The sequence below is a fragment of the Bartonella sp. SL320 genome (assembly GCF_059687635.1).
Genome location: NZ_CM185143.1, coordinates 115,343 through 230,685, shown reverse-complemented (window position 1 = coordinate 230,685; position 115,343 = coordinate 115,343). Strand labels below are relative to the sequence as shown.

Genomic DNA, 115,343 nt, shown 5'->3' with positions numbered 1-115,343 from the left:
ATTATGGATGGTTATTTGATAACCCTCGTGATGCTCTTGATCTTTCAACACATCAAATTTACGGCTTCGATATCACGGAGTTCTTAGATAACGTGGAGACTCGTACTCCAGTGATGATGTATTTGCTTTACCGCACAGAAGGTATGATTAGCGGACAGCGCTTTATGTATATCTTTGATGAATTTTGGAAGCCGTTGCAAGACCCATACTTTGAAGATTTAGCCAAAAATAAACAAAAGACTATCCGTAAACAAAATGGTATTTTTGTTTACGCAACACAAGAGCCTAGCGATGCTTTAGAAAGTAATATTGCCAAAACACTTATTCAACAATGTGCAACTTACATTTTTCTAGCCAACCCCAAAGCAAATTATGAAGATTATACAAAAGGCTTTAAACTAACAGATACTGAATTTGAACTTGTTAAAGGACTTGGTGAGTTTAGTCGTCAATTCCTTATCAAACAGGGCGATCAGTCAGCACTTGCAGAGTTAAATCTCGGTAAATTTCATATGACAAGCAATGAGAAAACCATCGAATACGACTTTAGTGATGAGCTCTTAGTGTTATCAGGAACACCTGATAACGCAGAGCTGGTGGAAAGTATTATTGCTGAAGTCGGTGATGATCCAGCAATATGGTTACCAATTTTTTTACAACACGCAAAAAATGACAGGAGGGAAACATGAAGAAACAGGTCATTTCAATAGCAGTAGTCATAACTTTAGGAACACCTAATTTAGCAATGTCTTGGGGCTTTGGCTCTGGAACAGCAACTGTGGTAGAGAGAGTTTCAAAATCTTTTTCTTGGGGAAATACAAACTCTACATCTTCACCACCACAAAAGAAAATAAACTCTCAAGAACTCCTCGAGATCATAAAAAAGCAACTTGAAGAAACAAAAAAAATACATCAATCTGTAACGGGAAATCGACAACTTGGTATAAAAAAAAACACAGAAATAGAAACAGATCAGAATAGTTTTTTTCTTAAAAATCCAGAGCTGATTTATAATAAAGATGCTCGTTTAGCTATATCTGACTCACTTGAAAGTATCTTAAACGAAGAAGACATACCTATCTCTATTCGTGAATCTCGCGATTCTATTGGTAAGCGCATACAATATGCAACTGCCGTTGATAAAGCAGTGAGTTTACAAACTTTTCAAGAAACAAAAAATCGTTTTAATCAAATCTTAGAGCTTATAGAAAAACTCAAGGTAACAACCGATCTAAAAAGTATTGCGGAATTGCAAGTACGCATAAAGGGTATGCTTGCTATGATTCAAAATGAAGCAACAAAGCTACAAATGGTTGCATATTCGAGCAATGCAGAACGAGCACTTATCAGTCAACAAAAGCAAAAACGTAATATGAGAATTCTTAATAGTAAAAATAAGGAAATGCCTATTGTGAAATCTATCAGATGAAATTTTAAATGATTTTTGATGATATTGATTTTTTACTTTTGCTTTCGAGAAAATCTTACATGTAATACTTTATTTTTCTCAAGAAGCAGAAGGAGTGGCTAAGGATTTCAATAAGCTCAAACCATTTCGATGAAAAATGCTCAGATAGATTGTGTAAACGCAACATGCACTGATGTTTTAAGGTAATAGAAAACTGAAAGTTCGCTAAAGAGGAATGCCATGGACTTCAAAATGTTCTCGCAACTGTTCAATCATATTGATCAGGCAACAAAAACATATGTGACTGATATTTCCTTAAAAACAATTACTACAATTACCCCCTTCGTATCAGTTGCTCTTACTATTGCTTTCATTATCTATGGATGGCTCGTTATTCGTGGTGCAATAGATATGCCTCTCGTAGGACTTGTGAACCGCTGCTTTCGAGTGAGCATTATTACCTCAATTGCCTTAACAGCAGGGCTTTATCAAAATGAAATTGCGAATTTGATAACAAAAATGCCCTATGATTTGTCAGCTTCGCTAACAAATAGTCCACTACAGGATAAACAGTTATCTAGTTTGATTGACAAAGTTGCCGAAAGGGGATTTGAACGTGCGAGTGAAGCGTTTGAGGAAGCGGCTTTTTTAGATGCTGATGGGCTTCTTTACGGACTTTTTGGTATCTTGATCTTGCTTGCAACGAGCTTTCTCGCTGCCATTGGTGGCGCATTCATTCTGCTGGCAAAAGTTGCTCTTGTTCTTCTTGTCGGTCTTGGACCATTCTTCATCATTGCTTTGCTTTGGCAACCAACCTATCGCTTTTTTGAGCAATGGATAGCACAAATCTTAAGCTACACAATTTTCCTCGTACTCCTAGCAACCGTATTTAATCTTATGATGGATGTTTTTGCAAATTACATGACAGATTTAAAATTCGATGGAAAACAAAATGTTGGGTATGCACTTGGTGGCGCTCTGATCTTATCCATTCTCTCTATTGTGCTGTTGTTTAAACTGTCAAGCATAGCCAATTCTCTCGCAAAAGGCGTTACATTTGGACATCTATGGAGACTCGATGGCATAGCAAACAACAATTCCCGTAGTAGTCGCACAACTAAATAACTATTGAGCACTCCAAAGGATATCTCACTGAAATTGAATTGTTTTTATAAATTAAAAAATGAAATTAAGAAAAGAGAAACTATCGCAAACTATACACTTTACTTTATAATTAAAATTATAATAATGATAGTAAATATTAGACTTTATTTGATTATAAAAAATATGAGGAGTGTAAAAGTGAAGCCGATCGTTTCTGTAATATTGATTATGAATCTTTTATCAGCTTGTGCGTTAGCACCAAAGCTAAAACAACCAAATGATAGAAACCGTGTCCCTGTCAACAAAACAATCCCTGCCGAAATTCAGCGAGGAGCCATATGAAAGAAAAACAAACTAAACCTGTAAAAACTAAACAGCTTAAAAGTTGTTATGAAGAAAGTTATAGGTTAAAATCTAGCTCTGTCTGCCAATTTGTAAAATTAGCAATGTAATTGCCAATCCTTCTAAATATGTAAAAATTAAAAAGGAATGAAATATGAAAAAGCTGATTGTTACAGCAGTCATATTTTCTGTAGTACTAAGCTACGGAACGCAGCTGTTTTCCGCTCCAATAAACTCCGAAAAAAGTTCTTTTAAGTTGATTGATTATGAAAAAAAAGAATTATATTCGAGAGAGGGAGTTGTAGCAAATTCTGAAATAGAGTTGTTGAAAGAACAACTTGAGGCTATAGAGAGATTACGTATCGCTATAACCGGCACTCGAACACAAAGTGTCGTAAAGCAAAATGATGATGGTGGGTTATTTCTTCCAAATCCACAATCAATTTATGTTAATACTCAACAAAAAAATCTTGGTCAAAAAATACCTGACATCGTCAAAAAAACGATACAACAGGAAAACTATCTTCGCGATACTCCTGTTGATGAAGCACGTGAAGAGATCGATGAGCGCAGCCAATATGCAGCAATTATTAGCAAAGCCGTATCTGTACGTATTTTTCAAGAAATAGAAAATCGTTTTGAGCAAATCGCAAATATGTTAATCAACCTTGATCAAATGCGAGATCTAAAGGGTGTGGCGGAAATGCAAACACGCATAAAGGGTATGCTTGCTATGATTCAAAATGAAGCGACAAAGCTACAAATGGTTATACATTCACATAATATTGAAAATACACTTATCCAAAGATTGCAGCGTAAGCGTAATGTACAAATTCTTGGAAGTATCAATAAACAAATGCCTACCATAAGATAAATTTTAAATGATTTTTGATGATATTGATTTTTTACTTTTGCTTTCGAGAAAATCTTACATGTAATACTTTATTTTTCTCAAGAAGCAGAAGGAGTGGCTAAGGATTTCAATAAGCTCAAACCATTTCGATGAAAAATGCTCAGATAGATTGTGTAAACGCAACATGCACTGATGTTTTAAGGTAATAGAAAACTGAAAGTTCGCTAAAGAGGAATGCCATGGACTTCAAAATGTTCTCGCAACTGTTCAATCATATTGATCAGGCAACAAAAACATATGTGACTGATATTTCCTTAAAAACAATTACTACAATTACCCCCTTCGTATCAGTTGCTCTTACTATTGCTTTCATTATCTATGGATGGCTCGTTATTCGTGGTGCAATAGATATGCCTCTCGTAGGACTTGTGAACCGCTGCTTTCGAGTGAGCATTATTACCTCAATTGCCTTAACAGCAGGGCTTTATCAAAATGAAATTGCGAATTTGATAACAAAAATGCCCTATGATTTGTCAGCTTCGCTAACAAATAGTCCACTACAGGATAAACAGTTATCTAGTTTGATTGACAAAGTTGCCGAAAGGGGATTTGAACGTGCGAGTGAAGCGTTTGAGGAAGCGGCTTTTTTAGATGCTGATGGGCTTCTTTACGGACTTTTTGGTATCTTGATCTTGCTTGCAACGAGCTTTCTCGCTGCCATTGGTGGCGCATTCATTCTGCTGGCAAAAGTTGCTCTTGTTCTTCTTGTCGGTCTTGGACCATTCTTCATCATTGCTTTGCTTTGGCAACCAACCTATCGCTTTTTTGAGCAATGGATAGCACAAATCTTAAGCTACACAATTTTCCTCGTACTCCTAGCAACCGTATTTAATCTTATGATGGATGTTTTTGCAAATTACATGACAGATTTAAAATTCGATGGAAAACAAAATGTTGGGTATGCACTTGGTGGCGCTCTGATCTTATCCATTCTCTCTATTGTGCTGTTGTTTAAACTGTCAAGCATAGCCAATTCTCTCGCAAAAGGCGTTACATTTGGACATCTATGGAGACTCGATGGCATAGCAAACAACAATTCCCGTAGTAGTCACTCTTGACACCCATAGGACAAAATAATCCTAATATTCTAATCTCAAAGTAGGCAATGTTTGCACTGAAACTGAATTCTTTCATGGAATAAAATAAGATTATTAAATTAAAAAGTAAAATAAATGAAAATTATGCACTTTACTTTATATTCAAAATGATAATAATGATGATAAATGTTATATTGTATATAACAGAAAAAAAGAGTAGCATTAAAATGAAACGTTTCATTCTTGTAATATTGATTATGAATCTCTTATCAGCTTGTGCGTTAGCACCAAAGCTAAAACAACCAAATGATAGAAACCGTGTTCCTGTCAACAAAACAATCCCTGCCGAAATTCAGCGAGGAGCCATATGAAAGAAAAACAAACTAAACCAATAAAAGCTGAAAAACTTAATGCTTATTATGAAGAAAGCCGCGGCTTAGAACGGGATCTCATCAATGAATTTATAAGATCGCGTAGAACGGCTTGGCGTGTCGCGAGTGCTGTTGGTCTTTTTGGCTTATTCGGTATGATATGTGGAGTCGTTGGGTTTTCTCAACCAGCTCCAACACCTCTAGTGTTACGCGTTGACAACACAACAGGTGCAGTTGATGTTATCTCGATCATGCGCGAGCATGAAGATAGCTATGGTGAGGTTGTAGACAGATATTGGCTCAATCAATATGTGCTTAACCGCGAAACCTATGACTATGATACCATCCAACTGAACTATGATACAACAGCACTTTTAAGCGCAGCAGCTGTTCAACAAGAATATTATAAAATTTATGAAGGAGAGAAGGCGCGGGATAAAGTACTTTCTAACAAAGCACGTATTACCGTTAAAGTGAGATCGATTCAGCCAAACGGACTCGGTCAAGCAACTGTACGTTTTACAACGCAACAACTTGACAGCAGCGGAGCTGCTACTGGACCTAAACAACACCAAATCGCAACAATTGGCTACACCTATGTCGGTGCACCTATGAAATCATCTGATCGATTGCTTAACCCCCTTGGTTTCCAAGTAACAAGTTACCGTTCTGATCCGGAAGTCCTGTTGAATGATTAAGGAATTGATTGTTATGAAAAAACTTGCATTCATTGTTCTATTGTCTTCATTTTCTTCTCTTTATACGGTACCTGTACAGGCGCTCAAAAGTCCGTCAAATTCACAATATGATCACCGAATTCGCTATATAACATATAACGAAGCCGATGTGGTTCAAATTGAAACGGTTCTTGGTGTAGCAACACATATCATTCTTGAAGAAGGTGAACGCTATATCACGCATGCTTTTGGTGATTCAGAAGCCTATGCCTTTGCCCATAAAGGACGGCATATTTTTATTAAACCAAAAGCAGAACTCGCCAACACCAATCTTATCATTGTAACTGATAAGCGGAGCTACAAATTCCGTCTGCAATTTCGAAATGACCGTGCGGGAGCTACTTATGAATTGGCTTTCCATTATCCCGATTCAACGGATGAAAAGTCAGAATCAAATAGCCAACACCTTGCGATTGAACGTGGTTTTTACCAAAGCGTAAAAGGTTATAATCTCAGTTACACCATGAGCGGTCACCAGGATATTGCTCCTATAAATGCTTGGGATAATGGACGTATTACTTATTTCAAGTTTCCTGCTAACATGGATATGCCATCGATTTATGTTGTAGATGCCGAAGGAAACGAAAGCTTAATACCGCGAACTGTTGTCGGCAATTCTAATGATATTATCGCTGTGCATAAAGTTAATCCTAAATGGCTTATACGACTTGGAAAACGTGCTTTAGCTGTTTTCAATGAAGCCTATGATCCCCATGGTATACCCAATACAACCGGAACAATATCTTCGGTGGTTCATCGCGTCAATAAAGGAGGAAAATGATGTTTGGTAATGGGAAAGGAGAGGAAAAAGGTAGAAAACTGGACAATCCGGAGCAAAAACATGTTGAAGGTGCCTATGGAGGGTCAGAACTAGGTTCAGAACGCCGCCCTACAATTCCTGGTGCCCGTGCATTGTTAATAGTAGGGCTTATTGTCATCATAGCAGTACCGATTGCTTTGACTTGGAAGGCTTTAAAAATGCGCAATACCGTGGAAGTTGAGGAAGAAACACCACAACAAGCGGTACAGCAAATTATACCACGCTATACGCCGCGAGTTATAGAAGAGCCAACGGTTCCAGAAGAAAGTAATGAATCAACACAACCAGAAAACTCAACTCTAGAGATTCCACCAGCTTTGAGTAGACTTCTTCAAACAACCATTCCTCCACATTTGCTTAAAGATTCTGAAGAATTAGCACGCAAACGTATGCTCAGTTCTAGTCTTAACAGTGGTGGGAGCGAAGGGTCTACAGAGACAAAAAATACATCGAATGATGGTAGTAATAATGGTGTATTATTCGATAATCTTCAGCCTGTACGTTTAGGTCAATCACACGCGATGCAACTGCGTAACCGTGACCTCTTGATTACGCAGGGAACGCAAATAGATTGCACATTGGAAACAAAAATCATCACCTCACAGCCTGGAATGACGACATGTCATTTAACGCGTGATGTGTATTCCACAAGTGGTCGCGTTGTTTTGCTCGATCGTGGCTCTAAAGTCGTTGGTTTTTACCAAAGTGGTATACAACAAGGACAAACGCGTGTGTTTGTACAATGGTCGCGTATTGAAACCCCTTCTGGAGTTATTGTCAATCTTGACTCACCCGGTACAGGCCCTCTTGGTGAAGCAGGTATCGGCGGTTGGATTGATAGACATTTCTGGGAGCGATTTGGCGGTGCAATTATGGTCAGTATCATCGGTGATTTAGGAGAATGGGTGCGAAGCAAAATCAACAAGAGCAGCAAAGAAGATAAAGAGAAATCACAATCTCCAAATGCTCAGACAGGTGCTCAGAATGCTGAATCGATCGTAACTGATGTTCTTCAAAACTCCATCAATATCACACCAACTCTTTATAAAAACCAAGGCGAAAGAGTAAATATTTTTGTTGCTCGTGATCTGGATTTCAGCAATGTCTACAGTCTCGTCACACGTTAATCCGATACAAAAAGATCAAGCTGTTTCTCAGCTTCTGCAACCGCTTGATCGTTTCTTAGAAGATCCGAAGATTACTGAATTATCGATCTGCCGTCCCTGTGAAGTGTGGACAAAAAGTTTCAACGGATGGCAGGTCCATAGCGTACCAGAGTTAACGACAGCTTTTTTACAAACACTGATTACGGCTATTATCGTTTATAACGGTATGGCTCCTAGAAGTATTAATTATGTGCTATTGCCTGGTGGACAACGTGGTACAATTATACAAACACCAGCTGTCGTTGATGGTGCTCTTTCCTTTGTCATTCGTAAACATTCTCTTATCGTTAAGACGTTAGAAGAGCTCAAAGAAGAAGGCGCTTTTGATAATTTTTCCGATGTAAGTTTTAATAAGCCTTCGGAAAAAGAAGCCAATAACTTGTTATTAAAACAAGACTTTACACGATTGGAACCATTTGAAGTTCAACTTCTACAACGTAAACGTGAAGGAAAAATTCTTGAATTTTTGCAAGAATGTGTTCTTTATAAACGCAATATTATCATTGCAGGTAAAACAGGATCTGGTAAAACAACATTTGCTCGTTCACTCATTGAAAAGGTCCCTGTAGAAGAGCGCATTATTACGATTGAAGATGTTCATGAACTTTTTCTCCCCAATCATCCAAACCATGTCCATATGATTTATGGTAACAACGTGGGTCGTGTTTCCGCTGAAGAATGCTTAGATGCGTGTATGCGTCAATCGCCTGACCGAATTTTTCTTGCTGAATTACGAGGCAATGAAGCATGGGAATATCTCAATTCACTCAATACGGGTCATCCTGGATCGATTACAACGACGCATGCCAACAGTGCTTTGCAGACATTTGAACGCTGTGCCACCTTGATTAAAAGGTCAGAAGTTGGTCGCCAACTCGAGATAGAAATGATAAAGATCGTTCTTTATACAACAGTTGATGTCGTATTATTCTTTAAAGATAGGAAACTTTCTGAAGTCTTTTACGACCCGATTTTTGCTAAATCAAAAATCGCTTAAAGGAAATTCCTCTCTCGATAACAGTACACAGATAAAAAAGCCGTAATCAATTGTTACGGCTTTTTATTGTGTATCCCCTCTTCTCTTTGCTTCACCAATGCATTTTCTACACCCTTCATGAACACAAAAAGAAAATAGCTACAAAGTAAATATTTCAACAAAAATAAAAAAATAACTTTTGATTTGTCTAACAATAAAAGCTTTATAAAACAGCTCTTTATAGATCATTACCAACAATTATCGATATCAAGAAAAAAGCTTATTTTAAATGATCAGTAGTGTTTTACCTAAACAATCTTCAGATACAGAAAAACTTATACACATACACGATCATTCTGATTTAGTATCTATAAATCACATGCTATTAAAGAATAAAACGTATACTCACCTATCAATTTCTTCCTCGGACAAAAAAAGATTCTTATCCCACACCAACTTATAAACAATCAAATTTCTCTAAAGAAGGCTTTGTTAACCATATTACGTGAGGATCATATCCCTACCTTCAAAGACAATGTCCATAAACTATATAAGTAAGTCCTGCTCATAAATATTCCTGCTCTCTTCTCAATATTTCAAAGAGTAAAAATTCCGACAAGCACAGATCGACAATCCAATTTCTTAAGATGAATCACATTGATTTATAAAGAGTGTCCATTGTTTTGCATATTGGATAAAAGACCTTAACACTGTAGAATTTTTTCATTCCAAATCTGTTTATGTTGAATTAACCAAAAATAACTTGCTTGTATGTTACAAACGGAAAAGTCTGCGTGAATAAAAACTGTACTAAGCAAGCACTAAAAATGCCTTTTCATGAACCATTTCAAAAACTAAGGATTGTTAGATTGAAAACTAACAAAGTATGTAAGGATTCTGGCTTGCTCTTTCATAAGCCAAGGAAGTGGTACTTGTATAGATTTTATATTATTTCCAAGGGGTTTTATCGTTATACTTACCCTTCACGAGCTCCATCACGAAATAGGTATGACAAGCGTTGAGAAATATTTCTTTAAAACAAGCCCGTGAATTGGTAACACAACGGTAACATATTTAACTTTACGTTTTCTTATTCTTACAGGAAAAGGCACACACATCCTTTGCTTTATCGCCGTGAAAAGCAAATTGAAGAGAATATATAGACAATTCTTGACTCGAAGATATGAAAAATCTACGTGGTACTATAGAAGATTTTCTGTGTACCGTTATCATCAGAGATATTAGAAGTTTCGAGATAAGTAAACTTGATTTTTCACAATGATTTCTTTTTTCTGCAGCCCATCACGACTCTCTTAATATTAATTTCATTATCATAATATATAAGAGAGACTGGACTAAAAGCCCGTCTACATGGATTCCCATTCTAATTTATATGGATTAGCTAGTAAACGCCATCAATCACCCCCAAAAGAATAAAGCTTTTTAACCAGTATCGATCTGTCATCCCTTTCCTTCCCTAGCAGGTTTCATTTTCTAAACACTTTAGCACCACATCTCAAATGATGGCATTTTACGGAACAAAAAAATAAATACCCAAACAATCACTGATGATACCGTTAACATTTGGCAGGCTTTCTTTCATGTTAAGAAATGCCTCTTATATCGAAAAATAAAAAAAGCACTTTGTACTGCTTAAACAAATTTGTTGAAGCATATATGCAAGCGAAAATAAAATTCAGTAATATAAAAATAGAACCTAAATTTAGAAAACCCTACATTTTTTATTGGATAAAAATATATAACATTAGCCTATACAAATTTCATCAAAATACAACACACCTTCCTTGATGATTGGATTCGTTTGCCTCAAACCAATCTACAAACATCGCTTATTTCACATTCAAAATACATGTTCCTAAAATTTTAGCTACTGTTTTCTAAACTTTTAGAAAAATTTATAAAGTTTATATTTTTCAAAATCCTTTTTGGGCTATCTAATAAGTTTAAATCATTTGATGTTATAATAACTTTCCCCCCTTAATTATATGATCTGACACAATAACAGAGAATGATTTTACATGTTCCAATTTTGAGAACTATAAATTTTATTTTTTAATGCGATTAATAATAGAATCTCTAAAATATAATATAACCTTTGAATATACGCGATGATGGGTATAAAAACGCTCAATCACTGAATATCAGAAGTGTTTTCGACATTATAACGGACTATCGTTACTTCTTTGTATTTCATTTGAATGATTTACATGCGCTATAAAATTTGTATTATTCTTTGTTCTTTTGTGATTTATTGATATAAGATAATTTTTACCAATTGAATTATGCATTAAAATAATAATATTGATACAAATTTAATGAAAATATAGCGTATTGTTTTTACATAGAACGCCGCTTGAAGTATTTATTTTTACCCACAAGTTTTACGTCTTTTTAAGGAAATATAATTATGACGCTCCCCCCTCATAAAAAACCAATGCGCTTTTAGAGATTTAATCTCCAAAAACACATACCATCTCCCACCTTGACCTTTACTTTTATGAATGATTAACTTTTAAAGCAACGTTCAATCATGAGCTTTTTAATTTCAGCAATCGCTTTTGCTGGATTTAATCCTTTTGGACAAGTTTACGCACAATTCATAGAGAGTATGGCAACGATAAAGGCGGAAAGGATCCTCTCAAATTATCAAGACGTTTACCACACATCTCATCACGCGAATCCGGTAATCCAGTGATACGCTTGAAGCAAAATAGCGGGGCCCAAAGTGCGATCACCATTCCACCAATAACTGGGACATGATGTTTGGCAACAGGCACGCAAAATACATTTATGAAAACTGTCTATTTTGAGGAAAAGAATAAGAAAAAATCTATCCCTTCTTATTTTCCTCTTATTAATGATTAACTTTTAAAGACGGCGTTCAACCATGAGCTTTTTAATTTCAGCAATCGCTTTTGCTGGATTTAATCCTTTTGGACAAGTCTGCGCACAATTCATAATCGTATGACAGCGATAAAGACGGAAAGGATCTTCTAAATTATCAAGACGTTCACCGCACATTTCATCACGTGAATCCGCAATCCAGCGATACGCTTGAAGCAAAACAGCGGGACCTAAATAACGATCACCGTTCCACCAATAACTTGGACATGATGTTTGACAACAGGCACACAAAATACATTCATAAAGACCATCAATTTTTTGTCGGTCGGAGTGACTTTGTAACCATTCTTTCGCAGGTTCAGGTGAAACAGTTTGCAACCAAGGCTCAATGACTCGGTGTTGTGCATAAAAGCTCTTTAAATCAGGGACCAAATCCTTAACAACCGGCATAGAGGGTAAAGGGTAGACCTTAATGGGGTGTTTTACATCATCCATACCCTTAGTACAAGCCAATGTATTGGCTCCATCGATATTCATCGCACAAGAACCACAGATGCCTTCACGGCAAGATCGACGAAGTGTCAAAGTGGGATCAATATGGTTTTTAATAAACAAAAGCCCATCAAGAATCATCGGACCACAAGCGGAACGATCCACATAATAAGTATCTAGACGGGGATTTTCTTCATCATCAGGTGACCAACGATACACATGAAACTCTGTCAGTTTTGTCGCACCTTCAGGTTTAGGCCAAACCTTTCCCGGTTTGACTTGAGAGTTTTTGGGAAGCTTAATTTGTACCATATTTCATTCTCCCCTTAATAAACCCGTTTCTTAGGTGCAATGCGCTTTAAATCGATTCCACCATCAGCTTCAGCTGTTAATGGATCTACATGAACAGGCCGATAAGACAAAGTTACCTTACCCTCTTTGGACAAATGTGAAAGTGTATGTTTTCGCCAATTTTTATCATCACGCTCTGGATAATCTTCACGAGCATGAGCACCGCGGCTTTCTAAACGTGCTTCTGCAGAATAAACAGTCATGATTGCATTTGCCATGAGATTTTGAAGCTCTAACGTTTCCACCAAATCAGAATTCCATATCAGGGAGCGATCTGTGACTTTTAGATCAGACAATTCTCCCCAGATTTTATTCATCCGTTGACATCCCTGTTGCAAAGAATCCTCTGTACGGAAGACAGCCGCATCTTCTTGCATTGTGCGCTGCATTTTTTCACGCAATAGCGCTGTTGGGATTGCCCCTTGCGCAAAACGTAAACGATCAAAACGCGCCATAATTTCGTCAACAGCTTCTTCATTCAAAGGTGGAATTTCTGCGTTCCTATCAATAACTTCACCCGCGCGAATGGCAGCAGCACGACCAAACACCACAAGATCAATCAATGAATTTGATCCCAAACGATTAGCACCATGAACAGAAGCGCATCCCGCTTCTCCTACCGCCATTAAGCCTGGTTGAATACGATCAGGCGAATCAGCTGTTGGATTGAGAACTTCTCCGTAGTAGTTGGTCGGAATCCCACCCATATTATAATGAACCGTTGGCAAGATGGGAATCGGTTCTTTTGTGACATCCACCCCTGCAAAAATTCGTGCTGATTCCGAAATACCGGGTAAACGCTCATGTAAAATCGCAGGATCAATATGATTAAGAACCAAATGAATATGATCCTTTTTGGGTCCAACGCCACGCCCTTCACGAATTTCAAGCGTGATACAACGCGAAACCAAGTCGCGTGAAGCCAAATCCTTAAAGGAAGGTGCATAACGCTCCATAAAGCGTTCACCTTCAGAATTGATTAAATAGCCCCCCTCACCCCGAGCTCCCTCTGTAATAAGACAACCAGAACCATAAATCCCTGTGGGATGGAATTGCACAAATTCCATATCTTGGAGAGGCAATCCAGCCCGTGCGATCATTCCACCACCATCACCCGTACAGGTATGGGCTGATGTTGCGGAAAAATAAGCACGCCCATAGCCACCGGTTGCTAAAACAACCATTTTTGCAGAAAAACGATGTATTGTACCATCATCAAGATTCCACGCCACAACCCCCGTACATACTCCATCTGTCATGATGAGATCGAGCGCAAAATATTCAATAAAAAATTGCGCATTATGCTTTAAGCTTTGTCCATAAAGCGTGTGCAAAATGGCATGGCCTGTACGATCAGCGGCTGCACAAGTCCGTTGAACAGGTGGACCTTCACCAAATTGTGTCGTATGTCCACCAAAGGGACGTTGATAAATTTTTCCTTCTTGTGTTCGTGAAAAAGGAACGCCATAATGTTCTAATTCATATACAGCAGCTGGAGCGTTACGCACCAAATACTCCATTGCATCGGTATCACCCAGCCAATCAGAACCTTTCACAGTATCATATAAATGCCACTGCCAATTGTCAGGTCCCATATTCGAGAGTGACGCTGCGATACCCCCTTGTGCTGCCACCGTATGTGAGCGGGTTGGAAAAACCTTCGTGATACAAGCTGTTTTTAATCCCTGTTCTGCCATACCAAGTGTTGCACGCAAACCCGCACCACCAGCCCCAACAACAACAACATCAAATTTATGATCTACAGTGCGATAAGGGGCGTTACCTGCTCTAGCGCCCAAAGATGATCTTGTACCCGCCATATTTGTTTAACCCCCTAATGCAATTTTCAAAAGAGAAAAAATAATGACACCACCTATAAAAAAACAAAATGCAATATTTAATGTCAAAAAGAGTAACCGTAAACCTTCGCGCGGAATATAATCTTCAATAACGACCTGCATACCAAGCTTCATATGATAAAGGACTGAAAAAGTCATCAATCCCATTAAAATAGCAACAACAGGATGAGCAATCCGTGCACGCACAATACTATAATCCTTGCCCACGAGCGAAAGAATAAGAACAATAAAAAATATCAAAAGCGGCAGATTAACAAACCCTGTCAAACGTTGTAGCCAAAAATGCTCTGTCCCTTCATGAGCACTCCCACGCCCCCGTACTTTTGCAAGTTCCGTTCGAAAATCTTCTTTCATATCTCTTTTCACCCCCAGCTAAATAAGGCTATATCCAATAATCCAAATTACAAAAGTAACAATAAGAGAAATAAATACCGTCATCCAGGCAGTCACTGTCGCTTTTTCTTTTGCCAAAAGATAAGGCATCATATCCCAAACAATGTGTCGAAGTCCACCAACCATATGATGAACGCCTGCCAAAGTATAAAGAAACAGGATACACAACCCAAACCAAGAACCATAAATTCCGTTGACTGTTCTGAATATTTCCTCCCCACACGAAATTGCAATTAACCAAACAGCAAGAAAGACCATCCCAACATAAAGAGCCACACCCGTGACACGATGCGCAATAGACATGGCCATAGTAATCGTCCAACGATAAATACTTATATGAGGGGAACGAGGGCGCTCTTTTATCCTAGTTGTCTCTACCATAAAATATCCTGACCTGGTTTCTTTCAACCACAATGAACGAGAAGTTTCGCACAAAACGAACAAATATATTATCTCGTTTTACTTGTTTGGCATCTCAAGATACCAATATTACAGGTCGGTTGTCTCAAATAACGGATTAAAGGTCACGCATAAAAAAACCGATTACTCCACGGATATAATCCGTAAAACGCATCTTAGCCTAATACAATTTTATCTTCACGTCAAAGGTCTAACATCTTTTCTCAAATATAAATATGCATTTTTTTCAGATTATACTTAATACTCTTGAGTATCTACGCTATGGGCAATGATATCCTGCACTCCACCCACTTATCTAAAGATAAAAAAGAGACCAAATTTGGATAGATTAAACACTTTTATGCTCTTTCCAGCCTTTTAAAGAATACAACGAATCATAAAAGACACAAATAAGCGGCATAAAAGCCGCTTTTGCATAAAATCTAACCGATATAATTTTTACTCAGCAACTTGCGTTTCAACATCTGCGCTTACAGGAGTCGTTTCTACCTTCTCAACAACTTTTTCAGCTTTTTTTCGATAATCTCTCTTTTCAGCAATACGTGCGGCTTTACCTCTCAAACCACGAAGATAATAAAGTTTTGCCCGACGCACTTTACCACGACGCACCAGCTCAACAGCTTCAATCAAAGGAGAATAAACAGGAAATACCCGTTCCACCCCTTCACCATAAGAAATCTTGCGAACTGTAAAGGTCTCATTCAACCCACCGCCTGAACGAGCAATACAAACCCCTTCATAAGCCTGAACACGCGTCCGCGTTCCTTCCGTCACACGCACCATGACACGAACCGTATCACCTGGTTGAAAGGCTGGAAATTGGCGCTTTTCCTCAATTTTTGCACATTGTTCAGCTTCAAGCTGTGCGATAATATTCATTTCTTTTATCCTTCATGTTCTTTATCGAACAGTCAGAGCGCTCAACTCTTACCCAAAAAGCCTTATATTAAGAAAAAGAAGCTCTTCAAGTTATGCCTTACACAGGAGCGAATACACCATTCCTTCATTTTAATTCTGGAACTACAGAAAACCTTTTATAAAAAACTCTTCAAAAGAAAGAGAGCCATGCAATACACTACCTTATCCTATGAATCAAGTTTTCTGACGATTTTTATCATAACGCCCATAAAGATCAGGACGACGTTGCCGTGTTAACAATTCGGATTGGCTTTGCCGCCAATCTGCGATTGCTTTATGATGACCTGAGAGCAACACAGGTGGAATCGCTCGTCCTTCGAAAAGAGAAGGGCGTGTATATTGGGGATGTTCTAGCAAACCATTTTCAAAACTTTCACACTTTGCAGAAGCTTTATTCCCCATCACACCAGGGAGAAGACGTATAATAGCATCTAAGATAACCAATGCTGCTGTTTCACCCCCTGAAAGAATATAATCACCAATAGAGACTTCTTCTAATTCTCGTGCCTCTATGACACGTTCATCAACCCCTTCAAAACGTCCACAAACCAACGTAATACCCGAATCACATGCCAAGCGGCGTGCATAAGCTTGGTCAAAAGGTCGCCCACGTGGACTCATCAACAATCTTGGTGAGTCCTGTGGACAATGATCAAGCGCAGCTGCCAACACATCCGCCCGCATCACCATTCCAGCCCCCCCACCAGCGGGTGTATCATCAACGCTATGGTGTTTATCCAAAGCAAAATCCCTAATCTGCACTGTCTCCAGTGACCAAATCCCGCGTTCTAAAGCTTGCCCTGCTAAAGAATATCCTAAAAAACCTGGAAACATTTCTGGGTAAAGCGTTAAAACGCGTGCATGAAATTGCATATTTATTTTTTCATCCTCATTTTACTCAATAAACTCTTGTTAATTATTCAACAAACTCTTTTAAGTCAAAATGGCACAAATCAGATCGATATAACGCTATAGCGTTAATTAGAAACTTCTTTTATCTGTATCATATTCAACATAATCCTTCTCTTAACTTGTAGTTAAAAAAGATCCTAAAAATTCAGGAATATTTAGAGATAAAGTGCTATAATATCTGCTCAAAAGTGTCTTCTTAATATTTTCATACCTTCCACTTCTTATTGACGAAATTCACCGGTGATTTTTTACCTTCACTTTTATTTTTTGATGTTCAAGCTATTTCCTTGATTTATATTTATCCACTTTCTCCCCCATTGCTAAGACCAGCAGCTCGGAGATCAACAACAAGAAAGCCAGAATCCATACAAATTTCTGGTACCGCTGCCTTACTAAAGGGAATAAGCACCTTTTTTCCCATATTCAAACGTATTTCAAGCAAATCACCGGCCCCGAAATTAAAAAAAGCACACACTTCACCTAAGACTGTGCCTCCACAGTCTTGAACGCGCAACCCTATTAAATCGACCTGATAAAACTCATCCTCTTCCAAATCATCAATCAATTGATCGCGCGTTACATAAAGACGAATCCCTTTTAAAGACTCAGCATCATTACGATTATCGACCCCTTTAAAACGTACAATTGCCTTATTTTTTTGTATACGAAGAGTTACAATTTCATAGGAACGCCCCATATCATCATAAAGAGTCCCATAAAATTTAAAACGCTGTGGCTCAGCACCTAAAATTTTAACAAAAACATCTCCTTTTATACCGTGAGGCATACCAATAATGGCAAGATAGACTTTATTTTTAAGCTTTTCTTTATTATATTTCATTCAAAAACATTATCTCTCAAAAGTGAACCCTCGATCTTAATCATTTCTATTTAATCTTGTTGCCATATTGAAACAATCTTCCCAAAAGACCTTTCTTGGTAACAAAAACAAATTAATATAAGGAGAAGTCTTATGGCAAATATTATGCTATTTTACAAAGATATCACCCCAATCAACAAAGTTTCTCATAAAAACCTAAAATTTGCGCCGCCAAGTGATATGTCTTTTGCCCAAAATACGCACTGGGTTCCTTTAGCAAGTACTGAATATTTTCAAGCAGCACTAGACTATCCTATTTTATTTATGTGCGCTGAAGATGAACAAAAAAAACGGCACTATACATCGGCTGCTCTTGTTGGTCTTTCTAACGACGAAAACGACTATATTACCTCTGATAAAAGTTGGAAAACCAATACGTATGTTCCAGCTTTTGTTCGTCGCTATCCTTTTGTTTTGGCACAAATTAGCAATGAAAAAGAACTTTCCGTTTGCTTTGATCAACAATCTGGGATGTTTAATGAAGTTGCAGGAACAGAGCTTTTTAATTCCGATGGCTCTATTTCTCCTTTTATGGAAGAACGTATTCGTTTTCTTGAAAGCTTTAAAATTGCTATGGAGAAAACCTCTGAATTTATTGATGCTCTTGTGGAAATGGACCTTCTCAGCCAAAAATCAATCAATGTAAAAAATGATAAAGGCCTCTCAGCACAATTAGAAAATTTCTGGGTTGTTGACGAAGAAAAATTAAATAAACTGTCGGCAAGCCAACTTGCCAAACTTCATAAAAACGGCTTTTTAGGATTAATTTTTGCGCACTTAATGTCAACGCATAATCTTTTAAAAATCCTCTCTCTCAAAGGAGAAAAACAACTTATGAACCATGAAGAGAAACCGGAAAATAAAAATGGTCATGCTGATGATGAAAAATCTAAAAAGAAAGAAACCCTCAACTAGATAATGCCCATCAAAAACGACAAGAGAAAAGATGAAAATAACCCTCTCATTCCAGCCGATCATGCAGTTTTAACCGCAAGGAAAAGCTGGTTAGAGTGTCTCGTGAAAACACGTCGTATGTCCGCACAAACAGCGCAAGCCTATGAACGTGATACGCGGCAATTTTTATCTTTTCTCTGTCAACATTTAGGTCATGCACCAACTCTCACCGATCTTTCTCAATTACACGTCAGCGATTTACGGGCTTATCTTGCATTTCGACGGACCAACAATGTTAGTGCTCGCTCTTTAAGCCGTGGGGTAGCAGGCATCCGTTCTTTTTTCAAATATCTATCGCGCGAAGGAATCGTCAATATTCCCGCTGCTCAACTTATCCGAAGCCCAAAACATCGAAAATCGCTCCCAAGACCTTTGGCAATAAATTCAGCGCTCAACATCGTTAAACAAGAAAATCAGCTAGAAAACGAAGCTTGGATTACCGCGCGTAATACTGCTGTCCTCATGCTTCTCTATGGCTGTGGAATGCGCATATCAGAAGCCTTAAGCCTCACACCAGAACAGTTTTCTGATCCCGGGAAAACAAGTTTATTCATAACAGGAAAAGGAGGCAAAACACGCCTTGTTCCTCTCATCAAAATTGTTTACGAAGCTGTACAAAATTATCTCAAATGTTGTCCCTATCCTTTGAAAGATAACCAACCTATATTTCGCGGTGCGCGAGGAGGTCCCCTCCAACCTGCCATTATTCAGAAAGCTGTACGTAATTTACGTGCAAATCTTGGTTTACCAGAAACAGCCACCCCCCATACACTGCGCCATTCTTTTGCTACCCATCTTTTATCACGAGGGGGAGATTTGCGAACGATTCAAGAACTTCTTGGGCACGCGAGTCTTTCTACCACACAAACCTATACCCATGTCGATACGGACCATCTGTTGGAAATTTACCAAAAAGCTCATCCGCGTTCTTAAAAAGACCTCATCAAAAATTAATTTTTTTCAATTTCAAAAACCAAAACACAAACACAAGTTGCGAACTCTTCTAGTAAAATTTTATCAATTACTCGCTATATTTCTATATGCAATGATAATTTTAAAAACTACAAACATTTGATTTATAATGATAATATAGCATTCTTCAACTTGAATAAAGACCTTGAATATCGTAATATTTTCTCATTTCAAATCTGTGTATAGTCAAACAATCAAAAGCTTTGTTACACATCACAAGTGTGAACTAGCGTGGTGTAAAAACTGAACAGAAAAGACATGCCTTTTATGAAACATCTTAAGTGCTAAGAATCGCACAACAGCGGTGAGCTGAAAAAGTGTGTTACCGCGCTTACTTGCTCTTTTCTGAAGCATAAAGATGGAGATATTCAACATCAATAGATTTTATACATCTCATGAAAGCTCACTATTATACCATTCACATTCACGGGAAGTTGTCGCGAAATGGGTGTGACAAGCATTGAGAAGTATTTCTTTTTAAAAAAATTTTAAGAGAAAAATTAAAGCCTTTCAACTTCAAGTGCTAAAGCGTGAACACAGGTCGCTAACTCTTCTTGCAAAACTTGATAAATGGCTCGATGTATTTCTATGCGTGTCATATTGGAAAAAGAAGAAGATAAAATTTTCACGCGAAAATGTGTTTCTCCTTTACCATCGAAAGCATGCTCATTATGGGGATGTCCCTCATGAAGATGACTCTCATTAATCACCTCAAGTCTCTGCGGATGAAAAGCATCCTGAAGCTTTTTCTTGATTATCGTTTCTATAGACATTTTTCGTTCCTTAACAAAATGAACGTGCAGGGATACACTTTTTCGTAACCATATTTAAGTGTGAAAACAAATTTTTCAAAAGTCAATTCTTGTAAAATTAATCAATTTTGCATAAACCAAGAATATGACAATAACATCTAAATTATTCGATTCAATTCGCATAAGCTCAAATAAAAAGCAACAGACTGAGCCAGAAGTGCAACAGTGTCAGTGGGAAGGTTGTGAAAAGGCAGGTACCCATAAAGCACCAGCAGGTCGAAATCACGAAGGACAATATCTTCATTTTTGTATTGAGCACGTGCGTGCCTATAATAAAAATTTTAATTACTTCTCGGGTCTTAGCAATCAAGATATCGCAAAGTTCCAAAAGGATGCTCTTACAGGACATCGCCCAACATGGCCTACAGATCTTAGCAATGGTACATCGAAAAAAACCGCTGCCAATTATGCAAAAATTCGCTCTGGGACAGCAGCCTATCAAAATCGTATGCGCGATCCCTTCACGCTTTTGAACGGACGGCATAGCAATAGTTTCTCACGAAAATTAAAGCCCTTAGAAGCCAAAGCTTTTGATACACTGGGACTAAAAGCAAACGCTTCAGCAGAAGATATCAAAATGAAATATAAAGAGTTGGTAAAAAAACACCATCCTGATTCCAATGGTGGGAATCGTGCTTCAGAAGAGCGCTTTCGCGATGTTTTGCATGCTTATAATTTGCTCAAAAAGTCTGGTCTTTGCTAAAACACCAGTTGAGGTGACCCCATTTTCATTGCACCCCTCATTCTTTACATAAAACATTGTTGTTTTCACAAACGTTTCAAATTACGTGAAAAAAGATCTTCCTTCATCTCTAAGGCTTGCATTATAGAGCATTGCATAAATGCTCCAACTCTTGTATCGTTTTCTCATGAAATAAATAGCATCCTTTCCCTGCCAGAAGCACAATGACAAATCTTAACCTTGAAAATTTGCCCGATATTACACTTTGCGCTCGCGATCTGTTTCATATTGAAACAGATATGAAAATCCCTGCTTTTAGCACCAAAAGCCCCCATGTTCCTGATATCGATCCCGATTATCTTTTTGATCCGCAAACAACTTTAGCGATTCTTGCAGGTTTTACGTTTAACCGTCGTGTCATGGTTTCCGGTTATCACGGTACAGGCAAATCAACACATATTGAACAAGTTGCTGCCCGCCTCAACTGGCCTTGTCTTCGCATTAATCTCGACAGCCATGTAAGCCGTATCGATCTTGTAGGAAAAGATGCAATCGTTTTAAAAGATGGCTTACAAATTACTGAATTTAAAGAGGGCATTTTGCCATGGGCTTATCAAAATAATATTGCTCTTGTTTTCGACGAATATGATGCGGGGCGTCCTGATGTTATGTTTGTCATCCAACGTGTTCTTGAAACCTCTGGCAAACTCAGCTTACTTGATCAAAGCCGCGTGATCTCTCCTCATCCCGCCTTTCGTCTTTTTGCAACAGCCAATACCATTGGTCTTGGTGATACAACAGGGCTCTATCATGGTACCCAACAAATCAATCAAGCCCAAATGGACCGCTGGTCTATTGTAACGATACTTAATTATTTACCCCATGATAAAGAGGTTGATATCGTTTGTTCAAAGGTCAAATCCTTTCAAACAGCTGAGGGGAAGAAAACAATTTCACAAATGGTTCATGTTGCTGATATGGTTCGCCAAGCTTTTATCAATGGAGATCTTTCAACAGTCATGAGCCCGCGAACTGTCATTACTTGGGCAGAAAATATCACAATTTTTCAAGATATCGGCTTTGCTTTTCGATTAACCTTTCTCAATAAATGTGATGAACTCGAACGTGCCACTGTCGCAGAATTTTATCAACGCGCCTTTGGACAAGAGCTTCCCGAATCGCTCATGCAGGGTGTCTTGTCTTAAAGGAATATGTCAATTATGGCTATCGCCTCTGACGATAACAGCAAAAACCAAACAAACAATTTTTCCCCCAATACGCTTGATAGTGAAGCTTTTAAGAAAGCGCTTTCTACTTGTATGCGTGCAATTGCCGGTACATCTCACCTAGAAGTATCCTTTAGTTTCAACAGGCCATCTTTGAGCGAAAGCTGTGCACGTTTACCAGAATTACCACAACACGCCACACATAAAGATATCACTATTACCCGTGGCTTGGGTGATTCCATGGCTCTGCGCAAAGCATGGCATGATAACCACATTCACATGCAATTTTCTCCAGTAGAATCAGAAGCACGCGCTATCTTTGATGCCCTTGAACAAACACGTGTTGAAGCAATCGGGTCTTTAGCCATGGAGGGACTTGCAAAAAACCTTGATGTCATGCTCGCTGATAAATACAAAAGAGCCCATTATGAAAAGATCAGCAATCAAAATGAAGCCCCCATCCAAGAAGCGATTGCCCTTTTATTGCGTGAAAAAATAACAAAGCGCACAGCCCCAAAAGAAGCAGGTCCCGTCTTAGAATTGTGGCGTCAAGAACTCGAACAAAAAGCCGCAACACAGCTCAATGAACTCACGCACCATATTTACAACCAACAAGCTTTTGCACAAATCGTTCGCCAAATGCTTGCTACCCTTAAAATGACCGTACAACAAGATGAAACTTCTGACAGTGAAAACAATAAAAAATTAAAAAACGAATCTGAACCGCACGATCAAACAGAAGAAGAAAATAAAAATAAAAAACACGCTCAAAGTGAAGAACAAACCAGCACTGAACAAGAAAGTGATGTACAAGACGAAGGAAAAACACAAGCAACACAAACAAACGACCATGATCAAGCTGACGGCGAGCAAAAAAATGATTCTTGGCAAGAAAAGCCAAGCAAACCAAAACGTCTTTTTTCCGATTCAGAACAAATGGAAAGACTTGGCAATTATAAAATATTCACCCGTCAATTTGATCAGATTTTGGAAGCAACTGATTTTTGTTCTGAAAATGAATTAGATCACTTGCGCCGTTATCTTGATAAGCAAATTAATCATCTTCAAAACATTGTTGGACGTTTAGCCAACCGTCTTCAACGCCGCCTTATGGCACAACAAAATCGCAACTGGCACTTTGACCTTGAAGAAGGATATCTCGATACAGCAAGGCTTCCACGCCTGATTATTGATCCCATGCAACCCCTTTCTTTTAAAATGGAAAGCAATACTCAATTTCGAGATACTGTTGTTTCACTCCTCATTGATAATTCTGGTTCAATGCGCGGACGCCCCATTAGCGTTGCCGCAAGTTGTGCCGATATTTTGACACAAACGCTTGAGCGTTGTGGTGTCAAAGTTGAAATTTTAGGTTTTACCACCAACACATGGAAAGGGGGAAAATCACGCGAAAAATGGCTCGAGCAGCATAAGCCTCCTCATCCTGGACGCCTGAATGATTTGTGTCATATCATCTATAAAAGTGCGGATACCCCATGGCGTCGCGCACGCCGCAATCTAGGTTTGATGATGCAAGAAGGCTTATTAAAAGAAAATATCGATGGAGAAGCTTTAATTTGGGCACATCAACGCCTGTTATCACGACGTGAACAACGCCGCATTCTCATGGTGATTTCTGATGGCGCCCCTGTTGACGACTCAACACTCTCAGTCAACACCAGCAATTATCTAGAAAAACATTTACGTGCAGTGATTCAAGAAATTCAAACACATTCCCCCATTGAACTCATTGCCATTGGAATTGGTCATGATGTCACCCGTTATTATCAACGTGCTGTCACAATTATGAATGCCGAAGAGCTTGCAAACGCTATAACAAAACAACTAGAAACACTTTTTAGTGATAAAACACCTAAACTTTATAAAAAATAAAACACACCTTCAATCAGCAACACAGCCAATACAGCAATACATTGATTTATAATGATATATCTAGCGTTATCCAATTTGCATGAGAACCCTAAATACTGTACGATTCTCTCATTTCAAATCTCTCTATATTGAATCAATCAAACAAAATCATGTCTCTTGCGCTTTACAAGCCCGATTAGCGCGCAGATAAAAGCTGTACAAGAAAAACATACCTCTTTTGAACCATCTCAAATGCCAAGAGCTGGTCTGCAATATTGAGGAATGAGCAAAGTTGTGTGATAGTGTCCGGTGTGCTTCTTCATAAACGTTTTATCGTTATACCATTCACGAGCCGCCACCGCGAAATGAGCTTGGGAGCTCTTTGAAAGATATCTCTTTAAAACAAGCCCATAAATTAATAATCCCCGTATATTAATAATCTAAGTATATTCTGCCTGCAGCGTTTTGTCTTACGTGAAGAACGTGAGACCTCATCGATCAGCAACATTAAAAAATGCCCCCTATCATTAAACCATTGGAATTTGATGGCTAACAACTTGAGAAGATAATCGCACAAATTGAATATCAAATTTTAAGGAAGCTTCTACTTTACTAGAGGCATTATGAACTCTAAAAGAAATGTGCTCCATCCATCTTCAAAAAATTATAATGAGTTTTTTTATTTTCTGGTTTTATTGCAACGGATAAAATTTTACTTGGAATTCTTCATTTACGACCATATCCTAGAGGATCATTCACACCAAAAGACTGAATAATTACCCGTTTTTGTCTCGATCTTTTATCTATCATAATCTTATAAAAATCATAAGAACCTATAATATACTGAAACAATAGCTTAACAAATTTATCTTGATAATCTAAACAAAACCTTTAAAGTTTTTTTAGAAAAAGCTTCTAGGATTGAAAGATAAATTCTCCTTGCTTTATCCTTTATATGTCTAAAGAATATCTTCTTCTCTCTAAGCTCTGCTCAACAATCAACCATTCTCTCACTTAAACATGGCTCTAAAATACTGTTCTAATAGAGAAATATAATGCATAGGCTTTCGCCTTCAGTAGAACGAAAAAATAAAAACTGTATTTATTATATACAAAAGAAAAAGCATTCTATGAACGATATAAAGAAGCTTTTTAAAATCCTAAAAACTATTTCATAACAGGACTCATAAATGAGTGCGTAACATCAATCCTTTACAAGCAACAAGCTAACAGTAGAATCTTAATCCTCAAGCTCCCAATATGTCAAAATAAATGACTTTATTTCGCCATCACAAAAGAATGTTGAAATAAAAAAATGATCGCGGTGCTCTCCCTTAAGCCGTCAAGCGCTAAACTATCTAAATCAACGCGCTATCGCATGATAATACCACAGTTAAAGTTTCAAGAAAACAAAAAGGCAAAGATGATCATTTGTTACAAATAACAGAAGAATCACCCTTTGAATGACTGTAATAAAGAGGAAGTTTTACAATGTTAAGAATTGTTCCATAAGGAATTAACATCAACAAGCTCATAATAATTTTTACGGAAAAATCACCAAAAGCAAGCGAGAGCCAAACTGGGATCTCTAACCCCGCCACAACAGTACTCTCCATCAATGAACTATCAGCATACCCCGTTAGCTTATCAAGAATGGCAAAAGAGCTCGAAAAAGCAAGAGAAAAAAACAGCACCGTATCTAATGCTGAACCTACCAACGCTGCTGCTAAAGGTGCTTTCCACCATGTTTTCCGTCGCAAAGGCGTAAAAACAACAATATCAAGAAGTTGACCGAACAAAAATGCCAAACTAGAAGCAAGTGCAAGCCGCGGTGTTGCCAATATCCAAGAAACCAAAACACCGGCAAAAAACCCAGCATAAACGACACGCCGCGCAGAAGATGGACCATAAAAACGATTGGTCAAATCATTAATGAGAAAGGCAAATGGATAAGTAAAAGCCCCATAGGTCAAAAGCTCATTCAAACCAAACCAATAGACGGGATACTGAACCAAAATGTTGGAAGCTGTGACCGCAAGACACATGGCTAAAATAGAAAAAATAATATATTTTCTCTTTTGCCGTTCTAATAAAAGACCGCTTGAAGACATTTTTTTAACCTGGGGTATGGAACCAATAAAATAATAGAGCGATCAAAGATGAGAGAACTACATGCCTCTAGGATGAAGAACCGTGATTAACGCATCAATCCACCAAAGATAATAACCTTAAAAATCACGCTGCTTGTTCAGCCTTTTGCTCACTTTCTTGCTCAGCTTTTTTCTTAATGATTTGGCGTTTTAGCAAACGTGCACGTTGTGACAATTCTTTATCGTCTGCTTTGACCAAAAAACCATCAAGACCACCACGGTGTTCAACAGAACGCAATGCACTTGCGGAAATGCGCAAGCGATAACTTTGCTGTAACACTTCTGAAATCAATGTCACATTGCAAAGATTTGGTAAAAAACGACGTCGAGTCTTATTATTCGCATGGCTAACATTATTGCCATACAGAACTGCTTTCCCTGTCAATTCACATGCACGAGACATAAACTTCACCTTTAAACTCTAAGAAACTTTCACATCCCTTATACCCAAAGAAGAGAATGAATGCAAAGCAGGCATAATACAACCTCAAATGGATATCATTGGGAAGTTTCTTGTTAATAGAGGGTCGATAACAAAAGGTCAAGTCTTTTATAAAACCTTTTTTATCTTCTTGCTGACTTAAGCCTGCATTTTTTTCGGCAATAAGGCGTATAAATTCCACCAAAAACGTACAAAATGCTTTTTTAAAAGGTATACCGTGTTAAAATAAAAGCTTATTGTCCTGAAAGGAAGCATACATCATGAGCAAACAAAAGCCCCCTATGATAAAGCGTCAGGAAAAGTCTTGCCATTTTTCTTCTCTTTTGTTTGGAACTTTATGCATTTGTTTTTTTCTTCTCTTCAGTGCATTAGGCATATGGCAAGTACAACGGTTAAACTGGAAAACAAATCTTATCACAACTGTCAATCAACGCGTTCATTTGCCCCCCATAAAAGCCCCCGAAAAAAATCAATGGGCTGATATTACTTTTGAAAAAAATGAATATCAACCTGTTGTTATCGAAGGAAAATTTTTAAAAAATAAAAATATTTTGGTCACAACCGCTGCTCAAAACACGACGGGCTACTGGGTTTTGACTCCCTTACAAACCGCTGACAACACATTGACCTTTATCAACCGCGGCTTTATCCCCATGGATGAACGTAACAATTTTCAAAACTCACAGTCATCGCATACAAATACCTCATCTCAACAAGATTCTAGCACAAACACAGAACAAACAACAATCATCGGTTTACTACGCATGAGTGAAAAAAATGGATTTTTTCCACGCAAAAATAATCCTGACAAGAATGTGTGGTATACTCGTGATCTTCCTGCCATGGCCCAAAAACTAGGACTGTCCACGGTTGCCCCTTATTTTATTGATGCCAGACAAACATCTCCACAAGCAAACCTTCCCATCACAGGTCTTACAATGATCCATTTTCGCAATAATCATCTTGTTTACGCAATTACCTGGTTTATTTTAGCTGCTGGTGTATTAGGTGCTTTTCTTTTTCTGCTACAGCAAAAAAAACTAAAAAAATAACAAGAAAATATCCATCCCCAAAAGGGTTATTACACAACAAGAGTGTCATTAAACAATTTGGATTTTAAAAACATACATTTCACAATAGGGCCGATATTAACACTGTCATATTTATTGATATATTGAGCGTTTACACATCACAATTTTTTTAAAGAAACCATCGTTTTATTTATAATAATAATCTTATTATTTTATAATTTAAAATAAGACCTCAAATACCCTTAAGACTCTTTCACTTCAAATATTCTTGCTGAAATTAGCAAAATCATTCTCGCCTCCCCCACAAGCAAAGAGAATCGTACAAAATAAAGTTATTGAAAATAAGAAGCAGCCATCTCAAATGCCAAATCTTGTTAAAGCAAAAGTTCTGAAAATATTGAAAACTGATAAAGACAAAGAGGCGTTCCAACTCACACTTTTAATGACGGATCATGGGTCTACAATGGATCTATTATACCATTCGGATTTACATGATACTCTTCACAAGACCACCATAAAATGGAAGTTACTTCATTGAAAAGTGTTTTTTTAATAAACACGCGTGAATTCGCACTATCATAGCGCTTTATTCTGCATAAAAAGCCTCACCTCCTTAAAAAGGTAACACACAAAAATGTGAGCCCATGTGTCATTTCCACTCTTTAAAAAACATTCTATTAAAAACGCTGCCATAAATGCTTAAAAAATTAAACATGGCAGGAAAAATGAACCCGTATTTTTCCCCTTACAATTTCATATTCTTGCCAATGATTTCCCCGTATCTAAAGATAACTCAAAATCTAAAGATAACTCAAACGGGTATATGCGATATTCTTGCCTTCATCTCACATACAAAAGCGAATCCAACAGAGAACGTATGAAGGCGTTTGGTATTTCAAACCTACTATGAAGGTAAGATATTGAGTTATCAGTAACAAGAAAATATTTCAATGTGTCAATGAAACCTCTATACCAATCACAACACCTCTAATGACGACATTTTACAGTATAAGAAAAAAGGCAAGTCATCGTATATTTTAACGAGTCACCGTATATTTTAAAAAGACAGTTTATCCTTTCGATATATTTTGCTAAAGGCTTGTGCTATAAATGTCTAAGCTTGTTTTGCTGAAATTTTAACTCTTTCATTTTTAAGGCTTCTGTTATGGGTGTTGTTGCCAAAAATTTTCCCGTACCTGATCTTCATCAGGTTCGTCGTGTTCTTCTTTCTGTGTCTGATAAAACGGGGGTAGTTGAATTTGCACAAGCCCTTCATGCAATTTACAATGTTGAATTGATTTCAACAGGAGGAACAGCCAAAACCCTCATAGCTGCTGGTTTACCTGTAAAAGATGTTGCTGAAGTTACTGGATTTCCTGAAATCATGGATGGACGTGTAAAAACACTCCATCCTTTGATTCATGGAGCTTTGTTAGGGGTCAGAGAAGATCCCAACCATAGGGAAGCTATGGAAAAAAACAGCATTCATGGTATTGATCTCTTGGTGGTGAATCTTTACCCCTTTGAAGAAACACTCCAATCAGGGGCTGACCCAAAAACGATTCTTGAAAATATTGATATCGGTGGACCAGCAATGATTCGCGCTGCAGCCAAAAATTATGCTTATACCGGTGTTGTAACAGCGATAAATGACTATGATTCGATTCTAAAGGAATTAAAACAGCATAATGGGTGTTTAAGCTTATCCATGCGCCATCAGTTAGCAATGCGCGCATATACACACACCGCTGCTTATGACACAGCAATAGCAGCGTGGTTTGCACAAGATTTAAAAATTGAAACACCATCATGGCAGAGTTTTTCTGGTCATCTTGAAAGTGTCATGCGCTATGGAGAAAACCCACATCAACAGGCAGCATTTTATCGCAATAATGAAAAACGTTTTGGCATTGCAACAGCCACACTTTTACAAGGTAAAGCACTCTCTTATAACAATTTGAATGATACAGATGCAGCCTTTGAGCTTGTGGCAGAATTTGATCCGCAAAAAACGGCTGCTGTTGCTCTTATTAAACATGCCAATCCTTGTGGAGTTGCAGAAGGAAAAACTTTGAAAGAAGCTTATTTGAAAGCTCTTATGTGTGATAATGTATCGGCATTTGGTGGAATTGTTGCTTTAAATCAAACCCTTGATGAAGAATGTGCGGAAGAGATTGTTAAAATTTTCACGGAAGTGATTATTGCTCCTGATGCGACAATGGCAGCCCGTGAAATTATTTCTAAGAAAAAGAATCTTCGTTTGCTCATTACAGGTGGCGTTCCTAATCCACGGTGTGGAGGACTTCTTGCGAAAACACTTGCAGGAGGCATTTTAGTGCAATCACGTGATAATGTGGTGGTTGATGATCTGAAATTGCAAGTGGTAACCAAGCGCGCCCCCACTCAAGATGAAATGCGTGATCTTCAATTTGCTTTTCGTGTAGCAAAACATGTTAAATCAAATGCAATTGTATACGCGAAAAATAGTGCAACAGTTGGGATTGGTGCTGGACAAATGAGCCGCATCGACTCAGCAAAAATTGCTGCAAGTAAAGCCGCAGAAAGTGCAAGGAGAGCAGGCTTAACAGAAACGCTTACAAAAGGATCCGTGGTTGCATCCGATGCATTTTTTCCTTTTGCAGATGGTTTATTAGCAGCAGCTGAAGCCGGTGCAACAGCCGTCATTCAACCAGGAGGTTCCATGCGGGATGAAGAAGTTATCACTGCGGCTGATGAACAGGGATTAGCAATGGTTTTTACAGGAATACGACATTTCCGTCATTAACATCATTGGAATAATTGCCTCTTTATATAAAAATATTTCAAGGTATTTCTCATCAATCGTATGTTGATTGATAACCATTGAAATAAGAGCCGTTATTCAATCCAGAGAATCTACGTGTTACATGGAAAAGAGAATGTGTATAGATGCATAGCTATTATGACATTATAGCACAACTCTTTTTAGTAATATGTTCTATCCTATTTAGAGAGTGTAATTATAGAGTTTGAGTAAAGGATATGAATATTCTACGTTCTTACAGTAATTGGCGTCGTTATCGTCGAACCGTTAATGCGTTGAGTCGCCTTTCAACATATGAACTCAGTGATCTTGGCATTTGTCGAGGTGATATTGATTCAATTGCACGGCGTTATTCGCGTAAATCTTCCTAAAAGTTTTTTTGAAATATTTGAGAAAATGCTTTGCCATGAAAAAAGGAGCATTTGGCGGTTTGTTGTCATGACTTTATTATCAGTCTAACTTCATTTTTAGTATAATACCAATAATACCAAAAAGCAGAAGTTTCCTTCTTGACCGCTTATAATGTTGTTTCGTGAATTCTCAATGATTGATAAGAGATAACTTTTTGGATTTATAATGGATAGCTTTTGGTTGAGCAAGATATTTAGAGTTTCCTGCATTCAATGAGAAGCTCTCATACAGGGTAGTCTTTTGCTATTTCAAATGGGTTTATATATCAATAAAAGCCATGTCTTTTGCTCACCACAAGAAAAACTGACTTGTGAGAAAAAATAAGAATATTTTTTTGAGTATTATCAATCACTTAAGAACATCGTACAACATTGGATAATGGAAGAATGCATGACAGGAGCAGCGTGCATTTTTACTAAGCATAAAAATGGCAGCGCGTATGTGCAACATTATCGTGTATGTGCAAAATTCTATTGTCAGATGATGTTTCCTTTTATACTCTCTCACTAAAGATTATTCATAGAATGCCATCGAATTGCTATTGACGTGCTTTTTTAAAAAAAGCATCTCTCAAGGCTCCGAAGCTTATTTCACAACCGCGTCTAATAATATAGCGATAAAGCCCCCATGAAATAATATAAAATCTATTGGGGTCCCCTATCTTTACGCCTTAGAAAAAAGCAAGCTAACACTATCGTTATATTTTCCAACTTATCAAGTATTCTACAGCCCTTGGAGCTCTTGAAAAGGTTTATGAGAGGTCTTTTTATCGTACAGCTTTTACCCACATGGGCCCACCCACTTATGAAATACAAACAAATGATTTTGGTTACTTCTATATAGGATAGATTTGAAATGAAAAATCTTACGATATTCAGCTCTTTAACCAAAATTGAATAGCGGTAATTTATTATTATAAATCAATATATTACCAAGGATAATAAAACGCAATATATAAACTATAAATCGGAACAATGTTCTGATTTTATGCTTTACGGATAAAACGCCAGCGAACTTTTTCTTGAAATGCAGGACGAAAATATAAAACAATCTGTTGTGTCCGTTGTGGGCCTGCTAATTCTGCAAAATCAATCGAATCTTCAAGACAAATATCCGCATCAGGTGATATAAAATGCCATACTTGCTCACTCTTCACGTCCCCATTCTTGACCGCTAAACACACACGCTCACCATCATAGTTAACTTCAACTTCTGGATGAAGATGAAACCGAACAGCAACATGATTTTGCTCACTTTGCACACTCTTATGTCTCTTTTCCCCTTTATTGGGCATAAAAAAGCGATCATAACCTTCGATCATATCTCCGTTTGTCGCTAAAATAAGACCACGCTCATGAATAAGATTAAAGGAGCGCACATAACCATTATGGCTCGCAATAAAGCCTGTTTTCTCTGAATCCTCTATACGTCGCACTTGAACATCGCTGGGCCCATCAAACAAAAAGGACGTGCCATTTTTCTTTTTTTTGTAAAAAACACCCACCGAACAATCATTAAGTGTCGCTGTTGAATGTGCTGCCGTAACACGCCCTAAATGTCGATAATCTTCCCGCCCATCAGGATTAACACCGGTATTGATAATAAAACGATGTCCTTGTGAAGACATTTCAAAAGACAAACACCCCGAACAAGCCTGCTGTGCGAAAAAGCGTGGTGGGAACTTTCCTGTATCAGCAAGCACTGTTGTTTGATTGGCTTTTAAGCGCTGAAATCCTGAATAACGCGCATAACTAAAAGGCTGCCCATCTGTTTCATCAAGTGCCAAAAGGGTTGATAATCGTTCCGACACAAGAGGACCAACCCCATTAAAATGCGCCAACGTTTGATCCTCATGGATAAAGAATCGTAAAGCGGGTAACATACGCTCAACAGAATCAATCAAAATACGCGGTGCTGTTTCATTACTCCGCATAAAAAGATGACGCAAAGACAATAAATCTGATAATAAGTTCAACAAGATGATAGGACTACGAGAAATATGCCCACCATCAACCAAGATTTGACGCGAAAGCTCTTCTATGAGCGTGGCTTGTACCTTTTTTTTCACGTCCGCAGAAACAGGCAAAGCAAGAGATGCAAACGTCAAGGCTGTTGCTGCTTGTAAACGTTTATCATCATGCTCCATACTGCAAATTGTTACGCGCAAATAACGAAATTGCAAACCAAGTGCCCGTAAAAAGCGTTTTTCAAACCGCTCACTTGCCCCTTCTAACAACATTTTTGAGTGACAAATCCACGAAATCAAACGCCGCGCCACAACAGGACCACTCCAAGCAAGCCCTTTTACCTTTTTTCCAGCATGGTCAAGCCAATCTTCTAAAAGAGAACGCGCATGCGCCGCAGCTAAATCGCTTTCTGCTGCTTCCATATGGCGCAACCAATGAAAGTCATGCAGAGCCGCTTCCCATTCCAGGGTCGGCGAAACCAACGAAAAGGGTGAAACAGCACCCGTATGAACAATATGACCAGCAAAAGCAAAACGACCATGATAAAATTCATGCGCCATCACCGGATCAGCCACATGCAAATCAATGGGATGCGCCAAAATTTTATGAGGACGAAACCCTGAAAATCGCCAACGAAATAATGGCCCAACCCATAAACGCCGCATAACATGCTGTAGTGTATCGACACAGGCTGCCATTCTTACCTGAGGAGCTTTTACCGCAACCGCCAAAATTCCATCTCCATTTACGCTGAATCAGATACAATTTCGACCATTTTTGTAAATGAAGCGTTAATTAAGAAATTTTTCGTAAGCGCGCTGCAAAAAAACCATCCATTCCTAAAAATGCGGTTTTCTCAGCATCAAAATCTTTATGACAAAAATCTGCCGGCGTTGTGCGCAACATTCCCTCACAAAGCAAATGTGCCAATGCTCCCATTTCTTCTGGATAAATGGGATCTAAAACAATATCATTGCGTGTCGATAAAATTTTTTCAATAAGATCTTCACCTTCTTCTCTTGCCAATGAACAATTGGAAAAAACAATCCATCCCCCCTTCTTTACCAAGGCAATTGCTGCGATAAGCAAATCATATTGCAACGCTGCTAACTTGACGACATCATCTCTCGATTTCGTCCATAAAATATCCGGATGACGACGGATCGTTCCTGTAGAAGAACAAGGAGCATCAAGAAGAACGGCATCAAAAAGCTGTGTGGGATGGAAATTTCTCACATCTCCCTGCCAAATGTTAACAGAAAAATGAAGTCGCTCCATATTTTCTTTTAAACGCTTGATACGGTTAGCAGAAAGGTCAATAGCTGTCACCTCTGCCCCCTGCAAAGCCAATTGAGCTGTTTTTCCCCCAGGGCTCGCACAAAGATCAGCAACATTTTTGCCCTGAAGCTCTCCTAATAAATAAGCAGGCAACGCTGCAGCAAAATCTTGAACCCACCAAGCCCCTTCATGATAGCCTGGTAAATCAGAAACAGAACACGCCAAGCGGTTTAATCGAACAGAACCATTGGGCAACACCACACCGCCAAGCCTCTCAGCCCATCCAACACGATCGGATTTTACTGTCAAATCGAGCGGAGGCTCCACACTTTGAATTTCTATAATCTGATGTGCCTTTTCTATTCCATAAGCTGACACTAAAAGCTGCCCAAACCACGCTGGCACACCTTCAATTGTCGCAATCTGTTGGCGCAAAGGCTCCGCCTCCCGTGCAACATTGCGCAAAAGAGCATTCACAACCCCTGAAAAACGACGCATACGAGGATCAAATTTTGCCACGCGCACAGCTAAATCAATAGCGGCATGATCAGGAATATCAAGATAAAGAATTTGCGTCACACTGATATGCAGAAGATGCTGAAGTGAAAGTGCTTGTGAAGGCAAAGGACGCACCAAAAAGCGTGAAAGAGCCGCTGTAATCTGTCCCCGATGACGCAATGACGTTGTCAAAATAGCTCGACACAATAAACGATCTCGTTGTGAAAGCTTTAAATATTGTGGGTGTCCGTGTTCATTATCCGTCAAACCAGAAAGAGGCGTGTGCTTATCAACCACCGCTCCCAAAAGACGCACACACACCTGCCGAACCGCTAATCCTGGAACATCTTTTTCAGACACATGCTCCGCTTTTTTGTGTTTCAAAATAATACCTTTATGTCACTGCTTCCTCAAAAGATCTCTCAGAAATCTCCTAAAAAACTCTATGAACGAGATTTTTTTGAATCTTCATAACGAAGCCAAGAAGGACGTTTTGTAGCGCGCTGAAAAGCACTGCTTTCTTGCTTACCTGATCTATAAACCTGACCACTACGAAAATCTTCATCGTTCATTCCGTTGTTTTTTTCATATCTACTGCCTTCTTTATTCCATCCTCCACTTTTGGCAAGAGCCCCTTTCATCTCTTCTGCTTGCCGATAAAGAGCCGCAATACGATTTGCTGTTGCTGGATGTGTTGAAAAAAGACTATCTGCTCCCTCACCGCTCAAAGGATTGATAATAAACAAATGCGCGGTTGCAGGATTATGTTCTGCTTCTTCATTGTAAACCCCATGCCCCCCATCAGCAATTTTACGCAATGCCGAAGCCAACCATAAAGGATTACCGCATATTTCAGCTCCTCGGCGATCCGCAGCATATTCACGCGTACGGCTAATCGCCATTTGCACAAGCATTGCCGCAAAAGGCGCTACGAGCAGTGCAATAAACCCTCCAATTGCTCCCGCACCATGAGAATCTTCTGAAGAGTGGCGCTGTCCCCCCATAAAAAAAGCAAAATTACCAAGCATTGAAATTGCCCCAGCAATCGTTGCTGTTAGAGTCATGGTTAAGGTATCACGATGCTCAATATGAGCAAGCTCATGTGCCATAACGCCAGCAATTTCCTCAGCACTTAACCGCTCTAACAAGCCGCGACTGGCAGCAACAGCGGCATTTTGCGGATTACGTCCCGTTGCAAAAGCATTGGGCTGCGCGCTCTCAATCACATAAACCTTTGGTTGAGGAAGAGAAGCTTTTTTAGCTAAATCGCTTACAATCTTATAATAAACCGGTGCTGAATGCTGATCAACTTCACGCGCCCCGTACATGCGTAAAACGATTTTATCTGAATTCCAATAAGAAAAAAAGTTTAAACCACTTGCCATCACAAGAGCAATGACCATGCCACCGCCCCCTCCAACAAGATAACCAACCCCCATAAAGAGAGCCGTTAAAAAAGCCAAAAGCATGGCTGTACGCATTATGTTCATTACTCAAAAAACTCCATGATAAAATACTATCGATACTATATGATGGGGTTTTCTTTCTGCTTCTTCAATGGAATAGGTGTAAAATGAATAAAAAAGATGAAAAAATAAGCTCCAAAAATGCAACCGCCGTTAAACAGCAATCTCTTTCTCCGGCCGCACAACGCGCCCTTAAAGAAGCTGAAGAAAGACGAAAAAGCGAAGCAGAAAAAGAACAACCTTTGGAAAACGGTGGACGCGGCGGCAAAGACCCTTCCCGCTATGGAGACTGGGAAATTAAAGGCCGCGCCATTGATTTTTAAAGCCATAGATTTCTATCATTAGACTTTAAAAAAACCAACGGTGTTTTAAACAAATACCCTTTTAAAGAAGATCCGTTTTTGCTGATCAAAAACGGATAATATCTCTTCCTCTAAAGTTTTTAAAAACGCATTAATTGAAACAATTATGCTTCTTGTGCTGGAGCAGATTCTGCTTCAGCTGCCGCAGCAGCTGCGTCTTCTGCTGCTTGCTTTGCAGCCGCTATACGTTCTTGTGCTTTTTTGCCCGGTTCACCTTTATGGGGATTATTGCGAACTGGACGCTTTTTTAAGCCAGCGGCATCTAAAAACCGTAAAACACGATCTGTTGGTTGAGCCCCTTGCCCAAGCCAATATTGGATACGTTCTTCACTAAGTTTCACCCTCGGTCCATCTTTAGGCAACATTGGATCCCATGCACCAACACGTTCAAGAAATCGCCCATCGCGCGGACTACGAACATCTGCAACGACGATATGATAGTAAGGACGTTTTTTTGAACCTCCACGGGACAAACGAATTTTCAATGCCATATTTTATCTCCTATTATCAGCTCTGGCTTTCGTTTAAATTGACTTTTTTTGTTTTTTGCTCTTCCGCAATAACTTCATGATGACGCATAACTTCTTCAATAATAAACTTTAAAAATCTCTCAGCAAAATCAGGATCAAGATGACTGTCCATAGCCAATTGCCGCAAACGCGCAATCTGATATTGCTCACGCAGAGGATCTGCCTTAGGTAGATCATAACGCGCTTTTAAACGCCCCACAGCTTTCGTACAACGAAAACGCTCTGCTAAAATATGAATCAAGGCTGCATCAAAATTATCAATAGATGCTCGTAAATGCGCTAATTCATCTAATACTGTTTCCTGCATCATACTTCCTTCCCTCTTTTCATCCTATTTCTTTTTAGGATGCTGAGGAAATTTTCCCCTATCGACAATGCCATTGGAAAGATCAGGACCATTGGAAAGACCAGGAAGTGTAGGTCTACGTCCTGGGAGTCCAGGCAAAATCTTCCCTCCATTCCCACTTTCAATCTGCTTTTGAAGTGTTGAAAGCTGTTTTGGATCCAATCCCGATAAATCAGGCATAGCTTGAGAATCTGCACCTCCCATACCTCCAAAACCTATTTTGGAACCAAGTCCCCCGAACATTTTTCCCATCAAACCGCTTTTTCCTTTACCCCCCATGGCTTTCATCATATCAGCCATTTGGCGATACATCTTCAAAAGTTTATTAATATCAGCAGCCGTTGTTCCAGACCCTTTAGCGATTCTTTGTTTACGGCTATGTTTTAAAAGTTCTGGATGTGCACGCTCTTGTGGTGTCATGGATGAAATAATAGCCAATTGACGATTAAACAAACGATCATCAAGCCCTGCCGCCGCAATCTGCTCTTTAACCTTGCCCAACCCTGGCAACATCCCCATAATACCGCCCATTCCGCCCAATTTTTTCATTTTTTGCAACTGTTCTGCAAGATCATTCAAATCAAATTTTCCGGCCTGCATTTTTTTTGCAAAAGCAGCAGCTTTCTCATGATCCATTGTTTCAGCAGCTTTTTCAACCAAAGAAACAATATCCCCCATTCCGAGAATACGATCAGCAATACGACTGGGATGAAACTCTTCTAAAGCATCTATTTTTTCACCCGTTCCAATTGCTTTAATGGGCTTACCTGTCACAGCACGCATGGAAAGAGCAGCACCCCCACGCCCATCACTATCCATCCGTGTTAAAATAATTCCTGTAATCCCTACACGCTCATCGAAAGAACGCGCAAGATGAACAGCATCTTGCCCCGTCAAGCTATCAGCCACCAACATAATCTCATGAGGCAAGGAACAGACTTTAACTTCAGTCAATTCAAGCATCAACGCTTCATCAATATGATTACGTCCTGCAGTATCAAGAAGAAGGACATCATACCCCCCCAATTTAGCAGCTTGCACCGCACGTGATGCAATATCAACGGGTGATTGTCCCGCAATAATAGGCAAACTTGCAAGTTTTGCTTGTTCTCCCAATTGGCGCAATTGCTCCTGTGCAGCAGGACGACGTGTATCTAATGACGCCATGAGAACTTTTTTATTGTGCTTATCAGTAAAACGTTTTGCCAACTTTGCTGTTGTGGTTGTTTTTCCGGAACCTTGCAAACCAACCATCATGATAACAACGGGCGCAGGTGCATTCAAATCACTTAGAACCGTTTCATTTCCAAGAATATGAACCAATTCGTCATGAACAATTTTAACCACCATTTGGCCTGGTTTAATTGATTTAACAATTTCAGCCCCAACAGCTTTTTCCCGGACCCTATCGGTAAAAGAACGGACAACATCAAGAGCAACATCGGCTTCTAATAAAGCACGCCGAATTTCACGCAACGCTTCTGCAACATCCTGATCCGACAAAGCACCACGCCCCGTCAAATGAGACAGGATAGAACCAAGTCGCTCTTGTAAGGATTCAAACATTATTTACCTCATTGTTGCCGAACAAAGTTGCATAACGAACAAACCAAAACAGCATCCGAGAACGCACCGCGCCGTCGGATGTTGACCTCTGAGATCTCTTCATACCCTTAAAGTGGGGTCTCAGTCGGTGGCTCCAAGTTAATTTTGTCACTGAAAGCTTGCTCCTTCAAACAATAAAACCCCAACTTTGTCAAGTTTTATCATAAAATATCTTTTTATACGAAGAAATAAAAACTGCAAATACTACACTTCAACACTTTCAACTTCAACACACATAAAACACCCTGTTTCCTGTTCCATACGCCATAATTTACCGCTAGAGATATCAAACCAAACCCCGTGCAATGTTAAAATACCTTGATCTTTGCGGAACTTTATCCACGGGAACGTCTCTAAGTTTTTCAACGAATGGCGAATAGAAAGTTGCTCTAAAGCTGTTTGTTTTTCTGGCCAAGAGAGCGACTTATTGTTCAAAACGATTTCTGCGGCTGGCGCTAAAAGACTGATCCATCGACCAATAAAATCATTGGACGATAAAGACTTACATGTCTCCTTAAGAGCCGTACGCACACCGCCACAATGCGCATGACCAAAAACAACAATATGTTTCACCTCAAGCAATTGCACAGCATATTCAAGAGCTGCTGATGTTGCATGATATTGATCATCAGGAGAAAAAGGAGGAACCACATTTGCCACATTGCGCAGAGTAAAAATTTCCCCTGGCTTAGCATCAAAAATCATTTCTGGAACTGCACGCGAATCACAACAAGCAATAACCAAAACCTCAGGTTTCTGCCCCTCTAGTGCCAATTGTTGATACTGTGCTGTTTTATATGAAAAATGATTGTTTATAAAATTTTGGTAACCACTTAAAAGTCTTTCTGGTAAACGGGTCATTCTCTCTTTACTTCTACTTCTCTCTTTATTTTTATTTTATATATTTTAAAAAATAAACTATTAACAGACAAAAATACTAAAAATGCCCGTTCATTGACGCAAAATATTTCTTTAAAGTACAAATTTTACTAACTAAAGAGTAAAACAAAACGCATTCTTTCTGCATAAAGAGCTATTTTCTCTAGGAAGAAAGTGTTACAGTGCAAAAAAATATAATGGTCTGCTTTTTATAGAGAAGAGAAGATAAAGACCTCTAAGAGCAAAAAAGGGAGAGCAAATGTGTTACAACAAAAAACAATAGCAACAAAAAATACCCCAAATAAAATAGAACAAATCCTTTTTGCTCAAACCGACAAAGAAGATATTGCTTATTACGAAACTCAAGAACTTCAAAAAGCCGCAGCTATTGCCGTAAAAGCTTTTAATCTCCATCAGGCAGGAAAAAATACCATCTGCTTTGAGCAAAATTTAACCCGGAATCATAAACCTATAACCGTTATCACACTTGTCAATGACAACAAGCCCTTCCTTCTTGATTCTATTTTAAATATCTTCAATCAACATAAAAACCGTATTTATTTGATTGCGCACCCCATTCTTGATTGTCCTTCTGGAAAACGCATTAGTCTGATGCAAATTCACATCGAGTCATTAGACAAACAGCAGATACAAAAACTCGAAAATGAGCTCACCCTCGTTCTTGAACAGGTTAATGCTGCTGTACAAGACTGGAAACCCATGCTTGAAGAAGTTGAAAAGCATATCCATGCCTATCAAACAAGCCTTCCCCCACACTACAAAGGAGAAGGCGAAAAAGCTATTGAATTTCTTCACTGGCTCATGGACGACAATTTCATCTTCCTTGGTCTGCGCACTTACAACTTCATCAAAAATCAAAAGCCCCTAAAGTCCTTTACAGCCAGTAACATTGAACTTGGTATACTCACAGATGCTTCTATTCATATTGTCGATGATGAAAGTATGAGAGAACCTCCTCAAGAAGTTTTATCCTTTATGGAAAGCGATAATTTATTTATCGTGACAAAGGCCAATAGCCGCTCTAAAATTCACCGTTCCGTTTGGCTCGACTATATAGGTCTTAAAATCTTTGATAAAGAAGACCAACTGTGTGGAGAATTACGCATTGTAGGGCTTTTTACCTCCTCAGCCTATACACGCTCTATTTTGCAAATTCCTTTCTTAAAAGAAAAAGCCCAAACTATCATTCAACGTCTTGGACATAATCACGCTGATTATTCCGGAAAAGCACTCATCAGTGTTTTAGAAACCTATCCAAGAGATGAAATGTTTCGCTCTGATGTTGATACCCTAACAGAAAACATTAAACTGATTCTACAATTAGATGAGCGTCCCCGTTTACGCGTTCTTGCCCACACTGATTCTTTTGGGCGCTTTGTTTCTCTCCTTGTCTATGTTCCGCGTGATCAATACAGCAGTAGCCTGCGTGAAAAAGTTGGCGAATATTTTGTTGAGCTCTATAAAGGCGACTTTTTTGAATCGTATCCGCTATTTTTGGAAAGTACCCTGATACGTGTCTATTATATTATCCATCGCAAAGGAAGTGAAACTGTTCCACTTCACGAACGTGCTACCCTTGAACAACATGTCCGTTCGATTGCACGAAGTTGGGAAGATAGTGTTCAAGCCATCGCTCTTACTCAAAAAACAACAGAACCACAAACCCGTCTAGCCAGTGAATTTCCCAACAGCTATCGTGATTTATTTTCAGCAGAAGACGCCATTAAAGATGCTGGGCATATTCTAAGCCTTCATGATGAAAAGCCCCTTTTCGTAACCTTTTACCACGCACAAAACAAAGACAAACAGAATATTTCTCTTCGGCTTTTTCACCGCCATCAAGCCCTTGCTCTTTCCAAACGTGTACCACTGCTTGAAAATATGGGATTTCGCGTTATTGCGGAACAAACCCTTGAATTACCCGATGGCAACGGACAATCTGTGTATCTTCATGATATGCAACTAGAAAGTTCTTTCCAACTCTATATCGATTTCGAAAAAGACGGTCAAAAGCTTGCCGAAACTTTTGAAGCCATTTGGGCACAAAATGCTGATAATGACGCCTTTAATGCCCTCACTCAAACAGCTGAGCTTAATTGGCATGAAATTGTTATTTTACGCCATTACGGGCGCTATCTCCAACAAGCTGGAATTCCTTATTCGCAAGACCGCGTTGCCCAAACTTTAAATACTTATCCTGACATTACCCAAGATCTTTATGCTTTATTCCATTTAAAATTTCATCAAAGCCATACCGAAAAAGAACGGGAAAAAAACCGACAAGTTATTCAAAAGCGCATTGAAGAAAAATTACGGAAAGTATCTGGTTTAGATGATGATCTCATCTTACGCCGTTATTGTAACCTTATCGATGCAAGTTTACGAACAAATGCCTTTACGCCTCTTGGCGATGGAAGTCCGCGGCGTATTTTAGCCACCAAATTAAACCCGCGCCAAATTGAAGGTTTGCCAGAACCACGCCCTTATCGAGAAATTTTTGTTTATGGACCAGAAGTTGAAGGGGTCCATTTGCGTTTTGGACCTATCGCTCGTGGTGGGATTCGTTGGTCTGACCGCGCATTGGATTATCGCACCGAAATTCTTAGCTTGGTGAAAGCCCAACAAGTTAAAAATGCAGTTATCGTTCCTGCAGGTGCAAAAGGTGGATTCTATCCCCATCGCCTTCCTCAAACAAGTGACCGTGCTATCATCATAGAAGCAGCACGACAAGCTTATACAGACTTTATCACGGCTTTGCTCTCCATTACAGACAATCTGGTTAACGGCAAAATAAGTGCACCCCATGATGTCATCTGTCATGATGACCCTGACCCCTATTTTGTTGTCGCAGCAGACAAAGGGACAGCAACCTTTTCTGATACAGCCAACGCCATCAGCCAAGAAAATCATTTTTGGCTCGATGATGCTTTTGCCTCTGGAGGCTCAGCAGGTTATGACCACAAAGCCATTGGTATTACAGCCAAAGGTGCATGGGAAGCTGTCAAAAGACATTTTCGAGAAACATTTGATCACGATATTCAAACAACACCCTTCACCTGTGTCGGTGTTGGCGATATGTCTGGTGATGTCTTTGGCAACGGAATGCTCCTTTCCAAACAAACAAAATTGATTGCCGCTTTTGATCACCGCGATATCTTTATTGATCCAGATCCAAATACAGAGGAAAGCTACGCAGAGCGTATGCGTCTTTTTAAACTTCCTCGCTCCAGCTGGCAAGACTACGATAAAAGTAAATTATCAAAGGGCGGTGGTATCTTCTCACGAAAAGAGAAAACGATTACTCTCTCACCTGAAGCAGCACAAGCTATTGGTTTCGAAAAACAAACAGGAACACCCTTTGAAATTATCTCTGCACTTCTCAAAGCCCCTGTGGATCTTTTATGGTTTGGTGGCATTGGTACTTATATCCGCGCAGCAACAGAAAGCGATGCCCAAGTAGGTGATCGTGCAAATGATGCAATACGGATTACCGGAGAACAGGTGCGTGCAAAAATTATTGGCGAAGGAGCGAATCTTGGTGTTACACAACGTGGACGAATTGAATATGTTTCAAATGGTGGCCGATGCAATACCGATGCCATTGACAATTCTGCCGGTGTGAATTGTTCTGATATTGAAGTTAATCTCAAAATTGTTCTTGCATCAGCACTGCGTGCGAAAACACTCACCCGCGAAGAACGCAATAAACTCTTGAAAAAAATGACGCCTCAAGTCGAACAGCTCGTCTTACGCAACAATTATCTACAGCCCCTTGCTCTTTCTTTAGCGGAAAACCAAAGTACTGCTGATTTGCCTTATCAAATACGCTTTATGCATGATTTAGAACAAAAAAAGCTTCTCGATCGCAGAGTTGAAATGCTTCCTAATGAGCAAGTTTTACGACAAAGAACAACCCAAGGCAAAGGTCTTCTGCGTCCAGAACTCGCCGTTATTTTTGCCTATGCTAAATTAACGCTCAAAGAAGAAATTGCCAATAGCCCCATTGTTGATGATCACTATTTCAATACAGCCTTGCTGAACTACTTTCCAACCCAAATTCAAGAAAATTTTGAGAAGGAAGTCATTCATCATCAATTGCGTCGTAATATTATCGCAACACTGATTGCCAATGATATTGTCAATCGTGGAGGAGCTACTTTTGTTAATCGATTACACGATGCAACAGAACAAAAGGTTGAAAATATTATTCGCGTTTTCATTGCCATCCGTGATGGTTTTGAAATTTCTGGGTTGTCTGACCAAATTGATAAGCTTGACAATAAAATACCCGGTCTTGTTCAAAACAAACTCTACGCAGCTATAACCCCTATGCTCTTTGAAGCAACCAATTGGGGTCTGCACAACATGGATCTCTCACGTCCATTAGAAGAAATTGTAAAAACAATAAAGCAAGCCCGTAGTGTGATTGAAAAAGAGCTTATGCATTCTCACAACAATGATATTAAGCAAAAAATTGAAGAAAAAACACGACACTATAACGAAGAAGGAGCACCAAAAACATTAGCCAAGCAATTAGCTCTCTTGGAGGCTGCTCCAACAATCTGTGATATTTCTTTAATTGCCAAAAAAAGCAACAGTGATCTTATTAAAACCGCAGAGATCTATTTTTCACTGGCGCAAATTATTCGTATAAACCGTATTAACGAAGCAAGTCGTATCATTCCTGTGGTAGATTATTATGACAGTATGGCTTTAAGCCAAGCTAAAAAAAGTATTTCCGAAAGCTTACGGCAAATCGTCATTAAAATTCTCAAAAGTTATGGAAAAAAGAGAACCCTTTTGCCACTTGGAAAAAAACAGAAGAAGATCATATTCACAATGTCACAAACCGTATTAGTGCCCTTATTGAAAATGATCTCAACATTTCTCGTTTTACTTTTGCAGCAGGATTAATTTCTCAGCTTCAAAATACTGGCTTTTAGACTTAAAATACATACGAAATACCCCCGCAAAACTCCCGTTCTATCCCACCAGAAAAAAACTGCCAAGATAGAACGGAAGTTTTCGTTTTTTAGATAGAGCACAAAAAATCAAAATCCCACGACTCATCACAACGGAATTGTTGGCAACAATTTCAAAACAACAACAAAATTGATTCCCTAACGTAAAAACATCAACTTTCAGATTTAAAAGCAGAGCAAAATAGCAAAGCTTTTATCGCTGTTCTATCCATCCATGATCAATGTAATCTGACTGTAGATTTTATACCAAGCAGGATTGAAGGAAAATACGTCATAATTTATTGTTTTTATCGACTATTTTTTATCATTAATGCATATTTTGTAAAAATTGATTTTAACATCTGAGACTCGAAAAAATGCAGAGAGTGCCAAAAATCAAAATTGAGTAGTAAAAAATGGGTTATGAACTTTGAAAGATTTTTACAGTTAAAAATAAAATGAATTGGTACAAAACTTAAATCAAAATCTGCTAGCAAACTAAAATCAACGTATACGCAACCAACCTTCTGTATAAAAAGTTAATTTACCATACTTTAAAAGTCCGTTTTTTATAAAGATAGTTGCTATCTTTCTCTTAAACCTAAAGTAATGCAAGATAAGCAAGATTTAATAACCCCAATTTTATCTATCCATCGTTACTCAACAAGGGAAGAACGAAGAAGCCACCCCAAATTTTTTAAGAGAGCACTAAAAATAAAAAATAACACTTGAAGATTCTTAAGTTGGCAGGAAATAACCACCACAAAATGTTAAGAATCTCTATGGGTTAAACAAAAAACAAATTCAAATTTCGCTGTCAAATATCTCGCGTAATAAAAACATAATGAATTGATTTACGATCATAATTTTATTATTTTGCACATTTAAAGAAGCATCCAATCTTCTAAGTTGCTCTCATTTCAAATCTGTTTATATTGAAACAATCAACCCCATCTCTCCCCATACATGTTATGAATGGGAAAGCCCATATAAATCACTTACCAATGAAGGACAAAATGTCTCTTATAAAGAGTTTTAAATGTTAATAACTATAGCAAATTGAGAGTTGGCAAAATAATGTGATGATGCTGACTTGTAACTCCATAAGTATAAAGATAGTGCGCTTAATGGCTTTATCTTTATACCACTCACGGAGTGCTATTGAATGGGACACACTAAGAAATATTTTTTTAATAAACAAACATATAACAAAAATATTTTACGTGAAGGGCATGCCTCTATTTAAAGAACAGAAAAACAAAAGTGTATGCATAGTCCATTATCAAAATGATATAGCTATAAATAATTTTGAAAAACGTAAAATCGAATAAAAATGACCATAACGATAGACATTTATTTTCACCTCTATGCTTTAATGCTCCTCTAACTAGAATGGTTTACCTATTTCAGAAATTACCTAAACAAGATATACGCAAGATGCCCTCTCCCTCATAAAAAAGGTTCACGAATATGCAACCCACCGTCTCTGTGAAAAAATAATTCACCTTTCTTTAAAAGCTGACTTTTTTCTAAGAAAGCGGATGCTTTTTCTATTGCTTGCAAATAATATTCAATCCTAATGCAGCCACATATTTGAAACAAATATTAAGAGGATTCAGTAACTTACTATATTTATCAGCTTTTATAGGCTAAACTGGAGCGGAGATATTATGTATCTCTGTTTGGCTAATCTCTACACAAGTAGACAACCTGATGTAGAGAAAATATGAAGTTTATAAAGTATAAACCTATTTCCACCCTTAGCATTATGTTTCAATTCAGCTTTACGGATTTCATAAACATTGAAAGCAATATCTTTTAAAATAATGGAAATTTCTTATTGCCTCATGCTTTTGATCATGTTCTTTCAGAAAGTTATAACTTTCACGTAAAACAAAGCGCTCCAAACAAAATACACTGCGTTGCATATTCACGAATTTGTTTTAAAGAGACAACTCTCAAAGCACTCAAATCCATTTTGCACCAGTATCCATCAATAATATAATGCCAGACCCATTGAACACCACCACCTTTTATGCTTACGAAAGAGTCCACCAGACCCATCACACTATGCCCCTCATGTTGCGATAGCGCTTGGCATTTAATATGGTTCATAAAAGGTATTTTTAGCCCTCTCTTGATAAGCAATCCATATGACTTTCCCATTTGTGACATGAAAAAGGATGTTTTTTGATTTCATATAAACAGCATTAAAATGAAAGAATCTTGTGGTATTCTCAATGCTCTCATTCAATATGCAATGCTGTGAATACCTTTTATAAATCAATACCTCGCCATACAAACGCTCTTGCTAATTTCCTCTCAAACCTAAAGTGGAGGAAGACGACCAATATCTAAAAATCCCAGTTTTACCCAGCCTTGACGAACAGTCAAAGAAAGAATGGGAGCACCATCTGCATTTTTAGGCAATGTACTCAAAATAAAAAGTAATCCTTTTAAATTATCTGCTTCTTCAGGAAACAAGTGTTGTAAAGTCTCAAGAAACTTCATGTGCTGTATACAGACAAGTTCAAATGTTGCTGTCAAATATCCTTCATCATCAAAAGAAAAAGGTCCACTGATATGCACTCCACCACCTGTATGAAAAGCTAATTCACCATGCTTTAAAATGCCACTTTTCCCATACAGGCGCTGTTTCCAATTTTTTCCTTCATTTTCAGACAGAAGAGAAACATCATTTAAAGCCCATTTTAAATTACCATCAATTTTGGGAACTTCAACAGAAGAAGATATAAAAATTGGAGAAACATCAAAACCGTCAACAGTCATATTTCCTGAGACATGATTCTTTTCATGTTTAAAATCAAGACGCAAAAATTCTGTCGTTATTTTTTGGGAAACATTTTGGGGCTCTAATGGTTGGGAAGTCCCATCAGAACGATCTTGCAACGATGCCTGATCTTCACCATTTTGTTGTGTTGTTTTTTTGTCTGTCGTTTGTGATCCCAATGCTTCTTGACGTTTTTGATCCTCAAGAGAAGAAGAAAGAGGAGAAAATTCAAGCCCTTCAGCGATAAACTTCAATGTCTGACCTGTTTTCCAATAAGGTTCTGTTTCAATCACCAACTTACGCCAACGGGATACGATGGAAGTTTCCCCAGAAAAAACAATTGATGCAGGGGAATCGACATTAAACTCGACCAAATAAGGCGCATAAATTGGTGCACCAGCTGTCAAACGCCCCGTCGATAAAGAAACTCCATATAAAGGCCAAGAAAATTGAAACTTGTCACAAGCCACACCAATCCGTAATGGATAACCATTCTTGTGCACATTCTCACATACCGCCGCCATCTTACCAGAAGATGCTTTTGCGGATATATCAGAAACATAATTTTCTATTTTACGTGAAAAAAAAACCAGAAAGCGCTATAAATAAGGATCAGAGCAAGACAAAACAGCCCCAAAAATAAATAGCGCAAAGAAAAACTTTTTTGTGATGATGGTATTTTAGAGGACGTAGACAACTTTAAAACTTTCTTTATCTTTTGATTTTCACCCCACCCTAAATAAGGATAAAGATTCTTGAATATTCACCAATCTATAAAAACCCAGCTTCTTAATCTAGCTGACTTTATCTGTTAGCTTTATCTGCTAGCCACTTCATGGAGCTCACAGTCGCCATCTATAGCACAGTACCACATAAGCCCAAAAAGCAATATCTTCTTAAGAAAAAGCTTTATACTTTCTAACAAAAAATACCTTATATGTAAAGCTCTACATGGGTTGTCTATCTTTAGCCTTAAACGACACTATTTTACAGTACAACAAGAATGAAAGTATCAAGATATTGGTTTATAATGATAACTTATTGTTTTACATATTGAATGAGAATCTTCAATATCTCATTTCAAACCAGTTCCACGTTGCATCAATCAAAACCATTTTCTTGTATGTCAAAAGCGGAGCCAAGCTATGGGTAGAGATTGTACAAAAAAGGACAAAAATGCCTTTTCGTGAATCGTCGAAAAATGCCAAGGGCTGTTGCAATATTAGGAGCGGCCCTCAAATATGTGATGGTGTCAATTTACTCCTTCACAAACGTAAAGATAGCAGTGCTCTATAAATTTTATATTATTTCCATGGGAGTTTTATCGTTATACCATTCACGATCGACACCATAAAATGTGCTTGAGTACCTTTAGAAATGTCTCTTTAAAACAAACCCGTAACTATGCAATCAAATGACGTTCTGTTTTACGTGAAAGTTGTGATCCCACTTAAGCATAAATACACACTCACACAAGTGCGGTCGGTGTACAAAAAATCTGCTGTAATGCACCTTCAAACCATTGGCTTAAAGCCTGATCATAGATTAAACGCCCTTTTAAATGTGCACTGGCAGGTTGAGCACCTTTTTCAGTCAATTTATGTGCCGAACGCACGACCAAGCGTCGCATCATAGCGCGTGTAAACTCAGCATGAAATTGCAAACCCCATGCATTATTTCCATAACGGAAAGCTTGCGTAGGATATGTATGCCCAGTTGCCAAAAGTACCGCCTCTTTTGGTAAATCATAAATCCCTTCATCATGAAAATGGTAGACCATTTCTGGCCAATTCATCAATTCTTTTCCTTGTGACGTTGCCTCTAGTGGATACCAGCCTACTTCAACAGTTCCATCCGTTCTTGTACCAACGCGAGCTCCCAAATGTCGCGCTAACATCTGTGCCCCAAGACAAATACCCAAAAAAGGCTTATTTTCCTTTAGCGACAACGAAATCCAATCAATTTCCTCACCAATATAGGCTTCACTGTCATTCACACTCATCTGCCCCCCTAAAATAACAACACCAGCATAATGCTCTAATGTATCAGGGAGTTTTTGTCCAAAAATAGGACGATAAACATCAAGAACAAAACCATTTTTTTGTAAAATTTTTCCCAAACGACCAGTGTAAGTAGACCGCCGATGAATAACAACAGCAATTCTTGGTTTGCTATTTTTTTGCTTTTTACCAAGACATCTCTGATTTAAAAACATTTTTAACCAATTACCTCTACAACCAAGCAAAATTTCATTTTTTAAACATAAGAGAATAATTTCACTACAAAAAAATCACGATAATCTTTTTCTACATCCATTTTTTCTTATGAGAGAATACTCAAATTATCCTATTGATACAATTTAAAATAAACGAAATTTTTTCCTCGATAAAGACATTCCTTCTTCTTCTGTTTTAACCCCTGGATCATCAACATTTAAATGAGTTTGGTTAACTGTTTTGATATCTTGTTCTTTTATATCTCGTCTTTCTACCTGCATATTTTGCAAAAGAGAATCGTCTATAGAAGATAATTGTTCAAGCTTTTTATCCTCAACCCCCTCACTTTTTTTCACAACATCCTCTTTATCTTGGCTGTTTGGCATAATATTGGCTGCCTCTAATGTAAGAGGAGGTACGAAAGGTGGCGCCTTCCATTCAAAACAGCCCAAACGGCCACTGATTGGAGAAACAGCTGCCCAAGAAGAAAAAATGGATCCCTCACACATCCATACGGGATCACGTTCAGCACGAAGTGCTAAAGAAAGCCATTGACGCACAGCAACTTGATTGTTTCCCTGGGCCTCTTCAATATCTGCCAATAATAAATACACACTTTCCCGTGGATGATACTGCAATGCTTTTTGTGCCTGTTCTCTTGCTAATGCCGTTTCACCAGCATCCAAAGCAGCTTTAGCAATAAGGAAAGCCGACTCAAAGACATCTTTATTATAAGAAGCAAGTGTCTTAGCTCTTCTCAATCGTCCAATAGCACCTTCTTCTCTTTCAAGATAAAGCGTCCCCAAATCAGGATGCGGCTCCTTTTGCCAAGCCGCTATAATCATTTTATCCGCTTTACGGGTTTCATTTAATTTATAAAGAATATCAGCAGCTATGATTGTTATTGGAATAAAGTCAGGCGCCAATTTATGAGCTTTCAAAATGGCTTCACGTGCTCGTGCAGGATGCGTATCAAACAGATGAAGTGCTTGCCCACTGAGCAGGAGAACCTGCATATGCTGCTGTTCTGGAGTCGAACGAACAGAACGCGGAAGCGCTTTTTGCGCTTTTTCAAAAACAGTCAGTGCCCTATCCCATTTACCTTCAGCACCCAACCGATCCAGTACGGCCTGATGCGCCCATAAAAGTGCTGGCGATAAAGTCAGCGCCTCTTCGGCATATTGTTGCGCTGCTTCATAAGCTTTATTCTTCATCGCTTCACGAAACAAACCGTAAAGACCAACCAGTTTTGTTGGATCTTCTTTTCTCATCTCTTCATAAAGACTGATGGCGCGAACAGAGTTATTTTGTAATGATAAGGTTTGTGCTTTTAAGAGTTTTACCAATGGCTCTTGTTTTCCTGCAAGATATTTAGCAACCCGTGCTTCCATTTTTTGCGCAACCATACCATCACCAGAAAAAGCTGCCAGAATCCCCTTTGAGAGAGCTTCATAACCGCGCTTTCTATGACGTTTATAAAAATAATTGGAAAGCGCACTTGGTATGGAGAAAAAGAAAGACAATAACCACCATAAAAGCACCAGCGTAACAAAAAGCAAAATAAGAACACTGACCACTGTAAGCAATGAAGCAGAAAATCTGAAATGCAAAAATGTAAGGACAAAAACACCATTATGATTAGCAACCCACCCAAAAGCTAATCCAAGGATACAAACAACAAAGGTATAAATAAAAACACGTATCATCTGGAGCCTATTTACATCTTTGTTGCCTTAAAAGACCCTTGTTGCACAGACAACAGCAATTGCTGCAGCAACTGTTGAACAGCAATATGTCTTTCAAGCTGCTGAACAAAATCCTTTGAAACATCTTTTGCACTTTGGGGTAATGATTGCCATTCACTCAAAGCCTTTTCGTAATCACCCGCTTGGATAGCAACTTCCATACGCGCTGCAATAGCCCCAAGCGTCATCCCTTCAACATTTCCAATCGGTCGCGAGACAACAAGCCCTTTTCCCCACGCTAAAATTCGATCAAAAAAACCAGCATCTGATGCAACACTATTTTGCGTACCAACAATTGCATCAGCAACATGAGCAAAATCAGCTGAAAGCTGTGCTGAACTTGGAAGACCGATAGTTGCTGTTTTTTGCAACACATCAAGCCCATCAATTGAAGGTGATAATTGCTCTAACAACTTTAATTCATTGTTATAAGATCCACCTCGCTCTACAGCATTTTTTAATGAACTAATTGCTGTAAAAAGTGCCGTATTAACTTCTTTTTTCTCACTATTTTTAACAGCAATTTCTTGCCGTAATGCTTCCAATTGTTCTTTTAACGAAGCAAGATCATTTGCATTATTCTGCCCAACAGACAAAGCCGTTTCTATCTCTTTTGACTCCCCAACAAAAGTTTGTACAGCCTCTTCAAGAGCTGTTACTTTTTCCTCTAAAACCGCAAAAGCTTTTCTACTTTCTTCTTGCGATAATTCATCATTTTTTATTGTTTTAAACTGCTGTGATGACAAAGAGGAAAACGCTGTTTTCAAGGTATCGATTTCTTGAAGCACATGCTCTAATTGTTCCCGTGTTTCCTCTCCTTGACTTTTGGCAGCTTCCGCAGTTTGCAAAACTCTTTCCCCTCCAGCAGAATTTTTCACAGAAGAGAACTCTGTTTTTAACGCATCGATTTCTTGAAGTACACGCCCCAATTGTTCCTGTGTTTCCTCGCTCTTACTTTTTGCGGCTTTAGCAATCTGCAAAACTTTTTCCCCTCCAACAGGATTTTCTACAAAAGGAGGAAGAAACAAACCCGCCCATTGAAGCCCCACAAAAATTCCCAAAGCAATAAGCCCCCCTAAAATCCCTGAAGGGAGCAACAAATGCCAAGCCGTACTAGAGGTACTTTTATCCTGACCCTGCATAGTCTGTTTTTCTCGTTCATGGGATTCTGCAGAGTTTTGTATTTTTTCCTCTTTATCATGGGAAAGAGCTTCATGTTCAATAACGGGCTTCTTACGGCGCGTACCAGCATAATGTGATTTAACTTTTGGTTTTGAAGAATCGACCATCTCTGTCACTTTTCTGTGCACACTTTTTTTAATGATAAAATAATAAAATGAAAAAAGTTTTAAAAATGAAGCTTTTCTCAAATATCTTCGTTTGCTTTACATTCTTTTTATAGAGAATATAACTTTATATAAATTTTTTACCCCGCATTTTTTCCAAGAATATTTACAACGATAAACTTTAATAGACAAGTTTTTAAAAATAAATCTGCATTTTATACTCAAAAATACAATTTCAGTTTTTAATCAACAATGCCATAAATACCATAAAGTTCAAAGAAACGACCAAATAAATGTATTCTCTCATAAAAAAATCAATTATTAAGAGAAATAGTTTGCATCTTTTTCTGTTCATGGTAGGCACGCAAACAAAGAAGCTTCAAAATAAGGTTTTGCTTAAAATGCGTCTTTTGGGAATAGAAACAAGTTGTGATGAAACTGCCGCTGCTGTCGTTGAATACGACAATGAATCACACAGCCGAATTCTTTCCAATATTGTTTGGAGTCAAATTGATCACCACGCACCTTACGGCGGTGTTGTTCCTGAAATTGCCGCTCGTGCCCATGTTGAAATTCTGGATCATTTAATTCTGCAAGCCCTCACACAAGCAAACACAAAATTAAAAGATATTGATGGCATTGCAGCCACCAGTGGACCTGGTTTAATTGGAGGACTATTGGTCGGTGTTATGAGCGCAAAAGCACTTTCTCTTGCCACTGGAAAACCATTTATTGCCGTAAATCACTTAGAGGGACATGCTTTAACAGCTGTGTTAACGCACAATGTCAAGTTTCCTTATTTATTACTTTTAGTTTCGGGGGGGCATACACAAACAATCCTTGTTCATGGAGTAGGAAGCTATCAGCGTTTAGGAACTACCATTGATGATGCATTAGGAGAAGCTTTTGATAAAACTGCAAAACTTTTAGGACTTCCTTACCCTGGTGGACCAGCGCTTGAAAAAGCAGCTTTATTGGGTGATAAAAATCGTATCCCTCTTCCACGACCTTTAAAAGGTGAAAAACGGTTAGATTTTTCTTTTTCTGGCCTCAAAACGGCTGTTCGACAAGCCGCAACCGCCATAGCTCCCCTTACTGAAAATGATGTTGCTGATATTGCAGCAAGTTTTCAAGCCGCCGTGACCGATACAGTACGAGATCGTGTTCATTTGGCCCTACAACACTTTACCAACCAGTATCCTCTCTTTCTTGATCAAGAAAAGCATTCTCCTGCCTTAGTTGTCGCAGGCGGCGTTGCCGCAAACCAAGCCATTCGCTCTACATTGCAAGAACTTGCTCATCAACATGGTTTTGAATTTATAGCACCTCCTCTTTCCTTGTGTACGGATAATGCTGCCATGATTGCTTTTGCCGGTGCACAAAAGCTTGCGCGTGGAGAAACAAGCCCTCTTGACATTGCTCCCCGCTCACGCTGGCCATTAGATGAAAAAGCCTCCCCCTTAATCGGGACAGGGCGCCGTGGAACAAAAGCATAAAAAAACTGCTTTCCCTCACATTTCAAAAAATGAAGATTTTTACTCAATGCGGTCTATAAACAATCCAGATGGTTTTGAGTCAATTTCCTATCTGAAAACGATTCCACTTGCTTCTCATTTCAGAGGACACACTTAAACCTTTGATATAAAAGCTTAAATCTGCACCAGATAGTCTAAAAACACTTAATTTTTCAAGAAAACTACCTTATATTATCCCCTTCAAATGATAATATTTTATGATTTTACAACATCATGAGACACATCCTTCCCCACCGAAGCATCATATGAAGCCATTCTTTGACATGTTCATCTTTGACCATTCCGTTTATTTTATTGTTATTATAATTTTAAAGCATTTTAGAAGAAATTTTCTTAATTTTTTAAACGCAATGCGCCTCTAGTAACTGCATTTCAAACCATAGAAAAAAACGATTAAGCCTCTACATGGCTGAGCACTTTTAAATCTATTTTTTATACATTGATATATTTTTCTGCTAAAAGATAAGCAAAGTATCTTTATCAATATCATTAATGGAGCATATGCCTCTATTACAAATTATTTGGAAACAAAAAACAGATAAGACCCGTTTTTTTACGCTATTTTAAAATCATCATTGATGATGTTACCAAGATGCTTATAAAAATGGACATGATGAATGCATAACAGTCTATGAAAAAGGTGAACACATGGCTTATTGGCTTTTTAAATCTGAACCCCATAAATGGTCATGGGAGATGCAAAAGAAAAAAGGAGCTGATGGCGAACAATGGGATGGTGTCCGCAATTATCAAGCCCGTAATAATATGCGCGCCATGAAATATGGCGATAAAGGTTTTTTTTATCACTCAAATAAAGGATTAGAAATTGTAGGCATTGTAGAAATATGTGCTGAGGCACATCCTGATTCTACGACCTCTGATCCACGCTGGGAATGTGTGAATATTCGTGCACTTTGTGACATGCCAACACCTGTTTCATTAAAACAAATTAAAGCCAATCCCAAACTAGCAAGTATGGTACTGGTCAATGCCAGCCGTTTATCAGTACAACCCGTGACAGAAGATGAATGGAAAGAGGTGTGTTTAATGGGAAACCTTAAAAAGGAAATACTTTAATCCTTAAATAATAATTTTTATTCATCGTCTCATATGAAAAAATGCTTCATAGCGCAGAAGGACAAGTACAACATATTTATATAAGTTCTCATATTTCTATGAATTTTTCTGTCAAATGCCTGAATATGGTACTCGTCCTTGTTATTTTTTATTCTGCACTCTTTCTCAATATAGCTTCCCCACATTGCACAAACATTCTCTTTATGATGCATCATCTTTTCAGCGTAGCTCAAGATAAGGCTTACTCAACAATTATAATGGACAACACCATGAGCACGACATCAACCGCTTCTCATACAAATCCAATGTAACGAAAAAACAATAGAAATGACTGTGAAATTTTTTTAAAATAGTGCATCTGTACTAGGTTAATCCTCTTCACCCTTAAAAAACGCATCATATTGATTTATAAAGAATATTCATTGTTTTGTATATTGGATGAGAGCTCTCTCATTCCTTAGGATTTTCTTATTTCAAACCTATTGTTGAAATAATCAAAATCATGTCTTTTGCACGTTAAAAACAAAAAAAGCTTGCGTGGATATGGATAAAAAACAATGAAAAAAAGAGCATAGCTCTTATGAAGAATCTTAAATATCCAAGATATAGCAAAATTTTAGAGCAGCCCCAAATATATGATGACGCCGATGTGTTGCTTTATAAGCGTAAAGAGGGTAGTGCCTCATGGAAAACCATGTTCCAGCATATAATGCTTCCAATCAATGTATAAATATTCTGTGCATGAAAGATACATCGTCTTTTTGGCAAGCAACCATAGACATCATAAAAGTTCATTTTTTAAAAACTCTTTATTTTTAACTTTTCTCTTTTAATTGTTCTTGCATGACAAACCATTTTTCATGAAACTACTCTTTATCAATCAGTACATTGACATGCCTATAAGGAAAAATATGAACAACTATACTCTTTTAATCGTTGAAGATGATGATCTACGTCCCATTTTGGTAGAACAATTGCAAATGCATCAAGAGTTTGAAGTTTTCCAAGCAAAAACAGCTGAAGCAGGAATGAAAATAATCCAAGAAGAAAATATTGATCTTGTCATTTTGGGAGTTGAACTTCCTGATCTTGATGGTCGCAAAGCCGTTAAAAAATTACGCACCCAAGAATTTCGTGCCCCCATTATCATGATAACCAATGATGATACAGACTGTGATACCATTTTAGATCTTAAAACAGGTGCCAATGATTATGTGACAAAACCCTTTCGCTTTGCGGTGTTATTAGCGCGAATTCGAGCGCAGTTGCGCCAATATGAACAAAATGAAGATGCAACCTTTCATATTGGTCCCTATACTTTTAAACTAAGAAAAAGACTCCTGCTTGATCAGAATAACAATAAAATTCATCTTACAGAAAAGGAAACAGCGATCCTCAAATGTCTTTATTATGCCAATGATAAAATTGTCAGCCGTGAAACATTGTTAGAACAAGTTTGGGGGTATAATGAAAACATTATCACCCATACTTTAGAAACCCATATCTATCGTTTGCGACAAAAAATCGAAAAAGATCCCTCTAACGCGCAAATTCTCATGACAGATCAAAATGGTTACCGTTTAAACCTCTAATTCGATATTGACCGTCTTTAAAAGAGGAATATTCTCAATTATCCTTCACATTAAAACACAAACGAGATGAAAAAACTCACATACAATTAAAAAAATGCTGTAAAATAACTTATAATATATTGATGTTTATGATGTTTTTTTTAACACTGCTCTACGCACGACTTTATCACACATTCACGAGCCTCAATTGAGAGATATTTTTGATCGTTTTCCCCTCGTTCCTTACTGTTCTTTTCCTTAAGAGATCGTAGAATTAAATGATATAATGCTCGGTTGTTTATCCTAACGATAAAGCGATTGAACACCAATCTCTTTCCCCTTATTGAGCAATACATCTAATAAAAGAGCAAGCTAACATCATTACATATTTGAGTCTGCTTTCAATGTTGCAGCCACCTTTGACATTTGAGATCATTCATAAGAGGCCTGTCTTTTCTTGTATCATTTTTATCCACATGAACCACCTACTTGTGACGTGCAAAAAATTATTTTTATTGATTCAATATCTAAGGATTTTAAATGAGAAAATCTTATAATATTCAAGGCCCTCATTCAAATTGAATAACCCCATGCTATATTTATAAATCAATATCTTATCTAAAAAAATCTATTTAAAGGACATAAGATATTTTTAAAAATAACCTTCTCATAAATGAAAATTAAGCAACCTCTATTTATCCAAAGCGCTTTAAAACCTTCACCTATAGAGATAAAGCAGCTATTTTTATAAAACATTTTAATTTATTATTATAGAGTACTAGAAAAACATTGAAAAAAATATCTTTCCTTTAAAGAAATATATCATCGTTCTACCGAGCCCATTTCACAATACAGTCCAGAAACCCAACATATTATTGCAAGATTTTTTGGCTCTCTTATTTTTACACTTACGAAGATAGCAGCATTTTTTCTCGCTTAAAGGTGTTATTACTATTCATTAAAGATAGTTCGATATATTAATATTTTAGATTTTTTATTCATATGCCAATTCCATTCACAAAATATTCAAACGAACATTTTGTGAATGACAAAATTTGAAGGAAGAGAATGCTCCCCCATGGGTGGTTCTGATACCAAGAGCAAAATGATTAATGATTTTTATAAATTAAAATATTTCTTGCCTGCGGTGATAAAGCAGGAATAAAAATACGCCGCGACTGACGACGCTGTACCAACAAGCCTTGATAAACACGTTTTTGCGCCTGACATATTAGAAGCCCACCAAAATAAGGCAAGAGATGGCGTGCAAATGGTTCATAAAAAAATGAAAACACACGTGAAATATACCCTGCAGAAGGTGTATAATGAACAATTTCTTGTATTGGCCCAGAAACAAAATTTGTTTTTTCAAACAAACGAGTAATCTGTTGCCGACTATAGGGTTCGCCATAACCAAAAGGTGTTGTCGTATTGCGCGCCCAAAATCCAGAACGATTAGGAACAATAACGATCAAGTGGCCATTGGGGGTTAAAACACGCCATATTTCATTCAATGTTTCAAATGAATTTTCTGTGTATTCTAATGCATGGACCAATAAAATACAATCAATTGACGCATCAGGAAGCGGCAAATCTTCTTCAAAGACAAGCGTTGTAGCAACTTTATCATCACAAGGCCAAGATGAAGCACCTTGTGCTGCTGGCATAAAAGCAAAACATTGTTGAGTACGTTCACGCAATGCAGAAAGATAAGGCAGTGCATAACCCAACCCCATAACGCACTTATCCGTAAGATCGGGCCACCACAAATTCAATTGGTTACACAGCGTCTTTTGCACACGCAGTCCAAGTGCAGAAGCATAAAAATCTTTCAGTGTGACAATATCCAACTCAACATACCATGTAGAAAAAACTTCAAATATTACAGGTTTTCATATACTAAACCTATATGGACTTTTGCTCTTTCTCCGCAATAGCGAACATTTTAATATTTCACATTTTAAACTTAAATGATTAAAAAAGCTTAGAATAGGATGTTGTTGCGTTAAAAGCGCTGTAATCATTTTCTTTGGAACGTAAACTCCATAAAGGTTTCTCATACGCTATTTCTGATATCAATTAAGAAAAAAGCCTATCATTGGTTAATTAAAATGAAGCAATCTTTCAAGATAGTTTTTTTCTTCTTTTGGAATATGCTCCTTGCCCAAACGTTTGCGAATTTCATCTAAAATTTGTCGCGTACGCATTTGATCACTTTCTTGTGGGAGTGCCTCACCTTTTTGTCCTTCATCTGTTTTTGAAGAAAGTGGACGTCCTAACGGATCTTTCGGGCCAGAATCAGCATTTTGATCATCTCCTGTTTCTTTGAGTGTTTCACGCATTTTTTTCAAAACACTTTGCGCACCTTGCCGTAAAGATTCCAAAGCATCAGACTGATTTTGTATAGATGCCTGATGATTTTCCTGATCAAGATCATCCTTTGCAGAATTCATTTTTTCTTCTGCTTTTTTCAATGAATCACCCGTTTCAAATCCCTGTTCTGATAATTCCTTTTCTAATGTTGATAATTCAGACTGCAGTTCAGCCTGACGTTTTTTTAAAGATTCTTTTTGTTTTTCTGGTACATTTTCTCCGCGTTTTTGTTGCATCTCCAACTGATGTGTTTCATTGAGAATTTCTTGCTGACGACGCATTAAATCTCCAAGTTGGTCCAGCTTTTCTTTCATTTGTGCAGATTGGCTTTTTTCTCCCTCATTTTTATTGCCTTTTTGCACACGCAAATGATCCAATGTTTGTTCAACTTCCGACAAGAGCTGTTCAGCAGCTAAAGAAGAACCCGTTTTTGCCATTTCCTCAATGAGATCGAGTTTTTCTTGTAATGTCCCTTCAGAAAGATGAGGGCTTTTTGAGCTTTTAGAATTTTTAGAAACTTGACTATCTGGTGCTTTTTCAGCCAAAGCTTGAATATAGTCATCCATAGCTTGCCGTAAATCTGCCATAAGCCGTTCGATTTCTGCCGCTGGAGCACCATATCGCAGTGCATCCCGTAAAGCGGCTTGTGCTTGTTTTAATTTTTTTTGCGCAGATTCAAGCTGATTGCCTTCAATCCCCACAGCAATCTGCCATAAATAATCCACCACACCGCGCAAATCCTCTTCTGTTTCTGCTAAAGAAAGCCTTGTCCATGCACTTTGTAGAACAAGAACATGCGTCGCATTTTGCAATCCCTTTTCTGGGCGCACCAACAAAGCAGAAAGCATATCCAATACACGCTCTTTTGCAGAAGCATCAAGAGCAAGTAAACGACGCAACTCACCTACAGCACGCGCAACAGGATTTGAAAAAACACGCTGTGGTAATGTCATAACAAAAGTTTTACTACGCCCTTTCTGCCCCGCACCATCTTCTGCTACCAAAGTAATTTTGACTTGCGATCCCGCCCATGGATGCGCTGAAACATCATACACGGTCCGCATTTTTCCCTTTCCACCCCGTGGAAGAAGAAGCTCTATTTCCGGTGCCTTATAAAGAGAAGGAACGTTTTTATTTTGAAAAAGAGGTTCTATTTCAACATAGGCCTTTGTCACACCATAATCATCATCCAACATATACTGCAACTCTAACGACCCCGTTAAAATACGCCCTGGTTTTTCTTGCCATTCAATTGTCGGAAAGGCATCCTTAATCATCTGCAAATGCCATTGCTGTTTTTTACGACGTGACGAAACAAACAAATCCATTGAATTCTCTACATGGGTTTCAAAACGAACAATTGGATCATTTAAAGCTATTTGTTCCGTTTTTTCTGAAAAAGAAACTTCCCTCCCATTTTCTGCAAACTTTGCTTTAACTTTAACACCAGCCCCATTGACAACACGCACAACCACATTGCTCCCTTCAGGAATTTCCAGTTGTGTCTTCTCATCTTTAGTCAAATAAATCGGTGCCACACCGGTATAAGCAGGTGGCGTTATCCAAGCATCAACCCGCATGAACTTTTCATCAACAACAGGACGAAAATCAAAGGCATCAGCCAAACGTCCCCCTCGCGAACCAAAAGAAAAACTAAAGGCACACACAAAAAGAAGAACACACAAAGCCCTCAAAGCTAAAGGATCATAATCCGCAACATTCAGAGAGATAAATCTGATTTTTAAATGATGTAATTGTTTTGCCATTCGACGTTGATGTTCACGCCAAATAACCGTACTAAAATCTTCAGCACTTTCAGAACAAATATGATCTGTCTGAATATTCAAAGGCTGGTGTCTAAGATTATTGATACGCTCAAGATGGTCATTGATGTCCCGCATTGTGGGAAATCGAAAACCAATAAGAAAAAATAAACTCGCCCCCGCACAAACAAGGAGAATGCCAAGTAAGATCAAATGGGACCAATACCCTAAAACGTTAAAGAGTCCCAACCAGCTAAACGAACAAAGGAGACTAAGAATGAGGAAAAATGGCAACAACCGTACCCATATCCGTTCAAACGAAAGGATTCCCCACATCAAAATGCGCACACACAAAAGCTTTACTGCAAAACTCTTGATGTTTTTATTTTTCATAAACAAGCATTTTTCCCCTTTTACCGTGGTGTATTAAGATCATAAAAGCCATACAAGACAATTTCCAGAAAATAAATTGTTTCATCAAAGTTTAGTAAAAATAAGACCAAAAATACTTAAGAATGCTCAATCCAATCGGGAATATGATCACATGCCATCAATTGCGCATAATCAAGACGCGGACGAATAACCGCATAACGCGTATCTTGAACGAGAACTTCAGGAATCAAAAGTCGACTATTATAAGTACTCGCCATCACAGCACCATAAGCCCCAGCTTGCGTAATGGCCAAAAGATCATCGGCTGCTAAAATTGGCAAACAGCGATCTAATGCTAAATAATCACCAGTCTCACAAACGGAACCCACAATATCTGCACGAATAAGAGGAGCATCTTTTTCTGCTTGCTTCACAAGGACGACATTTTGCCAAGCATCATAAAGCGTTGGACGCATCAAATCATTCATTGCCGCATCCACGATAACAAAATTCCGCCCTTGTCCCTTTTTTAAGTAGAGAACAGAGGTTACCAACACACCCGCTTGCCCCACAATGCTGCGCCCAGGCTCCACAACAATATTAATCCCTAAAGGAGCAATATGCTTCTTCACCAGCGCGGCATAATCAAAAGGAGAAGGGATAGTATGTTGTTCACCCCCATAGGCAATACCAAGCCCACCGCCAATATCTATATGCGTTATTGCATAACCATCGCTCCACAATTGACGCACACACTCTGCAATGAGAAGGAATGCCTCTTCAAACGGTTTTAAATCACAAATTTGACTGCCAATATGCATATCAATACCGCAAACTTGCAATCCAGGTAAAGAGACAGCCTTTTTGTAAGCTTCTCTTGCCAACAATAATGGAATACCAAATTTATTTTCAGATTTTCCTGTTGTAATTTTCTTATGAGTCTTTGCATCAACATCTGGATTAATACGCAATGAAACACGTGCTGTCTTTGACAGCGCAACAGCCCGTTGCGATAACTGTTCAAGTTCTGGTTCTGATTCAACATTAAAACAATAAATATCCTGAGAAAGAGCAAAATCTATCTCTCTTACGGTTTTACCAACACCAGAATAAACAATACGATGCGCCGGAATACCAACAGCAAGAGCGCGCCGTAATTCACCTTCTGAAACCACATCAGCTCCCGCTCCATTTGCCGCTAAAAGACGTAAAATGGCTTGATTAGAATTGGCTTTAACCGCATAAGCAATCAGACTGGGCATCCCTTGAAATGCCTTTTGATAGTCCTTAAAATGTGTAACCAATGCATTAGCCGAATAACAATAAAAAGGTGTCCCCACCTCTTGCGCAAGAGCAGAAAGCGAACACCCTTCAGCATGAAGGATACCTTGATGGTAAGAGAAAAAATCCACATTCTCCTCCTACTTTATCAAACGATCAAGAATAAAAGGTTTATCATCTTCACTTTTAGCAACAGATGTTCCCTGCACAGGCTTTTCCACGCTTGTAAGAGGAGGCATCTCTAATGACCCTTTACGTCCACACCCAGCGACACAAAAGCCCAAAAAAAGGACAATCATTAACCCCTTCACTATAATTTTCATCTGTCCTCGTTCCTTATCTCGATCTCTTTTTACCTTTAAAATACAATTACTCAAGCGCTCATAAGATGCTTTTTCTAATATGCAATTTGCAAAAGCACCTCTGAAGGTGTTGTTCTTCTAAAGCTTTTGCAACTTTTAACAGATTTTTCAACAGTCAAAACATCAAAAGTATCGGATTGATATCAGAACAAATCACCTGAAGTTCATCGAATGATAAATCTTAAAGGCGACATTTTTCCTTTCTGCTAATGCCACCCTTTCTGTCAATGCCACAACTTGCCCTGTCATGTGATATGCTTCACGAAAAGAAACCCCTCATTCGCGGATAAGTCAATCAGCAAAAGCTGAAGTTATTGCATCCCCGCAATCCACTACTTATTGCATAGCTCCTTCATTTACTTCCAAATCAGCAATTATCCCTGTCATTGCTACTAATGATAATTCCAAACTCAAAGCCCCATTAAATACATATTCTTCATCTTCTTGTATATCCTTTGAATAAGCAAGCGGTAATCCTTTTATCACCGTTAATAATCCCATAAGCGCTCCATTCAATCAACCTGCTTTCGCCCGTACTCACTCCGCCGTATCAGGATTTCTCTTTTGTGGCATAATTGACGACTCCGTTAAAAAGGCATCTGACAAATGAATAAAACGAAACGGTTTACTTGACCAAAGAATTATTTCTTCTGCTAAACGCGAAAAACACATCACAAAAAGCGCCAGCACTTAAAAAAATTCTAATACAAAGTCACGATCAGAAACACTGCCAATTGAATTGCGCGTAAATAAATTGCGTATAGGGTGCTAAAAATTAAGAGCTTTTTCTGTCCATAAAGTGATCAATCAGAAAACTTGTTCCTGCCAAAACGGTAACCTCAAAGGCGATTCATTCATCCGCTCAATGGCATCATACATCCGCGATAAATCGCAACCAAATATTTCAACATAAGCCATCCTATAATGCCCCAATGTGACGAATTGAGCCAATTGTAAATACGTAAAGCCTAGCATAAAGATATTGATGTATCGCTCTGCAAGAGTAAGCAATTGCTTTATCAACTCCTTTATAGCTTGTGCTATTTTCTGCAATGCCTCACGCACCTACAACCGCAAATCAACAGCCGCTTGATCATTGCGTGAACGTGCCGTATGCACATACCCAGCAACCGGACCAATCAACGCATAGAGCCGTGTTTCAATATTCATATGAAATATCTTTAAGCCTTTGTAAAAAAACAAATGTACCTCAATTTCTTGTAAAATAATTTTTAAACTTTTATAAATAAGACTGTAAAATGACCCGTGTTTGCGCTAACATCGCAGCATGAGAGAGCGAACCTTCAATATCTTGCCGATAGAGTTTTTTATCAACATCAATTGACGCGTTAATTTCTTCCATCACTGCAGTAAATCCTGCGATAAACTGTCCCCTCACATTTGGTTCTTTACCCTCTCATCTGTCATATTTAAAAGAACACCCATAAAAAGGATAAAAATCATGATTCCTCAAAGTGTTAATAGCCAAAATGAGAAAAACAAAAAGCGGAAAATCTTCATAGTATCCTTTTTTGTTGCCATCATCTTAGTTGGTGTTAGTTTATACGCAATAAAAAGTCATCATGACAAGAATGCGTCTTCTTTTGCCAACTCACTTTCAAAAGAAAATACCGAAAAAATGCAAGACAAAAAAATGATAGCAATTCAAAAAGCCGCAACAGGCTTTTTTGCTCACATGCGATTTATTGATAAGCCTTTAGATATGAAAAATCTTTCTTTTAAGGATATTCAAGGAAAAGATCACACACTGGCTGATTTTACTGGAAAACCGATACTCATCAATCTATGGGCTATCTGGTGCGTTCCTTGTCGCACCGAAATGCCCGAACTGGCGCAATTAAAACGTGAATTAGGTGGAGAAAATTTCGATGTCATAGCGATTAATATCGATAAAGCCGCTTCTCCTGAAAAAATTCAGCAATTTTTGCAAGATATTCATGCGGATAATTTAGTCTACTATCGTGATGAAACCATGAATATCTTCAACGATATGAGAAAGCAGGGACTTGCTTTAGGACTTCCTATTACATTTCTCATTGATAAAAATGGTTCTCTCATTGCGTCTTATAATGGGGCAGCGCCATGGGCTAATGATGATGCAAAAGCACTCATAAAAGCTGTCATGAAAGAAGAACAATAACCTAACCCTAATAACCGCGTCTTTTTAAACGTTGTATAATGACATCTAATGCTGACAAAAAAGCAGAACGATCTTTACCACAAAAAGGACGTGGTCCTCCTGTCACATGCCCCTGCTCTCGCAAATTTTCCATCAAATTGCGCATAACTAAGGCTTGACCGATTGAATTTGCATCAAAAATACGCCCCGTTGGCGAAAGACAACATCCCCCAGACTTTACAACCCGTGCTGCTAAAGGGATATCACTGGTTATCACAATACTCGCCTCATGCACATGTTCTACAATCCAATCATCAGCCCTATCAAGTCCATCAGAAACAATAATTCTTTCAATGAGTTCTTCATGGGGAAGAGAAAGAAAACGGTTTGCAACCATAAATGTTTTAAGCTGATAGCGATTCATCACACGATAAATTTCAGCTTTTACAGGACAAGCATCTGCATCAACCAACAAAGTAATGGCAGGTTTTATTCCTTGCCCCATCTTTTGGCTTTCATACGATCGACAGTTTTTTTCATTCATCGAGGAGATTGCCAATAATTGCGATAAAACATTATTGCAGCATTTATTTCACCCCCCAAAATAAAAATTGCGCTTAATATGTAAAGAAAAATTATGGCAACCATAATAGATGCTAACCCCGCATAGGTTGAAATATAATCAAACATCGTTAAATATTGCGCAAAAGCAAGAGAAGCCACAAACCATACAAACATTGTCACCACAATTCCTGGTAAAATATCTATAAATTTCCGCTTTCCTGCTGGAAGCCATTTATGAACAATCAAAAGACTGATAAACAAAACAATGACTGCAATTGTATAACGCCATAAACGAATAATCCCAATATATTCAGTCATTAAAAAAGAATGATTTTGCATAATTTTGATCAGCAAAGGTGATAAAATTAATAAAAAGCTCATCACAACAAGACCAAAAGCTCCAAGGATCACAAAAAACAAACTTTGAAAACGACAAAACAACAAACTCCGTCGGTCGGCCACTCGGTAAGCTTTATTTAAAGCCGTACGCAAGGCCTCTATTCCATTAGAAGCAAAATAAGCCGCTCCAATAACAGAAAGCGTCAACACACCTCCTTTATGAAGAGTTAAAACCTTGACAATTTCCTGAGATAAAGGCTCTGCAATAACATCAGGCAATAACTGCACCAATGCTTTAATTTTTTGTGGTGTATAGGTAAAAGCCCCGAGAAAACGAGCAAAAGATGTTCCAAAAATAAAGAAAGGAAAAAATGCTAAAAGCCCCGATAGCGCAACATGACTTGCAAAAGCACTTCCATTATCACGCCAGTAATGACTTATTGCATCACCAAAAATACGATAGCTCCACCAAAAGATATTTTTTAACAAACCTCAATACTTTCTGGTAACATCCTTTTTCAGTTATCTCACACTTTCTAAAAACCATCAAGACCTTAAAAACAAACATTTTTTAATATAAAGGGCAATAATCCATGCGGTCAAGTCTCACGCTATCCCAAAACTGAAAAGAATAAGCCAAAAAATTTTACCAATAAAATATCTTCTGTTTGAAGCGTTGTATTTCATATTAAGAGCCGCCCTCCATAAAAAAACGCAACAAAAATAAAATCTGGAGAAAAGATATTTTCCTACACGCTTTTTCACGCTAAAAAGCTTAAATTAAAAGGGAATAAATAAAAATGAGTTTCTACCTTTACTTGTTATATATCGTTCTCAAATGAAATTATTTTCCCACGTTAAAAGATAAATCAAACAGATAGCATACTCCAGCCCCAAACTGGCATACAAAAGCTAAAAAAACAAATACACTCAATCATCTTAATATTTATTTCAAATATACCATTGTGTGAAATTTAAATGTTGACGCGCAAGAAACAACAAAAGAACACGTTTTATGAGCAAAACAATATCATAAAACAAACTGAACTGGGAGCCTATCCTTATGAACTTCGCTCTCCTTTATACGGTTTTTTTCACCAAAACAACAAACGTCGCTTATCAGAATGCAAAAACCTTTTGAGAGCCCAGGATAGGGGAGAAAGGTAAGCGCCTCTTTATCAGCCTAAAGACTCTTAAACTGTATCTTCATCACAACGAACAGTCAAAAAAACAGATATTACGACCAAAAAGCATGATAAAAATTAAGCAAAATAACAACACAAAATTCAAAAATCTCTTATTTTACATTCCCTCTTTAGAAACGCTATGCCGCCCAAAATCAGGGGCATCAATTTCCTGCCCTGCATCAATAATATTACGACGCACAGCACGCGTACGGGTAAAAAAATTAAACAGTGTTTCACCGTCCCCTACACGAATTGCTTGTTCTAAAAAAGCAAGTCCTTCACTAAAGCGCCCCAACATTTCTAAAATAGCCTCTTTATTATGCATACAAATATCCCGCCACATAACGGGATCAGAAGATGCCAAACGCGTAAAATCACGAAAACCAGAAGCGGAATAAGCAATCACTTCGGAGTTTGTTACTTTTTCTAAATCACTCGCTGTCCCAACGGTATTATACGCAATCAAATGTGGCAAATGCGAAACAATTGCCAACACAAGATCATGATGCTTAGGCCCCATCTTTTCGACACGCGCCCCACAAGCTTCCCAAAACGCTGTCAATCGTGCTACAGCCGCCGCATCACTGTCTGCAAAAGGTGTTAAAATACACCAGCGATTCATAAATAAATCAGCAAAACCAGCATCTGGACCCGAATATTCTGTTCCAGCAATAGGATGTCCTGGAATAAAATGAACCGTTTTTGGCAACAAAGGCGCCATTTCTGTGATAACCAATTCTTTTGTAGAACCAACATCACTCACAATCGCCCCTAGCTTTAAATGATTATGAATAGTTTTTGCGACCTCTGCACTCGCTCCAACAGGAACGGAAATAATAACCAGATCAGCACCTTCAACAGCCTTTGCATTATCCGTTGTATAAGAATCCCCAAGTTCCAATTCGCGCGCTCTTTCCAGTGTTTCTTGACGACGTGTGGCAATAGAAATCTGAGCTGAAAGATTTTTCTTTTTAATCACTCTTGCTAAAGAAGATCCAATCAAACCGATCCCTATGAGTGCTATTTTTTCAAATTGAATATGGGACATCTTTCACCTTTAAAGATTCTTTGCAAATGGCAAAAAAGACAATTGTAAAAACCATAATTTCCTTGTCTGTTTTTTCAAAGAGTTATGCACAAAACATTAAAAAACTACAACTAAGGAATAAAGAATAACGCAATTTACTCATCATCACTTGTTCAAACGAACAACAGATCATGTTACCTAGAAAACGCAAAAAAATACGTAATGCAAAATGTAACACCAAGCTTAAAAAAATCCCCACTTCATTGCTTGCTAACATATAATGCATTGATTCATAAGCATAATTACATTATTTATATAGTGAAAAAATCTCTTAAATATCTCAGGCTTATTTCATTTTCAGCCTTCTTCTATTCAATTAATCAAAATTATATCTTTTGCCCCTCACAAGAGGAATAGCCTATGGATAAAAACACTTAAAAGAATAAATAAAAAGCTTCACATTCTCTCATGCCAAGAGTTATCGCAACATTAAAAGCAAGCAAAATACGTAGCAAGTGCTAGATTGTACTTTTGTTAAGCATAAAAACGATAATGCTCAATTGAATTTTATATTCTTGCACAAGGAACTTCACCGTTATAGCATTCATAAACCCCATCGTGAAATAGATATGACGCATGAAAAAATATTTCTCTTAATATTTAGCACGTATTTTAAAAATACCTAATATATCAGGAAAACACACAAGCCTTCTATCACCACATATTCAATGGGAGTATTTTACAGCAACAGTATAAAATTCTAAAACCACCCTCCTAAATAGAATACTCTATTTTAGCCACCAGACATCATACAACAATTGTAAATCTCAACAAAACCCAAAGAATAAAAGCTTCACGTAAAACTGTATTTTAAAATCTTTCTAAAACAGTACTCTCAATTTTTTCCATTGCATAAGAAATCTGTTCTCATTTCCAATATTTTAAAGCTTGTTCAATTATTTTTTTTCATTAAAAAATGGGAGGAGGTGCTTAAGAAACAAACGCAAAAGGTGATTTTCCTTCAATTTTTACCAGATAACACAACAGCTGCAATTACTGAAGATACCTTTGTGTCATCCTCAAAATAAAAAGTCATCACATTTTTTAAAATGTTAAGCTGCCATCTGACGTCGTGCAACAATTGTAAGCCCTAACAAAACTTGACGAATGATAGCTTCACCCAAAAGCGGATTTTTACGACTGTCTAAAACAGCACTCTCAATTCTTTCCATTGCGTAAGAAATCTGTTCTAACTTCCAATATTTTAAAGCTTGTTCAACAGTCTTTTTCCGTTGAAAAAAAATAGGAGGCCGTGCCTGAGAAACCACCGCGAAAGGTGATTTTCCTTCAACCTCTACCTGATAACGCAACAGCTGTAATTGCTGAAAATGCCTTTGTGCTGTACTCAAAATAAAAAAAAGCGTTCCATGCCCTGCTGCATGTCGATTAAAATGCGCTTCAAAGCTTGATATATCGCCTAACAAAAGAGCATCGATGACTTCATCTTGAGAAAGAGCACTAACATCACTTACAACAGCTTTCACATCCTCAAGAGTAATATGAACATCTTCAGCGTAAAGACAAAGCTTCTCTAATTCACCTCGTGATACAAGACGATCGGCTCCTAAACTTTCATGCAACCATCTGCGTGCATCCAAAGAAAGAGTCTTCTTAAACTGCGCTAAAACTTCATCAATCAAACCGTCAAGAGAACGCATATCATCGGCAAAACAAGGCAAAGCCATTGCACTTGAGGCCGTTTCAACAGCATTGCGCAACCCTGTTCCTTTTTTTAAATCACCTGCTTCAATGAGAATAAAACTTTTCTCTGGTGGTTTCTCAATTAAAAGCTTCAAGGCTGTAAGAAAATCTTTTTGGTTAGCAGCATTCGAAATCCATATCAAACGATCTCCTCCAAAAAGAGATACAGTACGCGCTTCATTTTCCAAACGTGCAGGCTCTTTATCAATTTCAGCAGCATCCAAACAAATTGTTGAAAATGGATCTTCTATTGCGACCTTTGTAAGCTTCGCAAAACGTTGTGCACGCTCACAAATAAGACCACGGTCTGATCCATAAATAAGAACAATAGGAAAAGCACGTGAAAAACGCGTTAGAAACTGATCAACCTCATGTGCTTTTTTCTGAGCCACACTATTAATCCATTAATAGTTCATCATCATCAAGAACTTCCCCACGAACTTTCTGAAACATACCAATTAAATCATTAACATCCAAGCCTTGACGTTCTTCATGACAGACATCCAAAATCACTTTTCCACCATGCAACATCAATGTGCGATCGCCATAATCAAGAGCCTGACGCATAGAATGGGTCACCATAATAGTCGTTAATTTTTTCTCTTCAACGATTTTTTCAGTCAATCGCATCACAAAATCAGCCATTCCAGGATCAAGCGCTGAAGTATGTTCATCAAGTAATAAAACATCCGCATGCGCTAACGTTGCCATCACAAGACAAACGGCTTGGCGTTGTCCACCAGATAAACTGTCCATAGGATTTTGAATATATGCCTCAAGACCAATACCTAATTGAGCAATTTTCTCACGAAAAAATTGCTTTTTTTCATGGTTTAAAGCTGAACGCAAACTACGACGATTTCCCCGAAGTGCCGCAAGAGCCAAGTTTTCTTCAATTGTTAAAGAACCACAACTTCCCATTAATGAATCTTGAAAAACACACGCAACCTTTCCAGCACGTTCACTGACCGATTGCCTAGAAACATTTTGCCCATTGATAACCACTTTTCCTGTCGAGGGAAGCGTTGCCCCTGCTAAAACACTGAGCAAAGTTGATTTACCCGCACCATTTGAACCGATCACGGTCACAAAACTACCCTGATCAATTTTGAGGTTAATATCAATTAAAGCCTGTTTTTCCAAAGGCGTTTGCGGTTTAAATGTAACCCCAACATGACAAAACTCAATCACGTTTACGCCTCCTCCAATAGCGTGGCACAACAAGAGTTAAAACAACCAACAGTGAAGTAATCAACTGAAGATCTGTCGATGTATCAATCCCAATGCCATTAGCTTCAAATGCAAATTGCACCGCCACACGATAAAGCACAGATCCGACAATACAGCTGATTATAATCCAAAAAATATTGCGTGTACGAAAGAGCGTTTCACCAATAATCACGGCAGCTAACCCAAAAACAATTGTCCCAATTCCACCGGTAATATCGGTGGCGATCGCAGTTTGAATATAAAGAGAACCACCAAGTGCAACACAAGCATTGGAAAGCCCCATACCAAAATAAATCAATGCTGATGTATGAACACCTTGCGCTGTCGCCATACGTGGATTAGCACCCATTGCGCGCATAGCCAGACCAATTTCACTTTCCAAAAACCGCCAAATCAAAAATGCCACAACCAATAATACAGTACCAACGAAAAGAGGACGTACAAAAATATCAGACAAACCAAACAGATTATAAAAGGGCGTTAAAGCTGTATCAGCAAGCGCTAAATTAACATTAGACCCTCCCATAATACCCATAATACGAAGATTAACCGTATAAAGTGCGGACATTGTTAAAATAGAAGCTAAAAGGTTTAAAATACCAAAACGCAAATTCAACAGAGCTGTTAATAGACCAGCAGCCATACCTGCAAAAAAAGCACATGCCATAGCTGTCCATGCATTAAACCCTAAAAGAATCAAAACACCACAGACACAGGACCCGAGAAGAAATGAGCCATCAACTGTTAAATCAGGAAAATCCAAAACGCGAAATGAGAGATAAACCCCTATAGCCACAAACGCATAAATAAGACCTAATTCCACAGCGCCAGAAAACGCAAATATATTCATGTAAAGATAATCTCCATGAACTCCATGAAAACTTAACGCACTTTTATTGTATCAACATCCTATCGACAAAAGTCATTGAATCACTTTTGTCGCACGGTCAATAACGGACTGAGGGATAACAATTCCTGCTTTTTCTGCTGCTTTCATATCAATTCGAATATCATTATTAGCCGCATGCACAACATCAATATCACCAGGCTTTTCACCCTTTAGAATACGCACAACCAATTTCCCAGCATCAACGCCTACATCATAGAAATTCACACCTTGAGTCATAAATGGCCCGCGTCCTATCGTATTAGCATCCACAGTAAATACAGGTATATTTGCTTCCTGTGTGACCTTTATTGCACCCTCTAAAACAGACAGAATCGTATTATCAGCAGGAACAAAAATAACATCGACCTTACCAATTAAAGCGCGCGTTGCAGCCTGAACATCGGAAGGCTTTGGGGCCGATGAAGGAATGATTTCAATTCCAGCTTTTTTTGCTACATCCTTTAACGTCTTAAGTGTTGAAACAGAATTTGCCTCAGAAGCATTATACAGATAACCAATTTTTTTCAAATCTGGTTTTACTTCTTGCAAAAGTTTAACACTTTCAGCAACATCTATACGATCAGAACTCCCTGTCACATTACCACCAGGTTTAGTCAAAGAAGAAACGATTTTAGCTCCAATAGGATCTGAAATTGCAGCAAAAACGATAGGAATTGTTTTTGTTGCCGCAAGCATTGTTTGCGCTGAAGGTGTGGTAATTGCGACAATAACATCGGGTTTATCACCAACGAATTTACGTGCAATTTGTGTTGCTGTTGAAATATTGCCCTGCGCTGATAAAAAGGTTAGCTGAAAATTTTCACCTTGCTTATAACCATTTTCTGCAAGAACATCTTCCACACCTTTACGAACAGCATCGGCAGCAGGGTGAACCATAATTTGTGTTAAAGCAACTTTAACGTGCTTAACCTGATCATCCGCTGTTGCAATACTGTTCATCATAAAAACAGCTGCAATGACAATCCCTAATATATTTATTCTCTTCAACATAATACCACCCCTCTCCATGCAAAAATTAAAAAAGGAATAATCTATTACTGAAGAATCTTTTAAAAGCAACCTTTATTTCATTGTATCGAAACGTAGACAAAATAAATCAAACTGATATGATTTTTTTTGTTGCAATTCTTAAAAGCCTAAGCCATACAAGCACAGTATATATCGAATCGATGAGCGGGTGTAGCTCAGGGGTAGAGCACAACCTTGCCAAGGTTGGGGTCGTGGGTTCGAATCCCATCGCCCGCTCCATTGAATTTTGACTTACTTAATTCTTCTATTTGTTTCTTACAGCTTAAAATTGTGATGTATCACTGGTGTCGTTTTTCAGCATATTATAGCTTACCAGCAGGTTTTGTGTATTTTGACACTAAATTTTGTACCAATTTATTTTTTCTCAAATGATCTTTAAGGGGTTCTCAAAGAATCTTAAGAAACCTTGCAAAGATTATTTTAAGATTCGTAATTTTTGTGAACATCTATTGATTTTGGATTTTAAATCATAAAATAACAATTCCTCTTTTAGGAAAGATTTTCCTAAAAGATCAGTGTAATTTGCGAGATCACTAAACTATGAAAAATAAGCTTGAAAAGCGAGATGACACCTTTCTTTTGGTCCATGATGTTGTTTGATAACAATTTTTATAACGATAATGCCAAGTTTGCCAGAGACATTTTTACCAAAGGCGTTTTCCAAAGGTGTTGATCATAGTCTCTTGTCCCCCTGAGGATAATTTTTTTAGTATTATTTTACTATTGGCAGCAGATCTTTTTCGGACTTACAGATTATAAAAGCTCATTTAAAAGAATTTTGGATTATCTTTGAGTTAATGGATTTTTGCACAACCCCCATTATAAAGATCAATGAGAAATGATAAGTAATGACTCGGAAAACAAATGTTAAACAAATCAAAAATTAACTTATCGTTAGAGAATAATTTTTATTCAAAGGTACGTTTTTTACCCAAATTATGCCCCAAAATGCAGGTTATCGATTTTCCAAATGGCGTGTCTTCTATTCATTCAACATTTGCTTCAGACACATTCAACATTATCTCTGCTAAAAATTTACAAGAAACGATACCAGCAAGCCAAGCAAAGTCCATAATTGATTCCTTTAATGCGCAAAAACTCCCTTTAGCTTGGTGGGTTGGACCTCATTCGTCTCACTATAAAATTGATGAAATTCTCTTATCTATTGGCTTAGAGCATGTCGAAACAGAGGTAGGAATGGCAGCCTTAGCACACGATATAGATTCACATATTACTTCTACGCCAGATAACTTAAAAATCAAAGAAGTTGAATCACTTCAAGATTTTATAGATTACGGAAATGTTATGGCATCCGTATTTGAACCTTTTGATGAAGAAGCAGTCATATTTTATAAAACAGTAGGAGGTTGTTATAAAAAAAATCCTAATGTGGATATGTTCGTTGGTTATATCAATAACAATCCTGTAGCCATATGTTTTTGTATTAAAGCGGATGAAATTGGAGGGGTATATGACATTGTCACCAATCCAGATTTTCAGAAAAAAGGTATTGGAACATTCATGACAAAAATTGCCATTGAGCATTTAAAAAGAAAGAAATGTCATGTCATTGGTATGCAAGCCTCTCAAGAGGGAATTAGCATTTATAAAAAGTTGGGTTTTATAAACTTTGATGAATTTAAAGTTTATTCTAATAAACACATGATCATTTAAGCATGAAGTTTTTTTTAATCACTTAAGAGAATTTACGATTTACAAATTGGCTTAGACAAGTGAAAAGTTTTTATTTGATATGGCAGACAATTTACCATTTGTTGCCGTTATTGATGAAGAGCGAGAAAAATATCCAGTTTTATCATAGTTTATGAGATGGTTCGTTTGTTCGTAAATTAATAGAAAAATTCTCCACTTTATATAAACTTTATATAAATAAGGGTCCTCAAAAACCTTGCAAAGATCACAATCTCTTTAGGGAATTTTTTCTTTTTCTTAAAATTGCAATGAGGATAATGACTTTTTAATGCGAATTTCATTATTTTAAGAGATACACAAATAAATTATTTCACACACTCTTCCATAATGCATAAAAATGATGAAGAGGACCCCGTCCTTTTCCTACTTGCAAAGCATTTGAAGCAGATAACGCTCCATGTAAATAGTCCTTTGCTTGTTTAACCGCACAAAATAAAGGTTTTGTAGGCAATAATGCTGCAATTGCAGCAGAAATGGTACAACCGGTACCGTGATCATGCGTAGTTGCAAGACGAGGTGCCTCAAGCATAACAAGTTCTTCACCATCACAATAAAGATCCGGACTAGAACAATTGTCATTCTCCATATCTTTTCTTGCAAGAGTACTCAAATGCCCACCTTTTAACAGCACTGCCTTACAACCAAGCGCCAGCAATTGTGGAGCATATTGATACATAGCCTTTAACGACCATTGCACCTCACATCCCAACAAAAGAGATGCCTCAGGTAAATTTGGTGTAATCAAAGTTGCCATGGGCACAAGAACATCACGCATAATTTCAATGGTATCCGGCTGCAAAAGCACATCGCCACTTTTTGCCACCATAACGGGATCAAAAACAATGAATCTCGCTTTATGATAGGCAAGACGCTCTGCTATAACTTGTGCAATATGAGCATTTGCCACCATACCAATTTTAACGGCATCAACATGGATATCCTCAAAAACAGAATCAATTTGATCAGCAACAAATGCAGCATCTAATGCCTGAAAAGCGCGTACACCTTGGGTATTTTGTGCAACAACAGCTGTAACCACACTCATACCATACGTTTTCATAGCTGAAAAAACTTTCAAATCCGCCTGCATTCCAGCGCCACCAGAAGGATCTGTTCCCGCAATAGATAAAATCCGTGGAATAAAAAGTTTATCTTTTTGTAATTCCATTAACCTCTTTCCTTTTGTTTTTAAATATCGGAAAATGAGTTACCGAAAAAATAGATTCTTGAAAAAACATAAAGAAAATGTTTTCTCATGTGAATTATATTATACATGAAGTCTTCATATAGATATAAAATGGAAAATCTAGTGCTTATCCTTCGTTCTATTCTTTTTACGTTTGCTTTTTATACAACAACTTTCATACAAATGATCCTTTACGCTCCCGTTTATTTTCTCATGCCACGCAAAAAGGCATGGATTGTTCCCAAAACATGGGCACGCGTTACACTCTTTTTACAAAAATATATCGCGGGTACACGTTATGAAATCGAAGGATTAGAAAATCTCCCTAAAGGCGCTTATATTATTGCTCCCAAACATCAATCTGCATGGGAAACCTTTAGTCTTGTTCCCTATCTTGATGACCCTACGCTCATTTTAAAACGTGAATTGATGTGGATTCCATTGTTTGGCTGGTATATGGCAAAAACACAAATTATCCCCATTAACCGTACAACGCCTATCAAAGCTTTAAAAACAGTTATACAAAAAGCAAAAGAGAAAGTAAAACAAGGGCGTCAAATCCTCATTTTTCCGGAAGGAACACGCCGACAACCCGGTCAAGAACCAGATTATAAATCAGGGATTGTCGCACTCTACAATGAATTAGGACTTCAAGTTGTCCCCATTGCGCACAATGCGGGTTTATATTGGCCACGAGGTAATTTCCGCCGCTATCCTGGAACAATTCGTGTTCGTATTCTCCCCCCAATAGAAGCAGGTTTAAACAAACGTGATTTTCTAGATCAACTTATCAAAAAAACTGAAGAAGCCTGTGATGAACTGCTCCTCTTAGCAGCCCAAGATCCTACCCCTCCTCCTATGCCACCATCAGCTGTTCAAAAGCTCCAAAAACTAAATCATCATAAAACAATAAACTGATTAATCAAAATAACGCATCAGTATATATTAACGGGTAGAGCATATGAAACAAATCTATTAAGGAAAATCCTTCAAATCTTCTTATTCAAAATAATAAAAAAACAACGAATATATAAAATTCTTTGGAAAAGCTTCTTCCCTTCTCTAAAGTCGTTTAAATAATACACATAATATTGATTTATAAAGATAATTTTCTCTATTCAACTTGAAATAGATTTGGAATGAGAAAAGCTTACAGCATTCGGAACTCCTCATTCAATATAACAATAGACAAAACGTATGATTATACCAGCCTGTTCCTTCCTGCAAAACATCAATTCTCCCAAGAATCTGAAATTTTGTACAATCTTCATCATTTAAAAAGTATTTCTTGAAAGACTTAAGCCATCAAACCAAATTCAAGGGGAAAATAAAGATGAGTGTTGTTTTTTTATCCCTAAAACATAACGAATTCAGCAGTTAACCATCTGTCCTCTCTATCCTGGACTTAAAAGCGTTGTATGCTACATTAAAACAATTCTAAATAACGAATAAGAAAGAACTGAATTTAAACTCATGAAACGTATCTTCTATAATTTATTTTTTTATTTCATTTTGAGTTTGTTCAGCACTGTTGCTTTAGCACAGCCTTTTATTTCTGTTGATGTTACAACGGGATATATCTTAAAACATAATCAAGCTTTTGAGCGTTGGTATCCAGCTTCCCTAACAAAATTAATGACCGCTTATGTTATTTTTCGTGCCATGAATCGAGGAGAAATTTCCCCCAACAAACCTATCATCATCAGCCAATACGCAGCAAAAGCTCCCGCGTATCGTTCAGGCTACAAAGCTGGTTCTGTTCTCACACTTGATACAGCCTTAAGTATCACCATGGTTAAATCTACCAACGATTTGGCCATTGCCATGAGTGAAGCCGTTGCTGGTTCACAGAAAGCTTTTGTACGCAAAATGAATAGTGAAGCTAAACGTTTAGGCATGTTTGGCACCCATTTTGCAAATGCAAGTGGTTTACCAGACCCTCAAAACTACTCCACAGCACGCGATATTGCTCTTTTAGCCGTTCAAATACGTCGAGAATTCCCACAATATGCTCATTATTTTTCTATTCCAGCGATTGATTTTGGTAATAACCGAAAAATCCAGTATAACTCAAACAATCTCATTGGCCGTTTTTATGGAATAGATGGTATGAAAACAGGCTTCATTTGCGCCTCTGGTTTTAATCTTGTTGCCTCAGCCACTCGCCATAAACGTACAATTATTGCTGTTATTCTAGGCGCTAAAAACATAAGTGAAAGAGAAGAAAAAGCAGCACAACTTCTTGAGATAGGATTTTTGCATCAAGGAAGCCCCCAATTAACACTCGCAACATTAAAACCTTATGGGAACAATATAACACAAGCCCACAATATGAGACAACAAACATGCACGCCTGAAGCCATAAAAATGCATGCAAATTCATATGATGATCAAGGAAATATTATTCTCACCTCGCCTTTTATCACTGCTCCACCTTCTTTTTCTCATCCTTTAGCAGTACATCTCATTCGTGCACCTAAAACACCTAAAAAAATCGTTAAACCACAGAGAAAACCCAACATTCCGTATAAAAAGCGCGCAAAAAACTCTATAAAAAAAGCCGTAAAACATAATCTATAGTTAATTATAACACCATGATTTATAATAATAAATCATTATTTTATCCCTTATATCAAAACCACCAGTATCATAAGATTGACTCATTTAAAATCTGTATCTGTTGTATCAATTAAAACCGATCTCTTGCACGTCACAATGTGGGGGCGCATACAGATAAAAGAATAAAAGCAAAGGAATTAAAATTCTTCTTATAAAACCTTTCAAGTGCCAAGAATTATCATAACATTAGCACTGCAGAAATGTATAATTGCACCCGCATTTACCTTTATAAACTTAAAAGTTGTGATAAAATGGATTTCATAGGGAATTGACCATTATATCCCTCACGGGGTCCTATTATGAATGGGGTTAACGTCGTAAGATATGTTTCTTTAAAACAAAACCACGGTTGATGATTAAAATGAAAATAAAGCGCATTCCTCTCACGCTTATTACTGGTTTTTTAGGCTCTGGAAAAACAACGTTGCTCAACCGTATGCTACAAGATCCTCTCTTAACACAGTGTGCTGTTATCATTAATGAATTCGGTGAAATCAGTATTGACCACCTTCTGGTTGAAAAAACCACAGAAGGAATTATTGAGCTTGCCAATGGTTGTTTATGCTGCAATTTACGCAGTGATCTCATCGAGACATTAATTGATTTAATCAATCGCGTCCAGACAGGACAAATCAAACCACTCAATCACATTATCATTGAAACAACAGGGGTGGCTGATCCCGCCCCTATTTTACAAATACTTTTAAGTCACCCGTTGTTTATTCAAACATTGTCCATAAATACTGTTCTTGCAACATTTGATACATTAAGCACACTTTCCATATGTGAGCGCTATCCTGAAATATATAAACAATTAATCTTTGCTGATAAAATCATTCTCACCAAAACAGATCTTACAGCTCCACAAACACTTTCAGATGGATTCCTTAACACACTCAAAACAATGAATCCTACAGCACAAATCATCGATGCCCATTCTGAAGATTTCTGCTTAAATAAGCTATTAATAAATCACACATTATGGGATGAAAAAGGAGAAAATATACACCTTAAACAAAACCTTAAAACAGTGCCACATGATCATTCCCCCCATAAAACCATTCGTACCTTTTCACTAGACTGTGAAGATCTTGTTGATTATGCCACCATTGAAACTTTATTAGAGCTCCTACACAACCGTTATGGTGCAAAATTACTCCGTATTAAAGCTATTATCGCATTGCGCAATGATCCTTATCGCCCACTTGTATTACATGGTGTACAAACATTTTTCCATCCACCCATAAGACTTTCAGCTTGGCCAAAAGGAATAAAACAAACACGTTTTGTCATCATTGCCGATGGTGTTGAAAAAGAAGAAATACAAAAACTTCTCAATGCTTTTTTTAATAAACCAGCAATAGATACTGCAGACAAAACAGCTCTCTTGGAAAACCCTCTAATCATTCCAGGAATAAAGTTTTAATTCTCCCCTTCAAGAATATAAAGGTAAATCCGTTGAGCCCCCTCCTGCTTTACACTTAAAAAATAGCTCTCACCATAAATTTTGCCAGCTCCCAATGTGTAGCCAGCTCTTAGCATTTGAGACGATTCATTAGAAACATTTTTATGAATTATCTCAAACACCAAAAGCTTTTGTCGCATTAAACACTAGAAAATATAGGATGATATTGGCTTGCTTTTAATCAAGAGTAAAGGCTGGAAACGCGATGAATTTACCATTATATCCTCAATAAGAACCATCATAAAATGGGTATGACATGCATTGAGAAATCTTTCTTTAAAGAAAGTACATGAATAAGCTACATATTCTGTTTAGAGCACTTTGTTTTAAATGAGAAGCGTAGCTCTCTTAAACAAAAGCGTAATGCAATGTATAATTTCCGTTATGGGTATGACAAAATAATATTTTACAGCATATAAAAAAATACAAAGAGAGATGCATGTTATGTTAACTAACTCTTCACTAAAAACCAAGATTTCCACCGATATTGACGTGCAAAAACACCTCTTTTCTGAGCCAATTCCTCTTGGTCCTCACACTTCATTTAATTAACTAATACAAAGCTCTATTAAAAAAACTCCGTACTTTAAAATATGGATGTCTCCCCTAAACACCTCATGTGTAAAATTTTTTCGTGTTCTATATCGCCGCCATCATAAGCGATGTTTTTTACAGTATGGCAGAATAAAATAACACTCATTTCATTAGAGAAACTGAAGTTTTATCAATATCACGATTAAAAATATAACGTTTTCCATAAACTTCAACGGTTGGAGGTTGACGATTTTCTTCAAAAAAATCATAACCCTTCTTAAGCATAACCCAGAATTGGTAATGAGGATCATTGCGATGACGTGACATATTATCCTCGGTCATGCGAAAAGGAAAAGCCTGTAGCTGAAATGCTCTTTGTCCTCCTTTAAAAGCATCCCGTGCAAACGCATAAATCTGAGCCATATTCCTATCACTCATAGAATAACAACCAGCAGAAAAGCAAGAACCATGTACCATAAGATTGCTTCCTGTACGACCATTTTCCTGATCATAAAGGTTAGGAAATCCTATATTAAAAGAAAGATAATATTTTGAATAAGGATTCATTTGATTGGCAGTAATCGTATAAAAACCTTCCGGTGTCTGAAGATCCCCTTCTTTATATTTAGGTCCAAGCTTACCAGACCATTTACAAATACCATAGCGAGCAACCAAGATAAAAGGCCCTGAACGAGACTGCTTCCAAATTTCAGCAACATTTTCTTCCTTAAAGAATCGCATCACAATGGGTGCATAGGGATCAATATCGTATAACACCATTCTATTCTGGATTTCTTGCGGAAGAGGCTGCTCAACTTTAGCACGAATAGAAGCTGGTAATCTTCCTTCACAAGCCGTCAATATTCCCATCACACACAACACACACACAGCGATGAATCTGTTAAATGTCATCAAAAAAACTCCAATCCAACACCCCTCACACAAAATGATTTATGCTAATGAACGACCAATTTGAAGATATTTTTCCCTTCTCTCTTGTTTAAGAACTTCACCATCTTTTCCAGCCATCTCTTTTAAAGCTTCTAAAATAGTCTCACCCGTTGCATCAATGACAATTTCTTTATCACGGTGGGCACCTCCTAAAGGTTCCGAAATAATGCCATCAATGATCTTTAATCGACACAAATCTTGTGCAGTAATACGCATATTCATTGCAGCATCTTTTGCACGGGCTGGATCACGCCATAAAATAGAAGCTGCGCCTTCTGGAGAAATAACAGAATAAATTGCATGTTCCAGCATATAAACTTTATTGGCCGCCGCAATTGCTATCGCCCCCCCAGAACCACCTTCTCCAATAACAACAGACACAACTGGAACTTTTAGACGCAAAGTTGCTGCCGTTGATTGAGCAATTGCTTCTGCTTGCCCACGTTCTTCAGCGCTTACTCCAGGATAAGCGCCTGCCGTATCAACAAAAGTAAGGAGTGGTAAACCAAAGCGATCCGCCATTTCCATAATACGGACAGCTTTACGATATCCTTCTGGCCGTGCAGAACCAAAATTATAGCGTAAACGTGTTTGCGTATCGTGGCCTTTCTCTTGACCAATGTAAGCAACTGCTTCTCCCTTAAAGCGTGCAAAACCGGCTTGAATAGCCTCATCTTCAGCAAATTTTCGATCTCCTGCCAAAGGTGTAACATCACTCAATAAGCGTTTAGAATAGTCCATAAAATGGGGACGATCAGGATGACGAGCAACTTGTGTTTTTTGCCACGGCGACAATTTTTTATAAATATCGCGCAATGCCGTTTGGGAGCGTTTTTCAAGACGCGCAATCTCGTCACTCATATCAAGACTGCCTTTTTCTTGAGAAATTTTTTTTAATTCAAGAATTTTTCCATCAAGATCAGCAACTGGTTTTTCAAAATCAAGATAATTATACATTTGTACCAACTCATTCAGTGTCACTTATACACTTATAATTTGCTTTATAAAGTCTTTTTCAAAACATCCCCTTCTTTCTTTAACGAGCCTTTTGCGCATCAGCAAGTGGGTGATGCTCATTAACGAGACGATAAAGTCTCTCTTCTAACACATGGGTATAAATCTGAGTCGTAGAAATATCAGAATGACCTAACAAATGTTGAACGGCACGCAAATCTGCACCATTTTGCAAAAGATGACTAGCAAATGCATGGCGCAACACATGGGGAGAAAAGCTTTCACTTTTTATTCCAGCTCTTTTAGCAAGTTTTTTCAATTCCCGTGCAACAACTTGACGCGCAATATACCCTGTTTCTGAATGCGCCGGAAAAAGATAAAGACTTTTCGCATCTTTCCCTTTATCACGCAAATCCAACCACTGCAAAAGAACTTGATAGGCTTTTTTTGATAAAAGCACCATTCGTTCTTTTTTCCCCTTACCGAAAACCACAATACTATATGTTTTCCCCCGAACAGCCTGCACAGGAAGACTCACCAACTCACTAATGCGTAATCCCGTTGCATAAAGCATTTCGCTCAACAGCTGAAGACGCAATGCGCGCAGATAATCCTTAGATCCATAATCCGCTTGATTAACCTCTACTTCCGCCAAATCAAGAAATTTTGTCACCACATCTTCATTGATAATTTTGGGCAAAGGGCGCCCTTGTCGAGGGGCATCAATATCATGAGAAGGATCATCTTTTCTTAACCCTTCTGCATAAAGAAACTGATAAAATTGACGCAATGTTGATAAACGGCGTCCTTGCGAAGTTGCCGCAAACCCAAATGTATGCATGAGCGATAAAAGACCAATTAAATCTTCCTTTTGTGCTGAAAGGAGCGAAACAGAATGCGAAGATAATTTGTCTTGCACCCACTGTAAATCATGCTGATATGCCGCAAGCGTATGGGCAGAAGCGCCTCGCTCAGCACTCATCATTTCAAGAAAACGCTCTATCACAATGTTACTTTTCATTGATTCATTCTCAAAGAATGATTCTGTGAATCCAAAGGGACATCAACAGATATATCCACAGTTACGGGTTCAACAAAAAACACAAGAATGACCATTATACTAAAGAGAATAGCAAGAAAAATGAAAAGAATCATCAAAAGTCTGGTTAATGTTGGCATAAAATAATAAACTTTTTTCAAAATATTCTATCTCTTAATCTTACCTTATAAAGATTAACAGGAATTGACTTTAAAGCAGATAAATGCCGAAATAAGCTATGAAAAGTAATCGACCCCAATATCCCCCCTTATCAAAAATAAAGAGACAACTCTTATCATCTCTCGATAACCAAGTCCTTGTGTTTGTTGGTCTTATGGGAGCAGGAAAATCAGTCATTGGAAAACGTGTTGCTACCATGCTTGATTTACCCTTTTATGATTCTGATCAAGAAATCGAAAAAGCAGCACAAATCTCTATTACAGAAATCTTTAAGATCTATGGTGAAGCGGAATTTCGTACTCTTGAACAACGTGTTATTCTCAACCTCATAAAAAAACGCCCTCTTGTCTTAGCAACGGGTGGCGGTGCTTACATAAATCAAGATACACAAAAAGCTATACATCAAAATGGAATATCTATCTGGCTCAAAGCAGATCTCGATGTCCTTATGCAGCGCGTTTCCAAACGTTCAACACGACCGCTTCTTCAAACAGAAAATCCTAGAGAAACAATGCAAAAACTCATGGAACAGCGTTATCCTCTCTATGCAACAGCAAACATAACAATTAACAGTCATAAAGAAAGCCCTCACAGCGTAGCAAAAAATGTCATACGATCTCTACAGCACTACCTCCATACAAAAAAATAATAATAGAAAGAACAAGCATGCAAACCAAAACCATCAGCATTAAATTAGACAAACACTGTTACAATATCCTTATTGGCCCAGATCTTATTGTGCAAGCTGCTTTACAGATTAAGAATGCTCTTCAAAAAAAAGATTTTCATCAAACGCGTTTAGCAATTGTCACAGATACCAATGTTGCATCCTTCCATTTGGATCCATTACAAACAGAACTCACAAAAAATAAAATTCATACTGTCCCTATTATTGTAGAAGCAGGAGAACAATCAAAATCATTTTCAACCTTGCAAACTGTCATCGATCAAATTCTTGCTGCTCGTTTAGAAAGAGGTGACTGTGTTATTGCTTTTGGTGGCGGTGTCATTGGAGATCTAGCAGGATTTGCGGCCAGTATGATCCGCCGGGGTATGAACTTCATTCAGATGCCCACAACACTTCTTGCACAAATTGATTCCTCTGTTGGTGGAAAAACGGGGATCAACAGCCGATATGGCAAAAATCTTATCGGCGCTTTTTATCAACCACAATGCGTTATTGCTGATACATCTGTTCTTGATACACTACCGCCACGTGAATTTCGCGCAGGTTACGCAGAAATGGTCAAATATGGCCTCATTAACCAACCTGATTTCTTTGCATGGCTTGAAAAAAATGGACAAGAAATTTTCTCTAATGGTCCTATGCGAATAGAAGCCATTGTTCGCTCATGTCAATTTAAAGCTACCATTGTAGCACGTGATGAATACGAAAAAGGAGAACGCGCACTCTTAAACCTCGGACATACCTTTGGGCACATGCTGGAAACAGCAACCGCTTATGATTCAAAGCGTTTAATTCACGGTGAAGCTGTAGCAATTGGAATGGTTCTCGCACATCAATTCTCTGCACAACTGAATCTAAGTGACCCCACACTCTCACATCGCATCGAAGCACACCTTAAAGCTGTAGGTCTTCCTACAAGGTTAAAGGATATCCCAGGAGAATTACCAGATGCTGAAACTTTAATGACTCTCATTGCTCAAGATAAAAAAGTTTCACAAAATAATTTGACTTTCATTTTGACACGCGGACTTGGCCAATCATTTATTGCAAAAAATGTTCCACCAGATGCAGTTTTATCCTTTTTGGAACAAAAATTAACAGAAATCCGTTAATTCATATTGAATATAATTGATTCGTTTTTATACTTCTATTAAAGAATAATTATGATGATGTCTGCGTAGCTCAGTAGGATAGAGCACAGGATTCCTAAAAGAAATTGGGCACTTTGAGGAGAAATCCTCAAAGCGGATCTGCTCAAACTCGGGGAAAGCTTCATGGGCAACTATATGCCAATCCCGAGCCAAGCCTCTCTTCACATGAGAGGAAGGTGTAGAGACTGAACGGGCAGCACCTAAAAAGCGCAAGCTTCAAGGTGAAGAGACAGTCCAGACCACGAACAGCTGATAAGGCTGGCGGTGAAAACCGAAGTGGTATGAATCCTGGGGTCGCAGGTTCGAATCCTGCCGTAGACACCATCGTATTAAAACAAATTACTTTTCATATAGGGAAGCATTATGAAAAAAACTCTACAAATTTTAGGATTTTTTTCCTCTTTATTATTTTTCAATGTCAGCAGTACCTTAGCGGCTGCTTTAGTCATTGAAGTATCAGATAACCCAAAAACACAAACCATAACTTATCAATGTAATATGGGAGACACTAAAGAACGCATTGAAGCGACCTATCACAACGCTGATAATATTTCATTGATTGATTTCAAATGGAAAGGTGATCGTATTATCGCTGCAAATGTTATTTCTGCCTCTGGAGCAAAATATGTAGGAGAGCAGTATATCTGGTGGGAGAAAAATAAAGAAGTAACACTTTATGATCTTTCTAAAGATCCAGAAGAAAAAAATCCCATCCTCTGTAAGGATGAATCATTGTTATTATTTTAAATAACTGAGGAAATATTATGAAAAAAATTGTTTTTATTGTAGGATTTTTTACTGCTTTAAGTCTACCACTATTCGGCTCACTCAACGCTTTTGCAGGCTCTTTAGTTATCGAAGTCCCAGATAATCCAGAACCAACAACAGAAGCTACAGCCTATCAATGCGAGACAGGCAAAAGTAAAGAGCGTGTTGAAGTAACCTATCTCAATGCGGGTAGCATTGCACTTGTTGATTTCAAGTGGAAAGGAAAGCGTATTATCGCTTCCCGTAGCATAAGTGCTTCTGGCGTAAAATATATGGGAGGTCCCTATATATGGTGGACAAAAGGAAACGAAGCTATACTTTCTGATCTCATTAACGATCCAGAAGAAAAAAATCTTATTCAATGTGTAGAAGAACAAAAAGCAGAATAAGAAAACGCATTGCATCTTAAAAATCGCTCTGGCTCGTATCACATTGTATTTCTTCTGAAGCGGGTGTTTGTTTTTCCATCTGACGTGATAAAAGAGCCAGCGGTTTTTCTAATTTATTTTCTGAATAATGTCGATAAGCCGCTGCTTGTGATACCAGCATCGAAGCGACTGGTATTGTTACAAGTAAAAAAATCATCAACAAAAATTCATGAAAAACAAAATGGTGATCTACAAAAGTTGAATAAAGAAACGACGCAATAAGAATACTGCAAGCGCCCCAACTTGTGCTGAGTGAAAGCATATGTAAACGTTTATAAAAACTGGAAAGACGCACCAGCCCTATCGTTCCAATCAACGTGAGACCAGATCCTAAGATTAAAAAAACTGTAACAGAAATAGCAACAACAAGCGATATATCATCCTTCATTCAATAATCTCCCCCCGCATGAGAAATTTTGCCAACGCAATACTTGATACAGGACCCAATAAACCAACAATGAGCGCTGCCACAAAATAAATGGTTGTCCCTGAGCGAATATCAAAGGTCAGAAACAAAAGAATAGTGATAATATAAAGAGCATCCAACCCCACAATTCTATCCTGCGCCCTTGGACCACGAATGAGCCGAAACAGTGCGAGAATCATTGCCAAACTTAAAAAAAACTGCGAGAGATAAAGCCCCCAATAAAGGATAACCATACTCATGAGAAAATCTCCAAAAGTAATTGCTCATAGCGCCTTTTGATCAATTTTTGATAATCATATCCATTTTTAAAATTTAAGACATGAAGCAAAAGTTCACTATTTTTTCTATTATAGGCAATCCAAACAGTCCCAGGAGTTGCTGAAAGAATACAGGCCAAAACAGCTAAAGCAGTTCGACTTTCAAGGGAAATTGGCACCACAATAAAACCAGACTGCTGTTTTCTAGATCTTTTGGTTAAAACGAAGCAAGCTACAGCAATATTTGAAACAATAGAATCAATAAACACACGAAAAGAAAGCTGGAAAACAGCACGCCAACTTTTAATGGTTATCTTTTCAGGCTCAAGAAGCCGCATCATCCAGCCCCCAAACAAAGCAATGATAACACCTAAAAGCAATTGACCGAAACTAAAGCCATTTAAGATCAGCCACATAAAAATAATTGCCACGCTAGAAAAAGGGAAAAAATAACAATTTTTCACTGATGAATCCCCCTATTTTCAAGGGAAAAATCATCTAAAACGCTGCCAATATAATTTTGAGGCTCGTACAAAGTTTTTGCTGTTTCAAGCATATAACGACTAACAGGACCAGCGACAATTGTAATAAGAAAACACAAAGCAAGCAAAACAGCAACGGGGGCAAATTCAATCACCTGCACTCGTGGAATCTTCCCTTCAAGAGAAACCCAAAAAGTTCGAATACCGGTTCGTGTCAACGCAATCAAAGCAGCAAAACTAGATAACGTAACAAAAATCATAAAAAGCCAATCGTGATAAACGGGTAAAGAGGTAGAAATATTTTCTTTACTATGGTTTAAGAGCGCCACGAACATCATAAATTTAGCAACAAAACCAGAAAAAGGGGGAAGACCAATAATCAAAAGTGCACAAAGACCAAAACAAGCCCCAAGAATTGCCAAAGTTACCGGTAAATAAGTCCCTACTTCATCTTCTTCCTCCTCTTCATCGTCCCCATAGACTTCCATTGTCACCGTCAAAACATTGGCAGCGACATCCTGACAGCGTTCAACCAACTCCACCAAAAGAAAAAAAGCCCCCAGAGCCAAGGTTGAGGAAACAATATAAAAGAGTGCCCCTGCGATCAGGGCTGTATTGCCAATCCCGATTGCTGTCAATAATGTCCCAGAAGAAACTAAAACACTATAAGCTGCCAAACGTCCCAAGACTTGACTTGCCAACACCCCAATAAAACCAAAAGCCATAGTGGCAAGCCCACCGTAAAACAAAACCATTTGACCAAAATGGCTAAAATATCCACTTTCTGGTCCAAACCATAACAATGTTAAACGTAAAATAATATAAACACCGACTTTGCTTAAAAGAGCAAAAGAAGCTCCAACAGGTGCTACTGCTGCACTATAAGTTGGCATCAACCAAAAATTTAATGGCCACATCCCTGCTTTAATTAAGAAAGCAATTCCCAAAAGCGCTGCCCCTATTTCGAATAAAATCAAATCACTAGAAGCTATATACCGTATTTTTACAGCTAAATCAGCCATATTGAGTGTGCCCACGATTCCATAAATGAGCGCCGCACCAACGAGAAAAAACGATGAGGCAACCAGATTAATCACGACATAATGCAACCCAGCGCGCACACGTAACGGACCAGAACCATGCAAGGCAAGACCATAAGAAGCTGTTAACATCACTTCAAAAAATACAAATAAATTAAATAAATCACCGGTTAAAAAAGCACCGTTTATTCCAACCATAAAAAATTGCATCAATGACTGAAAATGCGGCCCCGCTTTATACCAATGTGCCCGTGCAAAAACCAACACCGCGCAGATCAACAGGCTAGAAAGTAAAAGCATCATAGCACTTAAGCGGTCAAGCACCAAAACAATACCAAAAGGAGAAGGCCAATGACCAAGCCGGTACACATCCACAGCGGGTGCAACTTCAAGAGCACGCTTCACCAATAAAACAGCAATGACAATGAGCAATGCAGCAGAAAAAATACTGATGAGTGATTTCAATTTTGAACGGCGTTCATCATAAAAAAGGAGAAGGGCTCCAGTACTTAATGGCAAAAGAATAGGCAAAATAAGAAGATGATGCACATAAGCTTCCATCATTGCACCTCACGTCCATCAACATGATCTGAACCTGTTAAACCGCGTGAAACCAATAAAATAACCAAAAATAAAGCTGTCGTTGCAAAACCGATCACAATCGCAGTTAAAACCAAAGCCTGTGGAAGAGGATCAACATAATTTGTCGGATTAATTGCTATGGTAGGATCAACGATTGGTGCTGCATTACTGCGTGGTCTACTCATTGCAAATATGAAAAGATTGACACCATAGGATATCAAAGACAAACCAAGAATAACCTGAAAAGTTCGGGGACGCAAAATGAGCCAAATTCCAGATCCGACAAGAACACCAATGGCCAAAGAAAGAATAATTTCCATTAATTTTCCTTCTCCTTTAAAGCAGGTTTTTTACCAATTCGGTAACTACGAATGGATTGGTGTGCCAGTGCAATTAAAATGAGAATCGTTGCTCCCAACACAAGAGAAAACACCCCAAAATCAAATAAAAAAGCAGATGCTATAGGAACCTTTCCAATCAACGGCACATGAATATATTGGAAAAATGATGTTAAAAAAGGATACCCAAAAAATAAAGCCCCTATTCCTGTTACCAGCGACAGCAATAAGCCAAAGCCCATCCAGCGTAAAGGCAACACTCTTAAATGATTTTCCACCCAACGAATATCCCGTGCAAGATACTGCAAAATAAAGCCTATCGCTAGCGTCACCCCACCGACAAATCCTCCCCCTGGAAGATCATGTCCTCGCACAAATAAATAAAAAGAAAAAGCAATAATAACCGAAAAGAGCCACCCCATAATAACAGAAGGAATAGCAAGATAGTTTAAGACTGTATCCCCCACATTTCGCTCCGGCTGTGCCTTATCAAAAGCTTCCTGAACACGTTGTTGAAATGGCGGCTCAATACTTTCAGGAGCAGGACGGAATCGACGTAAAAGAGCAAAGACAGTCAAAGAAACAACCCCCAAAACCACAACTTCTCCCATCGTATCAAAACCACGAAAATCAACCAACAATACATTCACAACATTGCGACCACCAGCAGCAAAATAAGCATTTTGCAGAAAAAAGTTAGAAACCGTTGTCCCTTGAGGACGTGTCATCATCGCAAAAGAAAGCCATGCAACACCAGCTCCTCCTGTGATCGCTATGATAAAATCACGGGTACGACGTAAACGCACCCCAAAATGAATAGATGCTGGAGCAGGATGATAAACACGCTTAGGCAACCAACGCAAACCAAGCAATAATAAGACAGCCGTCACCACTTCAACAACCAATTGCGTTATGGCCAAATCAGGTGCAGAAAGCCATAAAAAGGTTGCACACGTCATCAATCCTGCTCCACTCAAGAGCATGAGAGATGCAAGACGGTGAAATTTTGCTTGCCAAGCGACTAAAAGCGCGCACAATCCACCAACCAGCCAAAGCGCGAGAAAAGGAATATCAAGAGGAAAAAGCGGTAACCCTCCTGCAGCAATGAAACCATCAAACCAAAATAAAAGACCAACAAAAATAAAACACACAGCAAAAATCCAGTGCAACTGAATTTGCAAACGGCGTGTTGACAAAACAGCTTCCACTGCACGTGCCCATTTCCAAGAAATAATCACAAGAATGCGTTCAAAAATACGCTGTCCTTTCAAATGACGAAAAAAGGGAGCCCCATCATCACAAGATAAAAAATAACGCCGCCCGACAACATAGAGTAAGCATCCCCCTAATAAAGCCACCAAACTCATCATTAATGGTGTATTAATCCCATGCCAAACAGCCAAGCTGTAAGAGATTGTCATCGGTCCTAAAACAGACACAACAGCATTATCTAAAATAGGTCCGATTGTTAAATTAGGAAAAATACCAACGGCCAAACAAATAAACACCAAAAATTCCATGGGTAAACGCATAAAATGTGGTGGTTCATGAGGGGTTTTAGGTAATGTATGCGGCTTTGGTCCCCAAAAGACACCATGAATAAAGCGTATAGAATAGGTTACACTAAACAAGCTAGCAAGCGTTGCGACATAAGGAGCAATCCAGTCAAGCCATGATTCCATATGCGTTTCAACAGCTTCAGCAAAAAACATTTCTTTTGATAAAAAGCCATTGAGCAAAGGAACACCAGCCATCGCTGCACTTGCGACTAAAGCAAGAGTTGCTGTAATCGGCATAGAGCGATAAAGGCCTGTTAGCTTACGCATATCACGCGTTCCCGTTTCGTGATCAATAATGCCAGCAGCCATAAACAAAGATGCTTTAAAAGTAGCATGATTGGCCATATGAAAAATTGCTGCAACACATGCAAGGGGACTTCCAAGACTTAAAAGCGTGGTAATCAATCCAAGATGACTGATTGTTGAATAAGCCAGTAATCCCTTTAAATCTTGCTGAAACATAGAAAAATAAGCGCCAAGAAGAAGTGTTGAAAGACCTGAAAAGCCAACCAACCAAAACCAAGACTCTGTCCCGGAAAGCACGGGCCATAAACGCACCAGCAAAAATAATCCAGCTTTTACCATCGTTGCCGAATGTAGATAAGCCGATACAGGCGTTGGAGCTGCCATTGCATTCGGCAACCAAAAATGAAAAGGAAACTGTGCACTTTTTGTTAATCCACCCAATAAAATACAAATAAGGGCAGGGATATAAAGCGAACTTGATCGGATCATATCTCCAGACTGTAAAATTTTATCCAGATCAAAACTACCAACGATATATCCAATCAATAAAACCCCAATAAAAAGGGCAAAGCCACCAAAACCCGTAATCGTTAAAGCCATGCGCGCTCCTTCACGCGCACTCGCATTATGATACCAATAACCAATCAACAAAAAAGAAAAAATACTAGTGAGTTCCCAGAAAACAACCAAAAAGACGAGATTACCGGATAAAACAATCCCTGTCATTGAGCCCATAAAGGCTAGAAAAAAAGAAAAAAATCGTGGTACAGAATCTGCCGGATCCATATAATAACGAGCATAAACAACGACAAGCAGCCCAATTCCAGTAATGAGTAAGCAAAAAAGCCACGACAGACCATCCATCCGGAGGATCAAATCACCCCCCCATTCTGGAAGCCAAGAAATATTTAAACGAATAATGTGATTGCCACGAATTGCTGGATAAAGCATGATTGTAAAAAGAAGACTAAAGAGAGCAACGCCTCCAGCAAACCATGCTTCATTATTTTTTGCTGTCGAACGAAAAAAGCCAATAACAGCACTTCCACAAAAGGGAAGCAAAATGAGCAATATCAGCATTGCTTCCCGTGTTGTCATTCTTTCAGCTCCATCCTGCCCTTAATATTTTGTCATTGACAAAACAAAAAATATATTTTTACCCCCCTATTTCAAACTTAATGATAATAAGATTTAATAAAACTTAAAAGTATTTAAATTTTTCAAAAAACAATGCTTGCATGGAAATTCTGCACACCACACAAGTATTCTTTGTTATTGTAAGAGCAATAACGCCCACGACAAGAAGCAATTAAAATTTTATTTAATCATTTCTATCCTTTAAAAAAGCGCGATAAACACTGTTTACGAGGCCCATGAAAAGGCTGAAAACTATTATCATTTTTACGATAAGAGCGATAACGGGCACGGCAAGATTCAATATGCTCTTTCAGCATCCATGGCTCCTTTTTGTCTAGACTTTCTGAAGAAGACGTTAAAAACACTCTTTTAGCATCTGATACAACTTTTAATGATACGCCTTTTGTGCTTAAGTGCGGAGATGTAGCAAAAGCCGCTTTAGGATACCACCAATTATCTTTATATTTAACATAACCACGCCGATAATGATGATAACCCTTAAAACCATTAAGTTCTCTACGCCCCGTAAAAATCAAAGGCACCGAACGCTCTTGGACAGAAGCTTGAGAACTCAGTTCAGCTTTAGTATCATTCCTCTTTTGCTTCAAATGAACAAAAGCGGTTGTTATCATGAAAAAACTGCTCATAAATACAAAAGCTAAAGCATAATATAATTTTTTTTTCATACGCAAAACTCAAAATAATAAACAACAGCCGTTACAGAAAGTTTTTCTATTACTAAACAGAAACAGATTCTTTGCTTAAGATTCTTGAGACATTCTGTTACTCCTTATACTAAACGCCGATCTTAGCAATAAGATCCTTCAAAAAAGAATGAATAAATGATGATACAAACCCCCTATTATCTTATCGACAAATCGAAACTCATCAACAATATGCAAACAATTTCTCGTTTACGAGAAATGTCAGGAGCAAAATTTTTGCTTGCTTTGAAATGTTTCGCCACATGGAGTGTTTTTGATTTAATGTCTGAATTCATGGATGGAACCACTTCATCATCCCTTTATGAACTGCGTTTGGGAAGAGAAAAATTTGGTAAAGAAACCCATGCTTATTCGGTTGCTTGGGCCGATCATGAAATTGATGAAGCCTGTGGTTATGCCGATAAAATTATCTTCAACTCAATCCAACAACTTCAACGTTTTGCTGATGCAACAAAAACCATTCAACGAGGTTTAAGATTAAATCCAGGAATAAGTGCATCGAATTTTGATCTTGCCAATCCCTCCCGCCCTTTTAGTCGCCTAGGAGAAACAAACCAAAGTGCGATTAAAGAAGTTCTTCCTCTCATCAACGGCCTGATGATCCATAACAATTGTGAAAACGCTGATTTTAATCTTTTTAACCAAATGCTCGGGGTTATGGAAGAAAAGTTTTCAGAGCTTTTTTCTGCTGTAGACTGGATAAGCCTTGGTGGTGGAATTCATTTTACAGCTGAAAATTACCCTCTAGAAGCTTTCGCAGAACGCTTAAAAAACTTTTCAAAGACTCATGGTGTCACTCTTTTTCTGGAACCAGGAGAAGCCGCCATCACCAAAAGCACCACCTTGGAAGTCAGTGTTCTTGACACATTGTATAACGAAAAAAATCTTGCCATCGTTGATAGTTCCATTGAAGCTCATATGCTTGATCTTCTTATTTATCGTGAAAATGCCAAATTAGAACCCAATCAAGGAGAACACGAAATTATGATTTGTGGAAAATCCTGTCTTGCTGGCGATATTTTTGGAACATTTCGGTTTCCAAAACCTCTTAAAATAGGCGACAGGCTGTCTTTTCAGGATGCTGCAGGTTATACAATGGTCAAGAAAAACTGGTTTAATGGTGTAACAATGCCTGCTATTGTTCTCAAAGAATGCGATGGGACATTAACGCTGCAACGTCAATTCAGCTATGATGACTATCGGACAAGCCTTTCATAAAGATAACCATGAAAAAACGTCATATAACAGTATTAAAAAGGAGATGAACCTACAATGAAAAAAAACGTTCTCATTATTGGTGCTGGAGGTGTTGCACAAGTTGTTGCACACAAATGTGCTCAAAACAACGATATTCTTGGTGAAATTCATATTGCTTCACGAACACTTAAAAAATGTGAAGCCATTATTGCTTCTATCAAAGAAAAAAACTCTATGAAAGAACAAGGTGTTCTTCAAAGCCATTCGCTCAACGCCATGAATGTAGAAGAAACTGTAAAGCTCATCCAAAAGACCAAATGTGAAATTGTCATTAATGTTGGTTCTGCCTTTCTTAATATGTCTGTTCTGTCCGCTTGTATCGAAACCAAATGCGCTTATATCGATACGGCCATTCACGAAGACCCTCTTAAAATTTGTGAAACACCACCCTGGTATGGCAATTACGAATGGCCGCGGCGTCAAGAATGTGAAAAAGCTGGCATCACGGCTATTTTGGGTGCCGGTTTTGATCCAGGCGTTGTTAATGCCTATGCAGCACTCGCGCATGAAAATTATTTTGATAAAATCACCGATATTGATATTATTGATATTAATGCCGGAAGTCATGGGCGTTGGTTTGCTACAAATTTTGATCCGGAAATTAACTTCCGAGAATTTACAGGGCAAGTATGGTCATGGCAAAATAAAAAATGGACTTCCAATAAAATGTTTGAAGTGAGCTATGAATGGGATCTTCCCGTTGTTGGAAAACAAAAAGCTTACATGACAGGACATGATGAAATTCATTCACTCTCCAAAAATCTTGATGTTCAAAATGTTCGCTTCTGGATGGGATTTAGTGAACGTTATATCACTGTTTTTACTGTTTTAAAAAATCTTGGTCTCTTATCTGAACAGCCCATTAAAACAGCAGAAGGACAAGAGGTTGTCCCTTTAAAGGTTGTCAAAGCTGTCTTACCTGATCCTTCCTCTCTGGCCCCAGAATACACAGGAAAAACCTGTATTGGAGATCTCATTAAAGGTGAAAAAGATGGAAAAACAAAGGAGATTTTTATCTATAACATAGCCGATCACAAACAAGCTTTTCATGAAACTGGAGCACAAGGCATTTCTTATACAGCTGGCGTACCAGCAGCAGCAACAGCCCTTCTTATTGCCACAGGCCAATGGGATGTTAAAACAATGGTCAATGTAGAAGAACTTCCCCCCCAGCCTTTTCTCAAATACCTTGATCATATGGGACTTTCCACCTTTATAAGAGAACAACAAGAAGATATAAAATTACAGTTCTAAATTGATCTCTATAAGGAGCATAAGCTTAACTTTCTAAGTTATCACAAAACTGCCAAATGAAAAAAACTTAATATTTTTGTGAAATTATGTTTTTTCAAAAATTTTTGCTCTTCGTTATATTTTGGCAACATTGGGATTTCTTAAAAATCTTAAAGATGATCTAGATCATTTTTAAGATACAGCAAGCAGAACAGAGAGACAAAAAGAACAAAAGGTCAAAAGAAGTGGTTTAATCGTTTTATGATCTATCACTTTCATAAAAAAGATAGTGTCATAAATAAAATATATAAATACCGCTCTTTTTAAAAGAGCGGTATTTTGTAAGATAGTTGAACCTATCCCCATCTTAAAAAAACAAAAATCCTTAACCAAAACCAATCATTAAACGATCCGATTTCTTTGAGAAAACGTCTCTTTCCTTTATGCTCCATATATCTCATATCACGAATAAACTATTGATTTAAAATAATAAAACATAATTTTTATAAACAATGGCTTGTAAATAATACAGCTTCTTATCGAATATCTCCCGCTTGGGCTTTCCACTTCATTGAACGCTATAAGTAAACTTTGCTCTGAATATATAAAAAATTGTCAGTATAATTTATTGTTTTGCACGTTGAATGAGAGTCCCTCATACTGTAGAATTCTCTCATTTCAAATCTGTTTAGATTAAATTAATAAAAAGAATTTCTTTGTCGCGAATGAGGGAGTCCATATAAATAAAACGAGGCAAGAAAAATACCTTTTATAAACGCTCTCAAATAGCTGAAAATTCTAATAACATTGAAAGCTCGTAAATATAACTTATGGAGCCGACTTATACCTTTTATGAAGGCGTAATGGTAAAAACCAACTTCCATTCTTACCATCACCTTTTAATTCAGCTTTACGACTTTCAAAAGCATCTAAAGCAATATTTTTTAAATAATGGAGATTGCTTATTGCTTCACGCTTTTGCTTTTCACGTTCTTTAATGGGGTCACGCCCTTCACGAAGAACAGAGCGCCACCCCGTTGCCAATTCACGGGCTTGTTTTAAAGAGACATCTCTTAAGGCACCCAAGCCCATTTCACGACGCCGCCCGTGAATGGTATAACGATAAATCCATTGAGCACCGCCATCTTTACGCTTGTGAAGAAGCAAGCCAGCACCATCGTTATATTTGCCAGCCCCCAATGTTGCAACAAACCTTGCATTAAGACGGTTCATAAGGACCATTTTTACTCCTTTCTTATACAAATTTGATCCACACACTCATCCCGCTTATGACGTGCAAACGGGTGGTTTTGATTGATTCAACATAAACAGATTTGAAATGAGAGAATCTTACGTTATTCGGGACTCTCATTCAATATGAACAACGCTAGATTATCATTATAAATCAATGCCTTGTATGAAGAATAAAGATGGTGGTGCATAAGGGGTTTAATACTTCACTAGGAACTTTACAACTATACCATTTACAAACACCCTTACGAAATAGGCTTGTTTTTTTGAGAGATTACTTTATCAAAACAAAGTACGCAAACAGGCTGAGAACCCTATCCCGCGTATTTTATCACACTATAAAATACCTCACATATAAAATTTGGCATAAACGAAATATCACTGCTCTAAACAAATGTGCAAAACAAGATAATCAACAAAACGGCACAACTGAGATCTATAACAACAATTATTGAAAAGCACACAACAAATTAAGTAGAATACTTCATACGGTTAGTTGTATCCTCTCTCAAATATTGCTGCATGCTTCACAAATATTTACTGCTCCTCTGTGCTTTTTAAAAGCTTTTTAAATATGAAGTGGTTTAGCAAATGTTGCTAACGCTGCTTCACGGACTGCTTCTGATAAAGTAGGATGCGCATGACAACAACGCCCTAGATCTTCTGATGAACCACCAAATTCCATTAAAACTGCAATTTCATGGATCATTTCACCAGCACCAAATCCAAGAATATGTCCCCCTAAAACCCGATCTGTTTTTTTATCAGCAAGAATTTTAACAAATCCATCACTCTTTTGCATCGCGCGCGCACGACCATTGGCCATAAAAGGAAATTTTCCAACATTATACTCAATACCAGCTGCTTTTAGTTCTTCTTCTGTTTTTCCTACACTCGCAATTTCTGGCTGTGTATAAACAACACTAGGAATAACATCAAAATTAACATGTCCCCTTTGACCTGCCAAAATTTCTGCTACAGCAACGCCTTCTTCTTCTGCTTTATGCGCTAACATTGGCCCCTTTACGACATCACCAATCGCATAAATTCCTGGAACATTGGTTTGCCAGTGCGCATCAATTGCGATAAACCCACGTTCATCCAACTGAACACCAGCCTCACTCAAGCCAAGTCCCTCCGTATATGGAGAACGCCCAGTCGCAATAAGCACAACATCAGCCTCTAAAGTTTCAGATTCACCCCCTTTAACAGATTCAAAGCTTACCTGAGCCGTTGAGCCAGATTGCGTAATGGCTGTTACCTTTGCACCCGTTTTATATTCAATCCCCTGTTTTTCCATTAGCTTTTGAAATTGACGTGAAATTTCACCATCCATTGAACCCAAAACTTTATTAAGGTACTCAATAATAGTCACTTTAGCCCCTAAACGGCTCCAAACTGATCCAAGTTCTGAACCAATGACACCAGCACCCACCACAATCATACGCGCTGGTACTTTTTCAAGGGAAAGAGCTCCCGTAGAAGAAACAATCGTCTTTTCATCAATTTCAACATCCACCCCTGGAATGCTCGAACTCTCTGACCCCGTCGCAATAATAATATTTTTTGTTTCAATTGTTTGTTTGTTACCATCTCTAGCAACAACTTCCACATGCCCCGCACTTAAAATTTTGGCTGTTCCAAAAAAAGTATCAACTTTATTTTTTTTCATCAAAAAAGAAACACCACTTGTATTGGCTGTCACCACAGCTTTTTTATGAACCATCATTTGTTCAAGATTAAGCTTAGATTTGCCAATAGAAATCCCAAGCGTTTCAAAACCATGCTGGGTTTCAGCAAACACTTCTGAAGCGTGCAACAAAGCTTTAGAAGGTATACAACCAACATTAAGGCATGTTCCCCCTAGAGTTGTACGCTTTTCAATAATCGCTACTTTAAGCCCTAGTTGTGCCGCCTTTATTGCTGCTACATAACCACCTGGACCCGCTCCGATCACAGCCACATCATAAGACATCCGTTTCTCCTTTCATCCTGAAAACTGTATTTTACAAGTCAAGAACAAGGCGTTCCGGATCTTCTAAGCTTTCCTTAACGCGCACAAGGAAAGTTACAGCTTCTTGCCCATCCACAATACGGTGATCATAAGAAAGTGCTAAATACATCATAGGGCGGATCACAACTTGCCCCTCAACAACCATTGCTCGTTCTTTAATCGCATGCATTCCCAAAATACCAGATTGTGGTGCATTCAAAATCGGTGTTGACATCAACGATCCATACACACCACCATTGGTAATGGTAAAAGTTCCGCCTTGCATATCAGAAACAGCTAACTTTCCATCACGAGCAAGACGTCCCAAACGGCCAATTTCTTTTTCAATTTCTGCCAATGACATTTGATCTGCATCACGCACCACTGGAACAACAAGCCCCTTATCCGTTCCAACAGCGATCCCAACATTGACATAGTTTTTATAAACAATATCCGTTCCATCAATTTCGGCATTAACAGCAGGAAGTTCTTTTAATGCATGACAAACAGCCTTGGTAAAAAATCCCATAAAGCCAAGTTTAACACCATGTTTCTTTTCAAAAAGATCCTTATAACGCTTGCGCAAATCCATCACGGCCGACATATCAACCTCATTAAATGTGGTTAACATTGCTGCTACATTTTGCGCATCTTTAAGACGACGAGCAATTGTTTGACGCAATTTCGTCATACGAACTCGCTCTTCACGTGTTTCTGGAACAGGAGTTGCCGAAGAACTTGTCGCAGAAGCTGAAGGTGTCGGGGCATTTGTCCTTTTTTCTAATCCCCCAAGAACATCTTCTTTAAGAATTTGTCCACGTTTTCCAGAACCTGAAATATCGCTTTTGTCAAAATTATTTTCAGCCATCAATTTTGCTGCTGCAGGTGAAGGAGGCATTGTACTGCTTGAAGCAGGCTTTTCCGATTCAGCTGAAGCTGTTGGAACAGGTGTTGCAGAAGGGGAAAATGATTGGGAGACACCAGCTTGGCCAGCTTCCACTGCTCCTAAAAGAGCATTCACTTCAACCGTATCGCCTTCTTTTGCAACGATTTCAGATAATTTTCCCGCAACAGGAGAAGGAACTTCAACGGTTACCTTATCAGTTTCTAATTCAACCAAAGGCTCATCCATAGCGACAGCTTCACCAAGTTTTTTAAACCATTTACCAACCGTTGCTTCAGTAACTGATTCGCCCAAAGTAGGAACACGGATTTCAGTAGTCATAATATTTTTCCATACATCAGAGTAGTAATAAATTAAGAACCTAACGCGTCTTTAAGAAACGCAGCCAGTTGTTCAAGGTGTTTCACCATTAACCCAGAGGCCGGTGCAGCACTTGCAGGACGTCCTGCATAACGAACACGTGAATATTGCGCATTAATATGCGTCAAAACCCATTCCAAATAAGGCTCAATAAATGACCAAGCCCCCATATTTTTTGGTTCCTCTTGGCACCAAAAAATTTCTGCCTGCAAAAAGCGCGATAACACATTGACCAAAACTTTTGCAGGAAAAGGATAAAGTTGTTCAACACGAAGAAGATAAACGTCATCAATACCCTTTTTTTCACGTTCTTCATAAAGGTCGTAATAAACTTTGCCCGTACAAAGAACGACACGACGGATTTTATTATCTTTCTGCAACTTAATAACAGAATCTTTAAGATATTCTGCATCATCAAGCAACACACGACAAAAACTCGTCTCAGGTCCCATCTCACTGAGAAGAGAAACAGCCCGCTTATGACGCAAGAGTGATTTCGGTGTCATCAAAATCAATGGTTTACGGAAATCACGCTTAATTTGTCGACGCAAAATATGAAAATAATTTGCAGGGGTTGTACAATTAGCAACCTGCATATTATCTTCCGCACAAAGTTGAAGAAACCGTTCTAAACGTGCAGAAGAATGCTCCGGTCCTTGCCCTTCAAAACCATGAGGCAATAGACAGACAAGACCAGACATACGAAGCCACTTACACTCTGCGGATGAAATAAATTGGTCAAAAATAACCTGTGCGCCATTAGAAAAGTCACCAAATTGTGCTTCCCAAAGTGTTAATCCTCGTGGTTCAGCAAGAGAATATCCATATTCAAAACCAAGAACAGCTTCTTCAGAAAGCATAGAATTAACAACTTCATAAAGCGCTTGACCCTTTTGCAAATGATTCAGAGGAATATAACGTGCTTCATTTTCTTGATCATAAAGAACTGAATGACGTTGCGAAAAAGTTCCCCGTTCAACATCCTCACCGGAAAGACGAACCGGCGCCCCTTCTAAACAAAGTGAACCAAAAGCGAGAGCTTCAGCGGTTGCCCAGTCAACGCCCTCACCGGTTTCAAAAATTTTAGCACGATTGTTTAAAAAGCGTTGAATAGTTTTATGAACATGAAAATTTTCTGGAACCTCAATAAGTTTCTGACCAATTTCCTTTAAAGTTTTTAATTCAACACCCGTTGTTTTAGAATTTTGCTCATCAGTATTACTAAAAGCTTTGAGTCCCGTCCAGCTTCCATCAAGCCAATCAGCCTTATTAGGTTTATAAGAAGAACTTGCTTCAAGTTCAGTTTCAAGTTTATCACGCCAGAGCTTTTTCTGTTGTTCAATCTCCTCTGAAGTAACCACCCCTTCCGCTATCAATTGGTCACCATAAAGTTGAAGAGTTGTTTTATGATTACGAATTGCCTTATACATAAGCGGCTGCGTAAAGGAGGGTTCATCACCTTCATTATGTCCATAACGGCGATAACAAAACATATCAATAACCACCGGTTTATGGAAAATTTGACGAAACTCCATTGCTATTTTAGCCACAAAAACAACAGCCTCAGGATCATCACCATTCACATGGAAAATGGGGGCATCAATCATTTTTGCGACATCAGAGGGATAAGGTGAAGAACGTGAAAAACGTGGCGCTGTTGTAAAACCAATCTGATTATTGATAATAACATGAAGTGAGCCTGCAACACGATAACCTTTAAGACCTGAAAGACCAAAAGTCTCCTGGATAACGCCTTGTCCTGCAAAGGCAGCATCACCATGAATAAGCAATGGCAACACTTTTGAACGCTCACTTAATGGAAGTGAATCAGTATGCGTAGGTCCTACAAGTTGATCTTGTTTAGCACGTGCTTTTCCCATAACAACCGGATCAACAATCTCAAGATGAGAGGGGTTAGCCAAGAGTGATAAATGAACTTTATTTCCACCAAAATCCAGATCCGCAGTCGTTCCTAAATGATATTTAACATCACCTGATCCCTCTACATCATCTGGCTTATAAGATCCCCCTTTGAACTCATGAAAGATAGCTCTATGCGGCTTAGCAAGAACCTGTGACAGAACATTTAAACGACCACGATGAGCCATTCCTAAAATAACTTCCTGCACCCCTAAAGCACTACCACATTTAATAATCTGTTCAAGAGCAGGAATCAGCGCTTCACCACCATCAAGTCCAAAACGCTTTGTACCTTTATATTTAGCGTCTAAAAATTGTTCAAATCCTTCTGCTTCAATAAGCTTATTGAGAATAGCCTTTTTGTCTTTTTGCGAAAAAGTAATCTTTTTATCTCGCCCTTCAATGCGCTCTTGAAGCCATGCTTTCTGGGCTGGATCAGAAACATGCATATATTCTATACCAATTGTTGAACAATAGGTACGATTGAGAATCTCCAGCATTTGCGGAATAGTTGCATATTCCAACCCTAAAACATTATCAATAAAAATAGGGCGCTCATAATCAGCAGGAGTAAAACCATAAGCTTCTGGAGAAAGTTCCTTATAATCCTCCAGCTTTTCCGCCAACTGAAGAGGATCAAGCTTTGCACGAAGATGCCCCCGTTCTCGAAACGCCCGAATCATCATAATGGCATGAACAGAATCACGCGTTGCGCGGATAATATCTTGTTCACTGGAAGGTTTTCCCTTTTGTGCAGCCCCTGTCGCTGCTTTTTCCTTTAATTTATCACCAAGATATTTTTCAAGAGAAGACCAATCACCATCCAGAGCAGAAATCAATTCACCATTCGCCTTTAATGGCCAATGATCACGTTGCCATGTTGCTCCTTCAGCATTTTTGAGAACATCTTCTTTATTATCATGAAGACCATCAAAAAAAGCACGCCACTGTGAATCAACACTCGTAGGATCCTTTTCATACTGAGCATAAAGTTGATCTATATAATCCGCATTCCCACCATAAAGAAATGACGTCTGTGCAAAAAGACTATTTATCTCGTCCTGCCTTGCCATATACCTCTCCGGAACATTTATTCCGTCTCCTTATATCTCTTTTCGACCTTGAAATGCTTACAAAGCAGATGAGGGGTCGAACATTCAAAAAAGTTTAACCTTTTTATACTCAAGTTTTTTCATCTGAATTAAGAATATATTCTTAATTCAGATGAAATTTTCTTTTAGCCTTTCAAAACTGACATCAAAGTCTTACCTATCTGTGACGGTGACGGAGATACACGAATCCCTGCAGATTCCATTGCCGCAATTTTATCTTCTGCTCCACCTTTACCACCAGAAATAACAGCACCAGCATGTCCCATTGTACGTCCTGGAGGAGCCGTCCGACCAGCAATAAAGCCAACAACCGGCTTTTTACGACCTTTTTTTGCTTCATCTTGCAAAAACTGTGCAGCTTCTTCTTCAGCAGAACCACCAATTTCACCAATCATAACAATAGACTGGGTTTCATCATCCGCTAAAAACATTTCCAGCACATCAATAAATTCAGTTCCCTTAACCGGATCACCACCAATCCCTATAGCGGTTGTTTGTCCAAGTCCCTCCTGACTCGTTTGAAAAACGGCTTCATATGTTAAAGTTCCCGACCGTGAAACAACCCCAACAGAGCCTTTTCTAAAAATAGAACCAGGCATAATACCAATTTTACATTCATTCGGTGTGAGAATACCAGGACAATTAGGACCAATAAGACGAGATTTTGAGTTTTCTAATCGCGCCTTTACCTTAACCATATCCATAACGGGAATACCTTCCGTAATACAGATAATTAAACGAACTTCAGCTTCAATAGCCTCTATAATAGCTGCCGCAGCCCCTGCAGGAGGAACATAAATAACAGAAGCATCCGCACCTGTTTTTTCTTTTGCTTCTGCAACACTCGCAAAGATAGGAAGAGTTTCACCTTTTGACCCTTCCCATGTTTCCCCACCCTTTTTAGGATTAACACCACCAACCATTTGCGTGCCATGATAAGCAAGCGCTTGTTCTGTATGAAATGTTCCCGTTTTTCCTGTAAGCCCTTGAACCAGAACTTTTGTCTCTTTATTCACAAGAATCGACATAACTTAAGCTCCCTTCACGGCTGCAACAATTTTTTGAGCAGCATCATCTAAATCATCAGCGGGAATAACATTCAAACCACTGTCATTGATAATTGCTTTACCTTGCTCAACATTCGTGCCTTCAAGACGAACAACCAAGGGAACCTTTAAACCAACTTCACGCACAGCAGCAACCACACCTTCAGCAATGACATCACAACGCATAATACCACCAAAAATGTTAACCAAAATGCCCTTAACATTCGGATCAGCCGTAATAATTTTAAAAGCAGCTGTCACTTTTTCTTTTGATGCTCCACCACCAACATCCAAAAAGTTTGCTGGCTCAGCTCCATAAAGCTTAATGATATCCATGGTTGCCATAGCAAGACCCGCACCATTGACCATACAACCAATTGTACCCTCAAGAGCAACATAAGCAAGATCATGCTTTGAGGCTTCAATTTCTTTTGGGTCTTCTTCTGAAAGATCGCGCAATTCTAAAATATCTGGATGACGAAACAAAGCATTATTATCAAAAGAAACTTTTGCATCAAGGACACGCAAGTGACCATCTTTCATCACAATAAGCGGGTTGATTTCTAAAAGGCTCATATCTTTTTCACAAAATGCCTTATAGAGAATTGGAAAAAGTTTTTCACCATCTTCCCGTGCACTATCGCGCAATTCCAATGCATCACAAAGTCTTGCACAATCAGCAGAAGTAACACCCTCTACGACATCAATAGGCAGCGTGAAGATTTTTTCTGGTGTTTCTTCAGCAACCGTTTCAATATCCATTCCACCTTCTGTTGAAACAACAAAAGCAATACGACCAACACTACGATCAACTAAAAGTGAAAGATAAAGTTCGCGCTCAATATCGGCACCATCTTCAATATAAAGACGATTGACTTGTTTACCCTCTGGACCAGTTTGTTTGGTTACCAAAGTTTTCCCAAGCATTTCTTGAACATTTGCAACAACTTCTTCAACAGATTGTGCAAGCCGAACACCACCCTTTGCATCAGGACCAAGTTCTTTAAACTTCCCCTTACCACGACCACCTGCGTGTATCTGACTTTTAACCACATAAAGAGGTCCGGGCAATTTTTGTGCCCATTTCTCAGCTTGCTCCACAGAATAAACAGCAACACCATTTGCAATGGGGGCTCCATATTCATGAAGCAGCCGTTTGGCCTGATACTCATGGATATTCATGCATTTGTCCTTTTCTTTTATGGATTATTTTATTAATCTTAAAATTCTAATATTTTAATACTCTATTTTAATAAACAGAATCTTGCTTAAATTTATTTAAGACTAGGTACAAGAGCAATACAATCATCACAAAGCTTTTTAACTGCATTCACTGAATGCTCAAAAGCACCTCTTTCCTCTTTATCAAGATCAATTTCAATGACCCTTTCAACACCACCTGCACCAAGTACAACAGGAACACCAACATAGGTATCATTAACCCCATATTCCCCAGAAAGATAGGCCGCAACAGGCACAACACGCTTCGTATCCTTCAAATAAGCTTCAGCCATAGAAACCGCGGAAGCAGCGGGTGAATAATAAGCAGAACCTGTTTTTAACAAACCAATAATTTCTGCACCACCATCACGAGTACGTTGGATAATTTGATCAATTCTTTCCTGTGTTGTCCAACCCATTTTAACAAGATCTGGCAAAGAAATACCACTAACTGTTGAATAACGCACCAAAGGCACCATTGAATCACCATGCCCACCTAAAACAAACGCGCTCACATCTTTAACAGAAACTTTAAATTCTTCAGATAAAAAATAACGAAAACGCGCTGAATCTAGAATACCAGCCATACCAACCACTTTATGCACAGGAAGGCCTGAAAATTTCTGCAGTGCCCATACCATTGCATCAAGAGGATTTGTAATACAAATAACAAAAGCTGAAGGTGCATATTTTTTAATCCCAGCACCAACTTGTTCCATAACTTTTAAATTAATCCCCAAAAGATCGTCACGGCTCATACCAGGTTTTCGTGCCACCCCTGCTGTTACAATAACAACATCAGCCCCTTCAATTGCTTCATAGGCGTTTGCACCTTTTAAAGTGACATCAAAACCATCAACGGGAGAAGATTCAGCAATATCAAGAGCTTTGCCTTGTGGCATACCTTCTGCAATATCAAATAAGACCACATCACCAAGTTCTTTAAGTCCAATAATATGTGCTAAAGTACCACCAATCATACCTGAACCAATGAGAGCTATTTTTTTTCGTGCCATTTTATTTTTTCCTAACTTTTAGACAATTCAGTGCACACTCATCAGTGCCCATGTACTGAATATTTTTGACGACAATCATATTCAAACAATATCATAAAAAGGAGTAAAGAAATGAAATTTACAAATTTCTCTCCTTACAGAAACAACAACCCTCTGCAGAAACAACTATTAGAAAATTATCATGATGTATCGATAAAGTGAATTTAAAAAAAATACAACAGAATTATTACATTTCTTTAATTGCAAAGAGCCATTGTTTTTACAGTTTACGTAAAGTTAAAAGTATAATCAACGCTTCTTCTTCAAAGGAAAATGTTCTTCCCAAAGTTTCAAATAATCATGGCTTTGCATTTCAAAAAGACGAGACTGTGTTCTTTGAAATTCAAATGTTTCTGCAGTTTGAGCATGCCCCTTATACAAATCCTCAACCCCTGCTGCTGCCGACATAAATAACCGGATGTGGCGCTCATAAAGAATATCAATAAGCAAAATAAACCGTTTTGTTTCATTGCGATATGTATCATCCATAACCGGTACATTATCGATAAAAATCGTATGATAACGCTCCGCTAATAGCAAATATTCAGCTGCGGCCAAAGGCTTTGAACATAAATCTCGATAATCAAAGCGTGCACAACCCGCAGCAAAACGCGGAATAGGAATAAGGCGCCCCTTTATAGAAAGCTCATCAGATATTTCCTTATGTCCTTGCAACACAAGTGCCCACGCTTGATCCATGTATTCATTGGCTTTTTTTCCTAAAGGTGTCATATACACGGGCTGTAAATTTGATTTTTCAAGACGATAATCTGTTTTTGCATCAAGATTAATAACACGAACATATGCTTTCAAAACGGCAATAAAAGGCAAAAAGAGTTCACGATTTAAACCATTATAATAAAGGTTATCCGGCGCCACATTTGAAGTCGCAATAAAGAAAATTCCTTTATCAAACAAAGCAGACATAAGCCGCCCCAAAATCATAGCATCAGCAATATCTGTGACACTAAACTCATCAAAACAAAGAACCTTTGCTTCTCGTGCAAGATCTTCAGCAACAGCTAAAATAGGATTATTTTGTTTAAATTTTGCACGCCCAGATGCTTGACGATAAAAATTAATACGATCATGCACATCAGCCATAAAATCATTAAAATGGGCACGTTTTTTATGGCCTTTAGGCAAACAAGAAAAGAACAAATCCATCAGCATGGTTTTGCCTCGTCCTACTTCACCATAAATATACAATCCCTGAAAAGAACTATTTTCATTCTCTTGTTTTTCAACATGATAAATATTTTGTTTTTTCCTTTTAAATATTTTTTTAAAAAAAGAACAAAATATCCAAGGACAAGAATGAGAAATATTTTGTTTTGAAATTTTTTTTAATAAATGATCAAAATCTTCTGTTACAGCTAATTGAGCAGGATCAAAAAAAACTTCTCCTTTAGAGACCAGCTCCTTATAGCGTGTTGAAACGAGAAGCATCCAATCAACCTTTTTCAAACCGTTCTCTGTGAAAAAGACAATTTCTTTTCATGAATTTTTTCATATAGCTTATTTTTTCATAAATAGTCAAAAATGATTTAACGACTTAAAACAACGGAATAATTATCAAGTGTACGTCCTTCAAAACGATCAAGATTTGAAGAATAAAGAGCAATGATAACACGTCCAGAATTATTATAAAAATATAATCTTTTTCCTTTAACGGCCCACGATTTCACTTGGGAAGCAATTCCTGGACAGTGTAAAGGACCAGCACGATATCCTTGTCCAAATTTCGTTTGTGGTGTTGCAATTCGGCAAATCTTACCCCCTATAGAAAGATTCCACACCCCAGCAATACTTGCAGGAAATAAATCAGTGGCATTGCTTGGCAGTTCGAGATTAGCCATTCGTCCATCACTTTGAGAATCCCCTTTATCATAATCATACATTGAAGCATTGGTAGCATCAGATATTGATGAAGAAGCCGACAGATCAGACACTTCTAATGTTGTCATTTGTTGAGATGGATAAAAAACTTCTAATGCATTGCTATTATCATTACTGTCAAACCGCGCTGTTGAACAGCCCCCTAAAAGCATTACAGTTGACATTGCAATGAAAAACGAATTTTTTGAAAACGACATATCTGTACTCTCTCCCACGACAATAAATAAGCTCACAAAAAGATTTAAGTGAATATTTGTTATAGTTACAAAGATAAATTAACAAATTAAAAAAATAGAATAAAATTGCTTATTTTAAATAAAATAATTTATGTATCCAGTTTTATAATGATTAAACACTAGAAATTTATAAGATTTTCAGTCATATATCTCTTGATAAGTAATCATTAGAAATAGAGAACTTTTATGAAAGCGCCATTTAGCAAAATGGACGGTCTTGGAAATCAAATTATTGTTGCTGATCTGCGTGAAAGTGTACAGCCTCTTACATCACAAGCAATCCTAGCTTTAGCAGCAGATCCTGAAATGCATTTTGATCAAATCATGGCCATCCACACACCACTAAAGACAGAGGCCGATTTCCGCATCGAAATATGGAATGCTGATGGTTCAAAGGCTAAAGCTTGTGGCAATGGTACCCGCTGTGTCATTGCATGGCTCACAGATCACAATTTTGGTGAAAGTTTTCGTTTAGAAACCCCTGCTGGAATTATTGAAGGAAAACGCCAAATCGACAATCTCATCTCTGTTGATATGGGATGCCCCAATTTTAATGCAAAAGAAATGCCTGTTTCACGTGAAATAGTTGATACCAATCACGTAGAAATTACAGCTGGTCCCTTAAAAGACGCTTGCCTTATATCTATTGGCAATCTTCATGCTATCTTTTTTGTTGAAAATGATATTCAACATTTTCCATTAGAAAAATATGGACCAAAACTTGAACATGACTCCCTTTTTCCAGAACGGTGCAATATTTCCATTGCTTGCATAACGTCAAAGAAAAGTCTAAATTTACGTACATGGGAGCGAGGTGCAGGCTTAACACAAGCATGTGGGAGTGCTGCTTGTGCAAGTGCAGTGGCTGCTTATCGACGTGGTCTGACAGAGCGCCATATCGATGTAAACTTACCAGGGGGAACACTTAATATTTTTTACCGAGAAGACGATCACATTATTATGACCGGGCCGATAAAATATCAATTTAGTGGTTTTTTAAATCCTCTAACAGGGTACTACAAAAAGGATCACTTTTGATGGCAATAGAAATTGTAACTTTTGGTTGTCGACTCAATAGCTATGAATCGGAAATCATTCGCAAAGAAAGCACTTCTTCCGGACTAGACCAGCTGAAAGATGGTGCTATTATCTTTAACACCTGCGCTGTCACCGCCGAAGCTGTACGACAAGCAAAACAAGCTATCCGCAAAGCGCGACGTAAAAACCCTCATGCACGCATTATTGTAACAGGATGTGCAGCTCAAACAGAAGCACAAAATTTTGCCTCCATGACAGAGGTAGATCTCGTTTTAGGAAACGAAGATAAACTTCACGCCCATTCTTATCGTCAACTTCCTGATTTTGGTATTAACCATTCCGAAAAGGTGCGTATCAATGATATCATGGAAGTACAAAAAATTGCTCCCCATATGGTCAGTGCCATGCAAGAACGCACACGGGCTTTTGTACAGGTACAAAACGGGTGCGATCATCGCTGTACATTTTGCATTATTCCTTATGGACGTGGACCATCACGTTCAGTTCCCATGGGCGCTGTTATTGAACAAATAAAAAAACTGATCGGTGAGGGGATTCAAGAAGTGGTCCTTACAGGTGTTGACCTTACAAGTTATGGTCACGATTTGCCCGGAAAGGCTAATCTAGGAAAATTAACTTCAGCCATTTTACATCATGTCCCTGACTTACCGCGATTACGTCTCTCATCTATTGACTCTATTGAAGCAGACGAAGAACTAATAAATCTTTTAGCCTATGAAAAAAGAATCATGCCTCATTTGCATTTATCGTTGCAAGCCGGTGACAATATGATTTTAAAGCGGATGAAACGGCGTCATCTACGTGAACATGCTATTCAGTTTTGCCAAGAATTGCGCACCAAACGTCCTACAATGGTTTATGGTGCTGACTTAATTGCTGGTTTTCCTACCGAAACAGAAGAGATGTTTCAAAACAGCCTCGCTTTAATAAAAGAGTGTAATTTAACCCACCTTCATGTTTTCCCTTTTAGTCCAAGAGAAGGGACACCTGCCGCACGAATGCCACAAGTCAACCGTAAAGTAGTTAAGATGCGTGCTGAAAGATTGCGCAAGGCAGGTGACGAAGCTTACCAAAAGCATCTTGCTCATTTACAAAACAGTCAACAAACAATCCTCGTTGAAAAAGATGAAATTGGACGAACAGAAGATTATACTCTTGTACAAATTAAAGGTGCAAAAGCAGGAACAATTGTTCAAGCCCTTATCGTTGACCATGATGGCGATAAATTAATTGCTATCCCTCCAAAATTAAATGCTGCTTGAGCAGGAAAATTCTTATGACAAAGTCTTTTATTAAAAAAATTTTTTCTTTTAACAAATCTAAAGAGCAGGAAATAGAACAAATTTCTATTCCTGATACGCGCGATATAATAGAAGAAAATAAGGACAAAAATGAAAGAACAAAAAACAACCAAATCTCTACAGATATAGAAAAAGAACAAAAAACAAACAATCAAAAGTCAACACCTGTAAAATATGATGAAAAATCTTCCTCTTTAGAGGCTAATCCTGATAAAAGCCCTCTTTCTGGTAAGGTTATTGTCACAAACACTATCCATGAAAAAAAGTGTGAAGAAACTTTACCTGGCCCCTCTGTTGAACAAAAAAAGACAGCGTGGTTTGGACGCCTTAAAAAAGGTTTAGCTCTTTCTTCACAACGCCTAAGCGGATCAATTGCCGATCTCTTTGTTAAAAGAAAACTTGATGAAGAGACATTGCAAGAGCTCGAAGATATTCTTATTCAAGCTGACCTCGGCATAGAAACGGCAACACGCATCACGAATACTTTAGCTTCCAGTCGTTATGAAAAAGATCTCTCTCCAGATGACATTCATACAATTGTCGCTGATGAAATCAAAAAAGTTCTGGAACCTGTAGCAATGCCATTAGAACTTGACCTCAGTCATAAGCCTCATGTTATTTTGCTGGTCGGTGTAAACGGTACTGGAAAAACGACAACAATTGGAAAACTTGCAGCCAAATTAACGGAAGGGGGATTAAAAGTTATGCTTGCGGCCGGTGACACTTTCCGAGCTGCAGCGATTGAACAATTGCATATTTGGGGTAAACGTACCAATTCTCCTGTTATTTCAACGAAATTGGGTGCAGATGCTGCTAGTTTAGCCTTTGATGCTTTTGAAAAAGCAAAAAAAGACAACAGTGATGTACTCATTATTGATACAGCTGGACGTTTACAAAATAAATCTGAATTGATGGATGAGTTAGCAAAAATTATTCGTGTTTTAAAAAAACACTCCCCCCAAGCTCCTCATACAATCCTTCAAACGCTTGATGCAACCACCGGACAAAATGCACTCAGCCAAGTAGAGATTTTCCGTGATATTGCTGGTGTTAATGGTTTAGTCATGACAAAGCTGGATGGAACTGCCCGCGGAGGAATTCTTGTTGCTATCGCAGAAAAATATAAATTACCCATTTATTTTATCGGTGTAGGAGAAAATATTGAAGACCTTCAACCCTTTTCTGCTTCTGACTTTGCCGAAACTATCGTAGGAAAACATGTATGAAACAGCCTTTATTTACCCCTAATTCACACAATAATTCTGAAAAAAATATGGACGACAATAAAAAAACACCCCTCTCACCAACATTTAAGTTTTTCTTGGAAATGGGACCGTTGGTTACCTTCTTTTTTGCCAATTATAAAGGAGAATGGTTGATCAAAAACATTGAATTTTTTCAAAGTTTTAGTAAGCCTATTTTCCCTGCAACAGCTATTTTTATGGTAGCGATTATTATTTCTTTAAGCTTATCGTGGGTTCTTGCAAAACAAATTCCTATTATGCCTCTTATTTCTGGGGTATTTGTTCTCGTTTTTGGCTTTCTAACGCTTTGGCTTCATAACGATACTTTTATAAAAATGAAACCAACAATCATTAATAGCTTATTTGCGATTATTCTTTTTGGTGGAATGTTTTTTAAAAAACCACTTTTACGTTATGCTCTTGACTCTACCTTAAAACTTGACGATTTGGGCTGGCAAAAACTCACCTACCGTTGGGCATTTTTTTTCCTTTTTCTTGCTCTTTTAAATGAAATCATTTGGCGCAATTTTAGTGATAATTTTTGGACGAGTTTCAAAGTCTTTGGTGTGATGCCTATAACAATTCTCTTTATGCTTACCCAAATGCCTATTATACTAAAACACTCACAAGGGCTTTTTACAGAAGAGGACAAATCTAATTCTTAAACAAATTCACCGCTACAGACGACTTTATAGATTGATTGACAGATACACTGTTCTGGAGAAAAAACATGTTGATTGAACAGTTTATCTGTCGAGAAGATAATTTTGCTGTGCTCATCCATGATGAAAAAAGCGGTATGACAGCCGCAATAGATGCACCTGAAAGTGAAGCTATTCATAATGTTTTAAAACGCCGTAACTGGACACTTAACACTATTTTTGTGACGCATCATCATCATGATCATGTGGAAGGTGTAGCAGAATTAAAAAAAGTCTACAACGCTATTATTATCGGACCAGAAGCAGAAAAAGAAAAGATTCATTATCTTGATCAAACACTTAAACCTGATGAAAAACTTAGCTTCGGTTCTCATACGCTTCTAGCTCTCTCAACCCCTGGCCATACCTTAGGCGCATTATCCTACTATTTTCCTGAAAAAAAATTACTCTTTGCTGGAGACACGCTTTTTTCTCTCGGTTGTGGACGTCTATTTGAAGGAACGACCGCACAAATGCTGAATTCTTTAAAAAAGCTGCGTCAACTTCCCAACGAAACGCTTCTTTATTGCGGACATGAGTACACAAAAAATAATGCTCTTTTCGCATTAACACTTGATCCACATAATCAAAAACTTCAACAAAGAGCAGAAGAAGTTTTTTCATTGCGTGCAAAAAATGCCATGACTTTACCAGTCACTTTAGGACAAGAAAAAGCAACAAACCCTTTTCTTCGTTGGGATGATCAAAAAATTAGAAAGAATCTTTCAATGAAAAACTCTACAGATGAAGAGGTCTTTTCTGAAGTTCGAAAAAGAAAAGATAATTTTTAATGATGTTTAAAGTTGTATTATGCTTTATTTTCCTTTTCCCTTTTGTATCATACGCTCAAGAAAAAAAGCAAGAAACAGGTAATCCCTCTCTTACATTACCTCTCATTGCCAATTATCCCTTAACAGAAAATCTTCTCTTAAAGTTGGAAAAAATTGAAAAAGAATGTGAAAATTTACTTCCAGAGATAAAAAATAAATCTATTACTTATGATTCTAATGTTCACTCCAGTATTGAAAATTACACTGCCTATATTTCTAGTAAACCAAAACTCATGAGTATTTTAAAAGAAAATAATATTACAGCTAAAGACTTTGCTGCTGGCACCTTAGCACTTACAGAAATATCAATGCTTCTTGCATTTGTACCCGAAAATGAATATTCACATGAAAAAAATATTATATTTTTAAACAATCTTAAATTTGTCAAAAGACATTTTCACAAAATAACGACTCTTTTAGGGAGCTGTAAAGAGCTCATTTTGAGAAACTAATCAGTTATG

The 115,343-nt window shown here is 38.1% G+C and carries 92 protein-coding genes, 1 tRNA gene and 5 pseudogenes (1 of these 98 cut by a window edge); 42 read left to right on the top strand and 56 right to left on the bottom strand.

Going from position 1 to position 115,343, the window contains the following annotated elements; translation table 11 throughout:
• The 11 genes from AC6ER8_RS00905 to virB11 all read left to right on the top strand — a co-directional run.
• On the top strand, positions 1–689 hold the 3' portion of the coding sequence (locus tag AC6ER8_RS00905) for a VirB4 family type IV secretion/conjugal transfer ATPase (protein WP_497078573.1). It extends 1,783 nt beyond the left edge of the window; the window shows 689 of its 2,472 coding nt (coding positions 1,784–2,472); its start codon lies off the left edge, out of view; its stop codon occupies positions 687–689.
• On the top strand, positions 686–1,429 hold the full coding sequence (locus AC6ER8_RS00900; RefSeq protein ID WP_497078571.1) for a TrbJ/VirB5 family protein: 744 nt from the start codon (positions 686–688) through the stop codon (positions 1,427–1,429). Before AC6ER8_RS00905 ends, AC6ER8_RS00900 begins: the two co-directional genes overlap by 4 nt.
• 219 nt (positions 1,430–1,648) lie before the next feature.
• Positions 1,649–2,533, top strand: coding sequence for a TrbL/VirB6 family protein (locus AC6ER8_RS00895; RefSeq protein WP_497078569.1), 885 nt, complete (start codon positions 1,649–1,651; stop codon positions 2,531–2,533).
• Positions 2,534–2,740: 207 nt separating this feature from the next.
• Entirely contained in the window at positions 2,741–2,854 is a 114-nt protein-coding gene (locus AC6ER8_RS00890; RefSeq protein WP_497079699.1) for a TrwH protein, read from the top strand.
• A 154-nt stretch (positions 2,855–3,008) separates the two neighbouring features.
• Positions 3,009–3,728: a TrbJ/VirB5 family protein gene (locus AC6ER8_RS00885; RefSeq protein WP_497078568.1), complete on the top strand. Its 720-nt coding sequence runs from the start codon at positions 3,009–3,011 to the stop codon at positions 3,726–3,728.
• A 218-nt stretch (positions 3,729–3,946) separates the two neighbouring features.
• Positions 3,947–4,825, top strand: coding sequence for a TrbL/VirB6 family protein (locus AC6ER8_RS00880; RefSeq protein WP_497078566.1), 879 nt, complete (start codon positions 3,947–3,949; stop codon positions 4,823–4,825).
• Between the two features lie 206 nt (positions 4,826–5,031).
• Positions 5,032–5,175: a TrwH protein gene (locus tag AC6ER8_RS00875; protein ID WP_497078564.1), complete on the top strand. Its 144-nt coding sequence runs from the start codon at positions 5,032–5,034 to the stop codon at positions 5,173–5,175.
• Positions 5,172–5,873: a VirB8 family type IV secretion system protein gene (locus AC6ER8_RS00870; RefSeq protein WP_497078562.1), complete on the top strand. Its 702-nt coding sequence runs from the start codon at positions 5,172–5,174 to the stop codon at positions 5,871–5,873. The genes AC6ER8_RS00875 and AC6ER8_RS00870 overlap by 4 nt, the downstream gene beginning before the upstream one ends.
• Before the next feature lie 13 nt (positions 5,874–5,886).
• Positions 5,887–6,693: a P-type conjugative transfer protein VirB9 gene (virB9, locus tag AC6ER8_RS00865; RefSeq protein WP_497078560.1), complete on the top strand. Its 807-nt coding sequence runs from the start codon at positions 5,887–5,889 to the stop codon at positions 6,691–6,693.
• Positions 6,693–7,859: a type IV secretion system protein VirB10 gene (gene virB10 / locus AC6ER8_RS00860; protein ID WP_497079697.1), complete on the top strand. Its 1,167-nt coding sequence runs from the start codon at positions 6,693–6,695 to the stop codon at positions 7,857–7,859. The genes virB9 and virB10 overlap by 1 nt, the downstream gene beginning before the upstream one ends.
• Complete coding sequence (gene virB11 / locus AC6ER8_RS00855; protein ID WP_497078558.1) at positions 7,834–8,895, top strand: P-type DNA transfer ATPase VirB11; 1,062 nt, start codon at positions 7,834–7,836, stop codon at positions 8,893–8,895. The genes virB10 and virB11 overlap by 26 nt, the downstream gene beginning before the upstream one ends.
• 2,505 nt (positions 8,896–11,400) lie before the next feature.
• Here virB11 and AC6ER8_RS00850 read toward each other — a convergent pair.
• The 8 genes and pseudogenes from AC6ER8_RS00850 to rimM all read right to left on the bottom strand — a co-directional run.
• Positions 11,401–11,688: pseudogene (locus AC6ER8_RS00850) on the bottom strand (4Fe-4S dicluster domain-containing protein); the annotation flags it as partial.
• Positions 11,689–11,763: 75 nt separating this feature from the next.
• Entirely contained in the window at positions 11,764–12,543 is a 780-nt protein-coding gene (locus AC6ER8_RS00845; protein WP_497078556.1) for a succinate dehydrogenase iron-sulfur subunit, read from the bottom strand.
• Between the two features lie 14 nt (positions 12,544–12,557).
• The gene (gene sdhA, locus AC6ER8_RS00840) at positions 12,558–14,402 is read right to left on the bottom strand and encodes a succinate dehydrogenase flavoprotein subunit (RefSeq protein ID WP_497078554.1); all 1,845 of its coding nucleotides are present in this window, start codon (positions 14,400–14,402) and stop codon (positions 12,558–12,560) included.
• 6 nt (positions 14,403–14,408) lie between these two features.
• The gene (gene sdhD / locus AC6ER8_RS00835) at positions 14,409–14,795 is read right to left on the bottom strand and encodes a succinate dehydrogenase, hydrophobic membrane anchor protein (protein WP_497078552.1); all 387 of its coding nucleotides are present in this window, start codon (positions 14,793–14,795) and stop codon (positions 14,409–14,411) included.
• A gap of 18 nt (positions 14,796–14,813) precedes the next feature.
• Positions 14,814–15,215, bottom strand: coding sequence for a succinate dehydrogenase, cytochrome b556 subunit (sdhC, locus tag AC6ER8_RS00830; RefSeq protein ID WP_497078550.1), 402 nt, complete (start codon positions 15,213–15,215; stop codon positions 14,814–14,816).
• Between the two features lie 477 nt (positions 15,216–15,692).
• Complete coding sequence (gene rplS / locus AC6ER8_RS00825) at positions 15,693–16,133, bottom strand: 50S ribosomal protein L19 (protein ID WP_497078548.1); 441 nt, start codon at positions 16,131–16,133, stop codon at positions 15,693–15,695.
• Positions 16,134–16,346: 213 nt separating this feature from the next.
• The gene (gene trmD / locus AC6ER8_RS00820; RefSeq protein WP_497078546.1) at positions 16,347–17,045 is read right to left on the bottom strand and encodes a tRNA (guanosine(37)-N1)-methyltransferase TrmD; all 699 of its coding nucleotides are present in this window, start codon (positions 17,043–17,045) and stop codon (positions 16,347–16,349) included.
• 337 nt (positions 17,046–17,382) lie between these two features.
• A complete protein-coding gene (gene rimM, locus AC6ER8_RS00815) occupies positions 17,383–17,925 on the bottom strand; it encodes a ribosome maturation factor RimM (RefSeq protein WP_497078544.1) in 543 nt (180 codons plus the stop codon).
• Positions 17,926–18,057: 132 nt separating this feature from the next.
• Between rimM and AC6ER8_RS00810 the strand changes: the two genes are divergently transcribed.
• Entirely contained in the window at positions 18,058–18,879 is an 822-nt protein-coding gene (locus AC6ER8_RS00810) for a SapC family protein (protein WP_497078542.1), read from the top strand.
• Positions 18,880–18,882: 3 nt separating this feature from the next.
• A complete protein-coding gene (locus AC6ER8_RS00805) occupies positions 18,883–19,851 on the top strand; it encodes a tyrosine recombinase XerC (RefSeq protein ID WP_497078540.1) in 969 nt (322 codons plus the stop codon).
• Positions 19,852–20,390: 539 nt separating this feature from the next.
• Here the strand turns inward: AC6ER8_RS00805 and AC6ER8_RS00800 are convergent.
• Positions 20,391–20,663, bottom strand: a complete 273-nt coding sequence (locus tag AC6ER8_RS00800) for a BolA family protein (protein WP_497078538.1) — start codon at positions 20,661–20,663, stop codon at positions 20,391–20,393.
• A gap of 124 nt (positions 20,664–20,787) precedes the next feature.
• On the opposite strand from AC6ER8_RS00800, the gene AC6ER8_RS00795 reads away from it, so the two are divergent.
• From AC6ER8_RS00795 to cobT, 3 genes are all read left to right on the top strand, one after another.
• Positions 20,788–21,405, top strand: coding sequence for a J domain-containing protein (locus tag AC6ER8_RS00795; RefSeq protein WP_497078536.1), 618 nt, complete (start codon positions 20,788–20,790; stop codon positions 21,403–21,405).
• Positions 21,406–21,608: 203 nt separating this feature from the next.
• Positions 21,609–22,589, top strand: a complete 981-nt coding sequence (gene cobS / locus AC6ER8_RS00790; protein WP_497078534.1) for a cobaltochelatase subunit CobS — start codon at positions 21,609–21,611, stop codon at positions 22,587–22,589.
• 15 nt (positions 22,590–22,604) lie between these two features.
• Positions 22,605–24,503 (top strand): cobaltochelatase subunit CobT, encoded by a 1,899-nt coding sequence (gene cobT, locus AC6ER8_RS00785; RefSeq protein ID WP_497078532.1) that lies wholly within the window; start codon positions 22,605–22,607, stop codon positions 24,501–24,503.
• Between the two features lie 506 nt (positions 24,504–25,009).
• On the opposite strand, the gene AC6ER8_RS00780 is transcribed toward cobT, so the two are convergent.
• From AC6ER8_RS00780 to rpmB, 3 genes are all read right to left on the bottom strand, one after another.
• Entirely contained in the window at positions 25,010–25,132 is a 123-nt protein-coding gene (locus tag AC6ER8_RS00780; protein WP_497078530.1) for a HaeIII family restriction endonuclease, read from the bottom strand.
• Between the two features lie 777 nt (positions 25,133–25,909).
• Positions 25,910–26,593 carry a queuosine precursor transporter gene (locus AC6ER8_RS00775; protein WP_497078528.1) on the bottom strand — a complete coding sequence of 228 codons (684 nt, stop codon included), beginning with the start codon at positions 26,591–26,593 and terminating at the stop codon, positions 25,910–25,912.
• 124 nt (positions 26,594–26,717) lie between these two features.
• Positions 26,718–27,035, bottom strand: a complete 318-nt coding sequence (gene rpmB, locus AC6ER8_RS00770; protein ID WP_497078526.1) for a 50S ribosomal protein L28 — start codon at positions 27,033–27,035, stop codon at positions 26,718–26,720.
• Positions 27,036–27,334: 299 nt separating this feature from the next.
• Here rpmB and AC6ER8_RS00765 point away from each other — a divergent pair, with 299 nt between their 5' ends.
• From AC6ER8_RS00765 to AC6ER8_RS00755, 3 genes are all read left to right on the top strand, one after another.
• The gene (locus AC6ER8_RS00765; protein WP_497078524.1) at positions 27,335–28,126 is read left to right on the top strand and encodes an SURF1 family protein; all 792 of its coding nucleotides are present in this window, start codon (positions 27,335–27,337) and stop codon (positions 28,124–28,126) included.
• Between the two features lie 1,144 nt (positions 28,127–29,270).
• Positions 29,271–30,890, top strand: a complete 1,620-nt coding sequence (gene purH, locus AC6ER8_RS00760) for a bifunctional phosphoribosylaminoimidazolecarboxamide formyltransferase/IMP cyclohydrolase (RefSeq protein ID WP_497078522.1) — start codon at positions 29,271–29,273, stop codon at positions 30,888–30,890.
• A 236-nt stretch (positions 30,891–31,126) separates the two neighbouring features.
• On the top strand, positions 31,127–31,279 hold the full coding sequence (locus AC6ER8_RS00755; RefSeq protein ID WP_497075028.1) for a DUF1127 domain-containing protein: 153 nt from the start codon (positions 31,127–31,129) through the stop codon (positions 31,277–31,279).
• 1,025 nt (positions 31,280–32,304) lie between these two features.
• Here AC6ER8_RS00755 and AC6ER8_RS00750 read toward each other — a convergent pair.
• From AC6ER8_RS00750 to htpX, 3 genes are all read right to left on the bottom strand, one after another.
• The gene (locus AC6ER8_RS00750; protein ID WP_497078520.1) at positions 32,305–34,017 is read right to left on the bottom strand and encodes a heparinase II/III family protein; all 1,713 of its coding nucleotides are present in this window, start codon (positions 34,015–34,017) and stop codon (positions 32,305–32,307) included.
• A gap of 64 nt (positions 34,018–34,081) precedes the next feature.
• On the bottom strand, positions 34,082–35,446 hold the full coding sequence (locus AC6ER8_RS00745; RefSeq protein ID WP_497078518.1) for an RsmB/NOP family class I SAM-dependent RNA methyltransferase: 1,365 nt from the start codon (positions 35,444–35,446) through the stop codon (positions 34,082–34,084).
• A gap of 59 nt (positions 35,447–35,505) precedes the next feature.
• Positions 35,506–36,552: a zinc metalloprotease HtpX gene (htpX, locus tag AC6ER8_RS00740; protein ID WP_497078516.1), complete on the bottom strand. Its 1,047-nt coding sequence runs from the start codon at positions 36,550–36,552 to the stop codon at positions 35,506–35,508.
• An 83-nt stretch (positions 36,553–36,635) separates the two neighbouring features.
• Here htpX and AC6ER8_RS00735 point away from each other — a divergent pair, with 83 nt between their 5' ends.
• Positions 36,636–36,851, top strand: coding sequence for a DUF1674 domain-containing protein (locus tag AC6ER8_RS00735; protein ID WP_497078514.1), 216 nt, complete (start codon positions 36,636–36,638; stop codon positions 36,849–36,851).
• Between the two features lie 143 nt (positions 36,852–36,994).
• On the opposite strand, the gene rpsP is transcribed toward AC6ER8_RS00735, so the two are convergent.
• The 4 genes from rpsP to AC6ER8_RS00715 all read right to left on the bottom strand — a co-directional run bounded on the left by rpsP (position 36,995) and on the right by AC6ER8_RS00715 (position 40,232).
• Positions 36,995–37,381: a 30S ribosomal protein S16 gene (gene rpsP / locus AC6ER8_RS00730; protein ID WP_497078512.1), complete on the bottom strand. Its 387-nt coding sequence runs from the start codon at positions 37,379–37,381 to the stop codon at positions 36,995–36,997.
• A 16-nt stretch (positions 37,382–37,397) separates the two neighbouring features.
• Positions 37,398–37,727, bottom strand: a complete 330-nt coding sequence (locus AC6ER8_RS00725) for a chorismate mutase (RefSeq protein WP_497079695.1) — start codon at positions 37,725–37,727, stop codon at positions 37,398–37,400.
• Positions 37,728–37,751: 24 nt separating this feature from the next.
• Entirely contained in the window at positions 37,752–39,332 is a 1,581-nt protein-coding gene (gene ffh / locus AC6ER8_RS00720) for a signal recognition particle protein (RefSeq protein ID WP_497078510.1), read from the bottom strand.
• Between the two features lie 243 nt (positions 39,333–39,575).
• Complete coding sequence (locus AC6ER8_RS00715) at positions 39,576–40,232, bottom strand: carbonic anhydrase (RefSeq protein ID WP_497078508.1); 657 nt, start codon at positions 40,230–40,232, stop codon at positions 39,576–39,578.
• Positions 40,233–40,511: 279 nt separating this feature from the next.
• On the opposite strand from AC6ER8_RS00715, the pseudogene AC6ER8_RS00710 reads away from it, so the two are divergent.
• Positions 40,512–45,214: pseudogene (locus tag AC6ER8_RS00710) on the top strand (NAD-glutamate dehydrogenase).
• Between the two features lie 1,902 nt (positions 45,215–47,116).
• Here the strand turns inward: AC6ER8_RS00710 and AC6ER8_RS00705 are convergent.
• The 5 genes from AC6ER8_RS00705 to AC6ER8_RS00685 form a co-directional block, all read right to left on the bottom strand.
• Entirely contained in the window at positions 47,117–47,347 is a 231-nt protein-coding gene (locus AC6ER8_RS00705) for a hypothetical protein (RefSeq protein WP_497078506.1), read from the bottom strand.
• 213 nt (positions 47,348–47,560) lie between these two features.
• Complete coding sequence (locus AC6ER8_RS00700; protein ID WP_497078504.1) at positions 47,561–48,547, bottom strand: DUF2125 domain-containing protein; 987 nt, start codon at positions 48,545–48,547, stop codon at positions 47,561–47,563.
• A gap of 944 nt (positions 48,548–49,491) precedes the next feature.
• The gene (locus AC6ER8_RS00695) at positions 49,492–50,238 is read right to left on the bottom strand and encodes a glutamine amidotransferase (RefSeq protein ID WP_497078502.1); all 747 of its coding nucleotides are present in this window, start codon (positions 50,236–50,238) and stop codon (positions 49,492–49,494) included.
• Between the two features lie 144 nt (positions 50,239–50,382).
• Positions 50,383–51,945 (bottom strand): heme biosynthesis protein HemY, encoded by a 1,563-nt coding sequence (locus AC6ER8_RS00690; protein ID WP_497078500.1) that lies wholly within the window; start codon positions 51,943–51,945, stop codon positions 50,383–50,385.
• A gap of 11 nt (positions 51,946–51,956) precedes the next feature.
• Complete coding sequence (locus tag AC6ER8_RS00685) at positions 51,957–53,273, bottom strand: COG4223 family protein (RefSeq protein WP_497078498.1); 1,317 nt, start codon at positions 53,271–53,273, stop codon at positions 51,957–51,959.
• Between the two features lie 398 nt (positions 53,274–53,671).
• Between AC6ER8_RS00685 and tsaD the strand changes: the two genes are divergently transcribed.
• From tsaD to AC6ER8_RS00670, 3 genes are all read left to right on the top strand, one after another.
• Entirely contained in the window at positions 53,672–54,766 is a 1,095-nt protein-coding gene (gene tsaD / locus AC6ER8_RS00680; protein WP_497079693.1) for a tRNA (adenosine(37)-N6)-threonylcarbamoyltransferase complex transferase subunit TsaD, read from the top strand.
• Between the two features lie 687 nt (positions 54,767–55,453).
• The gene (locus AC6ER8_RS00675) at positions 55,454–55,882 is read left to right on the top strand and encodes an EVE domain-containing protein (protein WP_497078496.1); all 429 of its coding nucleotides are present in this window, start codon (positions 55,454–55,456) and stop codon (positions 55,880–55,882) included.
• A 911-nt stretch (positions 55,883–56,793) separates the two neighbouring features.
• Positions 56,794–57,474, top strand: coding sequence for a response regulator transcription factor (locus AC6ER8_RS00670; protein ID WP_497078494.1), 681 nt, complete (start codon positions 56,794–56,796; stop codon positions 57,472–57,474).
• A 1,088-nt stretch (positions 57,475–58,562) separates the two neighbouring features.
• Here the strand turns inward: AC6ER8_RS00670 and AC6ER8_RS00665 are convergent.
• From AC6ER8_RS00665 to argH, 5 genes and pseudogenes are all read right to left on the bottom strand, one after another.
• Complete coding sequence (locus tag AC6ER8_RS00665) at positions 58,563–59,303, bottom strand: class I SAM-dependent methyltransferase (protein WP_497078492.1); 741 nt, start codon at positions 59,301–59,303, stop codon at positions 58,563–58,565.
• A 252-nt stretch (positions 59,304–59,555) separates the two neighbouring features.
• Positions 59,556–61,982, bottom strand: a complete 2,427-nt coding sequence (locus AC6ER8_RS00660; RefSeq protein WP_497078490.1) for a TIGR02302 family protein — start codon at positions 61,980–61,982, stop codon at positions 59,556–59,558.
• A 116-nt stretch (positions 61,983–62,098) separates the two neighbouring features.
• A complete protein-coding gene (gene lysA / locus AC6ER8_RS00655) occupies positions 62,099–63,373 on the bottom strand; it encodes a diaminopimelate decarboxylase (RefSeq protein WP_497078488.1) in 1,275 nt (424 codons plus the stop codon).
• Between the two features lie 9 nt (positions 63,374–63,382).
• On the bottom strand, positions 63,383–63,565 hold the full coding sequence (gene lptM, locus AC6ER8_RS00650) for an LPS translocon maturation chaperone LptM (RefSeq protein WP_497078486.1): 183 nt from the start codon (positions 63,563–63,565) through the stop codon (positions 63,383–63,385).
• A gap of 74 nt (positions 63,566–63,639) precedes the next feature.
• A pseudogene (gene argH, locus AC6ER8_RS00645) lies at positions 63,640–65,032 on the bottom strand (argininosuccinate lyase).
• Positions 65,033–65,066: 34 nt separating this feature from the next.
• On the opposite strand from argH, the gene AC6ER8_RS00640 reads away from it, so the two are divergent.
• Complete coding sequence (locus tag AC6ER8_RS00640; protein WP_497078484.1) at positions 65,067–65,765, top strand: TlpA family protein disulfide reductase; 699 nt, start codon at positions 65,067–65,069, stop codon at positions 65,763–65,765.
• Between the two features lie 7 nt (positions 65,766–65,772).
• Here AC6ER8_RS00640 and AC6ER8_RS00635 read toward each other — a convergent pair whose 3' ends face one another.
• The 7 genes from AC6ER8_RS00635 to AC6ER8_RS00605 form a co-directional block, all read right to left on the bottom strand.
• Positions 65,773–66,249, bottom strand: coding sequence for a YaiI/YqxD family protein (locus AC6ER8_RS00635; RefSeq protein ID WP_497079691.1), 477 nt, complete (start codon positions 66,247–66,249; stop codon positions 65,773–65,775).
• A 35-nt stretch (positions 66,250–66,284) separates the two neighbouring features.
• The gene (locus tag AC6ER8_RS00630) at positions 66,285–67,136 is read right to left on the bottom strand and encodes a YihY/virulence factor BrkB family protein (RefSeq protein ID WP_497078482.1); all 852 of its coding nucleotides are present in this window, start codon (positions 67,134–67,136) and stop codon (positions 66,285–66,287) included.
• Between the two features lie 813 nt (positions 67,137–67,949).
• A complete protein-coding gene (locus AC6ER8_RS00625) occupies positions 67,950–68,882 on the bottom strand; it encodes a prephenate/arogenate dehydrogenase family protein (protein WP_497078480.1) in 933 nt (310 codons plus the stop codon).
• Positions 68,883–69,973: 1,091 nt separating this feature from the next.
• Positions 69,974–71,014, bottom strand: a complete 1,041-nt coding sequence (gene holA, locus AC6ER8_RS00620; RefSeq protein WP_497078478.1) for a DNA polymerase III subunit delta — start codon at positions 71,012–71,014, stop codon at positions 69,974–69,976.
• 4 nt (positions 71,015–71,018) lie between these two features.
• Positions 71,019–71,813, bottom strand: a complete 795-nt coding sequence (locus AC6ER8_RS00615) for an ABC transporter ATP-binding protein (RefSeq protein ID WP_497078476.1) — start codon at positions 71,811–71,813, stop codon at positions 71,019–71,021.
• Positions 71,806–72,702 carry an ABC transporter permease gene (locus tag AC6ER8_RS00610; RefSeq protein ID WP_497078474.1) on the bottom strand — a complete coding sequence of 299 codons (897 nt, stop codon included), beginning with the start codon at positions 72,700–72,702 and terminating at the stop codon, positions 71,806–71,808. The genes AC6ER8_RS00615 and AC6ER8_RS00610 overlap by 8 nt, the downstream gene beginning before the upstream one ends.
• A 72-nt stretch (positions 72,703–72,774) precedes the next feature.
• Positions 72,775–73,752, bottom strand: a complete 978-nt coding sequence (locus tag AC6ER8_RS00605) for an ABC transporter substrate-binding protein (RefSeq protein WP_497078472.1) — start codon at positions 73,750–73,752, stop codon at positions 72,775–72,777.
• Between the two features lie 183 nt (positions 73,753–73,935).
• On the opposite strand from AC6ER8_RS00605, the gene AC6ER8_RS00600 reads away from it, so the two are divergent.
• A tRNA-Gly gene (locus tag AC6ER8_RS00600) sits at positions 73,936–74,010 on the top strand.
• Between the two features lie 645 nt (positions 74,011–74,655).
• On the top strand, positions 74,656–75,465 hold the full coding sequence (locus AC6ER8_RS00595; protein ID WP_497078470.1) for a GNAT family N-acetyltransferase: 810 nt from the start codon (positions 74,656–74,658) through the stop codon (positions 75,463–75,465).
• Positions 75,466–75,814: 349 nt separating this feature from the next.
• On the opposite strand, the gene thiD is transcribed toward AC6ER8_RS00595, so the two are convergent.
• A complete protein-coding gene (thiD, locus tag AC6ER8_RS00590; protein ID WP_497078469.1) occupies positions 75,815–76,672 on the bottom strand; it encodes a bifunctional hydroxymethylpyrimidine kinase/phosphomethylpyrimidine kinase in 858 nt (285 codons plus the stop codon).
• A 129-nt stretch (positions 76,673–76,801) separates the two neighbouring features.
• Between thiD and AC6ER8_RS00585 the strand changes: the two genes are divergently transcribed.
• The 3 genes from AC6ER8_RS00585 to AC6ER8_RS00575 all read left to right on the top strand — a co-directional run bounded on the left by AC6ER8_RS00585 (position 76,802) and on the right by AC6ER8_RS00575 (position 80,735).
• A complete protein-coding gene (locus AC6ER8_RS00585; protein ID WP_497078467.1) occupies positions 76,802–77,608 on the top strand; it encodes a lysophospholipid acyltransferase family protein in 807 nt (268 codons plus the stop codon).
• 555 nt (positions 77,609–78,163) lie between these two features.
• Positions 78,164–79,270: a D-alanyl-D-alanine carboxypeptidase family protein gene (locus AC6ER8_RS00580; protein WP_497078465.1), complete on the top strand. Its 1,107-nt coding sequence runs from the start codon at positions 78,164–78,166 to the stop codon at positions 79,268–79,270.
• A 400-nt stretch (positions 79,271–79,670) separates the two neighbouring features.
• Positions 79,671–80,735 carry a CobW family GTP-binding protein gene (locus AC6ER8_RS00575; protein ID WP_497078463.1) on the top strand — a complete coding sequence of 355 codons (1,065 nt, stop codon included), beginning with the start codon at positions 79,671–79,673 and terminating at the stop codon, positions 80,733–80,735.
• A gap of 735 nt (positions 80,736–81,470) precedes the next feature.
• Here the strand turns inward: AC6ER8_RS00575 and AC6ER8_RS00570 are convergent.
• The 3 genes from AC6ER8_RS00570 to AC6ER8_RS00560 all read right to left on the bottom strand — a co-directional run bounded on the left by AC6ER8_RS00570 (position 81,471) and on the right by AC6ER8_RS00560 (position 84,234).
• Positions 81,471–82,220, bottom strand: a complete 750-nt coding sequence (locus AC6ER8_RS00570) for a L,D-transpeptidase family protein (RefSeq protein WP_497078462.1) — start codon at positions 82,218–82,220, stop codon at positions 81,471–81,473.
• A gap of 39 nt (positions 82,221–82,259) precedes the next feature.
• The gene (locus tag AC6ER8_RS00565; RefSeq protein WP_497078460.1) at positions 82,260–83,216 is read right to left on the bottom strand and encodes an acetyl-CoA carboxylase carboxyltransferase subunit alpha; all 957 of its coding nucleotides are present in this window, start codon (positions 83,214–83,216) and stop codon (positions 82,260–82,262) included.
• 79 nt (positions 83,217–83,295) lie between these two features.
• Positions 83,296–84,234: a tyrosine recombinase gene (locus AC6ER8_RS00560; protein ID WP_497078458.1), complete on the bottom strand. Its 939-nt coding sequence runs from the start codon at positions 84,232–84,234 to the stop codon at positions 83,296–83,298.
• 256 nt (positions 84,235–84,490) lie between these two features.
• On the opposite strand from AC6ER8_RS00560, the pseudogene AC6ER8_RS00555 reads away from it, so the two are divergent.
• The 4 genes and pseudogenes from AC6ER8_RS00555 (at position 84,491) to AC6ER8_RS00540 (ending at position 87,428) form a co-directional block, all read left to right on the top strand.
• A pseudogene (locus AC6ER8_RS00555) lies at positions 84,491–85,124 on the top strand (shikimate kinase).
• Entirely contained in the window at positions 85,099–86,232 is a 1,134-nt protein-coding gene (gene aroB, locus AC6ER8_RS00550; RefSeq protein WP_497078456.1) for a 3-dehydroquinate synthase, read from the top strand. Before AC6ER8_RS00555 ends, aroB begins: the two are co-directional and overlap by 26 nt.
• Positions 86,233–86,634: 402 nt before the next feature.
• Positions 86,635–87,018, top strand: coding sequence for an MliC family protein (locus tag AC6ER8_RS00545; protein ID WP_497078454.1), 384 nt, complete (start codon positions 86,635–86,637; stop codon positions 87,016–87,018).
• 17 nt (positions 87,019–87,035) lie between these two features.
• Positions 87,036–87,428 carry an MliC family protein gene (locus tag AC6ER8_RS00540; protein ID WP_497078452.1) on the top strand — a complete coding sequence of 131 codons (393 nt, stop codon included), beginning with the start codon at positions 87,036–87,038 and terminating at the stop codon, positions 87,426–87,428.
• A gap of 16 nt (positions 87,429–87,444) precedes the next feature.
• On the opposite strand, the gene mnhG is transcribed toward AC6ER8_RS00540, so the two are convergent.
• The 7 genes from mnhG to AC6ER8_RS00505 all read right to left on the bottom strand — a co-directional run bounded on the left by mnhG (position 87,445) and on the right by AC6ER8_RS00505 (position 94,227).
• Complete coding sequence (gene mnhG / locus AC6ER8_RS00535; protein WP_497078450.1) at positions 87,445–87,855, bottom strand: monovalent cation/H(+) antiporter subunit G; 411 nt, start codon at positions 87,853–87,855, stop codon at positions 87,445–87,447.
• Positions 87,852–88,133, bottom strand: a complete 282-nt coding sequence (locus AC6ER8_RS00530) for a K+/H+ antiporter subunit F (protein ID WP_120121498.1) — start codon at positions 88,131–88,133, stop codon at positions 87,852–87,854. The genes mnhG and AC6ER8_RS00530 overlap by 4 nt, the downstream gene beginning before the upstream one ends.
• Positions 88,130–88,615 (bottom strand): Na+/H+ antiporter subunit E, encoded by a 486-nt coding sequence (locus tag AC6ER8_RS00525; RefSeq protein ID WP_497078448.1) that lies wholly within the window; start codon positions 88,613–88,615, stop codon positions 88,130–88,132. Before AC6ER8_RS00525 ends, AC6ER8_RS00530 begins: the two co-directional genes overlap by 4 nt.
• Positions 88,612–90,234 carry a monovalent cation/H+ antiporter subunit D gene (locus AC6ER8_RS00520; RefSeq protein WP_497079689.1) on the bottom strand — a complete coding sequence of 541 codons (1,623 nt, stop codon included), beginning with the start codon at positions 90,232–90,234 and terminating at the stop codon, positions 88,612–88,614. The genes AC6ER8_RS00525 and AC6ER8_RS00520 overlap by 4 nt, the downstream gene beginning before the upstream one ends.
• Positions 90,234–90,575, bottom strand: coding sequence for a Na+/H+ antiporter subunit C (locus AC6ER8_RS00515; protein ID WP_497078446.1), 342 nt, complete (start codon positions 90,573–90,575; stop codon positions 90,234–90,236). Before AC6ER8_RS00515 ends, AC6ER8_RS00520 begins: the two co-directional genes overlap by 1 nt.
• A complete protein-coding gene (locus AC6ER8_RS00510; protein WP_497078444.1) occupies positions 90,575–93,496 on the bottom strand; it encodes a monovalent cation/H+ antiporter subunit A in 2,922 nt (973 codons plus the stop codon). Before AC6ER8_RS00510 ends, AC6ER8_RS00515 begins: the two co-directional genes overlap by 1 nt.
• A 233-nt stretch (positions 93,497–93,729) precedes the next feature.
• On the bottom strand, positions 93,730–94,227 hold the full coding sequence (locus tag AC6ER8_RS00505; RefSeq protein ID WP_497078442.1) for a BA14K family protein: 498 nt from the start codon (positions 94,225–94,227) through the stop codon (positions 93,730–93,732).
• A gap of 153 nt (positions 94,228–94,380) precedes the next feature.
• On the opposite strand from AC6ER8_RS00505, the gene AC6ER8_RS00500 reads away from it, so the two are divergent.
• Both AC6ER8_RS00500 and AC6ER8_RS00495 read left to right on the top strand, forming a co-directional pair.
• Complete coding sequence (locus AC6ER8_RS00500) at positions 94,381–95,478, top strand: carboxynorspermidine decarboxylase (protein ID WP_497079687.1); 1,098 nt, start codon at positions 94,381–94,383, stop codon at positions 95,476–95,478.
• 54 nt (positions 95,479–95,532) lie between these two features.
• Positions 95,533–96,771 carry a saccharopine dehydrogenase family protein gene (locus tag AC6ER8_RS00495; RefSeq protein WP_497078440.1) on the top strand — a complete coding sequence of 413 codons (1,239 nt, stop codon included), beginning with the start codon at positions 95,533–95,535 and terminating at the stop codon, positions 96,769–96,771.
• 831 nt (positions 96,772–97,602) lie between these two features.
• Here AC6ER8_RS00495 and AC6ER8_RS00490 read toward each other — a convergent pair.
• The 9 genes and pseudogenes from AC6ER8_RS00490 to AC6ER8_RS00450 form a co-directional block, all read right to left on the bottom strand.
• A pseudogene (locus tag AC6ER8_RS00490) lies at positions 97,603–97,992 on the bottom strand (Arm DNA-binding domain-containing protein); the annotation flags it as partial.
• Between the two features lie 577 nt (positions 97,993–98,569).
• On the bottom strand, positions 98,570–99,976 hold the full coding sequence (gene lpdA / locus AC6ER8_RS00485) for a dihydrolipoyl dehydrogenase (protein WP_497078439.1): 1,407 nt from the start codon (positions 99,974–99,976) through the stop codon (positions 98,570–98,572).
• A gap of 31 nt (positions 99,977–100,007) precedes the next feature.
• Positions 100,008–101,219: a 2-oxoglutarate dehydrogenase complex dihydrolipoyllysine-residue succinyltransferase gene (gene odhB / locus AC6ER8_RS00480; protein WP_497078438.1), complete on the bottom strand. Its 1,212-nt coding sequence runs from the start codon at positions 101,217–101,219 to the stop codon at positions 100,008–100,010.
• A gap of 32 nt (positions 101,220–101,251) precedes the next feature.
• Complete coding sequence (locus tag AC6ER8_RS00475) at positions 101,252–104,251, bottom strand: 2-oxoglutarate dehydrogenase E1 component (protein ID WP_497078436.1); 3,000 nt, start codon at positions 104,249–104,251, stop codon at positions 101,252–101,254.
• 164 nt (positions 104,252–104,415) lie between these two features.
• On the bottom strand, positions 104,416–105,318 hold the full coding sequence (gene sucD, locus AC6ER8_RS00470) for a succinate--CoA ligase subunit alpha (RefSeq protein WP_497078434.1): 903 nt from the start codon (positions 105,316–105,318) through the stop codon (positions 104,416–104,418).
• 3 nt (positions 105,319–105,321) lie between these two features.
• Positions 105,322–106,518 (bottom strand): ADP-forming succinate--CoA ligase subunit beta, encoded by a 1,197-nt coding sequence (gene sucC / locus AC6ER8_RS00465; protein WP_497078432.1) that lies wholly within the window; start codon positions 106,516–106,518, stop codon positions 105,322–105,324.
• Between the two features lie 92 nt (positions 106,519–106,610).
• Positions 106,611–107,573 carry a malate dehydrogenase gene (gene mdh, locus AC6ER8_RS00460; RefSeq protein WP_497078431.1) on the bottom strand — a complete coding sequence of 321 codons (963 nt, stop codon included), beginning with the start codon at positions 107,571–107,573 and terminating at the stop codon, positions 106,611–106,613.
• Between the two features lie 288 nt (positions 107,574–107,861).
• On the bottom strand, positions 107,862–109,061 hold the full coding sequence (zapE, locus tag AC6ER8_RS00455; RefSeq protein WP_497079685.1) for a cell division protein ZapE: 1,200 nt from the start codon (positions 109,059–109,061) through the stop codon (positions 107,862–107,864).
• Between the two features lie 98 nt (positions 109,062–109,159).
• Positions 109,160–109,708 carry an AprI/Inh family metalloprotease inhibitor gene (locus AC6ER8_RS00450; protein WP_497078429.1) on the bottom strand — a complete coding sequence of 183 codons (549 nt, stop codon included), beginning with the start codon at positions 109,706–109,708 and terminating at the stop codon, positions 109,160–109,162.
• Between the two features lie 225 nt (positions 109,709–109,933).
• Between AC6ER8_RS00450 and dapF the strand changes: the two genes are divergently transcribed.
• The 6 genes from dapF (at position 109,934) to AC6ER8_RS00420 (ending at position 115,334) form a co-directional block, all read left to right on the top strand.
• Complete coding sequence (dapF, locus tag AC6ER8_RS00445) at positions 109,934–110,785, top strand: diaminopimelate epimerase (RefSeq protein ID WP_497078427.1); 852 nt, start codon at positions 109,934–109,936, stop codon at positions 110,783–110,785.
• Positions 110,785–112,068, top strand: a complete 1,284-nt coding sequence (gene mtaB, locus AC6ER8_RS00440) for a tRNA (N(6)-L-threonylcarbamoyladenosine(37)-C(2))-methylthiotransferase MtaB (RefSeq protein WP_497078425.1) — start codon at positions 110,785–110,787, stop codon at positions 112,066–112,068. The genes dapF and mtaB overlap by 1 nt, the downstream gene beginning before the upstream one ends.
• Positions 112,069–112,082: 14 nt before the next feature.
• The gene (ftsY, locus tag AC6ER8_RS00435; protein WP_497078423.1) at positions 112,083–113,333 is read left to right on the top strand and encodes a signal recognition particle-docking protein FtsY; all 1,251 of its coding nucleotides are present in this window, start codon (positions 112,083–112,085) and stop codon (positions 113,331–113,333) included.
• Entirely contained in the window at positions 113,330–114,016 is a 687-nt protein-coding gene (locus AC6ER8_RS00430; protein WP_497078421.1) for a septation protein A, read from the top strand. The genes ftsY and AC6ER8_RS00430 overlap by 4 nt, the downstream gene beginning before the upstream one ends.
• A 65-nt stretch (positions 114,017–114,081) precedes the next feature.
• A complete protein-coding gene (gene gloB / locus AC6ER8_RS00425) occupies positions 114,082–114,843 on the top strand; it encodes a hydroxyacylglutathione hydrolase (protein WP_497078419.1) in 762 nt (253 codons plus the stop codon).
• Complete coding sequence (locus AC6ER8_RS00420; protein WP_497078417.1) at positions 114,843–115,334, top strand: hypothetical protein; 492 nt, start codon at positions 114,843–114,845, stop codon at positions 115,332–115,334. Before gloB ends, AC6ER8_RS00420 begins: the two co-directional genes overlap by 1 nt.
• Positions 115,335–115,343: the final 9 nt, after the last annotated feature.

Excerpts from the sequence above, each read along its gene's own strand:
- trmD (WP_497078546.1), bottom strand. The coding sequence starts at position 17,045 with ATGCAATTTCATGCACGCGTTTTAACGCTTTACCCAGAAATGTTTCCA.
- AC6ER8_RS00670 (WP_497078494.1), top strand. The coding sequence starts at position 56,794 with ATGAACAACTATACTCTTTTAATCGTTGAAGATGATGATCTACGTCCC.
- AC6ER8_RS00605 (WP_497078472.1), bottom strand. The coding sequence starts at position 73,752 with ATGTTGAAGAGAATAAATATATTAGGGATTGTCATTGCAGCTGTTTTT.
- AC6ER8_RS00890 (WP_497079699.1), top strand. The coding sequence starts at position 2,741 with ATGAATCTTTTATCAGCTTGTGCGTTAGCACCAAAGCTAAAACAACCA.
- AC6ER8_RS00530 (WP_120121498.1), bottom strand. The coding sequence starts at position 88,133 with ATGAGTATGGTTATCCTTTATTGGGGGCTTTATCTCTCGCAGTTTTTT.
- mnhG (WP_497078450.1), bottom strand. The coding sequence starts at position 87,855 with ATGAAGGATGATATATCGCTTGTTGTTGCTATTTCTGTTACAGTTTTT.
- AC6ER8_RS00475 (WP_497078436.1), bottom strand. The coding sequence starts at position 104,251 with ATGGCAAGGCAGGACGAGATAAATAGTCTTTTTGCACAGACGTCATTT.
- AC6ER8_RS00660 (WP_497078490.1), bottom strand. The coding sequence starts at position 61,982 with ATGAAAAATAAAAACATCAAGAGTTTTGCAGTAAAGCTTTTGTGTGTG.
- AC6ER8_RS00515 (WP_497078446.1), bottom strand. The coding sequence starts at position 90,575 with ATGGAAATTATTCTTTCTTTGGCCATTGGTGTTCTTGTCGGATCTGGA.
- AC6ER8_RS00690 (WP_497078500.1), bottom strand. The coding sequence starts at position 51,945 with ATGATACGTGTTTTTATTTATACCTTTGTTGTTTGTATCCTTGGATTA.
- rpsP (WP_497078512.1), bottom strand. The coding sequence starts at position 37,381 with ATGGCATTGAAAATTCGTTTGTCCCGTGGAGGTTCAAAAAAACGTCCT.
- ffh (WP_497078510.1), bottom strand. The coding sequence starts at position 39,332 with ATGTTTGAATCCTTACAAGAGCGACTTGGTTCTATCCTGTCTCATTTG.
- AC6ER8_RS00595 (WP_497078470.1), top strand. The coding sequence starts at position 74,656 with ATGTTAAACAAATCAAAAATTAACTTATCGTTAGAGAATAATTTTTAT.
- mdh (WP_497078431.1), bottom strand. The coding sequence starts at position 107,573 with ATGGCACGAAAAAAAATAGCTCTCATTGGTTCAGGTATGATTGGTGGT.
- purH (WP_497078522.1), top strand. The coding sequence starts at position 29,271 with ATGGGTGTTGTTGCCAAAAATTTTCCCGTACCTGATCTTCATCAGGTT.
- AC6ER8_RS00500 (WP_497079687.1), top strand. The coding sequence starts at position 94,381 with ATGATACAAACCCCCTATTATCTTATCGACAAATCGAAACTCATCAAC.
- sdhD (WP_497078552.1), bottom strand. The coding sequence starts at position 14,795 with ATGAAAGAAGATTTTCGAACGGAACTTGCAAAAGTACGGGGGCGTGGG.
- sucD (WP_497078434.1), bottom strand. The coding sequence starts at position 105,318 with ATGTCGATTCTTGTGAATAAAGAGACAAAAGTTCTGGTTCAAGGGCTT.
- rplS (WP_497078548.1), bottom strand. The coding sequence starts at position 16,133 with ATGAATATTATCGCACAGCTTGAAGCTGAACAATGTGCAAAAATTGAG.
- AC6ER8_RS00575 (WP_497078463.1), top strand. The coding sequence starts at position 79,671 with ATGAAAATAAAGCGCATTCCTCTCACGCTTATTACTGGTTTTTTAGGC.
- AC6ER8_RS00625 (WP_497078480.1), bottom strand. The coding sequence starts at position 68,882 with ATGTCCCATATTCAATTTGAAAAAATAGCACTCATAGGGATCGGTTTG.
- tsaD (WP_497079693.1), top strand. The coding sequence starts at position 53,672 with ATGCGTCTTTTGGGAATAGAAACAAGTTGTGATGAAACTGCCGCTGCT.
- AC6ER8_RS00675 (WP_497078496.1), top strand. The coding sequence starts at position 55,454 with ATGGCTTATTGGCTTTTTAAATCTGAACCCCATAAATGGTCATGGGAG.
- odhB (WP_497078438.1), bottom strand. The coding sequence starts at position 101,219 with ATGACTACTGAAATCCGTGTTCCTACTTTGGGCGAATCAGTTACTGAA.
- lptM (WP_497078486.1), bottom strand. The coding sequence starts at position 63,565 with ATGAAAATTATAGTGAAGGGGTTAATGATTGTCCTTTTTTTGGGCTTT.
- AC6ER8_RS00880 (WP_497078566.1), top strand. The coding sequence starts at position 3,947 with ATGGACTTCAAAATGTTCTCGCAACTGTTCAATCATATTGATCAGGCA.
- AC6ER8_RS00725 (WP_497079695.1), bottom strand. The coding sequence starts at position 37,727 with ATGCAGGAAACAGTATTAGATGAATTAGCGCATTTACGAGCATCTATT.
- aroB (WP_497078456.1), top strand. The coding sequence starts at position 85,099 with ATGCAAACCAAAACCATCAGCATTAAATTAGACAAACACTGTTACAAT.
- AC6ER8_RS00510 (WP_497078444.1), bottom strand. The coding sequence starts at position 93,496 with ATGACAACACGGGAAGCAATGCTGATATTGCTCATTTTGCTTCCCTTT.
- sdhA (WP_497078554.1), bottom strand. The coding sequence starts at position 14,402 with ATGGCGGGTACAAGATCATCTTTGGGCGCTAGAGCAGGTAACGCCCCT.
- AC6ER8_RS00520 (WP_497079689.1), bottom strand. The coding sequence starts at position 90,234 with ATGGAAGCTTATGTGCATCATCTTCTTATTTTGCCTATTCTTTTGCCA.
- AC6ER8_RS00805 (WP_497078540.1), top strand. The coding sequence starts at position 18,883 with ATGCCCATCAAAAACGACAAGAGAAAAGATGAAAATAACCCTCTCATT.
- AC6ER8_RS00450 (WP_497078429.1), bottom strand. The coding sequence starts at position 109,708 with ATGTCGTTTTCAAAAAATTCGTTTTTCATTGCAATGTCAACTGTAATG.
- AC6ER8_RS00545 (WP_497078454.1), top strand. The coding sequence starts at position 86,635 with ATGAAAAAAACTCTACAAATTTTAGGATTTTTTTCCTCTTTATTATTT.
- sucC (WP_497078432.1), bottom strand. The coding sequence starts at position 106,518 with ATGAATATCCATGAGTATCAGGCCAAACGGCTGCTTCATGAATATGGA.
- htpX (WP_497078516.1), bottom strand. The coding sequence starts at position 36,552 with ATGAACATAATGCGTACAGCCATGCTTTTGGCTTTTTTAACGGCTCTC.
- thiD (WP_497078469.1), bottom strand. The coding sequence starts at position 76,672 with ATGGAATTACAAAAAGATAAACTTTTTATTCCACGGATTTTATCTATT.
- virB10 (WP_497079697.1), top strand. The coding sequence starts at position 6,693 with ATGTTTGGTAATGGGAAAGGAGAGGAAAAAGGTAGAAAACTGGACAAT.
- AC6ER8_RS00845 (WP_497078556.1), bottom strand. The coding sequence starts at position 12,543 with ATGGTACAAATTAAGCTTCCCAAAAACTCTCAAGTCAAACCGGGAAAG.
- mtaB (WP_497078425.1), top strand. The coding sequence starts at position 110,785 with ATGGCAATAGAAATTGTAACTTTTGGTTGTCGACTCAATAGCTATGAA.
- AC6ER8_RS00775 (WP_497078528.1), bottom strand. The coding sequence starts at position 26,593 with ATGTCTTCAAGCGGTCTTTTATTAGAACGGCAAAAGAGAAAATATATT.
- AC6ER8_RS00900 (WP_497078571.1), top strand. The coding sequence starts at position 686 with ATGAAGAAACAGGTCATTTCAATAGCAGTAGTCATAACTTTAGGAACA.
- AC6ER8_RS00560 (WP_497078458.1), bottom strand. The coding sequence starts at position 84,234 with ATGAAAAGTAACATTGTGATAGAGCGTTTTCTTGAAATGATGAGTGCT.
- AC6ER8_RS00580 (WP_497078465.1), top strand. The coding sequence starts at position 78,164 with ATGAAACGTATCTTCTATAATTTATTTTTTTATTTCATTTTGAGTTTG.
- AC6ER8_RS00495 (WP_497078440.1), top strand. The coding sequence starts at position 95,533 with ATGAAAAAAAACGTTCTCATTATTGGTGCTGGAGGTGTTGCACAAGTT.
- AC6ER8_RS00895 (WP_497078569.1), top strand. The coding sequence starts at position 1,649 with ATGGACTTCAAAATGTTCTCGCAACTGTTCAATCATATTGATCAGGCA.
- rpmB (WP_497078526.1), bottom strand. The coding sequence starts at position 27,035 with ATGTCTCGTGCATGTGAATTGACAGGGAAAGCAGTTCTGTATGGCAAT.
- cobT (WP_497078532.1), top strand. The coding sequence starts at position 22,605 with ATGGCTATCGCCTCTGACGATAACAGCAAAAACCAAACAAACAATTTT.
- AC6ER8_RS00875 (WP_497078564.1), top strand. The coding sequence starts at position 5,032 with ATGAAACGTTTCATTCTTGTAATATTGATTATGAATCTCTTATCAGCT.
- AC6ER8_RS00540 (WP_497078452.1), top strand. The coding sequence starts at position 87,036 with ATGAAAAAAATTGTTTTTATTGTAGGATTTTTTACTGCTTTAAGTCTA.
- gloB (WP_497078419.1), top strand. The coding sequence starts at position 114,082 with ATGTTGATTGAACAGTTTATCTGTCGAGAAGATAATTTTGCTGTGCTC.
- AC6ER8_RS00765 (WP_497078524.1), top strand. The coding sequence starts at position 27,335 with ATGAGCAAACAAAAGCCCCCTATGATAAAGCGTCAGGAAAAGTCTTGC.
- AC6ER8_RS00695 (WP_497078502.1), bottom strand. The coding sequence starts at position 50,238 with ATGTTTTTAAATCAGAGATGTCTTGGTAAAAAGCAAAAAAATAGCAAA.
- AC6ER8_RS00885 (WP_497078568.1), top strand. The coding sequence starts at position 3,009 with ATGAAAAAGCTGATTGTTACAGCAGTCATATTTTCTGTAGTACTAAGC.
- AC6ER8_RS00795 (WP_497078536.1), top strand. The coding sequence starts at position 20,788 with ATGACAATAACATCTAAATTATTCGATTCAATTCGCATAAGCTCAAAT.
- AC6ER8_RS00735 (WP_497078514.1), top strand. The coding sequence starts at position 36,636 with ATGAATAAAAAAGATGAAAAAATAAGCTCCAAAAATGCAACCGCCGTT.
- lpdA (WP_497078439.1), bottom strand. The coding sequence starts at position 99,976 with ATGTCTTATGATGTGGCTGTGATCGGAGCGGGTCCAGGTGGTTATGTA.
- AC6ER8_RS00635 (WP_497079691.1), bottom strand. The coding sequence starts at position 66,249 with ATGGGGCAAGGAATAAAACCTGCCATTACTTTGTTGGTTGATGCAGAT.
- sdhC (WP_497078550.1), bottom strand. The coding sequence starts at position 15,215 with ATGGTAGAGACAACTAGGATAAAAGAGCGCCCTCGTTCCCCTCATATA.
- AC6ER8_RS00870 (WP_497078562.1), top strand. The coding sequence starts at position 5,172 with ATGAAAGAAAAACAAACTAAACCAATAAAAGCTGAAAAACTTAATGCT.
- AC6ER8_RS00780 (WP_497078530.1), bottom strand. The coding sequence starts at position 25,132 with ATGGAGCACATTTCTTTTAGAGTTCATAATGCCTCTAGTAAAGTAGAA.
- AC6ER8_RS00715 (WP_497078508.1), bottom strand. The coding sequence starts at position 40,232 with ATGACCCGTTTACCAGAAAGACTTTTAAGTGGTTACCAAAATTTTATA.
- AC6ER8_RS00570 (WP_497078462.1), bottom strand. The coding sequence starts at position 82,220 with ATGACATTTAACAGATTCATCGCTGTGTGTGTGTTGTGTGTGATGGGA.
- AC6ER8_RS00585 (WP_497078467.1), top strand. The coding sequence starts at position 76,802 with ATGGAAAATCTAGTGCTTATCCTTCGTTCTATTCTTTTTACGTTTGCT.
- AC6ER8_RS00420 (WP_497078417.1), top strand. The coding sequence starts at position 114,843 with ATGATGTTTAAAGTTGTATTATGCTTTATTTTCCTTTTCCCTTTTGTA.
- cobS (WP_497078534.1), top strand. The coding sequence starts at position 21,609 with ATGACAAATCTTAACCTTGAAAATTTGCCCGATATTACACTTTGCGCT.
- zapE (WP_497079685.1), bottom strand. The coding sequence starts at position 109,061 with ATGCTTCTCGTTTCAACACGCTATAAGGAGCTGGTCTCTAAAGGAGAA.
- AC6ER8_RS00565 (WP_497078460.1), bottom strand. The coding sequence starts at position 83,216 with ATGTATAATTATCTTGATTTTGAAAAACCAGTTGCTGATCTTGATGGA.
- AC6ER8_RS00755 (WP_497075028.1), top strand. The coding sequence starts at position 31,127 with ATGAATATTCTACGTTCTTACAGTAATTGGCGTCGTTATCGTCGAACC.
- AC6ER8_RS00430 (WP_497078421.1), top strand. The coding sequence starts at position 113,330 with ATGAAACAGCCTTTATTTACCCCTAATTCACACAATAATTCTGAAAAA.
- virB9 (WP_497078560.1), top strand. The coding sequence starts at position 5,887 with ATGAAAAAACTTGCATTCATTGTTCTATTGTCTTCATTTTCTTCTCTT.
- dapF (WP_497078427.1), top strand. The coding sequence starts at position 109,934 with ATGAAAGCGCCATTTAGCAAAATGGACGGTCTTGGAAATCAAATTATT.
- AC6ER8_RS00685 (WP_497078498.1), bottom strand. The coding sequence starts at position 53,273 with ATGGTCGATTCTTCAAAACCAAAAGTTAAATCACATTATGCTGGTACG.
- AC6ER8_RS00810 (WP_497078542.1), top strand. The coding sequence starts at position 18,058 with ATGGCAAATATTATGCTATTTTACAAAGATATCACCCCAATCAACAAA.
- ftsY (WP_497078423.1), top strand. The coding sequence starts at position 112,083 with ATGACAAAGTCTTTTATTAAAAAAATTTTTTCTTTTAACAAATCTAAA.
- AC6ER8_RS00700 (WP_497078504.1), bottom strand. The coding sequence starts at position 48,547 with ATGGCGGCGGTATGTGAGAATGTGCACAAGAATGGTTATCCATTACGG.
- AC6ER8_RS00705 (WP_497078506.1), bottom strand. The coding sequence starts at position 47,347 with ATGAACCATATTAAATGCCAAGCGCTATCGCAACATGAGGGGCATAGT.
- AC6ER8_RS00640 (WP_497078484.1), top strand. The coding sequence starts at position 65,067 with ATGATTCCTCAAAGTGTTAATAGCCAAAATGAGAAAAACAAAAAGCGG.
- rimM (WP_497078544.1), bottom strand. The coding sequence starts at position 17,925 with ATGAAATATAATAAAGAAAAGCTTAAAAATAAAGTCTATCTTGCCATT.
- AC6ER8_RS00800 (WP_497078538.1), bottom strand. The coding sequence starts at position 20,663 with ATGTCTATAGAAACGATAATCAAGAAAAAGCTTCAGGATGCTTTTCAT.
- AC6ER8_RS00610 (WP_497078474.1), bottom strand. The coding sequence starts at position 72,702 with ATGAATATATTTGCGTTTTCTGGCGCTGTGGAATTAGGTCTTATTTAT.
- virB11 (WP_497078558.1), top strand. The coding sequence starts at position 7,834 with ATGTCTACAGTCTCGTCACACGTTAATCCGATACAAAAAGATCAAGCT.